Genomic DNA, 93058 nt, shown 5'->3' with positions numbered 1-93058 from the left:
AATATGCCTGGCGGCGATAGCGCGGCGGTCCCACCTGACCCCATGCCGAACTCAGCAGTGAAACGCCGTAGCGCCGATGGTAGTGTGGGGTCTCCCCATGTGAGAGTAGGACACTGCCAGGCTTTAAATACAGTGGAAACCCTCAGCGTAAGCTGGGGGTTTTTGCGTATTGAGGTATATCTCACTTTGTTTGCTTATATTACCTGGTTACTGTGTCTCTCTGCATTATGTAGGACAAACTCTGTCGGGAACGGATTTGAACGTCGCGAGTCGAGACGGCCCGCAAAGCGAACGGTTAAAGAGTTGTTTATAAGCCGATGAGATTTGTAAAGTTGTCATACTGCCAGCTTAATAGTGGGCAGTTTTGTATTTAGCGGTATATCGTTGTTTCCCCCTGACCGGAATTTGCCTTGAGACAAAGTTTTTTTCATGCTTCTTAGATGATATAAGTTGTTGTTCTTCCCATAATCGTTGAGATTTTTTTGGGATTTTGTCTCATATGCCGTAAAAACTCTGCTTAAATAACCTGTAGTGAGTTAATGAGATTTTCCATGTTTCTGGTTAATGTCTTCAACATTCTGACGATGAGTATCCATAAGATCAAAGTCGAAGCATATAAGCAAGTAAAATAATATTTCAAAATGGGATTACATCGATGGTTTTTTTAAATATATCTGTTCCTATGAATTTCTTGCCCGAAAAGGCTATATTCTTTGGAGTATAATATTTAATTGAAATTAAAACATCATTATGAAAAGATATTTTTTGAAGTCTTGCTGGGTATTTAAGTATCGAAAGTAAATTTCATTATTTGAATCTAAGAGTTTTATTTTTATCAGCTATTGGGAATAAAGCTGAAAAGAGGGAGTGCTATGTTTTATTAATTTTATAATAACCACTATCCTTATCGTATAATATATGAAACTTTAAAGTAGCATATTATTAATAAGGCATATGACCCACGATAATAATATTTTATAAAGAGAATATTAGAGAATTATGATTCGATAAAATTTTGTTATAAATGAGAGTTGAAATTTATCAAATTAAAAATCGATGATAAAAAATCTCCCGAAATATATTCAATATCAGGAGATTTAATTTAGAAAAGATAATTCGCTTTATCGATTCAATTACAGAATACGACTAATCAGTCTGTCTACCCGGATACGGCGTAAACGGCGGATAAGTTTACGTACTTTGACTGGGTACAGCTGGATGCTGTCCAATTCCTGATAATTACTGACAACCGTAGTATAAGTACGGATACAGTGCAGTTCTTCTGTACGTTGCTCCTGCATTTCTTTATGAGGATCGTGGATAAGAATAGCATTTTCTAAATCTAGTCCCCAGGCACGAGGATTGAGATTATTTCCTGTAATCAATTGCCATTGATTGTCCACCCACACACCTTTTAGGTGGTAACTATTATCACCATCTTTCCATAACCTGATCGTCAGTTGATTGTTGTCAACATAACGCTGTAGTCTGCTGATGAAACGGCGCAGATTGATTTCATATAAATAGGGTAATGCGCCGATAATTTTAAATGGCTCTTCCGGTGGAATATAAAAATCGTTAGCAGTTTTATCGCCAACAATAATTTCCACGTGTTTACCTTTACGGAGTAGATTAACAATCCGCCGAACAATGATAGCTGGAAGATTAAAATACGGAGTACAAATAATCAGTTTTTGTTCTGTGCTGGCGATCAGATGGCTAATGGTTTTATTTAGTAGATTTTTCTTTCCCAGACCGGCAAGTGGAGTGACAGATAGTTCATCATTCGTTGCCTGGTTATTTATTTTATAGGTAGTGTGCCTCAAAGAAAAACGTAATTGACGGATCAGGTTTTTAATTTCAGGAATACGAGGACGATCCTTACAATCCAGTTTCTGTACCGCTCCTGTAGCGATAATGTAATTATCAACAAAGTGTTTCATTGCTTCTGCAAGTTCTGCATTGTGAAGCAAATGGTAGCGATCATAACGATATTTATCATGTTGGTGGAGATAAACGTCATTAATGCTTGCTCCGCTATAAATCACAGTATCGTCAAAGATAAAACCTTTTAAATGTAAAACACCCAGTGCTTCGCGGGTATTTACAGGCACACCTAGTACTGGAATTTTCACATCGGGATAAGCTTCTGCCATAGAACAATACCAATCGGCATTCGTTACCATTGCAGCGGCGCCAATTCGTCCACGTTGTGCCCGATGCCAGTCAACGAGCACTTTAATGTCCAAGTCCGGACGTTGTTGTTTAGCTGTATAAAGTGCATTCAGGATATCTCTCCCTGCATCATCATTTTCCAGATAGAGGGAGATGATATAAATATGTTTTTCAGCGTTAGCAATTTTTTCCAGCAGGGTGCTGCGGAACACTTCAGGTTGATAAAGTGTTTTAACATCAGCAACTGACTGAGGTAGCTTAGGCAGTTGTGCAAGGTGTTGTTGATGTTTAGCTTGTTTGAATTTAGACAACATCACAGTGCGTTTTTTCTCTTATGTTGGATGGCTAAAAGACTACTATGTAAAGCAATGAATCAAATGATCTGGCGATAATACCATTAGTCTGGCTAATTGTGAGCATGATTTAACGCTCTAATGCCTAATGATTCAAGTCTGTGCGATTCATCACGAAGTTGGTTTAAAGTTCGAGGGATAAGTTTACAATGCTATCCTCAAATTGAACATCTATGGTAAATCCCAGTTTTTTAGCTAGTTTTATCATAGTACGGTTTTCTGGCATGGTGATAGCATTTAGGCGGTTTATGCCATGTTCTCGCGTATAGTTAATCAGTTTTATCATAAGCTGATATCCAAGGGTAATCCCTTTTAAGTCAGAACGCACTAGCACAGCGAATTCTGCTTCGACATTATCAGGATCAGCTATGGCACGAGTAACCCCGATAATTTCCGGAGTCGTTTTAGGATGTCGTACGGCAACAAATGCCATTTCGCGGTCGTAATCAATCTGAGTCATATTTGCCAGATCATCATGTGTGAATTCACTGATTTCACTAAAGTAACGGTAATAGAGATCTTCTTTAGTAACCTGGCCGATAAAATCTTTCAGCAACGGTTCATCTTCTGGCAGAATCGGTCGTAGTAGGCATTCTGCATCCCCTCTGAGTTTTATCGTTTCTTCTAGTTCGCCTGGATATGGACGGATAGCTAATCTGGTTCGTGGATCACCTTCTATCGAAGACAATTCCATTGAAACATCTAATAATGTGAATTCGTCTCCGGAAGCCAGTAACGGATGAATATCTAGTCGTACAATTTGCGGACAATCAAGTAACAGATTAGATACCTGAACTAACAGTCGGCTGAGTGCTAGTATGTCTAATGATTGGGGAGAGCCCTTGAGCTTAATTTTTCTACTTTTAATCGCCTGAATAACCAGATATCGCGCTAATGCCATATTGAGTGGCGGCAACGCGACGGCTACTTGTGTTTCCTGTGACCATTCAATACCTCCTTCACCTAACATAATCAGTGGGCCAAATACTTCATCTTGTTCTACTGCAATACGTAGCTCTTGTGCGCCGGCACGGTTTGCCATGCTTTGAACTAACAGCCCTTGAATTCTTGCGTGTGGGAAATTCTGGTTGACACGTTCGATAATCGCTTGAGCAGAAGCCTTGACCTCATTTGCATTTCGCAAATAGAGCATAACCCCCTGAACTTCTGATTTATGCGGGATATCTGGCGAGCGTAATTTCAGAGCGACAGGATAACCGATCTGTTGGGCAATATTGACTGCTTCATCACTGTTATAAGCAATCCATGTTGGCAATGTATTGAGGCCATAGGCTGCCAGAATAGGTTGAACTTCATGGGTATCTAGACGAGAGTTTCCTTGTTCCAGCGCTTGTTGTATGCATTGATGGGCATGTGCAGTATTCGCGGTGATGTTTGCTGGGAGGGCGGGCGTTTCTGTTAATTGTTTTTGATTGCGGCGATATTCCACCATGTGCATGAAAGCAGTAATTGCCCCTTCAGGGGTGCGATAAGTTGGAATACCTGCTTCACTGAATAGGCGGCGGGCTTCTTGAGAAGAGTATTCACCGCACCAATTGGTAAAAATAGTTAGCCATTTTCCCCTTGGGTGTTTACGGATTGTTTCAATGACTTTGGTGGCGGTTTGAATACCGGGGGCAATTGCGCTAGGAGAATGGATGAGCAACAGGGCATCATGGTCGTGGCTGTCTAGTAACGGTTTTAACGCAGCAATATAACGGTCCACCGTGGAGTCATCTCTTAAATCCAGCGGATTATGTAGGGAGATAGTTTCTGGTAATTGTGTTTTTAATGCCTTCGTTGTCTCTTCACCTAATATTGCGAGCTTACCGTTACGGCGGAATAACTCATCCAGCGCCATTGCGGTTGGAGCAGCTCCATTGCTGACGATAAATAGTCGTTCCCCCCGTAAAGGCGACATATGGCTTAGGGTTTCTACAGCAGAAAACATTTCATGCGTATCTTGCACGCGTAATAATCCGGCTCGCTGAATTGCTGCATCATAAGCTGCATCCAGATTTTGCTGTTCACCAAGCAATTTCTGTGCTCGCTTGGTACGGCCGCTTTTGACCACCAAGATAGGTTTATTGCGGGAAGCGCTTCTGGATGCTGAAAGAAAGCGACGAGCGTCATGGATATGCTCTACATAGAGCAAGATAGCACTGGTTTTACTATCACGAGCTAGAAAATCGAGCAGATGATCAATATCGATATCTACACTGTCGCCTAACGCGATAAAGTAGGAAAATCCGACGCCCCGATGTTGCGCCCAGTCAAGAATCGTATTTGAGACTGCCGCAGATTGAGAAATAAAGGCTAATTTCCCTTTGAGAATTGGAATCGGAGAAAAGCTGGCATTCAGCCCTTGCCAGGGGGCTAATAGTCCCAAACTGTTTGGCCCTAGTAATCGGATGCTATAGCGCTGGCAACACTGTTTTAGTTCAGGAAATTGAGGCTTTGGTGAAGAAAGAATAATCACTGTTTTACAACCCAATTGCCCCAGTTGTTCCAGACATGGCAAATTGCGATGGTGATGAGTACAGACAATGGCTAAATCTGGTGTGATTGGTAATTTATCTATTGAAGGGTAAGCTAAAACCCCTTGGACAGAACGGCTATTGGGAGTTACCGGTAGTATTGGCCCGGCAAAGCCTCCCGCGAGCAGGTTGCGCATCATAACTGAACCCGCTCGTTCTGGTTTTTCTGAGGCACCAATTACAGCAATGGATTTAGGGCGTAATAAAGCTTCAAGTCCGCGCTGGCTCATCAGGAGGCTCCTTATTTGTGGTTAATTGATAACTGTAGCTGATTTCGCAAATCATTGCTGTGACTTACGTTATCGGATGCGGTTGCTGGGAAGCAATTAAATTGCCAGCTTGTTCCAAAATGGTCCCAGGCTGTAGCTTGAATATCTTCGGTGGGTGTCTGTTTCAACAGGTGGCCTGACTGTGCTCTCCGTAGCAAGTACGGCATGCCTCGCCGAAGGCAGGAAAATTAAGGACGCATTTTATTGGATTATGGTTGTCAGAGGTAGCTTAAGATGCGCACATCAGGTAATCTTCGCGCCATAAAGCAGTTGGAGAAACGAATGAACGATTCATACAGTGGTAAAAATGGCAAAGTCAAAGTGATGTATGTCCGCAGTGAGGGCGATCATGACAGCCGCAGCAGCAACAAACGTCCGTCTGGCAAAGGGCGCGATCAAGGTCAGCGTCGTCGGGACGGTGAGCGCACATCCCGTTCTCCGCGTGTCAATGAGCGTGAAAGATCGCCTTGGAAAACAGTGTCACGCCCTGAGAGTGATTCTTTACCATCAGAGCATGGTGGTATCAGTGGGAAAAGCCAGATTGATCCTGAACAGCTCCGTCGTCAGCGCATGGAAGAAACCCGGATTTATGGTGAAAATGCTTGTCAGGCGATGTTTAAAAACCGTTCTGAAGCGATAGTGCGTGCCTGGTTTGTTGAGTCAGTGACACCGCGTTTCCGCAATGCGCTGAAATGGATGGCTGCTAACCGTAAAGCCTATCATGTTGTGGATGAAGCTGAACTGACAAAAGTGTCAGGTACTGAACATCATGGTGGTGTTTGTTTTCTGATTAAGAAACGTAACGGCTTGGATGCAGAGACTTATCTGAAAGATGCTCCAGTAAAAGATTGTGTTTTGGCTCTTGAAGATGTGGGTAATCCTCACAACCTTGGCGCTATTATGCGAAGCTGTGCGCATTTCGGTGTGCAAGGGGTGATTTTGCACGATGTGGCCTTGCTGGAGTCGGGGGCGGCTATCCGTACAGCAGAAGGTGGCGCTGAGCATATTAAAGGTATTGATGCTGATAGCTTGCTCGCCACATTGAATAAATTTCGTCAAGCGGGTTACACCATTGTGACGACATCCAGCCATAAAGGTAGTACCGATTTAGCTAAAGCTGAATTACCGGAAAAAATGGTTCTGGTTCTTGGTCAGGAACGTGATGGTTTGAGTGACAGTGCTTGGAAACATGGTGATATGAGTTTGTTTGTTGGCGGCACGGGTTTAGTCGAAAGTCTGAACGTTTCTGTTGCAACTGGCATTATGCTGGCTGAATGGTGGCGACAGAATAAAGTTTGATAGGAAAAGCGGGGAATGTAATGTTCCCCGCTTTGCTATTAAGATTTAGTGCGCTCCGCCAATATTCTCTTTACTTCCTTGTGTGAATGGTGGTTTCGCAAACCAGACGAGTACGATTAATATCAGGAATACGCTGGCGGAGAGCCAGAAAATTTCATTCGCTGAAATTATGAGTCCTTGATGGGTGATCTCTTTTGCCAGATAAGCGGGAATTTGTTGGTTATTCATTCCCGATTCCGATAATTGTTGATAAATCTGTTGAGTGTCGGGGCTATAAGGGTTGATGTGTTCGGTAAAATGGGAATGATGCATTGATTCCCGTTGGGTCCACATGGTTGTTGTTAGTGATGTTCCTACTGAACCTGCCAATGTTCGGATAAAATTCGATAGACTGGATGCAGATGCCACTCGCCCTGCCGGTAAGCCAGAAAGGGTAATGGTTGTGAGTGGCATAAAGAAACAGGCAATAGCAAACCCCTGGATAAACTGAGGCCATGCGACTGCGGCAAAATCCATGCCTGGTTCGAATGTATATGCACGCCAGTAATAGCAGATGGCATAAACAACAAAGCTGAACGTCACTATGTAGCGCATATCTGCTCTATTGCTGAATTTACCAATCAGTGGAGAAATGATGAGTGGCAACAATCCTACCGGTGCTGATGCAAGACCTGACCAGGTTGCTGTATAACCGAACACCTCCTGTAGTAACTGAGGTAATAACACAATTGTGCCGAAATAGAGCATATAAGCTAAGCTCAAACAGAAGCAGCCAATTGTGAAATTACGTTCTTTGAACAGTGATAGGTCGATAATCGGGTTATCGTCGGTCAATTCCCACACCACCAAAAATGCTAATGAGATGATTGCGATAACCGCCAAGATGATAATTTCTGTAGAATTAAACCAGTCTAGCTCTTTACCCTGATCTAGCATGATTTGTAAACAACCAACGCCGACAACCAACAACATCAGTCCTATTGTGTCGATAGGTTTGATCTCTGTTTGAGTTTCACGCCCTTTCAGCGTTTGCATAGCAATCAGAATAATCGCTATACCAACAGGAACGTTGATAAAGAAAATCCATCCCCAATGGTAGTTATCACTGATGTAACCACCCAGAATAGGGCCAAAAATCGGCGCGACAATAATCGTGAGTGACCATAACGCCAATGCCATATTTCCTTTGGCTGGTGGATAATTGTTCAGAAGTAGGCTTTGTGAAAGAGGGATAAGGGGACCTGCAACTAATCCTTGAATAACCCGAAAGAAGATTAGCATGTTAAGACTGTTGGAAATACCGCATAGCCAGGAAGCGATGGAGAATAGTGCGGTTGACCAGATGAATAATTTAACTTCGCCGATGCGTTTTGCCAGCCATCCAGTAATCGGGATGGATATCGCATTGGCAACGCCGAAAGAAGTAATTACCCAGATCCCTTGAGAATTTGATGATCCCAGATTACCTGAAATAGTGGGTATCGCTACGTTAGCAATGGTGGAATCTAACACTTGCATGAACGTTGCCAAGGATAACGCAATGGTCATCCATGCAAGTTTGGCACCTGTAAGCGGCTGTCTTGTCACCTTGGCCTCCGGTATTATTTTCCAGCATTACTATTAATAATGTCATTAACTATCTTATTGGCAGGAGACATATCTATTGCCAGAGCCGTGGTGTGATAAGCCGATTTCGTGCGTGTTCTATCAGACAGAACGGGTCCATCAGGATTTGTAGTATCTACTCTGACTTTAGTCGAGAGACCGATACGTAATGGGTATTTTTCTAATTGCCCAGGATCAAATTCAATGCGGATGGGTAAACGTTGTACAACCTTAATCCAATTGCCACTGGCGTTCTGAGCGGGTAATAAAGAGAAGGCGCTGCCGGTACCCATATCAAGGCCAGTAATTTTGCCGCTAAATACTTTGCTCCCACCATAGAAATCGCTGGTGATTTCCACGGGTTGACCAATGCGCATACCAGAAATTTGCGTCTCTTTGAAGTTAGCTTCGATCCACATATCGTTTGCCGAAACTATCGCCATTAGTGGAGTATTTTTATTAATTTGAGCACCAACTTGTACACTACGGCGTGAGACATAGCCATCGATTGGGCTGACTATTTTCGTGCGTTGTAGCGCCAGCCAGGCATTACGAACTTCCGTTGCAGCTTGCTCAACGGTAGGTTGTTTCTCTAGAGGCGTATTCAGAACAATTGCTTGATTAGCGTTATATTGTTCGATAGCCATATCCAGCGCGGCTTGGGCGCTGGCGACGGCTTCCTGTGCATGTTGCAACTCTTCTTTGCCAATGACTTTTTGAACGCTAAGTATTTCACGACGGTTAAGATCATTTCGAACTTTGGTTAATTCGGATCTGCGTAGAACGATGTTAGCCTGATACTGTTTACTGTTAACTATCTGTTGATGTGTTTGGCGAACACTGTTGGCTAATGCTGTTTTTGCTTTTTCTAATGCTAATTCTGCATCACGGGGATCGAGTTGTACCAATACACTACCGCTTTTCACAAAGTCAGTATTATCAAAGTTAACGGTGATTACACTGCCAGCGACTTGCGACATGATTTGAACTTGATTACCTGTAACGTAGGCGTTATCTGTTTCTTGGTGGTGGCGTAAAATGAGAAACCAATAGAAAAAGTAGGCAACACCGAGTAGGGCGAAGACAAGGGTTAGTAACATTAAGGCACGACTGCGTTGCCTTTTTTTGCTACTGTTTGGATCTTGTGCCGCTTGTACTTCTATTTCCTCATTTGCGCTCATAGTAAATCCCCATGCTTGTTATTTATTTTCTAGTAATACTATTTTTTTCAGATCACCTTCCAGTAGCGCTATATCATCGCTACTGGAAAGGTGAATGACACAGGATCCAATGTTATCGAAGAATAATAGTTAGCTTTTTGCAGAAAATATCATCTTAGCTAACAGGAAAATTTTTTCGAACAATCTAACCAAGAAAGTGTTGTTTGGATAAAAATTGATCGATTAAACAACAAGCTATTTTTTGATACAATCGCCCATTGTATCAAGTCTGACCAGTAATTTTCTCATTAACTTTTCTAACTGTTTTTGTTCCTCCTGGTCAAGGCATGACCAAAGTCTTCTCAGGCAATCATGTTGAGGTGGAAGCAAACTATTTAAAAATTTTGTACCTTGTTCTGTCAGATGAAGATGAAGGCAACGGCGGTCATTATGACTTTCCTTTCTTTCAATCCATTCCTGCTTCTCTAATTCATCAGCAATACGAGTGGCGTTAGTACGGGAAGAACCCAATGCGGCACTTAATTCTGATGGCTGAATGCTGTGGCTTTCCTTAGTATCAAGGATCATCAGGGCCATGAACAAAGTTTCATTGATTCCTTGAGCTTTCAGCATATTATTACGGTTTTCAAGCAATTTACTTTGGACGTGCATTGATAACCTAGTCAACAGGATCTCTTGATAAGGGATATCTTTATTTAATTTGGCTTGCTGTGCTGCACGAATATTCAGTAATTCTTCGGTAGGCGTAAACGAACTTTCCATTATTTAGATACCTTATTAGTTTCAACTGGTAAGATAACTTTTGTTATCAAACATCCAAATGGTATATTAAAAGATAAATTTAGCAATTGTAGTTATTTGTTATCATCATATTTCTTTTGATATTGATACCTAATTCATAAATATTTTGAATGTTAGTCCAAAAAGCAGCGCTCCGAATAACGTTGCGAGTATAATTTTCCTTGTTTTGTAAAAGATTAAGCAGATAGTCAGACAGCCTATGAGGGTCGGAAATAGCTTTTGACTCTCTCTCATCACATCAGGTACACCCGATACGATGAGTAAAGAACAAATGGATGCAATGCCAATACTGTCAAGAATAATGCTTGTTTTTCCACCTTTCCTGCCGGCAGATTGACGTGCTTTCCCAAATCGTAGTGGCAGATAGCGAAACGAAAAGTTAGCTACCCCAACAAATAGCCCAATGAGCAGAATCTTGCTGTCAATCATGATGTTTCCTTTTGTGCAGAAGAGTCATTGCAACTATTTTGCGGTTGTAATAGTGCTGCGATACAACCACCGACAATACCCGCCAGAATAGCAACTGGAATTGAGAAAAATGTAATCCCCAATAGTGCTCCGGTTAGCGCGGTTGCAACACAATAACTATTTTGCTTTCTGCAAGAAGCGAGAAGAAAACTGAGAAACAGTGCTGGTAACATGAAAATCATGGCAGCTTCTATGGCAGGGTAGGATTCCAAATAACCGTTACCAAGAAATGCCCCGGCTGCGGTACCTACGACCCAGGCCAGCCAGGAACAGATCGCGATAGCAACCATCCAGTTTTCACTCCAGCTCCGTTGGTTTTTAATGAGTTTTGCAGTAGCGGCGGCAAAAACCTCATCTGTCAGGCCAAAAGCCCAGATAACGGTTTTTTTCTCCGTTAACTTATCTTTGATACGGTGTCTTAAAGATGGGCCATAAAGAATATGGCGAACATCCATTGCCATGATTGTTAGGGCAGAGATCCAGAGTGATGTGCCTGCGCTTAATAAAGCTGTGATGACAAATTGACTCGCGCCGGCGTAGATGATGCATGAAAAGAAGATGGCTTCTATTGGGTTGAAGCCAAGTTTTACAGCATTGAGACCAAAAGCAAAGGCTACGGGAATGTAACCGATGACAATAGGTAAACTGTCTATTATTCCTTCAGTAAAAGAAGATTTTTTACTGGTTAAGGGGGATGATGTATCAGAAACAGGCATAAAATCCATCTGGTTATATAAATGTTATGTAACATTAACAAAAGGAAATCAAATAGAAAATATCATCCTTAATAAATGTTTCATAAATGTTTTTATTTAAGCGTTTTTTATGTCATGGCCTGTTTTTTACGACGTCTTTGGTTCGTACTTTTTGCCGAAAAACCAAACGATTAGGTTGATTGTACTGATAGCCATGCCAGCGGCGGCGACGCCATACCAACCTGAGTGTTTGTAAGCATAGCCTGAAACCAGAGAGCCAAAGGCTCCACCGATAAAATAGATGGTCATGTAAGCGGCAGTGAGTCGGTTTCTGGCTTCCGGCATAATGCGGTATATCGTGCTTTGATTCGTAACGTGAACGCCTTGAATTGCAATATCAAGAAGCAAAATACCTATCATAAAGCCAATTAATGATTCTTTGGCTAAGCCGATCGGTATCCATGAAAGTAGTAATAGCACCAGAGAAATGGTGGTGGTCAGAGAGCCTTTTCCTTTATCAACGAGTTGCCCAGTTTTGGCTGCCATTAGTGCTCCGGCGGCGCCGACTAACCCAAATAAGCCGATTACGCCTTCGGAATAGTTAAAAGGAGGCGCTGAGAGCAAGAATGCCATTGATGTCCATAGCATGCTGAAATTGGCAAATGTCAGTGCTCCCAGTATAGAGCGTACTCTTAGAAGAGGGGTTGTAGTAACGAATTTTGCAATAGAGCGTAGTAATTGGAAATAATTGAGATCAGTTACTTGTTTATAACGGGGCAGGTAGCGCCATAATGTTAAAGAAAGGATCACCAATAAGACGCTGGCAACCCAAAAAACAGTTCGCCAGCCACCAAGAGTCGCCATTGTTCCTGATATGGTTCTTGCCAGTAATATTCCAAGCAGTAAACCGCTCATAATCGTACCGACAGCTTTCCCGCGCTGGTGGGGGAGGGCAAGTGTCGCGGCCAGAGGGACCAGTACTTGGGCGACTACCGAAAATAAGCCCGTCAGTGCCGTTCCTAATAGCATTTGCCAGATGTTTTGCGATGTAGCGGTAATCAATAATCCAACGGCGGCTAATATTGTCATGGAGACAATCAGGCCGCGTCGCTCAAATATATCACCTAGTGGCACAAGGAATATCAAGCCGACGGCATAGCTCAATTGAGCTGTGGTCACAATAAATCCCGCTTCATTGGCGGTCAGATTAAATTGTAGTGCGATAGTATCGAGCAGTGGTTGCGCATAGTAGTTGCTGGCGACAACCAGACCTGTGGCGATCGCCATCAGAGCTACTAAAGCAGGGCTTAATGATGTACGGGAAATATTTTCTTCCATAGATAGGTTTTCTTATATTTAAACAGCAGGTTAAGTGAGGGAGATAGATATTTAATTTATTAAAAACAGTAAGTAGTCACGTGATAAATTTTTCACATTGTAATGATTTTTTATTATCAGATTCAATGTTAAAACAGAGGGAATCGAGGGGTTAAACTTAAAAACACTAATTGAGTCGATAAGTTTGGTATAAAAGAAAATGAAAGTGAAAAATAGTGAATTGGTATAGACCAATTCACTGTAATATCCAGAATGTTAATTATTTTCGGCAGCCTTGGCGGCGGTTTCGATCCAACCATCAAACAATTTCTGATGAGCCCTAATCCAACCATTGGCGTGACGTTCAATCTCCGCTTGTGATGCTTCACCATTATGCATCCGCAAATTTTGGGCGTTGATATCAGCGAGGGGCATTTTCATGATAGAAAATAGTTTGGCGGCGGACGGGTTGACTTCTGCCCACTTTTTATTGGCGGCAATGTGCATAATACTTGGCGGGAAACCATAGTTAGCACCATTTGGCAGTTTCGTATCTATCCTTTCATCGTTAGGCATAGCGGAGAAAGGAACTTGCAGCCAGACAACATCTTTGCCCGGTTTCAGCACATCACTGACCCAATAAGGTGTCCATGTGTAATATAAGATGGGTTTGCCTTCTTTATAGCGGGTAATAGTATCTGCCATCATGGCCGCATAGTTCCCTTGATTATGTTCAACGCTATTGTTTAAACCATAAGCTTTAAGATGATGGTTAATGGCGATTTCACAGCCCCAGCCGGGATTACAGCCAGTCAAATCGGCTTTGCCATTACCGTTAGTATCGAATAATTTGGCTATTTTCGGATCTTTCAGTTGGGCAATATTCGTGATGTTGTATTTTTCCGCTGTTTTTTTGTCGATTAAGTACCCCTGAGCGGCATTTTCTACATAGTTGCCAACACGGTAGAATTTTGCGTTGCCGCCTGTTGCCTGATATTGGGTGTTGTGCAGAGGTTCCCAACTTACAGCCATAAAGGTTGCGTCACTGGAAGCGATAGAGGAATAGGCGACGTTGTAGTCTACTTCTTTGATGGGTTTGACATCATAGCCAAGCTTTTCCAATGCTTTACTGACGATCAACGTCTGGAATGTTTCTTCGCTAAGGGTGCTTTGTACGGGTTGTACGCTGATACCTTTACCTGGTAATTCGACAGCGAATAATTGAGAGCTTATCAGTGATGACAGGGATATCGCCCAGATAACTATTTTGCGCATGGTTTTTTCTCCTGTTGCGGTCATCATGTGTTTACCAAACTCTTGTGGTTTGATCGGTGTTTTTGAAGGTTATGCTTTTTGGCTGAATAAACGGGTAATTAACCCAATTGGCCCAGTGGCATACCAGCGATTTACCCCTTTCGTTCGGTTATCGCGGCCAAGGGACTGTGTTAGGCGGTCAAGGAGAATCGCCAGAATAACAATCCCGACGCCGCCTACTGCGGCAAGTCCCATATCGAGACGGCCAATACCTCGCAAAACCATTTGGCCTAAACCACCAACTGCAATCATTGATGCAATAACAACCATTGATAGGGCTAGCATCAAGGTTTGGTTGACACCGGCCATAATGGTTGGCATAGCCAGTGGTAATTGAACTTTAAACAGCATCTGGCGAGGGCTGGCGCCAAAAGATTCGGCTGCTTCTATCAGATCTGTCGGAACTTGTTTGATGCCTAAAATTGTCAGACGGACAATCGGGGGGAGAGCAAAGATAATGGTGACGATAACTCCAGGCACGTTACCGATGCCAAACAGCATGACAATCGGGACCAGATAGACGAATGCCGGTGTGGTTTGCATAGCATCAAGCAGAGGTTGAATGATTTTTGCAGCTCTTTTGCTGTGTGCCAGCCATATACCGAGTGGTAAGCCAACGATAGTGCAGAACAACAGAGATGTCAGAGCTAGCGATAGCGTAACCATCGCTTCAGACCATGCGCCTATTGCACCAATAATTACCAGAGAAATCAGCGCGGCAATACCCATGCCAATGCCTGATAACTGCCAGGCAATCAGGGCGAAAAATAGGATGGCAATAGGCGCTGGTATTGAAGTCAGGCATTGTTCAAAGCCACTGAGAACAAAGTCAATGGGGACGCGTATTCCCTGAAATGCGGGACGAAAATTTAGCACAATCCAATCAATAGCATGTGTTACCCATGAATCTAAGGGGATAAGTGGGTGTTGGAATGGGTCCATGATATTGAAATGTTCAGGCTGTACCGTAGTTGTGGGAGCATCCAGCCAGTCAGAACCTGTTGCATTGTCAGCACTGGTTCCGTTGCTCCAGGGGTCTGTATTATCAACAGCGGAGGAAGGGATATCCTGTGTATTCTGTCCAGGCTGAGTTTGATGTTCGTTTTGATTACTCATTTGGTGTCTCCTTATCTAATGCCTGCAACAGCATCCCTTTGGAAATAACGCCGATGTATTTGTCGTTATTTCCAACAACCGGAACTGCACAAGGTGATTGCGCTACAACGGCAATCAGCTCGTTGAGGGGCATATCTGCGGCAACGGCGGTCGGTTCCGCTAATATGGCGTGTTCGATAGATTTTTTTTCCCGTAATGCTTTTTCTAATGAATTTGTGGAAACTATACCGGCGAATTTTTGTCCATGTTCGATCAAGTAACCATAGTTTCTGTTTTCGTCATCGAGGACTTTCAATGCAGAAAGAGGACCAAAACCGGGTGCAATATGAAGCAGAGAGTCTGGACGGCGACGGGCAATGTCTTTAGCACTAAATACATGGCTGATATCTACGCCGCGAAAGAAAGTTTTCACATAGTCATTTGCTGGATTATTCAGGATTTCATCAGGCGTGCCGACTTGTACAACAACACCGTCTTGCATAATGGCAATCCGATCGCCGATGCGCATTGCTTCATCTAAATCATGAGAAATAAAAACGATAGTCCGCGGCTGATTGCCTTGCAGACTTAGCAGTTCATCTTGCATTTCTGTACGAATTAATGGGTCGAGGGCAGAAAACGCTTCATCCATTAGCAAAATATCTGGGTTATTAGCGAGTGCTCTGGCAAGCCCGACGCGTTGGCGCATGCCGCCTGATAGCTCATCTGGATAGGATTGCGCATAATTTTCCAGGTTTACTTGCTTCAATGCGTCTAGTGCTTTTTGATCGCGCTCTTGTTTGGCGATACCAGCAAGTTCCATACCAAAGGCGCTGTTTTCCAGTACGTTTAGATGTGGCATCAGTGCAAATGATTGGAAAACCATACTGATTTTGTTACGGCGAATTTCTCTTAACGCTGTTTCTGGAATCTCAGAAATATCTTCACCGTCAATTAATACTTGGCCGCGAGTTGGTTCTATCAGGCGATTGAGAAGGCGTACCATTGTGGATTTGCCGGAGCCTGATAATCCCATGATGACAAATATTTCGCCTTCTTCAATGGCCAGATTGGCATTTTGTATGCCAACCGTCATACCTGTCTTTTCAAATATCTGATCTTTGCTCAAGCCTGAATTCAATAATTTGAAAGCATATTCTGGATGATCGCCAAATATCTTATAGAGGTTTTTAACTTCAAGTTTAATTGCCATGAAATAATTACTTTCCTTTCAATGGTTATGTAATGGTGTTATGCATTATTCATCTCTGCATGATGCTTTGAATATATATACCCTAACACACTGAGAGAGCCTGACAACCCTATGTTAATAATAATTAATGTAAAAAATAGTAATATTAAATGGATTAAATTAGATGTATTTGTCGTAATCTCATTGACATTGGCAAATTATTTCGTACAAATCAATGTGGGTATTAAAAGAGTAATCTTATTCTATGTTGCTGTTATTGATGTGTTTTTTCATTTGATTGCCAAATAAATCATTCATTATATTGTGAATAGAATCGATTATTAGTTTATAATGTTGATTATATCTAATTGTGATGAAATTTAATTTAGAATTAATTAGCTATATTAATGTTTCTTGTTGTTTAGGATGATAATAAGAGTCGGGGATGGTAAAAAATATCCGTAGAAATGGTAACAGTTATGAAAAAACGCCATAAAAATATAAGGATTTTATGGCGTTTTATCGTTTAAAAAAGAGGCTCAATAATCTGGCCATTAAAATATTAGAGTATTATAGTTATTTTGAATTATCCTATGTAAAATCAAACCATTCTCTTTAGAAATTCCAATCTTCATCCTCAGTATTAACTGCTTTACCGATAACATATGATGAACCTGAACCAGAAAAGAAATCATGGTTTTCATTGGCATTTGGTGATAATGCAGATAGGATTGCAGGGCTGACATCTGTCATTTCTGGAGGAAATAAAGTTTCATAGCCAAGATTCATTAACGCTTTATTGGCATTGTAATGCAAGAATTTTTTAACATCTTCGCTCCAGCCAACAATATCATAAAGTTCTTCTGTGTATTTAATTTCATTTTCGTATAATTCTAATAATAATGAAAAAGTGAATTCTTTAATTTCTTTTTGCTCTAATGTTGAATATTTATTTAGTGATTGTTGAAATTTATATCCAATATAATAACCATGAATGGCTTCATCTCGGATAATAAGTCGGATTAAATCCGCTGTATTTGTTAATATTCCTCGACTTGACCAATACATAGGTAAATAGAATCCTGAATAGAATAAAAATGATTCTAGAAAAACACTGGCGACTTTTTTCTTTAATGGATGATGATAACTATAATGATTTAATATAATTTTGGCTTTATTCTGTAATGAAATATTCCCTTCACTCCAGCGATAAGCATCATCCACATCAGTTGTTAGGCATAATGTTGAAAAAATGGAACTATAAGAACGCGCGTGGACAGCTTCCATAAAGCTAATATTGGACATAACCGCTTCTTCGTGAGGTGTCAGAGCATCTTCCATTAGCGCTGGAGCGCCAACAGTGTTCTGGATTGTGTCCAGTAGTGTCAGCCCAGTGAATACCCGAATAGTCAGCTCTTTTTCTTCTGTCGTCAGTGTATTCCATGAAGGAATATCATTGGATAATGGAATTTTTTCCGGTAACCAAAAATTAGTTGTCAGTCGGTTCCAAACTTCTAGATCTTTGTCATCTTCAATCCGGTTCCAGTTAATTGCGCGTATAGGATTACTAATCATAATAAATTTCCAGAATCATTTTACAGTGAGCATGAAACACAATCTTGTACTTCCGTGCCTTCCAGAGCAGTCTGTTTCAGACGGATGTAATAAAGTGTTTTAATTCCTTTACGCCAGGCATAAATTTGGGCTTTGTTAATATCACGGGTAGTGGTGTCGTCTTTGAAGAAGAGTGTCAGTGATAATCCTTGATCGATGTGTTGAGTGGCTATAGCATAAGTATCAATAATTTTTTCCGGTCCTATTTCGTAAGCATCTTGGTAATATTCAAGATTATTATTCGTCATAAATGGCGCTGGGTAATATACCCGTCCTGTTTTACCATCTTTACGGATCTCAATACGGGATACAATCGGGTGAATGCTTGAGGTTGAATTGTTGATATATGAAATAGAACCTGTAGGAGCAATGGCTTGGAGATTTTGATTGTAAATACCGTGAGTCATAATTGAGGCTTTTAATGCAAGCCAGTCTTGTTGATTAGGAATGGTTGTTCCTGCTTGTTCAAACAATTGAGAGACTTTTTTTGTCTGAGGTTGCCATGCGCTTTCTGTATATTTATTGAAAAATTCACCACTGGCATAACGAGAATCTTTAAAACCTTTAAAGTAGCTATTGCGTTCAATGGCGATCTGATTGGAAGTACGTAGAGCGTGGTAAGTGACAATATAGAAATAGATATTGGTGAAATCTATTCCTTCTTCGGAACCATAATGAATTTTTTCCCTTGCCAAATAGCCGTGAAGATTCATTTGCCCCAAACCAATGGCATGAGAATCCTGATTTCCTTTTTCAATAGAAGGAACTGAACGGATATGGCTCATATCTGATACCGCGGTTAAAGCGCGGACAGCCGTTTCAATAGAGAGGGCAAAATCAGGTGAATCCATTGTATGAGCTATATTCATTGATCCCAGATTACAACTAATATCTTTCCCAATATGGCGGTAACTTAAATCATCTTCATATTCGCTGGCACTGTTAACCTGTAAAATTTCGGAGCATAAATTACTCATATTAATCCGACCTTTAATTGGGTTAGCATTATTCACAGTGTCTTCATACATAATATAGGGATAGCCAGATTCGAATTGGATCTCGGCTAACGTCATGAAAAATTCACGGGCATTGATTTTTGATTTCCGAATTTGTTGGTTATTCACCATTTCAGCATATTTCTCTGTAATGCTAATTTCGGACATTGGCATACCATAAACCCGTTGAATATCATAAGGTGAGAATAGATACATATCTTCATTATGTTTAGCCAACTTAAAAGTAATATCAGGAATAACGACGCCAATAGAGAGTGTTTTGATACGAATTTTTTCGTCGGCATTTTCCCGTTTTGTATCCAAAAAACGGAGAATATCGGGGTGATGAGCATGGAGATAAACAGCCCCCGCACCCTGGCGTGCACCGAGTTGATTGGCATATGAGAATGCATCTTCCAGCATTTTCATCACTGGGATAACACCTGATGATTGGTTTTCAATCATTTTTATCGGGGCGCCCGTTTCCCGTAGGTTACTGAGTAAACATGCGACACCACCGCCACGTTTTGAAAGCTGTAATGCTGAATTCACCGAACGTCCGATGGATTCCATATTGTCTTCAATGCGCAGCAGGAAACAGGAAACCAATTCTCCTCGCTGTTTCTTACCGCAATTAAGAAAAGTTGGCGTTGCTGGTTGAAAACGGCCGCTGATCATCTCATCCACCAGACGACAAGCCAGCATCTGATCGCCTTGGGCCAGGGTCAGTGCTACCATGCATACCCGATCTTCATAGCGTTCCAGATAGCGTTTATTATCGAAGGTTTTCAGAGTATAGCCGGTGTAATATTTGAATGCGCCCAGAAAGGTTTGAAAGCGGAATTTTTTGCCATAGGCTTGCTGAAAGAGCTTTTTAATAAAAGCAAAATCGTATTGCTCCAGCACGTTTGTTTCGTAATATCCCTCTTGTTGGAGGAAATCCAGCTTCTCTTTTAAGCTATCAAAAAATAGTGTGTTTGGATTTACATGCTGGCGAAAATAGTAATGAATAGCCAGTTTGTCTTTATCAAATTGCATCTTTCCGTCACTATCGTACAGATTGAGCAAGGCATTTAAAGCATGATAATCCTGTTGTGCATTAATTTGAAAAGTCATAATTACCTATTCTCTAGTGAATCAGTTGCCAGAATCTTTGAATACCTTGGCGTACCCGTTGTACATCTTCTTCAGTACCCAACAGTTCAAAACGGTATAGGAGGGGGATTTGACATTTCTCTGAAATTACCCGCCCAGCGATGCCGTAAGCTTCGCCAAAGTTTGTATTCCCGGCCGCGATGACTCCCCGGATTAGTGCCCGGTTTTCGGCGATATTTAGAAATCGAATCACTTGTGGTGGAACGGCGCCTTTAGCACTACCACCGCCATAACTGGGTGTCAGTAAAATGTAAGGAGAGGTTACGTTTAATGGGTTGCCTGATTGATTGATCGGAATACGAAGGGCTGGTATCTCCAGTTTCTGAACAAATCTATGGCTATTACTGGACGAACTGGAGAAATAGATCAGCGGATTTATATTCATAATAAACCTACAAATTCTCAGTTAATGCGTTGATTTTATCTGGACGAAATCCTGACCAATGCTGTGTGTCCGTGACAACCACAGGAACTTGCTGATAGCCCATAGCACGGATAGTCACTAAAGCCTGCGGGTTTTCGGTCAAATCGACAATCTGATAAGGAATGTTTCTTCGGCTTAGCGCTTGATAGGTTGCGTTGCATTGTACACAGTCTGGTTTGCTATAAATGGTAATGCTCATTAACGACTCCTTTGTCAGTTTGTGGGCATGCAATGGCAAAATTTGGTTCATGAGTAATAATTTTACTAAAGGCCAGAACTTGAGCTATACTATATATGGTGAAATTTTATTTCAACCATACTATATATGGTGTTAATTTTACATGGAGTGACTATCATTAAAATTACAATGTGAGTTATTCTCTGTTTGTTGGCTGGCTTTTCGCCTTTAGACAAGTTTAAGTTTTCTAGTCGGTGGTAAGGGAGCAACTGAATTCATCATTGCAATTTGTCGAAAAGACGATTTACTCTAATCCCTATAATGATTGATATTTTTTTCAATGGAGGTGGTTATGTATCATCACTATTTTGATACACCCAAAGGATTCCCTAAACCGTATATTCATATCACTGCGGATGATAAGGGGGTGACCAGTCTATATTTTGTCGATGAAAAAACAGCGCCCGAAGTAAAAAATGATATTACTAAGCAGTGCGTGAAAGAGTTACGGGGATATTTTGCGGGTAAGCGTACTGAGTTTTCTGTTCCACTCAACCCGGCAGGAACTGAATTCCAGCAGCGTGTATGGTTACAGCTATGTAAGATCCCATTTGGAGAAGTGTGGAGTTATAAGCAACTTTCATTAGCATTAGGTTCAGTTAATTATTGCCGCGCGGTAGGAATGGCTAATTCTCGTAATCCGATCTCATTAATTGTGCCTTGCCATCGTGTTATTGGACATGATGGTAAATTGGTGGGATATACCGGAGGCTTGAATATTAAAAGTTGGCTATTGGAACATGAAAAAGCCTAGTCATTTGTTTGTTAGGTAAATTGCGTGATAAAAGACCAGGGAGGGTTATAGATATTTATATATGTGTATTATTTAGTGGTAAAACTAAATTAAAGATAACATCTATCGTATTTTATTATGCTTTTCGTGATCTTGGTTGTAGACAATGAACCAACTTATTTGCTGTACTGTATGCGACACAGATTTTGTGTCTTAATTTTCACGTTAAAGGTAAGTTTGATGTCTAAAATTAAAGGTAACGTTAAGTGGTTTAATGAATCTAAAGGATTCGGGTTTATCACTCCAGAAGATGGTAGCAAAGACGTATTTGTGCATTTCTCTGCTATTCAGAGTAACGGATTTAAAACTTTGGCAGAAGGTCAAAAAGTAGAGTTTGAAATCACTGACGGCGCTAAAGGTCCATCTGCTGTAAACGTTGTCGCTATCTGATTTTAACTCCGTATTTCGAAAACCCGTTATTTCAACGGGTTTTTTTTGGCTTGTGTGATATGCAGATAATTTTAATTTAAAGTTCACGCATCAATACAAAAGCTAACACGGTCATTAATAATGAGCCAAAAAGATTAAGCAAAACTGTTCCCAGCGCCCATCCTAGTTTTCCTTCCTGTAACAAATAAACCACTTCAACAGAAAAGGTGGAAAAGGTTGTTAAACCTCCACAAAAACCGGTGGTCAACATCAATTTCCAGGCCGGATCGAGATGGGTAGATTTATTAAAATAGGCTAACCCTAGTCCGATAATTAATGCACCGATACAGTTAACAGTAAGGGTGCCAATCGCGATATTAGAAGAAATATTATTAAGGCGGAGGCTGATAAACCAGCGTAATACGCTGCCAAAGCCACCTCCGATAAATACTGCCAGAATAATATTAGTCATAATATACCCGTCATCTTTCAAGTTGCCTCTTTGTTGGCTGCATTCGCTCACCCCGGTTACATAGTTTGCTATGCTCCCGGGGATTCACTCCCTTGCCGTCGCGATGCAGCTTGAAATCCATAGGGTATAAGAAACTGGGTTATTTGACCTCTTCACCTCTGGCTTGCAAGTCAGCATGATAAGAAGAACGAACAAATGGACCGCAGGCAGCATGGGTGAATCCCATAGCTAACGCTTCTTCTTTCATTTCATCAAATTCCTGTGGGCTGACGTAGCGCTGTACCGGTAAATGATGACGACTAGGCTGTAGATATTGGCCCAGAGTCAGCATGGTAACACCGTGGCGGCGCAGATCGCGCATAACGTCAATAATTTCTTCGTTGGTTTCACCGAGGCCGACCATCAGACCTGATTTTGTTGGAATATTAGGGTGGGCTTCTTTAAACTTCTCAAGTAATTTTAATGACCACTCATAGTTTGCACCAGGGCGCACCTGACGGTAAACCCGGGGTACGTTTTCCAGGTTATGGTTAAAGACGTCGGGCGGTGTCGCTGTCAGTATTTCAAGTGCGCGATCCATACGTCCACGGAAATCAGGAACTAAGGTTTCAATCTTAATGGATGGATTTTTTTCACGAATAGCAGAGATACAATCAGCAAAGTGTTGAGCGCCACCGTCACGTAGATCATCACGGTCAACGGAGGTGATGACAACGTAGCGCAGAGCCATATCTTTAATGGTTTGTGCCAGTTTTACCGGTTCGTTGGAGTCAGGCGCCATTGGGCGGCCGTGTGCAACATCACAGAAAGGGCAACGGCGGGTGCAAATTGCGCCAAGGATCATGAAGGTTGCTGTACCGTGATTGAAACATTCAGCCAGGTTAGGGCAGGACGCTTCTTCACAGACGGAATGCAGACCATTCTTGCGCATGGCGGATTTGATGCCCTGAATGCGGCTGGAATCCGCAGGAAGTTTGATTTTCATCCACTCAGGTTTACGCAAGATTTCTGTACGTTCGGTCATCACTGTTTTGACCGGGATCAGCGCCATTTTGTCTGCGTCGCGGTACTTAATGCCGCGTTCCATCTGAATTGGTTTACTCATAATCGTGCTGGTTCCAGTGTTAAATTCATCAGGTTGAGATTTATCATTCAGTCTACTGTATGACAAACCATTAAAAAATTTTTGAAAAATGTTAAAAAATTATAGCATCTTTAATTGTTCAATTTAAATCCTAACTGCCGGCAAAATTTCTCCACCAGAATAGGCTGTACTTGCTCAACAGTAATTCCGGGAACTAAATCACTGAGTTGAATCATTTTCATGCCGGCATAGCCACAAGGATTAATACGCAAAAAGGGTTCTAAATCCATTGAGATATTGAGGGCTAACCCGTGGAAAGAACAACCTTTGCGTATCCGTAATCCAAGAGAGCAAATTTTGGCTTCATTGACGTAGACACCGGGGGCATCCGGGCGGGCATAGGCTTCCACACCAAAGTGAGCAAGGGTTTTAATGACAGTATCCTCTATCGCCGTAACCAATTGCCGTACACCAATTTTGGCGCGTTTGATGTCAATCATGACATACATAACCTGCTGACCAGGGCCATGATAGGTGACTTGTCCACCACGATCGGATTGAATAATCGGAATATCACCAAGGGACAGCAAATGTTCAGCTTTACCTGCTTGTCCTTGAGTAAAGACTTTTGGATGCTGTACCAGCCAGATTTCATCAGGTGTATTAATATCTCGCTGCTCAGTGAATAAGTGCATTGCATCAGAAATCGGCCCGTAGGGTTGTATTCCTAATTGACGTAAGAAAATCGTTTTATGTTGCAATTGAAACTTCATTTGATAGCTATAAGATTTGGTCAGTATAACCCTCGGAAGAGGTTCTCTCCAGTTTAGTACGCCTGAAATAGTGGTATTTCTGATAGATAAAGAATCCCCTGTGAAATTATAGGGGATTTTTCTGCTTCTATTACAGCACGACCCGTACCAGTTCAAGGTTACCTAACTCTTCATACAGAGTTTCTACCTGTTCAATATGAGTCGCATTGATGGTAATGGATACTGAATGGTAGTTGCCTTTACTGCTTGGTTTCACTTGTGGAGAGTAATCGCCCGGTGCATGGCGTTGAACTACCTCAACGACCTGATTGACTAGCTCAGGCTCCGCCAGGCCCATCACTTTGTAAGTGAATGAACAAGGGAACTCCAGCAGTTCATTTAATTTCGTTTTCATGGGCGCTCCTGTTTTTGCTTTCCGTGATACGTACGGTCAGTTTCTTCTGTAAAATTTGATACTTCCCCCGCCTTAAAATGCGGGGGCATTTGCTGCGATCAGGCAGTAGCCCGCGATTCGCTTTGGCGGGTTCTGTTTATCGCTTAATTATTTCAAGAATTAGCCAAACCAATGATGAAATAATAGCTTGATGTAATCGATAAAGCGGCTGAAGATACCGCCTTCTTTTACTTCATTCATGACGACTAAAGGCCGCTGTTCAATAGTCTTACCATCAAGTTGAAAGTTGATAGTACCCACGACTTGATTTTTCGTGAGCGGCGCATGTAATTCACTATTATCCATGACATAGCTGGCTTTCAGATCTTTCAGACGACCACGGGGAATAGTCAGATAAACATCTTTATCAACACCTAACTGAACTCTATCGTTATCGCCAAACCAGATTGGTTCAGAAGCGAACTCTTTGTTTGCTTGCAGAGGAGCAACAGTTTCAAAGAAACGGAAACCCCAGGTCAGTAGTTTCTTACTTTCTGTTTCTCGGCCTTTATAAGTGTGGCCGCCTAATACCGCAGAAATCAGGCGCATATCGCCTTCCGTTGCAGAAGCGACCAGATTATAACCTGCTGCGCTAGTGTGGCCGGTTTTGATACCATCGACATTCAAGCTCTTATCCCACAACAAGCCGTTACGGTTTGTCTGACGGATATTGTTATAGGTAAACTCTTTTTCTTTGTAGATGACGTACTCTTCGGGAACATCCCGGATCAGCGCTTGACCAATCAGCGCCATATCACGGGCGGAGCTGTATTGGCCTTCTGCATCCAGACCATGAACGGTTTTGAAATTCGTATTCTTTAATCCAAGCGATTTCACATAACCATTCATTAAATTAACGAAAGACTCTTGGCTACCGGCAACATAATCTGCCATTGCAACACAGGCATCGTTACCGGATTGCAAGTTTATACCGCGGGATAACATGGAAACCGAGACTTGATCGCCTGGCTTGAGGAACATCAGGGAAGAACCTTTAAATACCGGATTACCTGTTGCCCATGCGTCAGTACCGACAGTGACCATATCATTTGGGTGGATTTTGCCTGATTTAATTGCTTGACCAATGACATAACTGGTCATCATTTTTGTCAGACTGGCAGGATCACGGTGTGCATCTGCATTCATTTCGGCCAGCACTTTGCCTGAATTGTAGTCGATCAGGATATAAGCTTCCGCATCGATCTGAGGCACGCCTGGGATCATCGTTTTCAGGTTGACATCATTTCCATCGGCAAAGGCAGAAGCACTTATTGCCAGCGCGACACCCAAGGCGGCGCTTTTTATAAAATGAGAACTGGTTGTATATTTCATGGTCGGTTGGACAGCATCCGTGAGAAAAGGTTGATATCGAGCCACATCATAGCAAATGAAAAAAATACTGACATTGCCAAATTTTGACAAGACTCGGGTTTACATTTTTTTACTCCTCTTACTGATATCTGAATCAAAGTGAGATATCAGTAAGAGAACAATTAAGGGCTGACGATAAAAGAAGATTGTTGTATCTGGTCAGCCAGTTTTTGTTGTAAATCGGCAGCTTGCTGGCGATTGTTGAATGGCCCCAACTGTACACGATAAACGTTACTATGTTGAGTTATGCGTCCTTGAACATTAAAGCGTTGCGCCAGTGTTTGTTGCCACTCTTTTGCTCGTTGCTCACTGCTAACAGCGCCAACCTGAACCATAAAACCATTCGCTGAGGCGGCTGTCGGTGCTGTTACTATCGAAGTACTGTTTGTAACAGGTTTAGGGGGTTGAAGCTTCATTGCGGGTAGTTGCTCGGTAGTTTCCGGTTGCGCCAGCAATGATTGAGTTTGTTCCACCTGCTGATTTGTTAAAGGCTGGCTGCCGGTCTGATCAGGGACGTTCTCCATTGTTGGTGTTCCTAGTGGGCTGGTTGTCAGCGTGGGTCTACCCGGTAGAGCGTAACTCTGTTTAACTATCTGGCTGCCAATGGTACCGGGGCCAGATACAGAACCGTCTTGGGCCACCTCAATAAAATCAACCTTAACTTTGGTACTTTGAGTCAGGTTTAAACGTTCAGCAGAAGCCTTCGATAAATCGATAATTCGTCCAGGTTTATAAGGACCACGGTCATTGACTCTAACGATCATCATACGGCCATTGCTCAAGTTGGTCACACGGACATAACTTGGAATTGGCAGGGTAGGATGGGCGGCTGTCAGCGCATAAGGATTAAAACGCTCGCCAATTGCGGTCATTTTGCCGCTAGATTCCTCACCGTACCAACTCGCGTAGCCAGTTTCACTGAATTGAGACGGATTTTGCACAATGTGATAAGTATGTCCGTTCATCTGATAATCATTATTGGCGCTAGGGTGATAAGGCTCGTAGCGAGGTTCTGCTCCCAGAACATCCTGCGTTGGTACTGTTGGTAACGGGGAAGGTTTTTGTTTGTCAGGAGTAGTACAGCCGGATAGCAGGGCTGCAATCATGCCAAGTATAAGCCAGTGTTGACGCATTGAAACCTCTTCTCTATAAACTTTTGGACAACAATTTTCGGTGTGTGTGAATCGACATGATAATGCCGAAACCAGCCATCAAGACGATTAACGCTGAACCGCCATAACTGACAAATGGCAAAGGAACGCCTACTACAGGCAGAATACCACTCACCATGCCAATATTGACGAAGATATAAACAAACAGGATTAACACCAAGCCGCCAACCATAACCCGGCCAAAAGTGTTCTGCGCCTTGGTTGCGATGACCAGCCCACGCAGAATTAATAACATATATAATGTTAATAACAGTAATACGCCAATTAAACCAAGTTCTTCCGACAGTACGGCAAATATGAAATCTGTATGACGTTCCGGCAGAAATTCCAGTTGAGATTGTGTTCCTAATAGCCAACCTTTACCTGATAAACCACCGGAGCCAATCGCGATTTTTGATTGAATAATATGGTACCCCTTGCCTAGCGGATCGCTTTCTGGATCAAGCAGCATCATGACGCGATCACGCTGATAGCCATGCATCAGGAAGAACCACAAAATGGGGATGAAACAGGCTAACAGTAGAGCTGCGATCCCGATCAATCGCCAACTCATGCCGGAAAGGAACAGGACGAATAGGCCGGAAGCCGCGATTAGAATTGAAGTCCCCAGATCTGGTTGAGCGGCGACCAGTAGAGTAGGCAGAAAAATGAGCATCAGAGCAATGGTGGTATTTTTCAGCGAGGGTGGGCATAAATCGCGGTTCATAAAGCGTGCGATCATCAGTGGTACTGCGATCTTGGCAATCTCAGAAGGTTGGAAGCGGATGATGCCTAAATCCAGCCAGCGTTGTGCGCCTTTACTTATTTGCCCGAAAGCATCGACAAAAATCAGTAAAACGACACAAACAATATAGAGATGGGGCGCCCAGCTTTCATAAACTCTTGGCGGAATCTGCGCCATGATGAGCATGACAACCAGTCCGGCGCCAATTTGACCAACTTTGCGCTCCATCATACCCATATCTTGACCGCTGGCGCTCCACATAACAAAAGCGCTGTATATCAGCAATGCCAAAATGCACAGGAGTAACGGTAGGTCGATATGTAATCTGGTCCAGAGAGGAACCCTTTTTTGGTTTTCTGTCATGGTGTTAATCAGTCACTTTCTGTTCCGGGGGGAGTCGGGACCGCATTCGGCAATGTTGTGTTGTTATCCCCTAATAGTACATGGTCGAGGATTTGGCGAACAAGGGTTCCTACTGCTGGACCTGCGCCGCCATTCTCTAAAATAATGGAAAGAGCTACGGTCGGATTTTCATAAGGCGCGAAAGCAATCATCAGCTTATGATCCCGTAAATGCTCTGCAATTTTACTGGCATTGTAGGTTTCATAACTGTAGACCTGTGCTGTTCCCGATTTGGCCGCTGCTTTATAAGGCGTGCCGGTAAAACTCTTGTGGCCGGTACCGTTTGGCAAGTTGGCAACACCGTACATGCCACTTTTTGCCAATTCCCAATATCCTGAATGGATATCGCCAATCTGGATATTTTCTGTTTGTTGATAAGGGATCATCTCACCTTTCAGCTTCTTGCTTAGCAGCAGATGTGGTGTTTTTACATTACCATCATTAATTAAAGTTATCAGCGCTTTCACCATTTGAATGGGGGTTGCTGTCCAATATCCTTGGCCGATGCCAACAGGAATGGTATCTCCTTGGTACCAAGGTTTTTTATATTTCCTTTGTTTCCATTCACGAGTAGGCATGATACCGGTGCGTTCTTCGGCTAAGTCGATGCCAGTGTATTCGCCATAGCCGAACTTGGTCATCCATTCGGATAGACGATCAATTCCCATATCATAGGCAACTTGATAAAAGAAAGTATCCGCTGATTCTACAATGGCTCTATGCGGATTGAGACTACCATGTCCCCAACGTTTCCAGTCACGGTAGCGTTTTTCTGAACCCGGTAATTGCCACCAACCCGGATCAAAAATGGTGGTATTTTTATTGATCACGCCTGTGCTTAGTGCTGCAACAGTAATGAAAGGTTTCACTGTCGAAGCTGGAGGGTAGATCCCTTGAGTAGCACGATTAATAAGCGGTCTATCAGGGTTGTTTAATAATTCCTGGTAGTTCTTATTGGAGATGCCGTTTACGAATAGGTTTGGATCATAGCTTGGGTTAGATACCAGCGCCAGAATTTCTCCATTACGTGGATCACTGACAACGACCGCAGCACGGCTGGTTGTGAGGAGTTTCTCAATGTAGATCTGCAATTCGAGATCGATAGTGAGGTAAATATCTTGTCCGGCCTGCGGTGGTTGTTCATGTAATTGGCGTATTACCCGGCCTCGGTTATTCACTTCGACTTCTTCGTAACCTGTTTTGCCGTGTAAAACAGCTTCATAGTAGCGTTCAATACCCAGTTTGCCGATGTCATGGGTAGCGGCGTAATTAGGTAAAATACCTTCTTTATCCAATCGTTCTACATCTTTATCATTAATTTTAGCCACATAACCGATGATATGTGTCAGTGCTGAACCATAAGGATAGAAGCGGCGTTGGTAACCTTTTATTTCAAAACCAGGGAAACGGTATTGGTTAACGGCAAAGCGTGCGACTTGAATATGATCAAGCGACGTTTTTAGTGGGATAGAGGTAAATCGGCGCGAACGCTTACGCTCTTTTTCAAAGTTGGCAATGTCTTCGTCAGTCAGATCGATAACATTACGTAAATCATTCAGCGTTTGCTCAAGGTTTTCTACCTTTTCGGGGATGATTTCCAACTGGTAGATGGTTCGATTAAGCGCCAATGGGGTGCCGTTACGGTCATAGATGATACCGCGGCTTGGCGCAATTGGAACCAGTTTAATACGGTTTTCGTTTGAACGGGTTTGATAGTCTTCGTGGCGAGTAATTTGTAAATGGTAAAGATTGGCAATCAGGATACCAGTCAGTACCAGGATGATAATAAACGCCACCAATGCGCGGCGAGCAAATAGGGCTGATTCAGCCGTATAATCACGAAAAGGGGTACGTTTATTTTTCATCCCATTGCCAGAATTCGCTTTTATCCGTTGATAACCAAATTATTCCCGATGATAGGGATGATTGGTGGTAATGCTCCATGCCCGGTACAGGCTTTCCGCAACCAAAACCCGGACCAGAGGATGGGGTAAGGTCAGCGGCGACAGTGACCAGCTTTGTTCTGCGGCAGCTTTACATGCTGGAGCGAGACCTTCTGGCCCGCCTATCAATAAACTGACATCTCTACCATCTCGTTTCCAATGTTCAAGTTGTTGCGCCAGTTGAGGTGTTTCCCAACGGGAACCCGGAATATCCAGGGTAACAATACGGTTGCCTTTGCCAATAGCGGCCAGCATCTGTTCGCCTTCTTTTTCCAGAATGCGCTTAATATCTGCATTTTTGCCCCGTTTGCCAGCCGGAATTTCTACCAATTCAAATGGCATATCTTTGGGAAAACGGCGCAAATAATCGATAAAGCCGGCCTGTATCCAGTCCGGCATTTTTGTACCTACAGCAATTAATTGCAGCTTCAAACTCAGCTCCAGAGCTTTTCGAGTTCATACATGCGGCGGCTCTCTTCTTGCATGACATGTACGATAACTTCACCGAGGTCTACGACGATCCAGTCAGACACGCCTTGCCCTTCAACGCCAAGTGGGATAAGGCCGCTCGCACGACAGTCATCAACCAGATTATCTGCGACAGACATCAGATGGCGGTTAGAGGTTCCGGTGCAGATAATCATACAATCGGTAATACTGGATTTCCCTTGGACATCTAGGGAAACGATATCTTGTGCTTTGGAGTTTTCAAGCTTATCAATAACAAACTGTTGGAGTTCTTTACCTTGCAAAAGGCTCATCCTTATTTTTTATCACAATTGATTAAATAGTGCGGAATAATAGCATGTCAGGTCACTTAAGGGTAAGCCAACTAAGCGACTAATCGAGGTAGATTTCGCTATTGGCGATATAACCCCTGTGAGTCTATATATTTTTGTACTGCAAGGGGGAGTAAATCGTCACAACTTAACCCTTGCTGGTGGCGTTGACGGATGTCTGTTGCTGAGATAGGCAGCAGTGGCGTATCCGCCAGATAGATATAACCGTTAGGTTGACTACCAAGCTGGTTTGGATCGCAGATTTGATGTTCTGTAAACCATTGTTGCATTTTAGTTGTGGAAAACTGGGTTTGATAACCAGGACGAGCGCAAACCAGTAAATGGCAGAGACTCAGCAGTTCTTGCCAACGATGCCAAGTATGCAGTGATAATAAAGCATCTTGGCCGATTATGAATGCCAGTGGTTGCTTGTTGCCAAGTTCCTGACGGAATGACTCTAGGGTATCAATTGTGTAGGAGGGGGTGGTGCGCTCCAGTTCACGCCTATCGACGGTAAACAGAGGGTTATCTTGTACGGCCAGTTGTACCATTTCAAGCCGCTGTTGTGCGGAGGCTTCTGGTTGTGGGCGGTGTGGAGGGACGTGATTTGGGAGTAAAATCACTTGTTTCAGACCAGTTTGATATGCCAGGGTTTCAACTGGTTGCAAATGCCCATAATGGATGGGATCGAATGTTCCACCAAATAATGCTTGAATAACGGGTTGTTTCGGGCCAGTAGAATTAGTGGTGTGAGGCATTAAGCAAGCTCTCAGGTAAGGTTTTGCCACATAACAGCATGGAAAGAGTTTCTAAATTTGACCAAATAGGCTGGCCGTAATCCTGCTTGATTTGGCGTTCCATCTGTACAAGTAAATGAAGTGCTTGCTGCAAATCATGTTGAGTGAGACGTTGCAGAGCACTTGTCAGTAATGGGCGACGGTTTTGCCATACCCGATGCTGATCTAACAGCGTTTTCATCGGAGTTGTGGTACCTTGGCGTTTCAGAGTGAGTAGTAGCAGCAATTCCCGCTGTACGGTACGTAATAGAATAACAGCTTCGCAATCTTCCTGTTTTAACTGTTTCAGAATATGCCAGGCTCGTTTTGCTTTACCCGCTAATAATGCGTCTACCCAATGATAAGGTGTAAAGTGAGCCGCATCATTCACTGCATTTTCAATACGATGTAAGGTCAGTTTACCATCTGGGTATAGCAGCGAGAGTCGCTCAAGCGCCTGAGCCAACGCCAGTAAATTTCCTTCATAACAGTAACACAGTAGTTGATTGGCCTGCTCTTCCAGCGTCAATTTCATGGTTTTGGCCCGTTGTGCAACCCATTGCGGCAGACGGTGCTGTTCGGGTGTCTGACAACTGACATAAACACCGTTTTTTCCTAGTGCTTTGAACCAGTTACTGTTCTCCTGAGCTTTGGTTAATTTCAGACCACGTAGTATTAACAGTATATCTGGGTGAAGAAGCTCTGCTAGTTTTACCAGTTGTTCAGCCATTGCTGCGTTAGGGCCATTTTCCGGCAGAAGCAAAGTGAGTGTTTGACGGCTAGCAAATAGACTTAATGACTGACAGATACCAAATATCTCATCCCATTCGGTATGATTGTCCAGCGTATAGGTGAAGTGTTCCGTGAATGCGTGTTTTTCAGCAGCCTTGCGGATGTGATCTTGGCTTTCCTGCAATAGTAGAGGTTCATTACCCCATATCAGATAACAGTTTCGCAGCCCCTCATTGAGCTGCGAAATCAGTTGTTCGGGATAGAGTTTGATCATTGTGCTTGCGCAGCTTGCTGTCCTGACTGCTTTTCTCTGGCTTTCTGCTTTTCTGCGTTGTGAACAGTCAATAACTGGCGAACTAACCCGCGAGCGGCTTGTTCACGCATTTCCTGATTGATTATCTCGTTTTCAGCATCTTTCGCCAGAGCTTCTAATGGGTTGTCGAAAAAAGAGCGGTCAACCCTGGAGCGCAGCGGATATACGCTGCCGTCTGGCATAATGACTTGCGCGTCAACGTACAGTGTCAATTGGCGTTCAGCAGCCTTACCATCTTGGAAAACAGAGACAGTATCTTTATTTTCAGAAGAGCCGATTAACTTCAAAATAGGAGTATCAGCGCTGCCATCCTCAAGGATAGTGACGTTATTCAGACGAAGCTGTTGGCGAACAGAACGGGCTAGTGGCCCATATGGGTCACCGCTTGTTAATTGCAGCTTTTTGAGTTCCGGTGGCACCTGAGTGGTGCCGCGCAGATGAAAACCGCAGCCAGCGGTGACCAGCACCGCCAACCCCAGCAACAACGTTAAAATACGATGCCGCACATTGCCTCCTTTATCAGCCGACGACCAGATTCAGCAGTTTGCCTGGTACATAAATGACTTTGCGAATAGTGACGCCTTCAAGATATTTCGCCACACCATACTCTTGTGCTGCCAGATCATGAACATATTCTTTAGTCGCATCGGCTGGCACAGTAACACGACCACGCACTTTACCGTTAACTTGAATGACGACTAGTTTGGTGTCGTCAACCATTGCCTGCTCATCAGCTTGTGGCCAATCAGTCGTATCAATATCTCCTTCACCACCCAGAGCTTGCCACATAATAAAGCAAGCATGAGGCGTTATTGGTGACAACATACGGACAACCGCCAACAGCGCCTCTTGCATCAGAGCGCGATCCTGCTCAGTTTCTTGTGGCGCACGGGTCAGTTTATTCATTAATTCCATTACCGCGGCGATAGCAGTATTGAATGCCTGGCGGCGACCAACATCATCTGTGACTTTAGCGATGGTTTTGTGCAGATCACGAAATAGATCTTTTTGTTCCACTGTCAGGTTTGTGATATCCAGCGGTTGAGTTGCCCCTTTGCTGCTATGTTCATAAACCAGACGCCACACACGTTTCAGAAAGCGATTTGCCCCTTCAACGCTGGATTCTTGCCATTCTAACGTCAGCTCTGGTGGAGCCGCGAACATCATAAACAGGCGAACGGTATCAGCACCATATTTTTCTACCATCAATTGTGGATCAATGCCGTTGTTTTTGGATTTAGACATTTTGCTCATGCCGGTATAAACCAGCTCATGGCCTTCTTTATCCGTCGCTTTAACGATACGGCCTTTATCATCACGCTCAACAATAGTATCAGCTGGGGAAACCCAGATTTTTTCACCATTTTTGCCGATGTAATAAAAAGCATCGGCGAGAACCATGCCCTGACATAACAGGCGCTTAGCGGGTTCATTGGAATTGACCAAGCCAGCGTCACGCATCAGTTTGTGGAAGAAACGGAAATACATCAGATGCATGATGGCATGTTCGATACCACCGATGTATTGGTCAACTGGCAGCCAATAGTTAGCTGCCGCTGGATCGAGCAAGCCTTTGTCATAATCTGGACAGGTGTAGCGAGCGTAGTACCAGGAAGATTCCATAAAGGTATCGAAAGTATCTGTCTCACGTAGTGCCGGCTGGTCGTTGATAGTGGTTTTCGCCCACTCAGGATCAGCTTTAATTGGGCTGGTGATGCCATCCATTTTGACATCTTCCGGCAGAATAACAGGCAGTTGATCTGCTGGAACTGGAACAACCGTGCCATCTTCCAGCGTTGCCATTGGAATAGGAGCGCCCCAGTAACGTTGACGGGAAACACCCCAGTCACGCAGACGATAGTTGACTTTACGCTTACCTACGCCCATTTCCACCAATTTATTAGCGATGGCATTAAAACCGGCTTCGTGATTCAGACCGCTAAATTCACCGGAATTAAACAGAACATTCTTATCCGTTACCGGGGCTTCATGAACATTTGGTTCATTACCTTCACTGTCCAGAATAACGGCTTTCATTGGCAGGTTATATTTTGTCGCAAATTCCCAATCGCGTTGATCGTGGCCGGGAACTGCCATGACAGCACCGGTGCCGTATTCCATCAGGACAAAGTTTGCAACCCAGATTGCCACTTTCTCTTTGGTCAATGGATGAATAGCAAACATACCGGTTGCCATGCCTTTCTTCTCCATTGTTGCCATATCTGCTTCTGCAACTTTGGTATTACGGCACTCATCAATGAAAACAACCAGTTCAGGGTTATTTTCTGCTGCTTGTTTTGCCAGAGGATGGCCTGCGGCAACCGCAACATAAGTGGCGCCGAGGAACGTATCAGGACGGGTAGTATAGACGGTCAGCTTCTCCTGACTATCAGCCACATCAAAAGTGATTTCTACCCCTTCGGAGCGACCAATCCAGTTGCGCTGCATGGTTTTGACCTGTTCAGGCCACTCTTCCAGCGTATCCAGATCATTTAACAACTCTTCGGCATAATCAGTGATCTTGATAAACCATTGCGGAATTTCTTTACGTTCAACTTTAGTGTCACAACGCCAACAACAGCCATCGACCACTTGTTCATTAGCTAGAACGGTCAGATCGTGAGGGCACCAGTTAACTGCGGAGGTTTTTTTATAAACCAAGCCCTTTTCATACAATTGGGTGAAGAACCACTGTTCCCAACGGTAATATTCCGGGGTACAGGTTGTGACTTCACGATCCCAATCGTAACCGAAGCCCAGTGTTTTCAACTGACCTTTCATATATTCGATGTTGGCATAGGTCCACGGAGCAGGCGCGGTATTGTTTTTGACCGCGGCGCCTTCCGCAGGCAGTCCAAACGCATCCCAACCGATAGGTTGTAGGACATTTTTACCCAGCATACGCTGGTAGCGGGAGATAACGTCGCCGATAGTGTAGTTGCGTACATGGCCCATGTGTAGTCGGCCAGAAGGGTAAGGTAGCATGGACAGGCAGTAATATTTTTCTTTACTGTTATCTTCTGTCACTTTAAAAGTTTGCTTCTCTTGCCAATGAAGCTGAACTTGCGGCTCTATATCTTCTGGACGGTATTGTTCTTGCATGGCACCGATAATCCTATGGTGAGTAAAAAGCTACGCTGGTAGCAATCATTTAGTTGGTAAAATATGAGATCGGCATAGCATATCTGATTTGATATATAAGAAACAGTGGTTCTGAGGGAAAATCCGATGGCGACGGGTGTCGCCACCGGAAATGAAATGAGGTTAGTGAAGAATCTTAGCGAGAAATTCTTTGGCGCGATCTGATTTTGGATTCGCAAAGAAATCTTCTTTCTTGCTATCTTCAACAATTTTGCCTTCATCCATAAAGATAACTCGGCTGGCTACTTTACGGGCGAAACCCATTTCGTGAGTAACAACCATCATGGTCATCCCTTCGTCTGCCAGTTTAACCATGACATCAAGCACTTCATTGATCATTTCAGGGTCGAGTGCGGAGGTGGGTTCGTCAAATAGCATGGCAATCGGGTCCATACAAAGGGCACGGGCGATTGCTACACGTTGCTGCTGACCACCGGAAAGTTGCGATGGGAATTTATTCGCCTGACTGGCAAGCCCGACGCGTTCAAGTAATTTCAACCCTTTTTCTTCTGCCGTTTTTTTATCACGATTGAGCACTTTAATCTGCGCCAGAGTTAAATTCTCAATGATGGAGAGATGGGGGAACAGCTCAAAATGCTGGAACACCATGCCGACTTTAGAACGTAGTTGTGCCAGATTGGTGTTTTTGTCATTGACTTTAATGTCATTAACCAGAATTTCACCCTGTTGGATGGATTCCAGACCATTAACCGTTTTTATCAGGGTGGATTTGCCTGAGCCAGATGGGCCACAGACCACAACGACTTCACCTTTTTTAACTTCAGTTGAGCAGTCGGAGAGAACCTGAAATTGGCCATACCACTTGGATACATTTTTCAGGGAGATCATCAAACAGTCCTTTTCTTCAAATAGTTAACCAGCATAGATGCGGCAATACTAATAATAAAATAAACCAAACCAGCAAATAGGATCATTTCGACCTGAGTGCCATCACGCTCACCGATATTTGCCGCAGTACGGAAAAAGTCCGCGAGACTGAGCACATACACCAATGAGGTGTCTTGAAACAGTACGATCCCCTGTGTCAATAACAGCGGAGTCATCGCACGGAATGCCTGAGGCAGGATAACCAGCCTCATACTTTGCATTGGCGTCATCCCCAATGCCAGTGCTGCCGAAGATTGCCCGCGAGAGATACTCTGAATTCCTGCCCGGATAATTTCTGAATAGTAAGCTGCTTCGAAAAAGGCGAATGCAACCATAGCTGAAATTAAACGAATATCTGTTTTCGGAGAAATCCCCAGAACATTCTGTACTAGGCTAGGCACAATTAGGTAGAACCATAACAGTACCATAACTAGTGGAACAGAGCGGAACAGATTGACATATAAAGTGGCAAACCAGCTCAGTATTTTTATCGAAGAGAGCCGCATAACGGCTAGCACGGTTCCCCAGAGAATACCGACAACAACAGCAATAATCGTGATTTTTGCTGTAATGACTAAGCCTTGTAGCAGGAACGGGATACTGGGGATAATCGAACTCCAGTCAAATTCGTACATTTATTGACCTCCAATATTACCCGGTAAACGTACTTTTTTCTCAAGCAAGTGCATGGCGAGCATAATCATCAGATTGATTCCGACATAGGCCAACGTAATGGCGGTAAATGTTTCATAAGCATGTGCTGAGTAATCAAGTAACTTACCTGCCTGCGCTGCCATATCTACCAGACCAATGGTGGAGGCGATGGCGGAGTTTTTTACCAGATTCATCATTTCTGATGTCATGGGTGGAATGATCACTCGATAGGCGTTGGGTAACAGGACATAGCGATAAGTTTGTGGCAAGGTTAGCCCCATTGCCAGCCCTGCCGATTTTTGCCCGCGTGGTAGTGATTGTATGGCGGCACGGACCTGCTCACACATCCGTGCCGCGGTGAAAAGACCTAAGCAGACAGTGGATGAGAGAAAAAATTGAATATTAGGGTCCAGTTCAGTTTTAAACCACAGACTAATTTTTTCCGGCAGTAATTCAGGTACAACCAGATACCAGATAAAAAATTGAACTATCAGCGGTACATTACGAAAAAGCTCAACATAACAGGCCCCTATCCCAGATAATATTTTATTGGGAACAGTGCGCAAGATGCCGAACAGCGAGCCGACAATGAAAGCGATAATCCAGGCGCAGATAGACAAGGCGATCGTCACCTGAAATCCAGCTATTAACCAGCCTAGATAAGTTGTATTGCCGAAAGGGGCAGCTTGCAAAAAGATGCCCCAGTTCCAATCGATTGACATAATAATACTCCCTGTGAGGGGGTAGCTTGATCCCCTGAAAGCGATTGATTGGCTGAGAAAAAAAGCGAGGCAGGGAACGGCCGCCTCGCACCCTGTGATGCCAATCAAATAGTCATTTTTTAATTATATTTCTAGTCAAGCGCCTTATCATTTGGCGATTTAAATAGTGCTTTCATTTCATCAGACAAAGAGAAATTCAGGTTCAGATTCTTGGGTGGAATCGGGTGTTTGAACCAGCGCTCAAATGATTTCTCTGCCTCTCCTGAGGTTTGCGCCTGAACAATGGTCTCATCGATCAGCTTCTTGAATTGAAGATCGTCTTTGCGCGATATACAACCATAGGCTTCTCTAGACTGAGGCGTGCCAACAATTTCCCATTGATCAGGTTTTTTCGCTTTGGCGCGTTCGCCTGCTAGCAGAGCATCGTCCACCATAAAGGCGATTGCACGGCCAGACTCCAAAGTACGGAATGAGTCACCATGATCTTTTGCACTGATGATGCGCATTTTCATATTTTTTTCATCGTTGAGTTTATTTAGCAATACTTCAGAAGTCGTACCTGCTGAAACAACGACATTTTTGCCTGCTAAGTCAGGGAAATCTTTTATACCGGAACCTTTTTTAGTCAACAAACGTGTATTAACAATAAAGATAGAGTTTGAGAAAGTGACTTGTTTTTGGCGTTCAAGATTATTGGAAGTGGAACCGCATTCGAAATCGTAAGTGCCATTTTGTAGCAATGGGATGCGATTTTGAGAAGTTATGGGTATCAATTTTACTTGCAGATTTGGCATGTCCAGTTTCTTCTTCACCGCTTCAACAATCAAATTAGAATAATCCTGAGAGTAACCGACGACTTTTTGCTGATTATCGTAGTAAGCAAAAGGTACGGAAGATTCACGATGTCCTACAATGATCACACCATCATCTTTAATCTTTTTCAGTGTTCCCGTTAATTCTTCGGCCTGAACAGCCCCCGCCATGCCAAGTAACATCATGGTTAATACTAGGTTACGCATACGCATATACAACTCCTTTAATGTGGCTATCGTTTGCGATGTTGTTGTGTTTGCAAAAGTCTCTCTGTGATTTGTTTTTAATCGAGGATCATTTGCTGTCATATGTATATATAGTGTTAAAAAATAGTACAAAAGGGTTAGTCAATGAAAATGAATTGTTTCTATTTCGGGAGCTGTCTCGCACTATAAATGAACAATGTTGTTTATCTTGCACAATAAAGGTGCGTGATTATCATTTTTTTAGTGCATTTTCCCATTTTTGGTTATTGAAACAGCTATTTCCCTTTTCATTCATAGATATAGCAGCAATTAGCGTGCCAAAATAGTAAAGGGGGGTAAAATTAGCACCAATAAGTTGTTTAAGTAGGTTATTTGCATAACATAGAGTGATATCAGTTGTTGAGGGTTAGCATAGTTAATTATCGTTAGTAATTAACTATGCTGAATTTCTTAAGATAGGTCAGTGGCCGAATTGGGCAAAGTATATTTCATACCAATTGCCAGACGATTCCACAGGTTGATAAGGCCGATTAACAATGTTAAATCGACAATCTCTTTTTCATCAAATTCTGCTAATAACGGGGTGTAATGTTCATCTTCTGCCCCAGTTTCGGCAACCCGAGATAAAGCCTCTGTCCAGCCTAATGCCGCACGTTCCCGTGATGTAAAAATAGTTGCCTCTTTCCAGGCACTCAGGAGATAGAGTTTTTGTTCGCTATTTCCTGCCTTGCGGGCAGCTTTGGAATGCATATTAAGATAAAAGGCACAGCCATTGATTTGGGAAACTCTGACTTTGATGAGTTCGATGAGCGCCTTACCGAGAGTGGATTGGTAAGTTAATTCATCGACTTTTACGACTGAGTTATAAAGCTCTGGTGAAATTTCCGATGGTTGCAGACGTTTTGCTTGCATAACTTGTTACTCCTTTGTTTTTCTATCAATTGGATGGAAAATGGATTAAAAGTCAATCTGTTTCTGCATAGTGCAAAGGAATAGTGCAAGGGAGCAATTTCGCTCCCTTTTGGCTATATGGATTAAGATTTACGGCGGTTATATGTTAAGGCAAATAGGGCAAACAATACGGTAGTTACCCATACCGGCCAGTTACCCCAGCGAGCATAGGGTGTAATCCCGGTCGCGGGCGTCACTTTAGCTGCCAAAACATTACGGGTAAATTGTGGGAGTGCTGCCTGCACTTCTCCGTCCGGGCTGATAACGGCTGTAATGCCGTTATTAGTACTACGTAGTAATGGGCGTCCTAATTCGAGGGAACGCATGCGTGCCATTTGGAAATGCTGCCAAGGACCAATTGAACCACCAAACCAAGCATCATTGGAAACTGTGAGTAAGAATTCGGTATCCGGTTTGAAATTCGCACGAACCTGTTCGCCCAGTATGATTTCATAACAAATAGCGGTGGTTAAATTATATCCTGCAACAGAAAGCTGTGGTTGAATGTAGTTGCCACGGCTGAATGAAGACATGGGTAAGTTGAAGAATGGCGCCAGAGGACGGAGTAGAGACTCCAGAGGAACAAATTCGCCGAATGGTACCAGATGGTATTTATCGTAGCGAATAGCTGCCGGATATTGATAAGGTATTTTATCGCCGAGGACAATCACGCTGTTATAGATCTTATCGCTGTCGCCAACGGCTCTTTCATCGACAATACCGGTAATAAGGCTGGTGTGTTGATTGCGTAACAGCTCATCTAATTTTGCTAGAAAGTGGCGTTGATAACTTTCCAATGAAGGAATAGCAGACTCCGGCCAGATGATTATCGGTATTTTGCCGATATATGGCAGGCTATTGTCCATGTAGATGTCCATAGTTTCATTGAGCATATTGGGTGCCCATTTCAGGGATTGTGGAATATTTCCCTGAACCAGCGCGACATCAACTGCTTTTTCAGGCAGCAGGTTGTACCACTGATAATGGCGTATTGACCACGGTAATAGCAAAATGGCGACAGCGATAACACCAGCGACTATTTTCCGATGTACGATGGTCAGAACGAATAACCCGCTGAGAGCCATTAACAAGAAAGTGATGGCCTCAACACCCAAAATTGGCGCAATGGCTTTCATTGGACCATCTAATTGGCTGTAGCCGAATTGTAGCCAGGGAAAACCGGTTAGAATCCAGCCGCGCAGGAATTCGGTAAGTTGCCATAATGCAGGTGCTGCCACAGCCAGCCTTACCCCGTTCGTTTTTGCGAAGAAGCGGTTGAGTAAGCCAGCGAATAAAGCAGGATAGAGCGAGAGATAGGCGGCAAGTAATATGACCAGCAGAATATTGACCGCGGTTGGCATGCCGCCGAAATTGGCAATGCTGACATATACCCAGTTTGTACCACTGCCAAACAGACCGAATCCCCAACAAAAAGCAATAAATGCCGCTTGTCGGGGTGTTCTGTTCAAAGTCAGAAGTTGTAGTCCAAACAGGGAGATAATAGCGGCAGGCCAGAAGTCAAAAGGCGAAAAAGCCAGCGTTCCACTGGCTCCGAAAAACAGTGCCAGTAAGGCGCGCAGCCGCTGGCGATTTAATAATGAAGCTTTGTTCATTCAGATTTTATTCTTCTTCAAGGTTAGGTATTGGCGCATCGTCCGGTATCGTAACGTAAACTTGAATAATTCTTCGGCTATCGGCCATAGCGACTTTAAAGAGATAACCGTTGATATCAACAGATTCTCCTCTGGCTGGCAAATGACCGAATGCTTGCATAACCAGACCGCCAATAGTATCCACTTCTTCATCACTGAATTGGGTGCTAAAGGCTTCATTAAAGTCTTCAATCTGAGTTAGCGCTCGTACCGTATAGGTATGACGGCTCAAGGCACGAATATCGACATCTTCTTCTTCATCGTATTCGTCTTCAATTTCACCGACGATCAGTTCAAGAATATCTTCGATAGTGACCAGGCCCGATACGCCACCAAACTCATCAATGACGATTGCCATATGATAACGTTGAGAACGGAACTCTTTCAGCATGCGGTCAACCCGTTTACTTTCAGGTACAACGACAGCCTGACGCAGAACCTTATCTATGCTGAATGGCGGCGCATCGGTACGCATAAATGGCAATAGGTCTTTTGCCATTAAAATTCCTTCAATGTGATCTTTGTCTTCACTGATCACAGGGAAGCGAGAATGAGCCGAATCGATAATTACATCCAGACATTCGTCCAGGGTTTGATTACGTTTTAAGGTAACGATTTGAGAACGGGGGATCATGATATCCCGGACACGCTGATCGGAAATATCCATTACCCCTTCGAGCATATCGCGGGTATCAGGATCAATCAGATCGTTTTGTTCAGAGTCACGGATCAGTTCCACCAGTTCATCACGGCTTTTTGGCTCACCGTGAAAAAGCTGGTTAAGAAGAAGAGTGAAAAACCCTTTCTTAGGGCCAGGATTGTCGTTACTTGAAGGATGGTCGTCGCTCATGGCGTTTTAATGAAAATTTCCCATTAAATAGTTATTGTCGGTATTTTTTAGCATAAAAATGGTACGAATGGTTACTCTTTTTCCGCAAGGTAGGGGTCAGTATAACCTAACGCTTGCATAATTTCTGTTTCCAAAGATTCCATTTCTTCAGCTTCATCATCTTCGATATGGTCATAACCCAGCAAGTGTAGGCAGCCGTGTACAACCATATGCGCCCAATGTTCTTCTACTGTTTTTTGTTGTTCCTCCGCTTCTTTTTCAACAACCTGACGACAGATAATGAGATCGCCAAGCAGGGGTAAATCAACCTCTGGTGGGGCTTCAAATGGGAAAGATAACACATTTGTCGGCTTATCTTTACCACGGTAAGTCAGATTTAAATCGTGGCTTTCTGCCTCATCAACAATGCGGATAGTGACTTCACTTTCTGATTGAAATTGAGGTAAAACCCCATCCAGCCAGCACTGGAACAGGGTTGCCTCAGGAAGACCTTGTGAATGCTCACAGGCAATTTGTAAATCAAGTATGACTGAACTCATTGTGCTTCCTGCTTGCGTTGTTCACTGAGTGTCTGTTTGCGTTTTTGCTCGGTTGCTTCCCACTCTTCATAGGCAATGACAACTTTGGCAACCACTGGGTGACGGACAACATCATCACTGTGGAAAAAGTTGAAACTCAGCTCGCCGACGCCTGATAAAACTTCAATAGCATGGCGTAGGCCGGACTTCTGCCCACGAGGCAGGTCGATCTGCGTAACGTCGCCGGTAACAACCGCTTTGGAGTTGAAGCCGATACGGGTCAGGAACATTTTCATCTGTTCGATGGTCGTGTTCTGGCTCTCATCCAGAATAATAAAAGCGTCGTTTAGGGTTCGTCCACGCATATAAGCTAATGGAGCGACTTCAATAACGTTACGCTCGATCAGCTTTTCAACTTTTTCAAAACCTAGCATTTCAAACAAGGCGTCGTAGAGTGGGCGCAGGTACGGATCAACTTTTTGGCTCAGGTCGCCAGGTAGAAAACCCAATTTTTCGCCCGCTTCTACTGCCGGGCGGGTTAGCAGGATACGGCGGATTTCTTGTCGTTCCAGTGCATCAACCGCAGCGGCAACGGCTAGGTAAGTTTTTCCCGTACCGGCAGGACCAATCCCAAACGTAATATCATGGCTAAGAATATTAGCAATATATTGTGCCTGATTGGGCGTGCGTGGTTTCACCATGCCGCGTTTGGTGCGAATATTAACGGCTTTACCGTATTCGGGTATGCTCTCGGCGGTTTGCTCCAGAACCCGGCTTTCGGTAATTGCCAGATGGATCTGTTCTGGTTTGATGTCAGGGATTACCCCACGGACAGGGGAAGTTTCCGCATATAAATGGCGTAGGATATTGGTGGCTGCGCTAACGCACAGCGGTTTGCCCATCAGTTTGAAACGGTTATCACGACGGCTAATTTCAATACCTAACCGGCGTTCAAGCTGCTTCAAATTGTCATCAAACGGACCACACAGGCTCATTAGGCGCTGATTATCGGCTGGTTCGAGGAAAATTTCCTGAGTTGCTATTTGTGAATGAATTTGTTGAATCACTGATTATCTCTATATTTAGGGCTGATAAGTGCCGACCCCGATTTCATCTTCTTTACGGGTACGGGCTATAACGGACTCAGGTGATTCGTGTGTACGAAGATCCATTTGATCTTCGGTACGGATAACTTTACCGCGTAGTGAGTTGGCGTAGACATCAACAATTTCAACATCAACGAATTTGCCAATCATATCAGGCTGGCCTTCAAAGTTGACAACCCGATTGTTTTCGGTACGGCCAGAAAGTTCCATCACATTCTTACGGGAAGTTCCTTCAACCAGAATACGTTGTACGCTGCCTAACATAGCACGGCTGTAGCTCATTGCTTGTTGGTTGATACGTTGTTGTAACAGGTAAAGACGCTGTTTCTTCTCTTCTTCGCTGACATCATCAGGCAGATCGGCGGCTGGCGTTCCCGGACGAGCAGAATAGATGAAGCTGTAGCTCATATCGAAATTGACATCAGCGATCAGTTTCATGGTTTTCTCGAAGTCATCTTGGGTTTCACCTGGGAATCCGATAATGAAGTCAGAGCTTATCAAGATATCAGGACGTGCTTTACGCAGTTTGCGGATAATGCTTTTATACTCGAGGGCTGTGTGGGCGCGTTTCATCAACGTTAGAATACGGTCCGAGCCACTTTGCACCGGTAGATGCAGGAAGCTAACCAATTCCGGTGTATCTTCGTAAACCGCGATAATATCGTCTGTAAACTCAATTGGGTGGCTAGTCGTAAAGCGAATACGGTCAATACCATCTATAGCCGCTACCAAACGAATTAACTCAGCGAAAGAGCAGATATCACCATCATAAGTGGCGCCACGATAAGCGTTCACGTTCTGACCGAGAAGGTTGACTTCACGTACGCCTTGAGCGGCAAGCTGCGCGATTTCAAACAGAACATCATCGCATGGGCGACTAACTTCTTCTCCGCGGGTATAAGGTACGACACAGAAAGTACAGTATTTGTTGCAGCCTTCCATAATAGAAACAAAAGCAGACGGACCTTCAGCACGCGGTTCAGGCAGACGGTCAAATTTCTCGATTTCCGGGAAGCTGATATCAACAACTGGGCTGCGGGTGCCTTTCACCTGGTTGATCATCTCAGGTAAACGATGCAATGTTTGCGGCCCGAAAATAATGTCTACGCATTGAGCGCGTTGACGGATGAAATCCCCTTCCTGAGAGGCGACACAGCCACCGACTCCAATGATGATATCTGGATTAGTATCTTTTAGGTTTTTCCAGCGGCCTAATTGATGGAAAACCTTTTCCTGTGCTTTTTCGCGGATTGAACAGGTATTTAATAGCAAAATGTCTGCTTCTTCGGCGACATCGGTTAACTGATAACCGTGAGTACTTTCCAGCAGGTCGGCCATTTTAGATGAATCATATTCATTCATCTGACAGCCCCAAGTTTTAATATACAGTTTTTTTATCGTCGACATTTTCTTGTGCATCCGAGCTTTCTACCGTGCTGAAAAGTGTTATTACACGGCAAAAGCAATTGTGTATTAGGCATAAAGTTGTCGGGTATTGTAGTCATTTGCAGGAGCAGTGACCAGACTGTTAAACAGGATATTCTCTACCGGAGAATTAAAAATTCGGTACACTGTACTAATCAATGGGTTAATAGCATGACTGAGATGAATAATTCACAACAGATTTTTGATGTAGTGGTGGTTGGTGCTGGCATGATCGGCGCTGCAACAGCATTGGGGCTGGCACAAGAAGGTTGGACAGTTGCTTTATTGGATCATCAACCGCCACAATCTTATGATGCACAGAGTCATCCTGATGTACGTGTATCAGCGATCAGTTGTGCTTCTGTCGATTTGTTCAAACAACTTGGCGCATGGGATGCGGTATTACAGATGCGCAGTGCGCCGTATCGTACATTAGAGACTTGGGAACAGAATGATTCTAATTTAGTGTTTGATGCACAAAGCCTAGGGTTGCCTGAGTTGGGCTATATGGTTGAAAACCATATCTTGCAACTGGCTTTGTGGCAACAGTTTGAAAAATATCCCAATTTGACTTTGCTATGCCCGGCAGTATTGCAATCAATGCAGTGGCAGAAAGTGGGGTGGTTAGTGACTCTGGCTGATGGAACGGAAATGACTGCTCGCTTGATTGTCGGGGCTGATGGTGCTCGTTCTCAGGTTCGGCAAATGGCGGGAATTGGCAGTCGTGGCTGGCAGTACAGACAGTCTTGTATGTTGATCACGGTAAAAACAGAACAGCCACAACAGGATATTACCTGGCAGCAGTTTTTTCCTTCTGGCCCGAGAGCGTTTCTTCCACTGTTTGATCAATGGGCTTCGCTGGTGTGGTACGACAAACCGGCACGCATACGACAATTACAGGCAATGTCGATGGCTCAACTTGAGCAGGAAATTTTTCAGGCATTTCCTGTTCGGCTAGGTAAAGTGACCCCCGTTGCCGCCGGTTCATTTCCTTTGGCTCGTCATCATGCTAACAGTTATGTACGTGAAGGATTAGTATTGTTGGGTGATGCGGCTCATACCATTAATCCTCTGGCCGGGCAGGGAGTAAATCTTGGTTATCGGGATGTGAATACTCTGCTTGATGTTTTGGTGAAGGCGAAAGAATTAACAGAGCAGTGGGATTCATTGGAAGTGTTGATGCGTTATCAGCGTCGTAGAATGCCGGATAACCTGATGATGCAAGCTGGAATGGATCTATTTTACACCGTGTTCAGTAATGAGCAGCCAGGGCTGAAAGTTGTTCGTAATCTGGCGCTGATGGCAGCTCAACGGGCTGGCGTAATGAAAAAAGCGGTGCTTAAGTATGCGTTAGGATTGTAACCGTATAGATTGGTAGTGAAGATCACAAGCACGTCGTAAATTTGTTTATGGCGTGGACAATTTACTTTTCTTCTATATATGCAATAAATATATGCACTTACGAACGGAGAAAAACAGAAGGGACTTGGAAAGCGAAAACCCGCTTGTTGTAAGCGGGCTTCCTGAATATGGCTGGGGTACCAGGATTCGAACCTGGGAATGCCGGAATCAGAATCCGGTGCCTTACCGCTTGGCGATACCCCAATAAAATGGTGGCTACGACGGGAATCGAACCTGTGACCCCAGCATTATGAGTGCTGTGCTCTAACCAGCTGAGCTACGTAGCCTTTTTTGAAGCGAGAAGATTTACTGCAAAATAGTTAGTGAGGGACATTCAGTTGATGGCTGGGGTACCAGGATTCGAACCTGGGGATGCCAGGATCAAAACCTGGTGCCTTACCGCTTGGCGATACCCCAACTGAAAGCAGTCACTGTACAACATGTTGTCAGAATTGTGTTATCAGGATTATGGCTGGGGTACCAGGATTCGAACCTGGGAATGCCAGGATCAAAACCTGGTGCCTTACCGCTTGGCGATACCCCATCTGAATAACGACAACTCGATGAATGAATGGTGCGGGAGGCGAGACTTGAACTCGCACACCTTGCGGCGCCAGAACCTAAATCTGGTGCGTCTACCAATTTCGCCACTCCCGCAAAGATGGTGGCTACGACGGGAATCGAACCTGTGACCCCAGCATTATGAGTGCTGTGCTCTAACCAGCTGAGCTACGTAGCCATCTTTTTTGCATTACCTTCATCGGCGTTGCGGGGCGCATTATGCGTATATCAGCTAAATGCGTCAACTGCTTTTTTCTCGAAATCTGCTTAAAGTCGCTTGTTTGATTGGCATATAAGCATTTTGCTGTCAAAAGCAACAAAAAATAACATTACCCTTCAAGCAAGTGTTGTAACAGGACACCATTAAGCATAGCACGTTTAGTCAGAGCGAAAGCGCCAATAGCAGAACAGTGGACTAATTCAGAAACCACGATTGGCAGATCTTGACGAAATTCTTTCAAAACCTGAGAGTTGATACAACTTTGAATAGCGGGTAAGAGCACTTTTTGAGCTTCAGTAATTTCTCCCGCCAGAACAACCTTCTGTGGGTTAAATAAATTAATCGCGATAGAGATGGCTTTGCCGAGGTAATGGCCGACGTTTTTTATCACTTCAGAAGCTAATGGATCATTTTGATTAGCGGCTTGGCAGATAGCTCTGATATTGCAATTATTCAATGTTAGCTGGCTTGGAAAACCTTGCTTTAATTGATGCTGAACTCGTGCTTCTATCGCTGAGTTAGCGGCGATAGTTTCCAGGCAGCCAAAATTGCCGCAGTGACAGCGTTCACCGAGTGGATCAATTTGAATATGGCCAATTTCACCTAAGTTTCCTCTATTATTGAGAAGTATTTGGTTATTGATAATCACCCCGGCGCCGGTACCTCGATGGATACGTACCAATATTGAATCTTCACAATCACGGGTAGCGCCGAAATAGTGTTCAGCCAATGCCAAACTGCGAATATCATGACCCACAAAACAGGTAATGTTGAAATGCTTTTTCAAATTATCGACCAGAGTCCAGTGAGTCACTTTAATATGAGGCATATAACGGACGATGCCGGTATCGGGGTCAACTAATCCGGGCAGGATAACTGAAATGGCGATGAGCTCGCGTATTCTGCGTTGATTTTGTTGAATAAAGTTTTCTATTGCGTTGATGAGCCGGTCTTCAACTTTTTGCTGAGTTGCTTCAGGCAGTGGATAATGTTCTTCAACCAAGGCCCTGCCGCTCATATCATAAAGGGCAAGAGTAGCATCATGGCGACCAAGGCGGACACCGATAGTATGGAAGTGACGATTTTCAGTAACGATGGAAATGGCGCGGCGGCCTCCGGTAGAGGCTTGTTGATCGACTTCTTTAATCAAGCCCCGTTCGAGTAGCTGACGAGTAATTTTAGTCACACTGGCCGGAGCAAGTTGACTTTGTTCAGCAATTTGAATGCGAGAGATTGGCCCTTGTTGATCAATCAGCCGATATACCACGGCTCCGTTAAGTTGCTTCACAAGGTCAATATTACCAATTTGTTTTTGTGTGTTGTTATAACTCATCAGCTATTTAGTCCGTCAAAGTTCAGTTTCTTTTCCGTTAACGATGGTTTTGCAGATTTTAAAGTCGTGACTGAAAACAGTGAGGTTAGCGATTTTCCCGGTTTCAACGGCGCCAAGATATTTATCAACGCCAATTGCGCGAGCAGGGTAGAGAGTTGCCATCCTCAGTGCTTCATCTAGTGCAATACCAACATGTTCAACGCTATTTTTAACGGCATCTATCATAGTGAGAGAAGAGCCGCTTAGAACGCCGTTTTGATCAACACATAATCCGTTGCGATAGTATATGGTCTTACCTGCGAAGGTGAAATGCTCCATTTTACAGGAGGTCGGATCGAGTCCGGCTGGGGCCGTCGCATCTGTTACTAAAATTAACTTATCGTTTTTCAAACGCTTGGTATTACGAATATTTGGCCATGAAACGTGCAAACCATCAGCGATGATTCCAGCATAGATTTCAGGTGTATCAAAGATAGCGCCAATCAAGCCGGGTTGGCGGCCTGAAATAGCTGGCATGGCATTGTAAAGATGAGTTGAAATAGTAATTCCGTGTTGGAATCCCTGTCGGGCCTCTTCATAACTGGCATTTGAATGACCGGCGGAAACAACAATACCGGCCTCTACCAACTGCTGAATATATTTTTGTTCGACCATTTCCGGTGCGAGGGTCAACTTAGCGATGACATCAGCGTTATCGCACAGGAAATTTATCATTTCAGATGTAGGCTTACGGATAAGCTCTGGATTATGAGTGCCTTTCTTTACCGGATTGAGATAAGGACCTTCCAGATGCAGGCCCAAAGCCTGATGCTGATGATGCTTAAGATAAGTGCGCATGACTTCAACAGAGGCCATCATCAATTCGTCTGTGCTAGTAATCAGAGTGGGTAAGTAACTGGTACAACCGGAGCGCTCATTGGTTCTTTGCATGATATTCAGCGTTTTTTCTGAAATATTTTCCAACTGATCGTTGAACTGAACGCCACCACAGCCGTTAACTTGTAGATCAATAAAACCGGGGGAAAGAATTGCGCCATTTAGATCACGTTTTTCAATCTGTTCGGGTAACGCTTGTGTTAGGCAAATTCGTTTAATTAAGCCGTCCGCAATGATAACGGCATGCTCATCTAATCTGTTGTGACCGGTATATATAATGCAGTTGGTTAAAGCATACATCTTAGCCTCCTATGGGATCGGGAGATGATGATTGAAGATAATAACGGTAATCAGCCTGCGAGAGAGGCGTCAGGCTGTGTAGATTTTTAATTTTTGCTGGCGAATTCGCCGATAGTATCTGCTTCCAGTTGGTGGAAATATTTGACTGTTTTTACCTTCAATTCCATTGTTGCCGGTTCGTCACAAACAATGATGGATTTAGGATGCATTTGCAGACAGCTTATCGTCCACATATGGTTGACATTGCCTTCAATTGCCGCCTGAATGGCTTGAGCCTTATTGAGACCTGTTGCAAGGATCATAATTTCTTCTGCATCCATTAACGTGCCTACGCCGACGGTCAGGGCGTATTTAGGCACCTGATTAATATCATTATCGAAGAAGCGGGAGTTAGCTGTGCGAGTTTCTACGGTAAGTGTTTTAATGCGTGTACGGGAAGTCAGAGATGATGCCGGTTCATTGAAGGCAATATGACCGTCGTTACCGACACCCCCCATAAATAGATGTATTTGACCGTAAGATTTAATTTTGTCTTCATAACGTTGACATTCCGCTTCGACATCAGAGGCGTTACCATTGAGCAGATTGATGTTTTCTTTCGGGATATCAATATGATCAAAGAAATTTTGATACATAAACCTATGGTAGCTTTGTGGATGATTCTCGGCGATACCGACATATTCGTCCATATTGAATGTCACGACATGTTTAAAACTGACTTTCCCTGCTTTATGCAGAACAATTAACTCTTTATAAGTTGCCAGTGGTGTACTGCCGGTTGGCAACCCCAAAATAAAAGGGTGCTCGGCGGTGGGGTTAAATGCATTGATTTTGCTAACGATATAGTGTGCGGACCATTTACCAACGTCACTTGCATTCGTTAGGGGGATCAGCCTCATAAGTGCCTCTTAAAACAAGAAATTATAGCGGTTGGATAAATTAGCTGATTAACTAATCTTCTTATCGTGCGAATACTAAATCATTGGTATGAGCAGAGATATGCTGTACCTCAAAGATATTTTTTATCTTAAAATAAGATGTAAAGAATAGCCAGAGAATTAATAGAAAAAGTTATGAATTTTACGGTTTTTGTCACTTATTAAGCCACCTTATTTTTCAAGAAAAATAAAAGGGAACGAGAGATGAGTTCCCCTTTAAATTCAAGGCGTTTTTAGCTATGACCTTTTGTTTGGCCTATCTGAATGTAGTTGAGTGCGTATCTGCCCGGCAATACTTTCTGCTTGGGGACCCAATACAACTTGAACGCTCTGTTTACCTATTTTCAGGACGCCTTTTGCACCTAATTGTTTTAACCGGTGTTCATCCAATTGTGTATTGTCTTCAACGGTTAAGCGAAGACGGGTAATGCAGGCGTCTACTGTACGAATATTTTGTGCGCCGCCAAGAGCGGTAATGTAATGTTGGATTGTTTCGTTATCTTGGGCGGCAGAGATCGCTTGAGTTGTCTCTCCAATTTCACGGCCTGGGGTACGTAAGTTGAAAATACGAATCATGAGGGTGAAACAAACAAAATACAGCACAAAGAACAAGGCGATTAATGGGATTAACAACCACGGCTTGGTTGCCAGACCCCAGCTCAATACAAGGTCAATTAATCCGGCGGAGAATCCAAAACCATGCAGAATACCCAATGAATTGACGATAACCATGCTAACGCCAGCCAATATTGCATGCAGAACATATAAAGCTGGCGCCAGGAATAAGAATGAGAATTCTATTGGTTCAGTTATACCGGTTAAGAATGCTGTCAACGCGACGGATAATAACATCCCGCCAATCTGAGGACGACGTTCCTTTGGCGCTGCGAAATACATTGCCAGCGCTGCGCCGGGCAAACCGCCCATAAAGATGGGATAAGCCCAGGCCATGTAAACTCCGGCATGTGGATCGCCGGCAAAGAAACGGTTCAAGTCGCCGCGGCTCATATCGGTGGCGATTTGGGTAATGGTTGAGCCATCAATACCTGGAACCGCTGCGCCAATGGTCAGAGAACGGACAACATCCGGCGCCAGGCAGATATTATGTACAGAGCTGGCTAAATCATAAGTAATTTTCAGACAGTCACCCAGACTAAACCAGAAAACAGAGTGCAGAATATAGTGCAAACCAAATGGAATGAGAGAGCGGTTAAGTACACCATAAGTAAACCATCCGACCATGCCGCTCTTTGATACTAACAGACTGAAAGAATCAATACCGTGCTGGACATATGGCCAGACATAGCCACATATCCATGCAATGAACAGACAAATAATGCCTGTCATGATAGGGACTAATCGCTTGCCTGCGAAGAAAGCAAGAAACTCTGGCAAGCGTGTATCTGAAAAACGGTTATAACAGTGACCGGCAACAATACCTGAGATAATGCCGGCGAAAAAAGACATATTGATAGTCGAGTCTATGACTGATGTGGCTTTAGTGAGTACTAAAAAGCCAACTACACCTGCCAGTGCGGCAGCGCCGGCATTATCTTTTGCTAAGCCTACTGCGATACCTAATGCAAATAGCAGTGGCAGGTTTTCGAAAATACCACCGCCAGCGCTGGCGATGAAAGGAATATTAAATACATCGGGTTGGCCGAAACGTAGCAAAAGCGCGGCTACGGGAAGCGTGGCAATGGGAAGCATCAATGCTTTTCCCAATCGCTGCAAGTAGTTGAATATACCCATAATGCTTACCTTAGTTGTAGGATGTTTTATTGAAAAAATAGCTCGCTATGAACAACAGCAATACAACTTATTTTTAGTTGAAAAATAATAAAAAGCTACACATAAATGAGTAATTGTGATCACTGTAGCGATATTGTTTAAAATTGCATAAATTAAGTCATGTGTAGTAAACGGATGCAAGTTTTCAATTGAATTAACATAGTGATTTATTTGATTTTATGGTTTTTAGCTATCGAAATAGATTGAGTGACATGAAACTTGATGATGAAAAACAGATAAATTAATAAGAGTTTTAGGAATGGGCATCTGTATGTGCCCATTGATTTAGTGGATAGTCTAAGTGTTATAATTAGACATTAAGAGACAGAGTTTTGGTTTGATATATAACTTATTGAGATCTCTTCCCATGCTTTTTCCATGCTATCTTCGAAGTATGCCTTTGAAATTAAAGATCTTATGTATTGTAACTGTTGACTAGTGGTAAATAGATTTTTTTCGTATATTGATATTATTTTCTCAGTAAGAGAATCTATATTATATGTAAATTTATACTCTGAAGAGAAATAAGAAGCTGCTTCAATTAAATTTAAATTGGGTAAGATTGTGCATACGCCATTTAATGCCGCCTCTAATGGTGTAATGCCAAGAGTTTCATAGCGTGATGTACATACAAAAATAGATTTGTTTTTTATGCTATTGAAAACGCTGAATAACTCTGTTTGGGATAACTTATGTGATATAAAAAACTGTGACTGATATCTGGGGGGAACCATAGATATCAATTTATTCCTTCTGATATTTTTGCTCTCTTCATCGCCTGCAATGAAAACTTTAACAGGAATACCTTTACCCAGTAAATCAACTGCTGAATTGATTAATAGTTCTATATTTTTAAAACAATCTAATCTGGCTGCCGCAGTAAACAACAATAATTCATTTTTATTAATTTTGATAAAATCATTAATATATTTATTTTCTATGTTAAATTCAGTATCTTCTTCAAAGAAAATAGGTGGGCTAATGTTTTTTATATTGTCTGGTTTTATTCCTTTTTTGAGTAAAAAATCACCTTGTAATTTTGAATGTTGGAAAATAAAATATTTTTTATCAATTAATGTCTCAATACCCTTCATTTGTTGAATATTAAGATGTTGAGCCTTATTTTTATTTTCAAAAGCATCATATGTCTTTTCCAGAGAATAGTGTTGCTGAAAGTCTTCTACGAAAGGGCCATGATGCGTTATACAACAAGGTATATGAGGAGGGTGATAGGATAATAATGTATCTGTTTGATAATAAACTATTGCAGGAACTGCCGGATCATTTTTTATTGATAATATTGAGATACATTTTTCCAGCATATTTCTTATGTCTAAAATTTCCATAGAGAAATTAAAAAAGATATTTATACATTTTATATCTTTAATTATATCTTCGGTTATTTTAGGTGAAACTAATGATTCATCTCTTTTGTAGAGTATAAAACCAGAAAGTAAGTTTCTTTTTATAAAATAATCAGCAACTTTTAGTGCGAATGATGTCGCTCCAACTTTGAAACCAGAATGATAATCATTTGATATGTAGTTGCCATTAATAACTATTACTGCTGGTGCTACTACTACTTTCTTGCTTGATATTATATTTGGCATTTTTATTTCCCTTAGGGTGTTTTATTAAATAAATGAAATTATTGAGCATTGTTTTCATGTGTTAATTTTTTAAGTTTAATATTCAGAATGATTAGGATTAATTAAGTGTATCACACTATACTTGGATAGTTTTATTATAGATAAGATACCCGGTAATATTATTACCTTAATAATAAATTGCAAAGTATTTTATTGTTTATTTACGACGATTTAAACATTAAAATGCGTGTATGTAACGTAACTCTTTATTATTCTTTAGTTTATTTTATTGGCTTGATTATAAATTTATTTTCAAACAAATACCCATTAGAGATAGTGGTGTAATAGAGATAAAGTCATGATGGTGAAATACTAAATCATCAGAGTTGATTATGAGATTAATTTATTGTTATTTTTGGGTTTTTATATATAAAAATTTAATTTATAATGTCATTAATGATGTTTCAATCGTAAATTTGATATGTATAATTATTTTTTATATTTACAGAGTGAAAATATCAATTAACACGTGATTTAGATATTTAAATTATAGATTTATGTTTATTTTATCAAATAGTTATTTATGAAAAACATAGTGTCAATTATTTATTCTTTAAAATTGGATGGTTGTTATTAGGTAATATTTTTATAGTTGAGTGAAGTATTGATTGAAAATGGTCTCATTGGTTATTTCATACCGTAATTACTCAATTCGCCTTCATTTTCACGGATAATTATAAATAAAGCGTGTTGCATTGTTGACTGTGCCATTGTTGAGTGTTTTTTCGATCTTAAGAAAGGTCTATTCGTAACTAATTGCTATACATAAGATTGTGGGAGAATGGATAAATGAGCTTAAATTGTTAAATATCATGCTTATTTTTCAGTAAAAAATTATAAAAACAGCTCCTAATTTGGCAGAGAGTCGTTTTTTCGCTCCAACTTTGTACTGAATCGCCATTTTACATGAACAAACGGTTGTTTCTCAGCACTGCTTGTTGGATTATAGGCGGTTATGTGACGCGTTTTTGCATTATTGAGGTATAAGAAATGAGTGAGGCAGACGCCCGCCCGACAAACTTTATTCGTCAGATAATTGACGAAGATTTGGCAACTGGTAAACATACATCGGTACATACTCGCTTTCCACCTGAACCCAATGGTTATCTGCATATTGGTCATGCGAAATCTATCTGCCTGAACTTTGGTGTCGCAAAAGACTATCAGGGTCAGTGTAATCTGCGTTTTGATGATACCAACCCAGTAAAGGAAGATGTTGAATACGTCGATTCTATTAAAAATGACGTTCAGTGGTTAGGTTTTGGGTGGAGTGGCGATATTCGCTACTCTTCTAATTATTTCGATACGCTGTATCAATATGCTATTGAATTGATCAACAAAGGTCTGGCTTACGTTGATCAATTGAGTCCAGAAGAGATACGTGAATATCGTGGCACGTTGAAAGAGCCGGGTAAAAACAGCCCATATCGTGACCGCACTGTTGAAGAAAATTTGGTGTTGTTCGAAAAAATGCGTGCCGGTGAATTTGACGAAGGTAAAGCTTGTCTACGCGCCAAAATTGATATGGCATCACCTTTCATTGTGATGCGTGATCCAGTTTTGTACCGTATTAAATTTGCAGAACATCATCAGTGCGGTGACAAGTGGTGCATCTACCCAATGTACGATTTTACTCACTGTATTTCTGATGCCCTTGAAGGCATTACACATTCGCTGTGTACGCTGGAGTTCCAGGATAACCGCCGCCTGTACGACTGGGTGCTGGAAAACATCACTATTGATTGTCACCCGCGTCAGTATGAATTCTCGCGCTTGAATCTTGAATACACAGTCATGTCTAAGCGTAAGCTAAATCTGTTGGTGACAGATAAGATTGTTGAAGGTTGGGATGATCCCCGTATGCCAACGATCTCTGGCTTGCGTCGTCGTGGTTATACTGCCGCGTCTATTCGTGAATTCTGTCGTCGTATTGGTGTCACTAAGCAGGACAACAATGTGGAAATGGCAGCATTGGAATCTTGTATCCGTGATGATCTGAACGAAAATGCCCCTCGCGCAATGGCTGTTCTCGATCCGGTCAGATTAGTGATCGAAAATATGCCGGAAGGGGAGCAGATTTTGAGTATGCCTAATCATCCGAACAAACCGGAGATGGGCAGCCGTGAAGTGCCATTTAGCCGTGAGATCTATATTGACCGGGCGGATTTCCGTGAAGAAGCGAACCGTCAATATAAGCGTCTGGTATTAGGTAAAGAAGTCCGTCTGCGTAACGCTTATATCATTAAAGCGGAGCGTGTTGAGAAAGATGCTGACGATAATATCACGACGATCTATTGCAGCTACGATGATCAAACGTTGAATAAAGATCCAGCGGATGGCCGGAAAGTGAAAGGTGTTATTCATTGGGTTAGCGCGGCTCATGCGGTTTCTGCGGAGTTCCGCCTATATGATCGTCTATTCAGCGTACCCAACCCAGGGGCGGAAGATGATTTTCTGGCGACAATTAACCCAGAATCACTGGTGATCCGTCAGGGCTTTGTTGAGCCAAGTTTAGCTGATGCTGAGTCAGAACAAACTTACCAGTTTGAACGTGAAGGTTATTTCTGCGCTGATTGTTGTCATTCCAGTGCAGAAAATTTGGTATTTAACCGTACCGTTGGTCTGCGTGATACCTGGGCAAAAATTTCTCAGGATTAATTAAGATAATGAACTGTACCTCACAAGTTGGACGCTTAATCCAGCATGAGGTGCAGTTTTTTTGTGGCTAAATTTGTTATTACTAGAGAAAATTAAGTTATGGGTAAACGAGTTATCAGGATTACAAGATAAAACCAAAAGTATCAATTCATACGTCAATACCTCTATAAGTTGTTGGTAACTATTTTATTTATCTTTTGGGAATAAATTATCTGCCATGAAATCGACAAACACCCTGACTTTAGGTAATACCCAACGGTTAGATGGCCAGAGAACACGGAAGGTACTTGAAGTACCCGCCCATTTATCCAGAATGGTTAACAATGCACCGCTAGCTAAAGCTTGTTTAACGGTAAAATCAGGCAAACAGGCGATGCCGTGGCCTTGGATTGCCATGTGTAGCAATGTTTCGACATGATTGCTAGTGATCTTTGCCTGAAGATGGATGTCTACTTCGGATGTTCCTGAGCACAGAGGCCATTTCTCTAACAGGCCGGTAGTTGGAAAACGGTGCATCAAGCAGGCGTGGTGCAATAACTCTCCGGGATGTGATGGTTTACCGTGTTGTTTAAAGTAGCCTGGAGCGCCAACATAGACAAAACGGCTAGACCCTATACGTTTATTCATAAGTCGCGAATCGTTGAGTTCTCCAGTGCGAACCACTGCGTCGAACCCTTCATCGATAACATCAACTAATCGATCACTAAAATCCAGTTCTAACTCTATCTGTGGGTAACAAGTGGCAAAAGCGGATAATACAGGTAGCATCAGGTTACTGAGCGATGGCAAACTCACTCGCAGGCGGCCTTGAGGGGCAGAGATGGAGCTTAATAGTTCATGCTCCGCAGTGGAAATCTCGTCCAGGATACGTTTACAGCGCTCAAGGAACAGTGTGCCTTCAGCCGTCAAACTGACGCTACGGGTGCTGCGTTGGAGCAGGCGGACACCTAATTTCTCTTCTAATCGAGATATGCTTTTACTAACGGACGAAGGAGAAAGTCCGAGTTGCCTGGCTGCTGTCGCGAAGCTACGAGCTTCGGCTACATGGATGAAGATTATAAATCCACTCAAATTATTCATTTGGGTCTCCTAGGCTTTTTTAGGTCACGATTGGTGACAAGAGAGTCACTTCAGAAGTGATTTTAGGTCTATTTATCCACTATTAGCGAATCTGTAGTATGAAATAAAATTCATTCTGCTTTAGCTGCCATATAGCGATGAACCGCACATATTTAAGGCTGAGAATCGAAATGGTCGTGAAAACCAAAATAGATACGGGATCAGTGTAAATAAAATTTCACTCGTCTTGTCTTATGGCCGCGGCCATCCTTTTGAATACAGTGCATGATGGAAGCACAGTAGAGCTGAGTTGGGCCATTAACATCTATATTCTTGCCTACGGTATTGCGACAATCTGTGCTAACAGACTGATAGGATTGCATAAACATAGAACGACTATTTTTGGCTTGAGAAGAGCCTATATGTCATCTATTTCATCGGTTGAATGTTACTAAAAGGGTTTATTATGGAACTCGCTATCAACACTCAAAACAAACTTAGAAAAGAAACCGGTTATTTTTTATCTCCACTATGGGAAGACGTTTTCTCTAAAGAGTTATTGGAGGAGCTTAATGCGAATGTATTTCTGGTCGCTTGCCGCTCTGGACAGGTGGACCAGAGTTTATTAAGAAAGTTTATGATCCAGCACCATCATTATTCACAATATTTCACCCGCTATCTCTGTTCATTGATGGGAGGTTTAGCAGACCAAAAAGATTTTGTGTTGCTTTCTCACAATTTGTTGGAAGAGCTAACAGGAACCGATGCTGCAAAGATATCTCACGCAGAGTTATATAAAAAGGCGATGGCAGCTATTAACGCTGTTCCTAAAAGTGATCCGATTCTTAACAGCACTCAGCAACTGATTGATGCTATGTTTCGCCACTGCCGCAGTGATGATTCTCTAAGAGGGCTTGCGGCACTGTGTTTAGGAGCTGAGGCAATCGTGCCTTTGGTTTATGGCCCAATTTTGGATGCCTTGCAATTCATAAAGGCACCTGATGATGCGTTGCATTTCTTTAGAATTCATGTTGAAGAAGATGAAGATCATGCCATTGCGATGAGGAAAATTATTGATCGGATGGTTGAAGAGAAACCTTACCGGAGGGTGGATGTTATTGCCGTGGGTGAAGAAATGGTGCGTTTTCGCATTGCGATGCTTAATGAACTATATCAAAGCAATATTGGGGTAAATACAGATGTAACGCTTTTATCCGAATGTGATTGAGATACTTTGCGTCATAATGACATGTGTAGCAAAAGTACTTGATATGGTTTCTAGTGGTGAAATATCAGCATAAAATGTTGATAGCTATATTTCTGGCGAAAGAAACAATAAAAGCATTTGTAATCATATATAATGTAATAATTATTGGGTTGAATTCATATGATGTCAAAAATAAAAATCGAAATTAGTCATTGTCGATTTTATTTAATGAAAATTAACTTTAAATGTAAATATTGTTTGGTGAAAAATCATGTAACTAGTATTGGAAAAGTCTGAGAAGAAATACTATATTAGAGAATGTGTGGTTGTTGTGAATAGCTTTGATCAAAATTCCTACGAGGACGATAAGTAAAGTTCTGAAACATAAGTTAAGGAGTATTTCTGCTAAAATTCTTGATAAATATTAAAGAAATAAAAAATTTCATATAGGATTCTAAAAACCGCTAATTACATATCCAATAATTAGAATTGATTATAAATAAAATAACATATTGTGAATTGAGTTTTTCATGAAAATGCTGTTGTCAAAGTTGTAAAAAAGTTGATTCTTGTTGAATCTCCCGATGTCTCTGAGTTTGAACGTATGGAGCGGTTCTTTAACATTCACAAAGATGTGTTCCCACCAACTCATTTTCAGTCCACCGGTATTCTTACTAAGAATTTGAGATATCTCTTTTTGAGAATTAGGCTACAGAGTAAGAGTTATTGTTTCCACGATAGCATTAGAGGAATATTGTCCATTTGTTGTTTCTGATATTGAAGAGACGATGAACTATACCTTGTTTAGTATAATGCGACATAATTCGTTTCTGTGGGAAATGGCGATATATATGAAATATTAGAAAATAGTGAAAACTGGATGCTATTTTTTTGAATTATAATCTTCCGTTTATTCTTGAAAGTGATTTTTTTCGAGAGGAAACTGATTATACGCTTAACAATCCAGAAGATATAACATATAAATGTTTTCTTAAGAAAGTAACAAAGTAAGTATCCCAATTGATAGGGAAAGAGGCTTATGGGGGTTAGCTGTTAGGGAAATAAAGTAATGTTTAATGAATAATTCATAAAGCATGATTATAACTATTTTTTATATGAAGAGAGAAGAAAAGACGATAATTCACAAACATACAAAAATTTTTAACTGATATCTTTGGGACTGAAATGTTTATTGCTATAAATCATTATTAAGGAGAATATATTTTGACTTCGGAAAATATTTCTGTATCACCTGTTGCCATCGTTGGTGGTGGACCCGTTGGCCTAATGTTAGCTTTATTCTTGGATTTATATGGTATTCGTTCCGTTATCTTTAATTTGGAGGAAGAAACTCGATGGCAACCTAAAGGCAGTACCCATAGTGCCCGTATTATGGAGCATTATCGTCGTGTAGGTATATCTCAGCCTATTCGGTCATTAGGATTGCCAAAAGAGTTCCCTTTGGATGCGTCATATTTTACCAAGTTTAATGGGTGGGAACTTGCACGGATCTCCTTACCGTCGGAAATGCAGAAAATGGCTATGCGCGACAATGCGACTTCGACAGATCAGGTACCAGAACCCATATTACGTGTAAATCAAATGTATGTTGAACGGTTTTTGTTACAACATGCAAGGAGTCGTCCGAATATTACAATAAGATATGGTTGGCGTGTTAAAGATTTTATCCAGTATCAAGACAAAGTAAAACTTTATGCGGAGCATGTTGATGGAAAATATGCTAATGAAGTCTGGCAGGCGGCATATATGGTTGGGTGCGATGGCGGGCAGAGCTTTGTTCGATCTAAGCTTGGTATCGCATACGAAGGAACAGTTGAAGCTAAGGCAGGTTTTCTAACAGGTGGAATGGTTTCCAGCTATATCCGTGTTCCTGGAATTCATCAAGGATTATTACGAGACAAAAAATCCTTGATGTACCATATTATCTCACCCGGGAAGCATATGTTATTTATCTGCTTAGACGGTGAAGATGATTTTTTATTTGTGACCCAAAGTAAAGATGGGAAAGTTATCGATGATTCGGAAGTCATTCGCATAGCGCAGGCAGGAATCGGTTCAGATGCTGAGGTATTAGTCCTTGGCAATACGATATGGAAAGGTGGTGTTGCTCTCGTTGCTAATAAATATTCTGAGGGTAGGGTATATTTAGCAGGCGATTCTATTCACTTATTTTCGCCTACTGGTGGTTTTGGCATGCATACGGGGATCGACGATGCTAGCAATTTAGCCTGGAAAATTGTTGCGTCTATAAATGGTTGGGCGGGCAATGCGCTAATGGATTCTTATGAAAGCGAGCGTCGCCCAATTGCATTGAGAAATACTGCCGCTGCACGCTCTTATACCCGGCAGACAGCATCACTATATGTGCCTGAAAATCTGGAAGATGCAGATTCTGCGGGTGGTTTGGCGCGTGAAAAGATTGGTATTGAGCTGAGTAATTTTCGCTGTCAATTTACTTCTATCGGTGTTGAACTTGGTGCTCGATATGATAGTTCTCCTCATATTATTAATAGCGATCCAGTACCGGATGATGATTGGCTTAATTATAAACCAAGTAGTGTACCCGGGGGGAGATTGCCGCACTTATGGCTTACACCTATTCCTGGCGCCAGGGTATCTCTGTTCGATATTTTAGGTACCGGATTTAGTTTGCTGCGGATAGGATCTCATTTTCCAGATATATCTGAATTATTAGCTCAAGCATATCAACGTAAGATTCCGGTCAAGATTGTTGATCTTCCCGGTCATGATGCTTGGCGATTATATCAAACCAGGCTCCTATTAGTGCGCCCTGACCAATATATTGCTTGGAGAGGTGATAAGGTTCCTGACAATATAGGTTCAATATTGGATAAAATTGTCGGCAGGTAACGGACCTTCTGGTAATGTCGATAGGACTAATATAATTGTCATAGCAAAGCATTGATGGTTATTTGGTGTGCATATAAAAAATTAGCGAACAATCGAAATATCATTGGGGTTTGGTGTTAGCGTATTAAGAGAGGTGCGCCTGTGGAACGGGTGGTTGGGTGTATAGAACGATAATATAGTTCAACCATCACTGTTATTACGCAGAATAATATAGTTAATTTTATTAAAAATATTTATCGGTAATTTTGATGGAATCTCTTGCACTTTTGTCAGAACTAATAGATATATACCCTAAAGATTTCAAGATGCATCGCGACGGCAAGGGAGTGAATCCCCGGGAGCATAGGCAGAAATGGTGCCTAAGATATTTGTAAGATGAAATATTTCGGGTGTTATTTCAGAATGCAAATTTTACAATAAACTACAATATTGGAGGTAATTATAGTGAAAGAAACGTTTTTCTCATCTGGAGACTTTGGCAAAGTTCCCGGAGAATTAATTGAAGATAAGCCTGCTAAATTGATTCATGAAGATGTATTGAATTCTGAATTGAGTCAAGATTTGAATTTCTCACATGAAAGGCGCCATAAAGTGGCTATGGTTAATTTACCCAGTAAAGTTCTCAGTATGACTCTGGGAGGATTACAACCTGGACAATCAACCCGTAAACACAGACACAGCTATGAAACCATAATATATATTGTTGATGGTGAGGGGTATTCACTCATTGGTGAACAACATGTTTCATGGAAAGCCGGTGATGCGATATATGTGCCTGTGTGGGCATGGCATCAACATGTTAACAGTAGTGCTATTGATGAAGTATTCTATATTGCATGTGAGAATGCGCCAATGTTGCAAAACTTAGGTCTTGCTGTTCGTGAAGAGCTTTAAATTCAAGTAAATATAGGTTGTATAGATTGTATTTAAAAACAGAGAATGATTTAACCGGGATAAAAGCTTATATAGCAATATCCCGGTATTTTATATGTATTAATTATCTTAACCGAATCTTTAACGCCATTTCTAATGTTTTATAAGATATTGACGGTTATGTGCTGAATGAGGGTGATGATAATTATTTATAATTTAATTTTGATAAAAATATGGATTTCATATCAATTACTACATTTTTAATTAAGTTGAATTATGATTGTTTAATTATTCTCTATAATAAAAAACAAATCACAATTGGTAGTTTATTTTTTTAAATATTATCATGGGTAAATAATTTTATATCTATTTTAGTTGGAAAATATTTGTATTAATTAATCTATTTTTTAGTGCGCTTTTCATATTGTTAATCTTTCGTTTTTGTATTATTTTTTATTTTTATATCAATGATGTATATAGATTTCATTGTGTTTATTTGTAATGTGTTCTCTGTCATATTTTACAAAAAATCCCTTTTTTTTCATTGATAATTTATGATGTGAAAAATAATCTTTATAGATGCTGATTAAGTGACTTTAATTTTATTTCTTAATGTAAGGTTTTTATATTTTATAAATCGATTTACATTTTTGACAGTAATTTTATGGTTACATATGGCGCAAGATTGGCATTTATTTTTCCGAAGTGAGAAAGAGATTAAATTCAACGTCATCATATTATTTATTGTCTTCTCATGGCTCGTTGTTGTCGCTCTTAGGTTTCTGAGCAGCGACTTACCTTACATAACTTTTGTGTTTGAAAGAGGTAATAATGAAGAAATTTAAATTGCATACATTAGCAGCACTGACTGCGACAGTTGGACTTATAGGCTCTGTATATGCTTCCCAAACAGCTCAACAAGTGGTTGATGCGCTGAGTCAATTAAAAGTTAATTATAAGGTTGTTGATAATCAGGCGGGAGATCACGGCGTTAACTGTGCGGTATTGGGGGCGGATTGGGCTAAATGTAATCGAGTGGATATTACTTTAACCAATGGTAATCAGGCGATTGACTCTTCTGACTGGGCGATTTATTTCCACAGTATCCGCCAAGTTCTGAGTGTGGATAATGAACAGTTCAAAATCACACGTATCACGGGCGATTTACATAGACTGGAGCCAACCGAAAAATTCACCGGCATTAAAGTTAATGAGCAGGTAAAACTGCCGCTTATTGGAGAATATTGGCAGATTTACAGCACTGATTTTTTACCTCGCTGGTATGCGACGTCGGGTGACGCTAAACCTAAAGTACTTGTTAATACGGATACAGAAGATCTGAGCCAATTTTTATCTGCTTTTACCGGCGATCAGTGGAAACGCACGCAGACAGATAACAATATTCTGATGACGCCGGAAAATCGTTATATGAAAAATTTGCAGGTCAAAAAGGTTGGATCAGAAAAATTGCGTGGGCAAATTATCCCGACACCAAAAGAGGTTCAGATTTTTACCGAGGATGTTGATTTATCTGGCGGAGTGAGACTGGAATTAGGCGGTTTAAATGACGAGGCAGTTATTCTTGTCAGAAAGCGTTTTACTGATCAAGGAATTAAGTTAGAGAATAGTGGCTATTCCGTTGCGACCCAGATTGTCTCTTCCGATTTTACCGGAGATTGGCAGGTTAAAGGGGCTTACCGGCTGAATGTTACCCAGAATGGGGCGCAAATTGTTGCTTTCGACCAATCAGGGGTGTTTTACGGTCTTCAATCTCTGTTGTCATTAATTCCTGTTGATGGCGATAGGAAGATTGCTACTTTGGCGGCAAAAGATGCCCCCCGCTTTGAATATCGTGGGGTTCTCCTTGATGTAGGGCGTAATTTTCACAGTAAACAGGCTGTTCTGCGTTTGCTTGACCAAATGGCAAGTTACAAGTTGAATAAATTCCATATTCATCTGACTGACGATGAAGGTTGGCGTTTGGAAATTCCTGGATTACCTGAGTTGACGGAAGTCGGCAGCCAGCGGTGTCATGATTTAAGCGAAACTAAATGTTTGTTGCCACAACTGGGTTCAGGTCCTGATAACAACAATATGGGTAGCGGATATTTCAGCCGTCAAGACTATATTGATATTCTGAAATATGCCAAAGCGCGTTATATCGACGTTATTCCTGAAATTGATATGCCAGCCCATGCTCGTGCCGCCGTTGTTTCTATGGAAGCTCGCTATAAGAAATTGATCGCTCAGGGGAATGTGAAAGGAGCGAATGAGTATCGTTTGCTGGACCCAACGGATACCACCAGAGCAACCTCTGTTCAGCTCTATGATCGTCGCAGTTATTTAAATCCGTGTATGGATTCTTCAAAACGGTTTGTCGAGAAAGTCATAGGTGAAATTGCCGCTATGCATAAAGCTGCTGGCTCACCATTGGAGACTTGGCATTTCGGCGGAGATGAAGCGAAGAATATCCGTTTAGGAGATGGATTCCAGGACAAAAATGGTCCTATCGTACCGGGTAAGGGCATCATCGATAAAAGTGCGGAAGATAAACCGTGGTCTAAATCTCAGGTTTGTCAGAAGTGGATAGAACAGGGTGTTGTGAAAGATATTGATCATATTGCCAGTTATTTCGCAATTGAAGTAAGCAAAATTGTGAACGCTAATGGTATCGAGAAGATGCAGGCGTGGCAGGATGGTTTAAAACATGCTGGCAGCGCTAAAGAGTTTGCCACTAAACGCGTTGGGGTGAATTTCTGGGACACTCTCTACGATGGCGGTTTTGATTCAGTCAATGATTGGGCAAATAAGGGCTATGAAGTGGTGATATCTAATCCAGATTATATTTATCTGGATATGCCATATGAAGTTCATCCACAAGAACGTGGCTATTATTGGGCGGCCCGTTTTAACGATGAAGCTAAGATCTTTAGTTTTGCGCCTAATAACATGCCGCAAAATGCTGAAACTTCCGTTGACCGTGATGGTAATGCATTCCGTGCGAAAAGTGATAAACCGTGGCCGGGCGCTTATGGGCTTTCAGGTCAAGGATGGAGTGAAACGGTTCGTACTGATGAGCAGATGGAATATATGATTTATCCGCGCTTGTTGCCGCTGGCAGAACGAGCATGGCACCGGGCCGGTTGGGAACTGGATTATGTTCCGGGTCAGACATATAAGCGGGGAGAAACGTATAAAGTCGATATAGATGCGCTTAGTCGTGACTGGACTCGATTCGCTAACCTGATAGGGCAACGTGAACTGAGTAAACTGGATAAAGCTGGAATTGCTTACCGTCTACCGGTTCCGGGGGCTAAGGTAAAACGTGGCATTTTGCGGGCTAATGTTGCTCTGCCTGGATTGGTCATTCAGTATTCGACTGATGGCGGTCGTAACTGGGAAGTTTATAACAACCATAAACGCCCAAGAGTGAGAGGTGATGTGTTAATCCGTTCTGTCAGCCCGGATGGTAAACGTTACAGCCGAATTGATAACGTAAGGGCATGATAATGTTGTAGCAAGAGGGGAACCCTGATGGGTTCCTCAATGACTAAAAAATAAACCTGATCTTTTGAATAAGGTTTGCTCTCTACTACCCTCCTAATGCTAACAGTCCAATTAGTATTCGGGAGGGAGAATTCCGCAGATTTGTTAAAGGCGGGTTGTATCACAGAGAAATAGATGGGTGTTCAATTCCACAAGCCTGAGCATACCTTGCCAGTGTATCAATAGAGGCTCTGGTTACATTCTTTTCCATGCGTGATACGGTTGAGGGTGTTACACCCAAGATCTTTGCAAGGTCAGCTCGGGTTAATCCCGCGCTGGTTCGCCATTGTTCCAGCGTATTCTGAAGGCGTTCTTTGCGAAGCTCTGCTTCATAGGCCGCTTTAAACGCTGGATCTTCCATCATTTCGGCCATTATCTGAGTATGCGTTTTGTACTTAGCCATTTAACATTTCCTCTAACCGTTTGAATGCAAGTTCAATTTCACTACGCGGGGTTTTCTGCGTTTTCTTGATGAAAATTCAGATGTAATGCCTGCCGATAGTAACACCACAAAATATCAAGAAGATAGCGCTGCTAATTGCAACGTTTTGGTGTTGTTATGTTTGGATGTGGGAGTGACTCCCGTGTAGCCAAGGTAAAATTGAGGTGTAGTTCATTTTAAGCGAGATTTGTTAGCGGTTTGGGGAACCCTGGCGGGTTCCCCTCTAGGTAGATAAAAAATTAGCGGTTCAGGCGTGAATCACTTCTCGTCATGTGCACTACTATCTTCGCGGCAATTACCGGCGGAGCAGTGACCATATAAATAAAGGCTGTGGTTTGAAAGTTTAATCCCATAACGCTCAGCAATATTCTTCTGGCGTCTTTCAATATATTTGTCACTGAATTCAATGACTTTACCACAGTCCAGGCAGATTAAATGGTCGTGGTGGTGTTGTTGAGTGAGTTCAAAAACCGATTTGCCGCCCTCAAAGTTGTGACGGGTGACAATTCCGGCATCATCAAACTGATTCAACACGCGGTAGACAGTAGCAAGTCCAATCTCTTCACCGTTATCAATCAGTTTTTTGTAGAGATCTTCCGCACTGACATGGTGGTATTCAGGCTCCTGTAACACTTCCAGTATTTTCAATCGAGGAAGTGTAACTTTAAGTCCAGCATCTTTTAATGCTTTGTTGTTGTCGGTCATGCGGATTCAGTCCTGTTACTCAGTAAAGTGAACTTAGCGATACTTCAAAAAGTACCAGTTAGTTATCAGATTATGATTATAGGCATGGCTAGTGAAAATGAAAACCACGTTAACTTGAACTTTCATTATACATTTTGCCAGAATAATCATTTATAAAACGCAGGAATAACCTTACTATTTATCATGTTTAGGATATTTTTTGCCATTCTTCGTAATAAAAAGCGGATTTAAGCAGTGTTTTGATAAAAACAACAGCCTTTGAACGCGATCCCACAGGGCGAGTGAAGCGAGTTACTTCTCACCTACCGTGGGTTCACTATTGATAAGAAATGGCCTGCACCAATTGCGCTTAATGGGATAGGTCGCTATCCTGCAAGAATTTCTGACAAACTCAGCTCTTCGTAGATCTGTTTCGTCCAGGCATTAACACGCTCTTCTGTTAATTCTGGTTGGCGGTCTTCATCAATAGCAAGCCCGATAAAATGGTTATCATCAGCCAGACCTTTTGATTCTTCGAAGTGATAGCCCTCAGTTGGCCAATGACCAACAATAATGGCGCCGCGGGGTTCAATGATGTCACGGATAGTTCCCATAGCATCACAGAAATATTCCGCGTAATCTTCCTGATCGCCACAACCGAAAAGAGCGACCAACTTCCCTTCAAAATCGATCTCTTCCAGAGTAGGGAAGAAATCATCCCAGTCGCACTGCGCTTCGCCGTAGTACCAGGTAGGGATGCCGAGTAGCAGAATATCGAACTGTTCGATATCTTCTTTGCTGCTTTTGGCAATATCATGGACTTCTGCAATGTCGGAACCCAGAATTTTTTGGATCTTTTTGGCAATATTTTCTGTGTTGCCGGTATCGCTGCCGAAAAATATACCTATAATTGCCATAGGATAATATAACCTCTTGTTTTATTTGTGTATTTCTGTATGAGATATACGTATAAAATGTTAAAAATCAGTGAAAAAGGTACTGATTGTATTAATAAAAAAACAAAATCCTATTTTGACTAAACAGTCAGGACAATTCTGTCAAGTTTGTGTGATTTCGTGCCTTCAATGCTATCAAGTCGCGATGTTGCTTTCTGCTAACTGGGCCAGCAAAATTTGCTCGATGAGTTCACTGCGGCTGATGTTGCGTTGCTGTGCAAGAAAGTTAAGCGCATCTACTGCATCAGCATTTATTTTCAGTTCCACACGACGCAGACCGCGCACCTTATCACGGCGAAGTTGGTTACGTTTGTTGACTCTGAGTTGTTCATCCCTGGAAAGTGGGTTGGTTTTTGGGCGCCCCGGTCTGCGTTCATTTGCGAACAAATCCAGAGTGGTGCGATCCATTTGTTCTTTTGCCATAAATTCAATTAATAAAGGGCGTATACCATAAAATATAGCACGCCATGATACCCCAGCTTCTAGTGTATCGCTACTGCCTGACAAAGATAAAAGCGGCGTCATTGCTTATCCGTAAAGGATTGTGATTGAGTTTCCGTTTTAGCGGTGCTGGTATTTTCTGCGGTACTCTATTGGTGTTAACCCATTAAGTTTCTTGAATAACTCTCTGAAATAACGGGTATCTTCGTAGCCAACTTCATGGCTGATCTCTTCTATAGTCTTATTCGATTTTTCTAACCGGCATTTCGCCAGAGATAATCGAATCTGTTGGATATATTGAATAGGCGTCTGGCCGGTTGCAGTCTTAAAACGCCGCTTCATCTGTCTTTCACACAGATGAATTTTATCGGCCAAATTACCAACTGATAATCGGTCCGATGGGGCAGAATGCATCCAGTCTTGTAGTTTGTGGATTAATGTATCTGAATGTTGGCGATAGGGGACAAAACTTGCGAGAGTGTGCGAAGGGAGACCTTCCATATCGCCAAATATAAGCTGACTACAGGTTTCCCGGGTATTTTGACCATATATCTGCTCAACAATGTGCATCATGACATCATTGTATTCATAGGTGCCAGAAGTACAAAAGATATTGTTATCTCTGGTGACTTTTATTTCCGAGTGTAACTGTACTTGTGGAAACATATCCTTAAATAAGTTGGTAAACAGCCAGTGGGTGGTGGCTTTACGGTTATTGAGTAAATTAGCTTTAGCCAGGATAAATGAACCAGAGCAAATAGAGACGATAGGGATATTTTTTTGTTCCATCATTTGCAGCCAATCTAAGGTTTCTTGATTGCAAGAATCGAGATCGTTGTAGGGGAGCCCGATTGCTCCCACCAAGACAATATCTGTTTGTTTAATTTCTCCTATGAGTTTATTGGGCTTTAGCCGAACACCGCCTAGCCCGATAACATCTTGATTATCTTGGGTAATGATATTGATTTCTGGTTCCGGTGCTCCGGCTAAGTGAGCGGCGGTGGTTAAAATTTCTATCGGGCCGGTAATCGAAGTTAGAGATCCTCCTGAAAATGCCAAAGCGCTTAACGAAACTGGATTCCTATCCATAAGAGTTCTCCAACTTAAAAGTTAAGATGTAAAAAGATGTTTGATTTATCTAACATATTAATAACTGAGAGTTACAGTTTAAATAATTTATTTACATTTTGTTAATTTATTGAACAAATAAATAAAAATAGACTCATTTTGAGTCAAAATTTATGCTTTCCTCTTCTTAAGAAATTAAGCTGAATGTCAATTCAGCTTTCACCAATTTGTTGATGCCATAAATGGGCGTATAGGCCGTCTTGTTGAAGTAGTTGATCATGTGAGTCAAATTCGACAATTTGCCCTTGATCTAACACGCAAATTTTGTCGGCATGACGAATCGTGTTGAGCCGGTGAGCAATGCTAATAACCGTTCTGTTACGGCATATTTCATCCATATTTGCCATGATTGCGGCTTCAGACTCATAATCTAATGCTGAGGTGGCTTCATCGAGGATAAGAATAGTCGGGTTGACCAAGAGTGCTCTTGCTAATGCGATGCGCTGCCTTTGACCACCAGAGAGATTAACCCCTTTTTCCCCGACCGGATGAGTAAAACCGTGAGGAAGCGATTGGATAAATTCAATGGCGCCAGATAATTCAGCGGCGCGATAGACTTCTGCATCAGTGGCGTTGGGTTTACATAGTCGGATGTTATCAATGATGCTGCCGGAAAAGAGGATACTTTCCTGGAGCACAACGCTCATATTGCGGCGTAAAGAGACCGGATCGGCAATAGCCAGATCCATCCCATCAATTAGCACTTGTCCATGTTGAGGTACATATAGCCTTTGTAGTAAACGGGCGAGCGTACTTTTACCTGAACCCGATGGTCCGGTTATACCAATAAATTGACCCGATTTTATTGACAACGATAAATTTGCCAGAACCTCCGGTGTGTCGTCATGATAGCGGAAACGAATGTTTCTGAATTCAATCTGACCTGCCAGCTCAGGTACGGAAGCTAACCCTTGTTTACTATTCTCCATTGGTTCATCAAGAATATCCCCCACACGTTTCAGAGCGATTAACGTATGCTGAAAATCTTGCCAAACCTGTGCCAGCCGGAGAATAGGTTGGGTGACATGTCCGGCCAGCATATTAAAAGCGATAAGTTGTCCCGGCGTCAGTTCACCACGTAAAACTTCTGTCACTCCCCACCATAAAAGGATTGCGGCGGTAAATTTTTGGACAAAATCGATGCCTTGCCCGGCAATTAAACCGCTTTTCCGTGCCGTAAAGTTTTTAGTTAATTGTTGGCTGAGAATGCGTTGCCACTGATGTAAAAAACGATTTTCAGTCGCGGTGGTTTTGATGGTTTCAATGCCAGTTACAGCTTCGGTCAGAAAGCTCGTTGCATTCGCATCGGTTTCATATTCCGCCTCCACTTTGCGGCGAATAATTGGCCCGGCAATAAGCCAGAATACGAAATAAACAAAGAGTGAGCCAATAACGATCCAGGTCAATATCTTGGCATAGTAAAACATGACGCCAATGAACATGATGACGAAAATCAGATCTAACAGCAGCATCAGGGTAGAACCCGTCAAAAACTGGCGGATTTGAGACATTTCTCTGACTCTGGCGATAATCTGCCCGGTTTGCCGCTGCTTAAAATATTGCAGTGGCAAGCTTGTCAGATGGCGATATAGTCGCCCGGAGAGTTCAGAGTTTATCTGGCTTGCCATATGCCCAAACACGGTGTTGCGCATAAAGCTATACAAGGGTTCGGCAAGGGCGATAGCGAGCATAGCCATACCTAATACATGCAGGCTGGATAAACTTCGTCCTACCAATACCTTATCGATGATGTTTTCAAACAGGATCGGGCTGACCAGCGCAAATAATTGCAGAACAATGGCAAATAAAAAGAGATCTCTTATCTGACTTTTCTGGCGAAAAATAGAGGGGTAAAACCAGCCCAGGCCGAATTTGACATGTTTTTTAGTTAATTCCTGATCGGCGATCAACAGAATCTTATAGGCGTGCTCTTTATTATCAGCAGATAAAGAGAGTGACTGCGTTTGTTGCGTCGCAGGATCGAGAACAGTAACATGAGTGTGGCTGACTTCAATCAGTACCCACCATTGCTGTTCCAATTCAATCAGTGCCGGTAAGGGTAACGTTGGCCCTGTATTGGCAGTTAATTGCTCAATTTTACTATGTAGCCCAATAGCGTCGGCGGCTTCGCGGAGTTGTAAATCATTCAAATGTAAAGAATCAAAACCTAGGCTGTGTTGGAGTTGATCGATAGTGGCTGACTTATGAAATTGTTTTCCCACATAGACAATGCAGTCCAGTGCCTGATTATGGGTGTTGTTACCGGAATCGGTAGCAGAAGAGGGTAATATGTTCACGATTATTTCTCCCTCAAGGCTTCAGATTGATACTCTCTGATCGGGCTCAGGAGATAGTCGATAACGCGACGCTGATCAGTTTTGATTTCAGCGACGATTGACATACCGGGGGTAATGTCAACATGCGTATTGTCTATGACGATATTATTGCTTTTGAGGCTTACTTGAGCCGGGAAGACTAATCCCAACTGTTCATCGGTGGTTGAATCTCTGGATATACTCAGCAGTTCGCCATCGATAGTGCCATAACGCGTATAAGGGAAAGCATCTACCTTAACGGTGACTTGTTGCCCCGGATGCACAAATCCGGCGTCTTTATTGAGAATTTGCACCTCTGCCAGTTGCACATTGTCGTCAGGGACGATCACCATTAAGTTTTGCGCTGGTTGCAAAACTGCGCCTAATGTATGCACACTGAGTTGTTGAACGGTTCCTGTTACGGGAGAGCGAATAACTTCAAGTTGTTCTCGCACTTGAGCTTTTGCCAGCTCTTGCTCTAAAACAACCAATTGAACTTCGGCCTGTTTTCTTTTATCAAACCATTCACGCTCTTTTTGAGTTTTCAGGCTATTTAAGCGCTCTTCCAGGCCGATATATTGCGATTGCAGCACATTAAGTTCTGCATTTTGTTGAGTAATCAGACGTTCTGTTTCCAGAAACTCTTTTTCCTGTTCAAGGTATTCAACTTTGCTGATCACCTGTTTTTGACTTAAAGTCTGGCGCGCTTTTAAACGCTGGCTAATATTTTGCCGGAGTTTAGTGAGCGCGTTGATATCGCTTTTCCGTGATTGTTGAGAAGAGAGATTGACGTTCATCTCTGCTTTCAGATTTGTTACGTTCGCTTCATACTCTCTTTTCTCACGGGAGTAATTTTCAACAACTTGTGCTTGTTGAGATACCGGCAATGTTTGAAATAGTGCTTGTTCTTCTGGCGCCTGTTCCTCAGTTAAAGCCTGATAACGAATTTTTTCATGGACTTGATATTCGATCTGCTTGAGTAACCGAGCGATATCTTGATTAACACCGAGTGTGTCCAATGTCAGCAGTGGGGCGTCTTTTGTTACTTGCTGTCCATTCTGAACATGGATAGCTGTCACCCGACTCTGTTCATAAGCTTGAATTATCTGAGAACGACCTGAGACGATCAGACGGCCGGTTGCCGTAGCCTGAACATCCAACTTGCCCAGATAGGCCCAGAGCAAGGCTATGATGACACCGATGCTGAGTGTGATTGCGGTATAGCGAGCGAACGGTGAAGGCGGACGCTGTGATAACGCCAGGTGTGTCGGTAAAAAGTCGTAGTGTCGCGGGCAAGAGCGCCACCGTGTTTTAATTTTGTTCTGAATAACCTTAATCATGGTGAGGCGCCTCCTGCTTCAATTCCTGTTGTAACTGCCAGAGTTTTCGATATTGCTTACCGAAGCTAAGCAATTGAGCGTGAGAGCCTTGTTCGATAATTTCACCCTGTTTAAGAACAATGATGCGATCACAATGACGTACAGTTGAAAGGCGGTGTGCGATGGTAATAACCGTCCTGCCTTGGGCAATTTCCGCCATATTGGATTGAATGAGTGATTGTGATTCATCATCAAGGGCGCTGGTGGCTTCATCAAGAATGAGAATCTTGGGGTTAGCCAGGATAGTCCGGGCAATGGCAAGCCGCTGACGCTGACCGCCGGATAAAGATTGCCCGCCTTCTGCGATAGTTGTGTCATATCCCATTGGGAGCTTGAGAATAAATTCATGAGCGCCCGCTAGTTTGGCCGCTTTAATGACGGCTTCCAGATTGGCATCGGGTTTTGATTGGGCAATATTCTCATATACTGTTTTGTTAAATAAGAAATTTTCTTGCAGAACCACTCCGACTTGCTGCCTGAGTGTTGCAATATTTATATTTTGCAATGGAATCCCATCTAAGGTGATTGCGCCTGTTTCTGGGGTATAAAGGCGGAGTAATAAACGAGCCAACGTACTTTTCCCGCAACCAGAAGCACCCACAATACCGAGGGTTTCTCCGGCTCTGATATGGAGAGTCAATCCCTTAATCGTCGGTGGAATATCAGGCTGATAGCGAAAGACAACATGGTTAAACGAGATCGCCCCTTGCAGTGTGATTTGTTGTTGACCGGATTGCTGTTCGGTTGGCAGGTTTAACATATCTCCTAATTTATCGACGGCTACTCGCGTTCTGATAAATTGTCCCCATAGTTCCACCAATCTGGCTAATGGTTGGGAAGTGTGATTTACCATCATGTTGAAGGCGATCAACTGACCAATGGTCATTTGCAGTGATAAAACCTCTGACGCGCCTAACCAGAGAATCGCTGCATTGGTGACTTTTTGTAGTAGCATCACAATATGGTTTGAACGGTTACTCAGTTGCTGTACCGCATAACTGGTATCCACCATCTTCTCAGTCTGGCGATCCCAACGACGAACGAATCTTGGCTCTACCGCCAGACTTTTTAGGGTTTCAGAACCGGAAACCGTTTCAGTCAGAAAAGAGGTATTTATTGCTGCATGGGTGAACTGTTGTTCAACCGCTTTTTCCATGCGCGGAGTCAGCCACCATGCCAAAATGGCATAAAAAGGGAAGGTAGCGAGAAAAACCCAGGTCAGTGTGCTGGATAACAGCGTCATCACATAGATAAAAATAAACATAAACAGCAGATCGACAGATAAGGTGAACATTGAACCGGTCAGAAATTCTCTGACGGTATTCAGTTCACGCACCCGTGTGACAATTGCTCCTACCTGACGGGATTTAAAAAAGAGTAAAGGCAGCCCGAACAGATGCTGGACCAATTTTAATCCCAATTTGATATCAATACGGTTGGCAGTGTGTGCGTATTGGTATTCGCGCAATCCACGTAACATCACCTCAATGATGCCGGCAATAATTAAGCCAAAGACTAATACATCAAGTGTCGATAACGCTTGATGGATTAAGACCTTATCCATAACCACCTGAATAACTAAAGGTGAAATTAACGCAAGAATCTGTAACACAAAGGAAAATAGCAGTATTTCACCCAAATTTTTCTTTTGTGCCAAGAATTCTGGAATAAACCAACTGATGTTAAATTGCGCTTGTTTCTGTTTGATTTTAATCCATTTTCCATTCCACTCTTTTATTAGCCTTTCTTCGGACCATATTTCGGGATTTTCTTTATCAACCCTCTGTATTAATGAATTTTCTTTATTCGATTTGGCTAAAACAAAAGGTAGCCCATTATTATCAAACAAGATTGCGGGTAAAGGTATGTTATGATGCTTTTTGCTTACGGAATTTTTATTTGAAAGAGATAAGTTAAATTTTTTCTCTATATCCTTTATATAGGAATGGTAACAACCAGAGCTTTTTAAGTTATCAATATCAGTAATATTTTCTTTTCCATTACATATCATCAATATTAATCTTAATGATGCTATGGTCAATTTCTCAATTTCATTCATGAAAAAACATCTTTAAAATTCACAAAAAATATTAATTAAAACAAAATATTATGTTGATTTGTGTGGTATTTAAGTATTGCATTATTATCTTATATTTATTGCCAGTACCAGTGTAGGTAAATGGGACTATATATGGGGGGTAAAAGGACTTTTTGTATATAAATATTGATTTTGAGTTTTGTCTCTATATTATTTATTGATTCATTTACGCTTTAATGTATTTATAGATATACAAACTCAGGATATCCCTGAATTGAATGCTTTTCTTGTTGTAAACATTGCATAGTCTCATTAAAAAATTGTTTATTTTTGGTAAATAAAAATATGTCTGAAAAATTCGTACAAACTATCTCTAGCGTTAATTATAACAAAGGTGTTTTTTCTCTTTATTTCGTTGGTCAAGAGCCAAATCGTATGGCGAATGGGATAATGGCGGAAAATGATAATGAACTTGAATTAAAGCAAGTTATCCATATGCCAGCATCGGGATTTATGTATATGGTTTCGATGGTTAAAAATATGTTGGAAGATCCACGGATGGCGGCTGAATTTGACAAGTTGATTGCAGCAGGATTTTTACCGGCTCCACAAGTAGCCGAAGAACAAATGGCATCAGAATCCATAGTGGGAGAGTCTGATAATGCTAAAAAACGCCCATCTAAAAATACAAAATAAGATCTCATGGTTGATTAGCGCATGGCGATTATACATCAACCAGTGAAACTGAATAACGCAGAAATTCAAGCGATAATTGGAGGGGTCATGTTGCTGAGTCAGCATTCTCCTCTGCATCGGAGATACCTGGTGTCCGAGTGGCAACAGCGTATCTTGCCTGCATTTGAGCTGAATCAGTTTTGCTATTACGAAGATGAACACGGGCATCCGATCGCCTTTTGTAATTGGGCTTTTTTATCTGAGCAGAATCGAGAGGAGCTTCTTTCAGGAGAAAGAGAGCTTACCCACACAGACTGGCGTTCAGGTCCACATATCTTTTTTCCCGAAATGATTGCGCCTTTTGGTCATGGGCGTGCAGTTGCCAGGGATTTGCGCCGCCGTGTCTTTTTGCCGTGGAAAGGTCAGAAAGCGTGTACTGTCCGCGGGAAACTTGATATCCAAAACAACCGTTGTATTCGTCAGGTGCAGTGGTTTTTTGTTTAATTTCTGTATGATTTAAAGGGATTTTTGATGGGGAAATCATCAAATAGAAGTACTGAGTACTTCTTTACTGGGAAATACTACGACGATAATGATGGTAATAGTATTACTGCTATTGGTGTTGGTGGTGAAGTTTATGCTTATGGCGGAAATGATGATGTTACTGTTGGTTCACTTAAAGTCGATGTATACCATACAGATGGTGACCTTGCGGTAAAGGGAGCTTCAGGTTATGCCGGCATTAGTAAAACGGGAAATGGCGGTCTGTCATTTGCGGGTGCCGCCGGTGCGGCTTTTATTCATCACACCGGTAAAACGGGAAATTTAAATTATTCGGGTGCTGCTGGTTACAACAAACTGGTTCGTAAGGGTTTGTCTGGTGATACAAATTTTAAAGGGGCCGGTGGATACAATAAGTTATGGCATGAAACTAACCGGGGAAATTTAGATTTTGCCGGTGCAGGGGCATACAATGACATTGACCATACCTGGTTTAACCGTTATCAAGATTCACAGGGAAGTGTGACTTTTAATGGCGCAGGCGCTGCAAACAGCATCAACTCACGAGTAGAGAGCGGTAACGTTACATTTAATGGGGCTGGTGCTGATAATCACATCGTACGTAAAGGTAAAGAAGGTAATATTATCTTACGTGGTGCGGGGGCATCGAATCGCATTGAGCGTGTACGCCAAAATAAAGATGGGTATGAACAGACCCGCGGTGATATTACGTTTGAAGGTGCGGGGGGTTATAACAAACTCTATTCTGATGTCGCACATGGCAATATTAATTTCTCCGGTGCGGGTGCTTACAATGAAATCACCAGAATAGGTGCGGATAGCGATTTCGATGGTGAAGCATTGGAATTTGCCAAAGCCGAAGAAATCGTATTGAAGACGGCAACGATGGGAGGAAGCTGGATTCAGAAGTCTCAGCAAGTTACAGGTATTAAATCAACCGTCGAACCGGATACCTATCTTTTTGCGTTTGCTGACAGAATGTACACTAAAATCAGCAAAGTCCAGCTTCAAAATAATCCCACCACGGGTAGACTCAGTTATCATGCCACTTCTTGGTATAAAGCAGGTAATCACCTTAAAAATCTTGCCGCGAAAGAAATTTCGTCAGGCAATGGATTTGTCGCGGTAAACGCTAATGGCGCTTACCGTCTCTCTAGTTTGGTTTTTGAGCGTCAGCAGCCCATCGAGATTCATGCTATTGAGGAAAGCCTACTGATAGATCAGTGGGTAACCTATGCGGGCGGCATGGTGATTAAAGCAGAGGATATCTCGTTAGGTGATGCCAAAATGGGGGGATATGCGATCTTCTCTGATGGTCGCAAAGTCGATGTTTCCGCAGTCAAATCAAACCGGCAACCCAATACTTATGTGTATGCCAAGGTCATGGGGTCATATACCAAAATCGTTAAAGTTCAGTTGAAAAACGATCCTGATACAGGGCAACTGAAATACAGAGCAGAAGCATGGTACAAAGCAGGCGATCATACGGGTAATTTGGCTAATAAAGAGCTTTCCTATGCTAACGGATATACCTCTATTGGTCCCGGTTACACGTTAAGCCAGCTTCAATATAACGTTAATACAGTGCGCCGTACCTCCCATCGATTAGTACATAGCGAAGAATATAGTCAGCAAGACCTTGCAAAGTCACCCACAAGCAGTGGTTACGTTAATTTTAACGGTGTGGGTGGTGGAAACGTTATTAAATCTAACGTTAAGCGGGGAAATGTTAATTTTAAGGGCGCAGGGGCGGCGAATGTCATTTTGCACGGCTCAAAATTCGGTGATACCAATTTTGATGGTGCTGGTGCCGCTAATGTCGTTGTAAAAAATGGTGAAAAGGGTGATCTGACATTTCATGGTGCGGGTTTAGCCAATGTTCTGGTTCACCAAGGCCAGAGCGGGAAAATGGATGTTTACGCTGGTGGCGCGGTAAATGTTCTTGTGCGTGTCGGGGATGGGCAATATCTGGCTCATCTTCTGGCTTATGGCAATATCTCGATCCACAAAGGCAACGGTAACAGCCGGGTGCTGATGTTGGGCGGGTACAACACTCATAGCCAAATCGGTAATGGCAATGGGAGCTGGTCCGGTACGGGCGGTTTTAACGTCATCACTCAGGCGGGAGCCGGGGATATCTCCTCCGTACTTTTGGGTGGTGCTAACGTGCTCACTAAGCTTGGTGCGGGAGATCTGGTTGCTGGTATGTTCGGCGGCGCCAATATTATCACCCATCTTAGTGATGAGAGCGAAACGGCCGACACCACCGCCATTGCGTTGGGCGGCGCCAACATTTTGACCAAGAAAGGGAAAGGCAATGCGCTGGCGGTAATGGGCGGTGGCGCAAACGTCCTTACGCATATCGGCGACGGCAATACCACGGGCGTTATGCTCGGTGGCGCTAATGTTTTGACCAAAGTCGGCAAGGGTGACACGACCGGCATCATGTTCGGCGTCGGCAACGTGTTGACCCATGTCGGCGACGGTTTGACGCTGGGCGTGATGGCCGCGGCAGGCAATATCTTCACCAAAGTCGGGAATGGTACATCGATTGCCGCCATGATTGGCGCGGGCAACCTGTTTACCCATGTCGGCAAAGGGGATGCATGGGCGTTAATGGGCGGCGCGGTGAACGTCTTTACCAAAGTAGGTGACGGTAATGCGCTGGCATTAATGGTAGCCGCAGGCAATGTGTTTACTCATATTGGGGATGGCGCAACTGTTGCGCTGATGCTGGCAAAGGGCAATATCGCCACGAAAGTGGGTAATGGCATGACTCTGGCGGCGATGATTGGCAAAGCCAATATCTTTACCCATGTCGGGGATGGCAATACCTTTGCGGCCATGATTGGCGGCGCCAATGTGCTGACCAAAGTCGGCAATGACCTGACCGCCGCCTTAATGATCGGGAAAGCCAATATCTATTCGCATGTGGGTGATGGCGCCAGTATCGGTTTGTTTGCCGGTGAACTGAATGTGATGACCAAAGTCGGTAAGGGTACAACCCTGGCGGCCATGTTTGGTAAAGCCAATATGATGACCCATGTAGGAGATGGCTTAACCGGCGTGTTAGCACTGGGTGAGGCCAATATTGTCACCAAAGTGGGTGATGATTTTATGGGGGTGGTTGCGGCGGCGAAAGCGAATGTCATAACGCATGTTGGTAACGCTACGACCGCCGGTATCCTGCTTGGCAAAGGCAATATTCTGACCAAAGTAGGCGACGGCCCCACGGTCGGCCTGCTTATTTCCGATGTGGGTAACGTGATGACCCATGTAGGAAAGGGGACGACGGTGGGTTTTGCCAAAGGTAAAGCCAATCTTATCACCAAAATTGGCGATGGCGCCGGGGTGAATGCGGCTTGGGGTGAAGCCAATATCCTGACCCAGGTGGGAAATGGCGACCGTTACAACTTCGCGAAAGGGAAAGCCAATCTCATTACCAAAGTGGGGACTGGACAAGAAATCACGGTGGTTCAGGGGGATGCCAATCTCATTACCCATGTGGGTAACGGTGATGATTACACCGGCGCCTGGGGCGAAGCCAACCTTATTACTAAGGTAGGAGATGGACGCAATGTGCTGCTGGCTAAAGGCAGGGCTAACATTGTCACCCAAGTAGGTAAGGGCGATAGCTTTAACGCCTTATGGAGCGAAGGCAATATCGTTACCAAAGTGGGTGACGGTATGCAGATTACGGCGGCAAAAGGGAAAGCTAACGTCACGACGACAGTAGGCAATGGCTTAAATGTAACCTCGGCTCATGGTGACGCTAACATTAACACTCATGTAGGTAATGGTGTTTCGGTCAACGTGGCGTGGGGGAAATATAACGTCAATACCAAAGTTGGCAATGGTCTCAATGTTGCGGTAATGAAAGGCCAAGGCAACGCTAATATTCAGGTTGGCCACGGCTTGTATGTTAATGCTTCTTACGCACGCAACAACGTGGCGATTAAGATTGGTGATGGTGATTTTTACAGCTTGGCTGTTGCATCGAGTAATACAGAGAGCAACAAGCTTGCTTCTTTCTTCGACAATATCAAACAAACTGTACTCGGAGTGGGAGGTAGTCAGGCGATCAACTATCTGGTACATGGGGATGAAGCTAACACGTCAGGCACTCACAAGGGCAGAGGCGCGATTAACTTAACCGAAGTTTCTGCCATTGATGGTTTTAAAATGGAGGAAATTGATCAAGTTGGTTCGGACTTAAGCAGTCGTCTGAGTCGTTCTGTAACGGCGGTAGAAGCGCCTGATATTAACTCAATAGAAAGTTCTTTAGCCGGTTCGCTAAATCGAAAAACGCGATCGGTATCGGATCGGAACGAAAACTTGATCGTCAATGGTGACTTTGAACAAGGTAATCAAGGTTGGCAGTCAACTAATGGTGTTGAGGCATATAATCCGGCGAATGCTTACGGCCTTAATAATGCGGGTCATGGAAAGCGAGTCAGTGAACTTGATGTGGATGTTAACACCACGCTTTCGCAGGAGTTGCAAAATCTGTCTGAGGGCGAAGTTGTTTCACTGAGTTTTGACTTTGCTAAACGTTCCGGTCTTGCCTCAGGTGAAGGTATGGACGTGCTATGGAATGGTAAAAGTATCTTCGCAACCTCTGGCAACGAAGTTGAATGGCAAAACAAGGCACTGCAATTAACTGCGCGAGAAGGTACTAACCGAATTGAATTTAAAGGTACGGGCCAGAATGATGGGCTAGGCTATATCTTAGATAATGTCGTTGTAAAATCTGAAATGTCATTGATTTTGAATGGTGACTTTGAACGAGGCGATCAAAGCTGGCAGTCAACCAACGGCGTTGAAGCCTATCATGAAGCAAGTGCTTACGGCCTTGATAACGCAGGTCATGGCTCACGGGTCAGTGAACTTGATGTGGATATCAGTACCACTATTTACCAGGATCTGAGAAACAGGTCGGAAGGTGAAGTCATTTCATTAAGCTTTGATTTTGCAAAGCGTGCAAATAGCACTACGTATAATGAAGGCATGGAAGTTCTTTGGAATGGTGAAAGCAAATTTACCATTACTAATGGTGATACTGGATGGCAAAGTGAAACACTGGAATTAATTGCCAAAGCAGGTACTAACCGCATCGAATTTAAAGGTATCGGCGATAATAATGGTATTGGCTATATCTTGGATAACGTTGTTGCAAAGTCTATAGATAGATTGCCAGCCAATAGTGTTATTGAACATGCCAGGCAAGACCAGGCGGCCAAAAATGCGTTAAGTGATAAAGAAAAAGCCGAAAAAGATCGTCAGCTCTTGGAACGAGAAAAAGAGAAACAACTGTCAGCGATTGAAAAATCGAAATCTCAATTGGAATCAACGGATCAGGAAGCGCTTAGTCGGAATGGGCAAGAGCAGAGTGAGGCGATAAAAGAGGAAGCTCAGGCAGTGACTAAAGAGCTGACTTTAATAGCTGACAACTTTAAACAGCTTAAACATGAAACCGATGATAGTCGTGAGTTAGATAGCCATTATCTCGACTATGCGGGTGGAATCTCTGAGGAGATCCAGAAACGGTTGGATAACGTTAAGCCGACATTAGAAAAACGGCTGACAGATATACATCGGAATACGATTGATACACAGCAAAAAGTAAAAGATGCCGTGGCGCTATCAGAAGCGGGCGCGGAAAAAGGTAAACAAAATCGTGACAAGGCGATTCTTGATGGTGTAGATGCGCAATTCAAAGCGGATCAGAGAAAAGAAGAAGCGCTTTTACAACAGCAGCAGGCAGAAAAGGCGAAGGATAGCGCCAATATTGCGTATCAGAATGCTGAACGTCGTGGTAAGCGTGATACTGCGGAGGCGGAAAATAAAGCGGCTCAGGCTCAAGCGGATGCTAAGGGAGCGAAGATAAACGATTCCAGACCGGCTCGCATTGGTGCGAGCGGCAGCGGCTTGTCAGGAGAAAAAGCCTATGAATCAACAGGAGCGGGAGAAACCGGCAGCCATATTGATCCTGAATCGATGCCAGAAGCGAAAAACGGATATTATCAAGGGCTGACCGAAGAAGAATTGCAAGCGTTAGAGAATGCTAAACAAGCTGTTAACCGGTTGCAGATCAACGCGGGAATTCGTGCAAAAAATACCGGTGCTTTACTTACTCCACGGTCTATTGAAACCCAATCTGACAGCATTGTGGTACCTCCTTTACATCAGACACGTGAACTCATTAGAAAGGCGTCGACAATTTCTGGTATTAATCTGGAAGGATTGGGCGGCAGCAAAAAGAGGGCGATAGATTCTTCCGTATTAAGTCGTGCACAAAAAATCGCCCACATCTACCGTTGGCTTGATAATGGTAACGATAATGCATCGGACGAATATATTCCTATTCCCGGATTTAAGCGTGTTAATGCTGAGATTTCTGGTAATACCAGGCAGAATATAGTGGCCTTTATTGAACGGCATCTCAGGAATCCCAAAGTCAAACACAAAGTACCTGAGAATGAAATCGCATCTTTAGCGAAACTGTTTGTTGACGCGACTTTGGATTATGACTGGGATAAACGAGTTGAGTTTATTGCAAAACTGGACAGTTATGGTCATAGCTTTGAAGTTGCCCGCGATGACAAAAGTATTGTTTCATTCTGGTCCGGGAAGAGTTTTAGAAGACATCGAGATGTTCTTGAGGCCGCCCAACCGGATGGTAAAAAAATCGTTTACGATGTTGATGTGCAGGGAAACGCTTTTGCGATTCAGCTCAATCAGCACCTCATGAAATGGAAAATTACATATCTCTCCGATAATGAAAATAATAGGCATAACGCGCTAAGAGCGGCAATTGATGCCGCTACGTATAGCAACACTGGTTTCTGGAGCTCCATCTATGCCGCAGGATCACGTGGTGATGTTTATTTGATCTCTGAGGGGGGCTTACGTCTTGGCAACTATTTCTGGAATGTTGAATTACCTGTATTGCGTAAACTGCAACGCGAAGGATTAGTAGGTGAAATTCGATTGTTGGATAAACCGGCAAGTGAATATAAAGGGTTGCCTACGGAATTGATTGGCCGCAGATTAACCGAGGCGGGTATTACTGTGAAAGCGCGGTTTGATGCTTTGACTATTGAAGAGCAGGAAAAAAGGCTGGCGGTTAACCCCGGTGGTTATAAAGCCGATACCGTTGTTGATCTCGATATTAAGCTCAGTGCCGTCGACACTATGCTGAATCAAGCATTGCCGTTTTATGGATTACGCACAGAACGTAACTTATTAGTGCAAAAGAGTGATGAAGGATTTGAGGTGCGCTCATGGCCCGGTAATGGCAATGAATTTAAGAGAATTATTGTAAAAAACACGACCAGTAATAATCTGCTTAAAGCAGTTGAACGTTTTATTCTTGCTAATTACGACAATTATGCGCAGTTACCCGATGAGTTATATTTCATGGAAGATCGGATTATATCTCATCATCAAGGGCATACCCGAATTCTTGCTGATAAAGTGAATGGCATCTGGAAGCCCGTGCCAAAATTGATGTCGGTGAGTGAGTTCCATCAAGCCGCATCCATTGCAGGTAAAATGCGTGGTGACAGTTACCAAAAAGTGATTGATGCTCTAGAGAGTTATCACCATGTCTGGCAAGGAAGAAAAGACGATGAGTTGGATGTGATAGGAAAATTATCCGATTTGCGCCAACAGGTTGAAGGCTATCTCTTAGGTCATCCTGACTCAAGTCGTGTCCCGGCAATGAAGGCATTATTGTCTCAAATTGACATGCGCTTTGAAGAATCGATGGCGCTTACTGAATCCACTGTGAGAATCCCAGAGCAAGGCGATTTCAGTAGTCTGTACGATAATCTTGGCAGTGCCAATCTTAAGGATTCAAAACACCTTTATGTTGATGAAAATGGTGATTTTGTCACTCGGGGCAAGGCAAATATTCATATTAACCAGAAAGCGGAAAGTGCTGATAAAGCGATTGAGCAAGTTAAAGCGGCGGTTATTAAAGAGTATGGTCAAGATGTCTCAGATGCCGTCTTCTCGAATCTGAAAGCCAGCGATTTATCACAAGATGGTAAAGGCATTGACGTGTCTGGTTTAAGAAAGATCCATCAGGCGATTGAGAATATATCGACCCCTTCTGGATCTCAGAGCAAAGGTCATAATGTGGAAAAGAAAAGTTTATTCCAGGAAGTGGGTTATACCATTTTTGACCTTAAAGCAGATGGCAAACAATTGGCTGATTATTCATTCCACTTTAGTCAGAATGAGGATTTGTTGGGGGAGCTTAAGAAGCTTATTCCAGAAATTAGTAATGTGCTCGTGACTAATGGTAATGACGTTCAGTCCAAAGAGTTTCTGGAAGGAATATGCTTTGCTCTGTCTTCCCGCTATATGATGGAAGAACGTGTGAATGGCGTGGGAGGGGGAAAAGCTTATATGGGGTGGTTGCAGGAGGTAGCTAAAGCCTACAACGACAACTCCGTGAATAAGAAAACGGATATCAACTCGATTGAATCCTCTTTGCTTAACCGATATCGCCGTCAGAAAGTCGGCCCGGCTATTGAAAAGTTGTTATCAATACAACATTTTCAACAGCTTGATGCTGGCAGTTTGATCGAGAAAGCGAAGGGAAATATTGATTATAGCGCAAGGCTAAAAGCAAATGGGTTAACAGGGGCGAGGATTGGTGATCCACTGAATTATGATGTTGGTGGCTATGAATCCGTTATGGAGCGACTGCGCAATGTGAAGCAATCGACTTATATGATGTTTATGTCGGAAGATCACGCCATGTCGGTTGTTGTACATAAGAGTGAAGCTCAAACAATCTGGTCATTCTTTGATCCTAATTTTGGTGCTAAATCGTTTGATAACTATGATGATTTTCACCGTTTTATGGATTCTTTCCATAAGGGCTTGATCACGGGTTACCGATCTCCTATAGGTTATAAATATGCTTCTGCCAGCCCTGAGGACAGTACAAAATCGAGCTTCTATATTAACTATAATATATTTGAAGATAGCGCTATTACGGATTATGACAATACCTGGAAACAGGCGCGTGAGGGTGAACAACGTCATGTATTGCACGCGCTGAAAGAGCAGGAAATAATGTTTTCGCTGGATTCAGGTGTTGAAGGGTGGATCGCGGATTACCGTGAAGATGTCGTCACTTTGGAAGTCATGGATAAGAAAGGCCAAAAGGTTTTTGTTGAAGTTGAAAGCAACAACTTTAAACAAGCAGCCAGTTTCGTACAGTTGAATCTTGGTAAGATATTTGCTGACCCAACCGTCAGTAAATTGACACTGAAAGGCTCGAAGAATGGTGATGCTACGGTATCCGTGCTGGAAAAATTATCATCGGACGCTGTTCTAAAAAACAGAGATGTCGAATCTTGGGAGCGCATTTCAGTCACACCACAAACCGATGGTCGAGAAACCCGATTTGATGGTCAAATCATTATCCAGATGGAGGATGATCCTGTAGCGGCTAAAGCAGCAGCAAATTTGGCGGGTAAACATCCAGATTCCAGTGTAGTGGTTCAACTCGATTCTGAGGGTAAATACCGTGTTGTCTATGGTGATTCATCTCAATTTAAACCATCAGACAAGTTGCGTTGGCAGATTGTCGGGCATGGTCGTAGCGAATCAGAGCAGAATAACACTCGTCTGAGTGGTTACAGTGCCGATGAGCTGGCAATAAAACTCAAACAATTTACTCAGAGCTTTAGTCAGGTCGGTAAACCAGACCACATTAGCATCGTGGGTTGCTCGCTGATTAATGATGACAAACGAGATGGCTTTGCTCATCACTTTATCACCGCCTTAAAAGAGCAAGATATTCACACGACTGTTTCGGCTCGTCGTAGTGAAGTTGCCATTGATGTCACTGGCCGTAAATTTACCCAGAATGAAAATAATCAATGGATCAATAACCTGACTGATAACAAAGTTATCTTGAGTTGGAATGAAAAAGGCGAACTTGAAACGCATTCAGAACGAGTTCGTCACAATATTGCTGAAAGCGATATCAATCTTTCTCGTGTCGGTATAGCGGATGCAGATATGCCAGCCAAAGGTGCGATTGTGGATAATGCAGATATTTTCACAGCGCCAGAGAAGCGCAAAAATAAAATTGAAACCGACTCAAGCCATATATCGAATAACCAGATAAGTTACTCAGGTAATATTCAGGTGGATGTGGGGAATGGTGAATTTACTGCGCTTAATTGGGGGACGTCGAACGTTGGCATCAAAGCAGGTACTGGAGGTTTTAAATCACTGGCCTTTGGTGATAACAATGTGATGGCGCACATCGGCAATGGCGACAGTAAACATAGTGTCGATATTGCCGGTTATCAGGCGCTTGAAGGGGCGCAAATGTTTATTGGCAATCGTAACGTCAGTTTCAACCAAGGCCGTAGTAATGACCTGATTGTGATGATGGATAAATCCCTGCCAACGCCGCCGTTGGTTAATCCATTTGATGGCGCCGCTCGTATTTCCGGGGTATTGCAAAGCATTGCCCATTCTGGTGAAGAGCGAGCGTGGATAACGGCGCAAGATCAGCAATGGACAATCGCTGGTGCGAAAAAATTTGTTCAGGATATGTCTGGTTTGGACCAAACCAGCAGTGTTGACTATAAGACTCTGGTTGATTTGGGTTCTCAACATGAACGTAGTAGCCGTGGTCTGAGAAGTGATACGGAAGCAGCGCTAAATAAGAAATTCAACCGGTGGCTAAGCAAGAATGGCAACAGCGTTGATATGAGCAATATGAGCCGTGCGGATAAATTTCGTCAGGCTAATGAAAAACTGGCATTCAACTTTGCAGTAGGGGGCCAAGGGGCGGATATTCAGGTAACTACGGGTAACTGGAACTTTATGTTCGGTGACAATATCCAGTCGCTCCTCGACACTAACCTGGGGTCGTTGTTTAGTTTAATGACTCAGCAATACTCGACAACTGGTATAGCGAAAACAACGTTTACCTATAATCCGCAGGATTTGCCACGTCAGCTTAAGAACAAATTGCTTGGTCGGTTAGCCAGTGTGAATGCAGATACCACTTTAGCGGATATCTTTGGTGTGGATTACACTGCGGATGGTCGTATTGTCTCCCGTGGAGACGAGCCTGTGGATGGTGTGGCTATTCTAAAAGAGATGATTGAAGTTATAGGGGAATTCAGTGGTGAACAACTGAAAGTCTTCACTGATCCAGATAAATTGCTCGATGGCCTGAAATCTCACCTTAATATGGGGACGGATGGCATTAAATCCTTTGCTGAGAGTCATGGCCTGAAACAGAAAGATGCTGATAAAAATGAGGAAAGGCAGAGCAGCACGCCAGCGACTGTAGAGACGGAGAGCGCCAAACCAGAGCGTGCATTTGGTTTTCATTCGCTGAATTTGCCTAACTTGTTTGCGACGATGTTCAGCAAAGATAAACAAGAAGAGATGAAGTCATTAGTGACCAATCTGAAAGAAAATCTAACCGCAGATTTGCTCAATATGGAGCAGAAAACGTTTGATTTCCTGCGTAACAGCGGCCATCTGCAAGGGGATAGCGATATCCATGTATCGTTGGGGAACTACAACTTCAACTGGGGCGGCGATGGTAAAGATCTTGGCGCTTATCTGGGCGATAACAACAACTTCTGGGGTGGTCGCGGAGATGATGTTTATTACTCAATCGGTACTTCCAACATCTTTGCGGGCGGTGCAGGTAATGATCTAGGCGTCCTGATGGGACGTGAGAACTGGATGTTTGGCGGTAATGGCGATGATACCGCAGTGGTCGCCGGACGTATTAACCATGTGTTCATGGGGGACGGTAATGACCAGACGTTTGTCTTTGGTGAAGGTGGCTTAATTAATACCGATAAGGGCCAGGATTACGTCGTCACCTCTGGCAACTACAACCGGGTGGATACCGGGGAAGATCAAGATTATGCCGTGACTATTGGTAATAACAACCGAGTTGAGCTAGGTGAAGGGAATGACTTTGCCAGAGTATTTGGTAATGACAACCAAATTGACGGCAACGCCGGTAACGACGTAATTAAACTGTTGGGTTACCATGCGATGATTAATGGTGGAGAAGGCGATGACCACCTGATAGCGGCCACTATTGCTAAGTTCAGCCAGTTTAATGGTGGTGATGGTCAGGATCTGCTGGTATTAGGGGGTTATCAGAACCGCTTTCAGGGTGGGACGGGTGTGGACAGCTTTGTAGTCAGCGGTAAGGTGATTGACAGCCAGATTGATGATATCAATGTGGAAGATATGATTGTCTTTGATGGTATTGACTGGCAAAACCTGTGGTTCCAACGTAGCGGATATGATCTGGTGTTATCAGTAAACCGCCATACCGAAGATAAAACCGCTCAGGGGGCATTTGAATCAATAGGTTCAGTCACTTTTAGCAATTACTTTAATGGTAATCGTGCCAAATTGGTGGCGCAGATGGGGGATAAGAGTGCATCGGGAGAGCGTGAGTTTACGGCGCTATCGGATAATGCGGTTGATACTTTGATCCAATCAATGAGCAGTTTTGCCCCGACAGCGGGCGACAATGGTTTTATTGAAAATTTGGACAATAAGGCGACAATTGCCATTACAACGGCGTGGTCAGATACGACTATTGGTAAGGCGCAGTTTGCATAATTAATTCTCTAGAATAAAAGTAAAATGAGTAATAAAAATGGCTCACACAATTGGTGAGCTATTTTTACCGCTGAATAACGAATGTTCATTATATTATCGGTTGTTTGTTGATTAATGGTTATACCCGTTATCTTTCAAGCTGCCTCTTTGTTGGCTGCGTTCACTCACCCCGGTCACATAGTTATCTATGCTCCCGGGGATTCGCTCCCTTGCCGTCGCGATGCAACTTGAAATCCATAGGGTATATATTTATTGGTAAATTTTATTTATCATTATTATTTTCTGACTAAAAAAGTAGGATATTATTATCTCATTTACTTATATTGCTTTAATCGTTATAATTTGTGTGGTTATTTATGAAAATGGAATAAAATAATTGATCGTAATTGATAAAATTTTATATCTTAGTTTAGTCATTACTTTATTATCTTGTCTGTATTTTCAATATTATCGTGGAAAAAATATCTGCGTTAACGATTTTTTTGAATTTTTTATTTATCTCATTCAATGGATTTGTTTTAAGGTGTTTGTAAATGCATCAAATTGAAACTTTTCTGAACTGGGCGTTTTTTTGTTATATCCGTTTTATTAATAAATTACTTTTGGGAAAAAGTATGTCTGATAAATTCGTGTAAACAATATCTGATGTTAATTTTAATAGCGGTTTTTTAATTTATTTAATTTTCTGCTATTAAAAAGTCAGAAGATGAGAACTTGAATATTCAAAATAACTGCCCTATTCGTTAGGTGCAGTGGTTTTCTGCTTAACCTCAATAATAAATTAAAGGGCTATTTATGGGAAAATCATCAAATAGAAGTACCGAGTACTTCTTTACTGGAAAATATTACGACGATAATGACGGCAACAGTATTACTGCTATTGGTGTCGGTGGTGACGTTTATGCTTATGGCGGAGATGATGATGTTACGGTTGGTTCATTAAAAGTCGATGTATATCATACAAACGGTAAACTTTCAGTAAAAGGGGCTTCAGGTTATACCGGTATTAGCAAAACGGGAAATGGCGGTCTGTCATTTGCCGGTGCGTCAGGTGCGGCTTTTATTGATCACACGGGTGAAACGGGAGATTTATATTATTCGGGTGCTGCTGGTTATAACAAACTGGCTCGTAAAGGTTTATCTGGAGATATAAGTTTTAAAGGCGCTGGCGGATACAATAAATTATGGCATGAAACTGATCAGGGAAATGTCTATTTTGCCGGTGCAGGAGTGGCTAATAAAATTGACCGTACTTGGTATAATCATTATGAAGGCACTCAAGGAGATGTGACATTTAACGGCGCAGGCGCGGCAAATAGTATCGACTCGCGGATAGAAAGCGGTGACATCATTTTGAATGGCGTTGGTGCTGATAATCATGTCGTACGTAGAGGTAGAAAAGGTGATATTACCTTGGACGGAGCGGGGGCGGCGAATCGTATTGAACGTATACGCTACAGTGAAGATGGGTATGGACAGACACAGGGCGATATTACTTTTGAAGGCGTGGGTGGTTATAACAAACTCTATTCTGATGTCGCCCACGGTAATATTCATTTTACGGGCGCAGGGGCTTATAATGAAATTACCCGAGCAGGTACGGAAAATGAAATAGAATTTGCTCAGGCTAAAGATATTGTTATGACATCAGCAACAATGGAGGGAAGCTGGATTCAACAACCTCAGCAAGTTAAAGCAATTAAATCCGCGGTAGAGCCTAACACTTATCTCTTTGCCTTTGCCAATAATGTTAATACTAACGTTGTCGCTGTACGGCTGCAAAATGATCCTGATACTGGTAAGCTCCGTTATTATGCCACTTCTTGGTATAAGGATGGTAATCATATTAAGGATATTGCCAAAGAAAATATCAATATAAATAATGGATTTATCCCCGTTAAAGGGGAAGGTGCTATTACGCTTGGCAATATTAATCTTATATATCGACAAGAAACCACGATACAAGGTGTTGAGGAGGCATTATTAACCGATAAATGGGTAAATTATGCTGGCGGCGCCAACATTAAGGCGGAAGATGTCACACTGGGCAGTGCCAAAATAGGAGGATATGCGATCTCTTCTAATGGGCTGAAAATCGATGTCTCGCCGGTAAAATCAAACGAACAACCGAATACTTATGTATATGCAACATTTCTGGCTCCTTATACCAAAGTGGTTGAGGTTAAGTTGGCGAATGATTATGAAACAGGGAAGCTGAAATATATTGCAAAATCTTGGTATAAAACAGGTGACCATACTGATCGTTTAGCAGATGAAAGTTTTTCCTATCCTGGTGGCTATCGATCAATAGGGGCTGGTTATACGTTAAGTCAGCTTCACTATGATTTAAATGTAATAGATGATATTGCTGATCGTTTGACTAATCTTGAAGGTTATTCTGAGCAAGATCTTATTAAATCATCAAGAAATGGCGGTAATAGCTCCGGTAATATTTATTTCAACGGTGCGGGTGGTGGAAACATTATTACATCCAATATCACGCACGGTAATATTAATTTTACCGGATCGGGGGCAGCTAACATTATTTTGCACAGTTCAACATTCGGTAATACCTATTTTGAAGGGGGCGGTGGTGCTAATGTCATTGTGAAACCTGATTATCACTTAAATTCAGCTCCCATAGGCGTATACTTAAAATAAGTCTGTGTGGAGGTAAATGAAAATGGCTAAAAATCAGATTCAATTCCAAAAAGGCATTTCTATTCATGAGTTTATTTCA

General features: G+C 42.6%; 65 protein-coding genes, 6 tRNA genes, 1 rRNA gene and 2 pseudogenes. 14 read left to right on the top strand and 60 right to left on the bottom strand.

The features are described 5' to 3' along the window. Window positions 1-6: 6 nt before the first annotated feature. A 5S ribosomal RNA gene (rrf, locus tag EAE92_RS14575) occupies window positions 7-122 on the top strand. A gap of 1011 nt (window positions 123-1133) precedes the next feature. On the opposite strand, the gene pssA is transcribed toward rrf, so the two are convergent. Both pssA and EAE92_RS14565 read right to left on the bottom strand, forming a co-directional pair. Next, entirely contained in the window at window positions 1134-2489 is a 1356-nt protein-coding gene (pssA, locus tag EAE92_RS14570) for a CDP-diacylglycerol--serine O-phosphatidyltransferase (RefSeq protein WP_036776794.1), read from the bottom strand. Window positions 2490-2652: 163 nt separating this feature from the next. Then, window positions 2653-5295 (bottom strand): bifunctional acetate--CoA ligase family protein/GNAT family N-acetyltransferase, encoded by a 2643-nt coding sequence (locus EAE92_RS14565; protein ID WP_214068584.1) that lies wholly within the window; start codon window positions 5293-5295, stop codon window positions 2653-2655. A 321-nt stretch (window positions 5296-5616) separates the two neighbouring features. Between EAE92_RS14565 and EAE92_RS14560 the strand changes: the two genes are divergently transcribed. Further along, window positions 5617-6633, top strand: coding sequence for a tRNA/rRNA methyltransferase (locus EAE92_RS14560; protein ID WP_214068583.1), 1017 nt, complete (start codon window positions 5617-5619; stop codon window positions 6631-6633). A gap of 45 nt (window positions 6634-6678) precedes the next feature. Here the strand turns inward: EAE92_RS14560 and emrB are convergent, their stop codons facing one another. From emrB to nrdH, 13 genes are all read right to left on the bottom strand, one after another. Next, window positions 6679-8220, bottom strand: coding sequence for a multidrug efflux MFS transporter permease subunit EmrB (emrB, locus tag EAE92_RS14555; protein WP_214068582.1), 1542 nt, complete (start codon window positions 8218-8220; stop codon window positions 6679-6681). A 14-nt stretch (window positions 8221-8234) separates the two neighbouring features. After that, the gene (gene emrA / locus EAE92_RS14550; RefSeq protein WP_214068581.1) at window positions 8235-9419 is read right to left on the bottom strand and encodes a multidrug efflux MFS transporter periplasmic adaptor subunit EmrA; all 1185 of its coding nucleotides are present in this window, start codon (window positions 9417-9419) and stop codon (window positions 8235-8237) included. 234 nt (window positions 9420-9653) lie between these two features. Further along, a complete protein-coding gene (gene mprA, locus EAE92_RS14545; RefSeq protein WP_036776777.1) occupies window positions 9654-10181 on the bottom strand; it encodes a transcriptional repressor MprA in 528 nt (175 codons plus the stop codon). A 129-nt stretch (window positions 10182-10310) separates the two neighbouring features. Then, a complete protein-coding gene (ygaH, locus tag EAE92_RS14540) occupies window positions 10311-10649 on the bottom strand; it encodes an L-valine transporter subunit YgaH (RefSeq protein ID WP_246545221.1) in 339 nt (112 codons plus the stop codon). Continuing rightward, window positions 10646-11404: an AzlC family ABC transporter permease gene (locus EAE92_RS14535; RefSeq protein ID WP_214068580.1), complete on the bottom strand. Its 759-nt coding sequence runs from the start codon at window positions 11402-11404 to the stop codon at window positions 10646-10648. The genes ygaH and EAE92_RS14535 overlap by 4 nt, the downstream gene beginning before the upstream one ends. Before the next feature lie 126 nt (window positions 11405-11530). Next, window positions 11531-12721, bottom strand: a complete 1191-nt coding sequence (locus EAE92_RS14530) for an MFS transporter (RefSeq protein ID WP_036813304.1) — start codon at window positions 12719-12721, stop codon at window positions 11531-11533. A gap of 255 nt (window positions 12722-12976) precedes the next feature. Further along, the gene (proX, locus tag EAE92_RS14525) at window positions 12977-13975 is read right to left on the bottom strand and encodes a glycine betaine/L-proline ABC transporter substrate-binding protein ProX (RefSeq protein WP_214068579.1); all 999 of its coding nucleotides are present in this window, start codon (window positions 13973-13975) and stop codon (window positions 12977-12979) included. Between the two features lie 69 nt (window positions 13976-14044). Beyond that, window positions 14045-15130 carry a glycine betaine/L-proline ABC transporter permease ProW gene (proW, locus tag EAE92_RS14520; protein ID WP_214068578.1) on the bottom strand — a complete coding sequence of 362 codons (1086 nt, stop codon included), beginning with the start codon at window positions 15128-15130 and terminating at the stop codon, window positions 14045-14047. Then, window positions 15123-16322 (bottom strand): glycine betaine/L-proline ABC transporter ATP-binding protein ProV, encoded by a 1200-nt coding sequence (proV, locus tag EAE92_RS14515; RefSeq protein WP_214068577.1) that lies wholly within the window; start codon window positions 16320-16322, stop codon window positions 15123-15125. The genes proW and proV overlap by 8 nt, the downstream gene beginning before the upstream one ends. 594 nt (window positions 16323-16916) lie before the next feature. Further along, the gene (gene nrdF, locus EAE92_RS14510; protein WP_214068576.1) at window positions 16917-17876 is read right to left on the bottom strand and encodes a class 1b ribonucleoside-diphosphate reductase subunit beta; all 960 of its coding nucleotides are present in this window, start codon (window positions 17874-17876) and stop codon (window positions 16917-16919) included. A gap of 20 nt (window positions 17877-17896) precedes the next feature. After that, complete coding sequence (gene nrdE / locus EAE92_RS14505; RefSeq protein ID WP_214068575.1) at window positions 17897-20026, bottom strand: class 1b ribonucleoside-diphosphate reductase subunit alpha; 2130 nt, start codon at window positions 20024-20026, stop codon at window positions 17897-17899. Window positions 20027-20039: 13 nt separating this feature from the next. After that, complete coding sequence (gene nrdI / locus EAE92_RS14500) at window positions 20040-20444, bottom strand: class Ib ribonucleoside-diphosphate reductase assembly flavoprotein NrdI (protein ID WP_214068587.1); 405 nt, start codon at window positions 20442-20444, stop codon at window positions 20040-20042. A gap of 13 nt (window positions 20445-20457) precedes the next feature. After that, on the bottom strand, window positions 20458-20688 hold the full coding sequence (gene nrdH / locus EAE92_RS14495; protein ID WP_214068574.1) for a glutaredoxin-like protein NrdH: 231 nt from the start codon (window positions 20686-20688) through the stop codon (window positions 20458-20460). A 331-nt stretch (window positions 20689-21019) separates the two neighbouring features. Here nrdH and EAE92_RS14490 point away from each other — a divergent pair, with 331 nt between their 5' ends. Both EAE92_RS14490 and cspE read left to right on the top strand, forming a co-directional pair. Further along, window positions 21020-21481 (top strand): methylated-DNA--[protein]-cysteine S-methyltransferase, encoded by a 462-nt coding sequence (locus EAE92_RS14490; protein ID WP_036776753.1) that lies wholly within the window; start codon window positions 21020-21022, stop codon window positions 21479-21481. Between the two features lie 219 nt (window positions 21482-21700). Next, entirely contained in the window at window positions 21701-21910 is a 210-nt protein-coding gene (gene cspE, locus EAE92_RS14485; RefSeq protein ID WP_021323071.1) for a transcription antiterminator/RNA stability regulator CspE, read from the top strand. Window positions 21911-21986: 76 nt separating this feature from the next. On the opposite strand, the gene crcB is transcribed toward cspE, so the two are convergent. The 24 genes from crcB to miaB all read right to left on the bottom strand — a co-directional run bounded on the left by crcB (window position 21987) and on the right by miaB (window position 45771). Continuing rightward, window positions 21987-22361: a fluoride efflux transporter CrcB gene (gene crcB, locus EAE92_RS14480; protein ID WP_214068573.1), complete on the bottom strand. Its 375-nt coding sequence runs from the start codon at window positions 22359-22361 to the stop codon at window positions 21987-21989. Between the two features lie 139 nt (window positions 22362-22500). Continuing rightward, a complete protein-coding gene (gene lipA, locus EAE92_RS14475) occupies window positions 22501-23466 on the bottom strand; it encodes a lipoyl synthase (RefSeq protein ID WP_214068572.1) in 966 nt (321 codons plus the stop codon). 110 nt (window positions 23467-23576) lie between these two features. Next, a complete protein-coding gene (lipB, locus tag EAE92_RS14470) occupies window positions 23577-24218 on the bottom strand; it encodes a lipoyl(octanoyl) transferase LipB (RefSeq protein ID WP_214068571.1) in 642 nt (213 codons plus the stop codon). 130 nt (window positions 24219-24348) lie between these two features. Beyond that, on the bottom strand, window positions 24349-24612 hold the full coding sequence (gene ybeD, locus EAE92_RS14465) for a DUF493 family protein YbeD (protein WP_011145617.1): 264 nt from the start codon (window positions 24610-24612) through the stop codon (window positions 24349-24351). A 159-nt stretch (window positions 24613-24771) separates the two neighbouring features. Next, window positions 24772-25983 (bottom strand): D-alanyl-D-alanine carboxypeptidase DacA, encoded by a 1212-nt coding sequence (gene dacA, locus EAE92_RS14460; protein ID WP_214068570.1) that lies wholly within the window; start codon window positions 25981-25983, stop codon window positions 24772-24774. A 161-nt stretch (window positions 25984-26144) separates the two neighbouring features. After that, window positions 26145-27155, bottom strand: a complete 1011-nt coding sequence (gene rlpA / locus EAE92_RS14455; protein WP_214068569.1) for an endolytic peptidoglycan transglycosylase RlpA — start codon at window positions 27153-27155, stop codon at window positions 26145-26147. Window positions 27156-27168: 13 nt separating this feature from the next. After that, window positions 27169-28281 carry a peptidoglycan glycosyltransferase MrdB gene (gene mrdB / locus EAE92_RS14450; RefSeq protein ID WP_214068568.1) on the bottom strand — a complete coding sequence of 371 codons (1113 nt, stop codon included), beginning with the start codon at window positions 28279-28281 and terminating at the stop codon, window positions 27169-27171. A gap of 8 nt (window positions 28282-28289) precedes the next feature. Further along, window positions 28290-30185 carry a peptidoglycan DD-transpeptidase MrdA gene (gene mrdA / locus EAE92_RS14445; protein ID WP_036813319.1) on the bottom strand — a complete coding sequence of 632 codons (1896 nt, stop codon included), beginning with the start codon at window positions 30183-30185 and terminating at the stop codon, window positions 28290-28292. 39 nt (window positions 30186-30224) lie between these two features. Then, complete coding sequence (gene rlmH, locus EAE92_RS14440; RefSeq protein WP_040151546.1) at window positions 30225-30695, bottom strand: 23S rRNA (pseudouridine(1915)-N(3))-methyltransferase RlmH; 471 nt, start codon at window positions 30693-30695, stop codon at window positions 30225-30227. 2 nt (window positions 30696-30697) lie between these two features. Continuing rightward, complete coding sequence (gene rsfS / locus EAE92_RS14435; RefSeq protein ID WP_074525019.1) at window positions 30698-31024, bottom strand: ribosome silencing factor; 327 nt, start codon at window positions 31022-31024, stop codon at window positions 30698-30700. Between the two features lie 98 nt (window positions 31025-31122). Beyond that, window positions 31123-31800 (bottom strand): nicotinate-nucleotide adenylyltransferase, encoded by a 678-nt coding sequence (gene nadD, locus EAE92_RS14430; protein ID WP_214068567.1) that lies wholly within the window; start codon window positions 31798-31800, stop codon window positions 31123-31125. Next, entirely contained in the window at window positions 31784-32824 is a 1041-nt protein-coding gene (holA, locus tag EAE92_RS14425) for a DNA polymerase III subunit delta (protein WP_214068566.1), read from the bottom strand. The genes nadD and holA overlap by 17 nt, the downstream gene beginning before the upstream one ends. Further along, entirely contained in the window at window positions 32821-33369 is a 549-nt protein-coding gene (gene lptE / locus EAE92_RS14420; RefSeq protein ID WP_214068565.1) for an LPS assembly lipoprotein LptE, read from the bottom strand. Before lptE ends, holA begins: the two co-directional genes overlap by 4 nt. Before the next feature lie 13 nt (window positions 33370-33382). After that, complete coding sequence (gene leuS / locus EAE92_RS14415) at window positions 33383-35965, bottom strand: leucine--tRNA ligase (protein WP_214068564.1); 2583 nt, start codon at window positions 35963-35965, stop codon at window positions 33383-33385. A 162-nt stretch (window positions 35966-36127) separates the two neighbouring features. Next, a complete protein-coding gene (locus tag EAE92_RS14410) occupies window positions 36128-36853 on the bottom strand; it encodes an amino acid ABC transporter ATP-binding protein (protein WP_036813335.1) in 726 nt (241 codons plus the stop codon). Then, window positions 36853-37527 (bottom strand): glutamate/aspartate ABC transporter permease GltK, encoded by a 675-nt coding sequence (gene gltK / locus EAE92_RS14405; RefSeq protein WP_214068563.1) that lies wholly within the window; start codon window positions 37525-37527, stop codon window positions 36853-36855. The genes EAE92_RS14410 and gltK overlap by 1 nt, the downstream gene beginning before the upstream one ends. After that, window positions 37528-38268 carry an amino acid ABC transporter permease gene (locus tag EAE92_RS14400; protein ID WP_046397274.1) on the bottom strand — a complete coding sequence of 247 codons (741 nt, stop codon included), beginning with the start codon at window positions 38266-38268 and terminating at the stop codon, window positions 37528-37530. It abuts the gene before it with no gap. 131 nt (window positions 38269-38399) lie between these two features. Further along, window positions 38400-39293, bottom strand: a complete 894-nt coding sequence (locus EAE92_RS14395) for an amino acid ABC transporter substrate-binding protein (RefSeq protein ID WP_214068562.1) — start codon at window positions 39291-39293, stop codon at window positions 38400-38402. A 444-nt stretch (window positions 39294-39737) separates the two neighbouring features. Then, window positions 39738-40199, bottom strand: a complete 462-nt coding sequence (locus tag EAE92_RS14390) for a carboxymuconolactone decarboxylase family protein (protein ID WP_214068561.1) — start codon at window positions 40197-40199, stop codon at window positions 39738-39740. A 122-nt stretch (window positions 40200-40321) separates the two neighbouring features. After that, window positions 40322-41851, bottom strand: coding sequence for an apolipoprotein N-acyltransferase (gene lnt, locus EAE92_RS14385; protein WP_214068560.1), 1530 nt, complete (start codon window positions 41849-41851; stop codon window positions 40322-40324). A gap of 7 nt (window positions 41852-41858) precedes the next feature. Next, a complete protein-coding gene (gene corC, locus EAE92_RS14380; RefSeq protein ID WP_036776710.1) occupies window positions 41859-42740 on the bottom strand; it encodes a CNNM family magnesium/cobalt transport protein CorC in 882 nt (293 codons plus the stop codon). A gap of 71 nt (window positions 42741-42811) precedes the next feature. Continuing rightward, complete coding sequence (gene ybeY, locus EAE92_RS14375) at window positions 42812-43279, bottom strand: rRNA maturation RNase YbeY (protein WP_214068559.1); 468 nt, start codon at window positions 43277-43279, stop codon at window positions 42812-42814. Continuing rightward, entirely contained in the window at window positions 43276-44253 is a 978-nt protein-coding gene (locus EAE92_RS14370; RefSeq protein ID WP_181147861.1) for a PhoH family protein, read from the bottom strand. Before EAE92_RS14370 ends, ybeY begins: the two co-directional genes overlap by 4 nt. 87 nt (window positions 44254-44340) lie before the next feature. After that, on the bottom strand, window positions 44341-45771 hold the full coding sequence (gene miaB / locus EAE92_RS14365; RefSeq protein ID WP_036813394.1) for a tRNA (N6-isopentenyl adenosine(37)-C2)-methylthiotransferase MiaB: 1431 nt from the start codon (window positions 45769-45771) through the stop codon (window positions 44341-44343). Window positions 45772-45969: 198 nt separating this feature from the next. On the opposite strand from miaB, the gene ubiF reads away from it, so the two are divergent. Further along, entirely contained in the window at window positions 45970-47151 is a 1182-nt protein-coding gene (gene ubiF / locus EAE92_RS14360; protein ID WP_214068586.1) for a 3-demethoxyubiquinol 3-hydroxylase, read from the top strand. Window positions 47152-47319: 168 nt separating this feature from the next. On the opposite strand, the gene EAE92_RS14355 is transcribed toward ubiF, so the two are convergent. From EAE92_RS14355 to EAE92_RS14305, 11 genes are all read right to left on the bottom strand, one after another. Then, window positions 47320-47394: transfer RNA gene (locus tag EAE92_RS14355), tRNA-Gln, on the bottom strand. Between the two features lie 6 nt (window positions 47395-47400). Next, window positions 47401-47477: transfer RNA gene (locus EAE92_RS14350), tRNA-Met, on the bottom strand. Window positions 47478-47532: 55 nt separating this feature from the next. After that, window positions 47533-47607, bottom strand: a tRNA-Gln gene (locus tag EAE92_RS14345). A gap of 52 nt (window positions 47608-47659) precedes the next feature. Then, window positions 47660-47734: transfer RNA gene (locus EAE92_RS14340), tRNA-Gln, on the bottom strand. A 28-nt stretch (window positions 47735-47762) separates the two neighbouring features. After that, window positions 47763-47847, bottom strand: a tRNA-Leu gene (locus tag EAE92_RS14335). A 5-nt stretch (window positions 47848-47852) separates the two neighbouring features. Then, a tRNA-Met gene (locus tag EAE92_RS14330) sits at window positions 47853-47929 on the bottom strand. Between the two features lie 151 nt (window positions 47930-48080). Further along, complete coding sequence (gene nagC / locus EAE92_RS14325; protein ID WP_214068558.1) at window positions 48081-49304, bottom strand: DNA-binding transcriptional regulator NagC; 1224 nt, start codon at window positions 49302-49304, stop codon at window positions 48081-48083. A gap of 15 nt (window positions 49305-49319) precedes the next feature. After that, the gene (gene nagA, locus EAE92_RS14320; protein ID WP_214068557.1) at window positions 49320-50480 is read right to left on the bottom strand and encodes an N-acetylglucosamine-6-phosphate deacetylase; all 1161 of its coding nucleotides are present in this window, start codon (window positions 50478-50480) and stop codon (window positions 49320-49322) included. Window positions 50481-50566: 86 nt separating this feature from the next. Beyond that, complete coding sequence (nagB, locus tag EAE92_RS14315) at window positions 50567-51379, bottom strand: glucosamine-6-phosphate deaminase (protein ID WP_214068556.1); 813 nt, start codon at window positions 51377-51379, stop codon at window positions 50567-50569. Between the two features lie 276 nt (window positions 51380-51655). Continuing rightward, window positions 51656-53170, bottom strand: a complete 1515-nt coding sequence (gene nagE, locus EAE92_RS14310) for an N-acetylglucosamine-specific PTS transporter subunit IIBC (RefSeq protein WP_214068555.1) — start codon at window positions 53168-53170, stop codon at window positions 51656-51658. A gap of 356 nt (window positions 53171-53526) precedes the next feature. Next, window positions 53527-54819, bottom strand: coding sequence for a glycosyltransferase (locus EAE92_RS14305; RefSeq protein WP_214068554.1), 1293 nt, complete (start codon window positions 54817-54819; stop codon window positions 53527-53529). A gap of 1029 nt (window positions 54820-55848) precedes the next feature. Between EAE92_RS14305 and glnS the strand changes: the two genes are divergently transcribed. After that, on the top strand, window positions 55849-57516 hold the full coding sequence (gene glnS / locus EAE92_RS14300; RefSeq protein ID WP_214068553.1) for a glutamine--tRNA ligase: 1668 nt from the start codon (window positions 55849-55851) through the stop codon (window positions 57514-57516). A 186-nt stretch (window positions 57517-57702) separates the two neighbouring features. Here the strand turns inward: glnS and EAE92_RS14295 are convergent, their stop codons facing one another. Further along, entirely contained in the window at window positions 57703-58596 is an 894-nt protein-coding gene (locus EAE92_RS14295; RefSeq protein WP_214068552.1) for a LysR family transcriptional regulator, read from the bottom strand. Between the two features lie 445 nt (window positions 58597-59041). On the opposite strand from EAE92_RS14295, the gene EAE92_RS14290 reads away from it, so the two are divergent. The 4 genes from EAE92_RS14290 (at window position 59042) to EAE92_RS14275 (ending at window position 67054) form a co-directional block, all read left to right on the top strand. Further along, the gene (locus EAE92_RS14290) at window positions 59042-59803 is read left to right on the top strand and encodes an iron-containing redox enzyme family protein (RefSeq protein WP_214068551.1); all 762 of its coding nucleotides are present in this window, start codon (window positions 59042-59044) and stop codon (window positions 59801-59803) included. A gap of 1203 nt (window positions 59804-61006) precedes the next feature. Continuing rightward, window positions 61007-62674 carry an FAD-dependent oxidoreductase gene (locus EAE92_RS14285; protein WP_214068550.1) on the top strand — a complete coding sequence of 556 codons (1668 nt, stop codon included), beginning with the start codon at window positions 61007-61009 and terminating at the stop codon, window positions 62672-62674. Between the two features lie 444 nt (window positions 62675-63118). Next, window positions 63119-63568: a cupin domain-containing protein gene (locus tag EAE92_RS24660; protein ID WP_214068549.1), complete on the top strand. Its 450-nt coding sequence runs from the start codon at window positions 63119-63121 to the stop codon at window positions 63566-63568. A gap of 810 nt (window positions 63569-64378) precedes the next feature. Next, window positions 64379-67054, top strand: coding sequence for a beta-N-acetylhexosaminidase (locus tag EAE92_RS14275; RefSeq protein ID WP_214068548.1), 2676 nt, complete (start codon window positions 64379-64381; stop codon window positions 67052-67054). Window positions 67055-67214: 160 nt separating this feature from the next. On the opposite strand, the gene EAE92_RS14270 is transcribed toward EAE92_RS14275, so the two are convergent. From EAE92_RS14270 to EAE92_RS14235, 9 genes and pseudogenes are all read right to left on the bottom strand, one after another. Then, window positions 67215-67496, bottom strand: a complete 282-nt coding sequence (locus tag EAE92_RS14270; protein WP_235200973.1) for a helix-turn-helix domain-containing protein — start codon at window positions 67494-67496, stop codon at window positions 67215-67217. Further along, window positions 67489-67572, bottom strand: a pseudogene (locus EAE92_RS25230) (type II toxin-antitoxin system RelE/ParE family toxin); the annotation flags it as partial. The pseudogene EAE92_RS25230 and the gene EAE92_RS14270, both read right to left, overlap by 8 nt. A 221-nt stretch (window positions 67573-67793) precedes the next feature. Then, a complete protein-coding gene (gene fur, locus EAE92_RS14265) occupies window positions 67794-68240 on the bottom strand; it encodes a ferric iron uptake transcriptional regulator (protein ID WP_036776678.1) in 447 nt (148 codons plus the stop codon). Window positions 68241-68605: 365 nt separating this feature from the next. After that, window positions 68606-69136 carry a flavodoxin FldA gene (gene fldA / locus EAE92_RS14260; protein WP_036776677.1) on the bottom strand — a complete coding sequence of 177 codons (531 nt, stop codon included), beginning with the start codon at window positions 69134-69136 and terminating at the stop codon, window positions 68606-68608. 174 nt (window positions 69137-69310) lie between these two features. Next, a complete protein-coding gene (ybfE, locus tag EAE92_RS14255; RefSeq protein ID WP_036776802.1) occupies window positions 69311-69598 on the bottom strand; it encodes a LexA regulated protein in 288 nt (95 codons plus the stop codon). Between the two features lie 138 nt (window positions 69599-69736). Further along, a complete protein-coding gene (locus EAE92_RS14250; protein WP_214068547.1) occupies window positions 69737-70705 on the bottom strand; it encodes a GlxA family transcriptional regulator in 969 nt (322 codons plus the stop codon). Between the two features lie 191 nt (window positions 70706-70896). Continuing rightward, entirely contained in the window at window positions 70897-73041 is a 2145-nt protein-coding gene (locus EAE92_RS14245) for a type I secretion system permease/ATPase (RefSeq protein WP_214068546.1), read from the bottom strand. Between the two features lie 2 nt (window positions 73042-73043). Beyond that, entirely contained in the window at window positions 73044-74399 is a 1356-nt protein-coding gene (locus tag EAE92_RS14240) for an HlyD family type I secretion periplasmic adaptor subunit (RefSeq protein ID WP_214068545.1), read from the bottom strand. Continuing rightward, the gene (locus EAE92_RS14235; RefSeq protein ID WP_214068544.1) at window positions 74392-76497 is read right to left on the bottom strand and encodes a peptidase domain-containing ABC transporter; all 2106 of its coding nucleotides are present in this window, start codon (window positions 76495-76497) and stop codon (window positions 74392-74394) included. Before EAE92_RS14235 ends, EAE92_RS14240 begins: the two co-directional genes overlap by 8 nt. A 324-nt stretch (window positions 76498-76821) precedes the next feature. On the opposite strand from EAE92_RS14235, the gene rtxH reads away from it, so the two are divergent. From rtxH to rtxA (EAE92_RS14205), 4 genes and pseudogenes are all read left to right on the top strand, one after another. Then, on the top strand, window positions 76822-77172 hold the full coding sequence (gene rtxH / locus EAE92_RS14230) for a protein RtxH (RefSeq protein ID WP_046395516.1): 351 nt from the start codon (window positions 76822-76824) through the stop codon (window positions 77170-77172). A gap of 21 nt (window positions 77173-77193) precedes the next feature. Further along, entirely contained in the window at window positions 77194-77655 is a 462-nt protein-coding gene (rtxC, locus tag EAE92_RS14225; RefSeq protein WP_214068543.1) for an RTX toxin-activating lysine-acyltransferase RtxC, read from the top strand. 27 nt (window positions 77656-77682) lie between these two features. Continuing rightward, window positions 77683-90318: an MARTX multifunctional-autoprocessing repeats-in-toxin holotoxin RtxA gene (rtxA, locus tag EAE92_RS24655; RefSeq protein WP_246545219.1), complete on the top strand. Its 12636-nt coding sequence runs from the start codon at window positions 77683-77685 to the stop codon at window positions 90316-90318. Window positions 90319-91113: 795 nt separating this feature from the next. Next, window positions 91114-92931 (top strand): annotated as a pseudogene (rtxA, locus tag EAE92_RS14205) (MARTX multifunctional-autoprocessing repeats-in-toxin holotoxin RtxA); the annotation flags it as partial. Window positions 92932-93058: the final 127 nt, after the last annotated feature.

Origin of the sequence: Photorhabdus hainanensis (assembly GCF_018448965.1) — a bacterium.
Taxonomy (GTDB): Bacteria; Pseudomonadota; Gammaproteobacteria; order Enterobacterales; family Enterobacteriaceae; genus Photorhabdus; species Photorhabdus akhurstii.
The sequence above is the reverse complement of the archived record's forward strand: the minus strand, read 5'-3'. Positions and strand labels throughout refer to the sequence as shown.

Excerpts from the sequence above, each read along its gene's own strand:
- ubiF (WP_214068586.1), top strand. The coding sequence starts at position 45,970 with ATGAATAATTCACAACAGATTTTTGATGTAGTGGTGGTTGGTGCTGGC.
- emrA (WP_214068581.1), bottom strand. The coding sequence starts at position 9,419 with ATGAGCGCAAATGAGGAAATAGAAGTACAAGCGGCACAAGATCCAAAC.
- nrdE (WP_214068575.1), bottom strand. The coding sequence starts at position 20,026 with ATGACTTTTCAAATTAATGCACAACAGGATTATCATGCTTTAAATGCC.
- rsfS (WP_074525019.1), bottom strand. The coding sequence starts at position 31,024 with ATGAGCCTTTTGCAAGGTAAAGAACTCCAACAGTTTGTTATTGATAAG.
- holA (WP_214068566.1), bottom strand. The coding sequence starts at position 32,824 with ATGATCAAACTCTATCCCGAACAACTGATTTCGCAGCTCAATGAGGGG.
- nagE (WP_214068555.1), bottom strand. The coding sequence starts at position 53,170 with ATGGGTATATTCAACTACTTGCAGCGATTGGGAAAAGCATTGATGCTT.
- fldA (WP_036776677.1), bottom strand. The coding sequence starts at position 69,136 with ATGGCAATTATAGGTATATTTTTCGGCAGCGATACCGGCAACACAGAA.
- proV (WP_214068577.1), bottom strand. The coding sequence starts at position 16,322 with ATGGCAATTAAACTTGAAGTTAAAAACCTCTATAAGATATTTGGCGAT.
- ybeY (WP_214068559.1), bottom strand. The coding sequence starts at position 43,279 with ATGAGTTCAGTCATACTTGATTTACAAATTGCCTGTGAGCATTCACAA.
- EAE92_RS14390 (WP_214068561.1), bottom strand. The coding sequence starts at position 40,199 with ATGCAAGCAAAACGTCTGCAACCATCGGAAATTTCACCAGAGCTTTAT.
- cspE (WP_021323071.1), top strand. The coding sequence starts at position 21,701 with ATGTCTAAAATTAAAGGTAACGTTAAGTGGTTTAATGAATCTAAAGGA.
- EAE92_RS14370 (WP_181147861.1), bottom strand. The coding sequence starts at position 44,253 with ATGAGCCTGTGTGGTCCGTTTGATGACAATTTGAAGCAGCTTGAACGC.
- proX (WP_214068579.1), bottom strand. The coding sequence starts at position 13,975 with ATGCGCAAAATAGTTATCTGGGCGATATCCCTGTCATCACTGATAAGC.
- mrdB (WP_214068568.1), bottom strand. The coding sequence starts at position 28,281 with ATGACAGAAAACCAAAAAAGGGTTCCTCTCTGGACCAGATTACATATC.
- rtxC (WP_214068543.1), top strand. The coding sequence starts at position 77,194 with ATGGCGATTATACATCAACCAGTGAAACTGAATAACGCAGAAATTCAA.
- rlpA (WP_214068569.1), bottom strand. The coding sequence starts at position 27,155 with ATGCGTCAACACTGGCTTATACTTGGCATGATTGCAGCCCTGCTATCC.
- ybeD (WP_011145617.1), bottom strand. The coding sequence starts at position 24,612 with ATGAAAACGAAATTAAATGAACTGCTGGAGTTCCCTTGTTCATTCACT.
- nrdF (WP_214068576.1), bottom strand. The coding sequence starts at position 17,876 with ATGATTAGTAATCCTATACGCGCAATTAACTGGAACCGGATTGAAGAT.
- EAE92_RS14275 (WP_214068548.1), top strand. The coding sequence starts at position 64,379 with ATGAAGAAATTTAAATTGCATACATTAGCAGCACTGACTGCGACAGTT.
- EAE92_RS14270 (WP_235200973.1), bottom strand. The coding sequence starts at position 67,496 with ATGGCTAAGTACAAAACGCATACTCAGATAATGGCCGAAATGATGGAA.
- nadD (WP_214068567.1), bottom strand. The coding sequence starts at position 31,800 with ATGCCTCACACCACTAATTCTACTGGCCCGAAACAACCCGTTATTCAA.
- EAE92_RS14400 (WP_046397274.1), bottom strand. The coding sequence starts at position 38,268 with ATGTCAATCGATTGGAACTGGGGCATCTTTTTGCAAGCTGCCCCTTTC.
- mprA (WP_036776777.1), bottom strand. The coding sequence starts at position 10,181 with ATGGAAAGTTCGTTTACGCCTACCGAAGAATTACTGAATATTCGTGCA.
- lnt (WP_214068560.1), bottom strand. The coding sequence starts at position 41,851 with ATGAACAAAGCTTCATTATTAAATCGCCAGCGGCTGCGCGCCTTACTG.
- proW (WP_214068578.1), bottom strand. The coding sequence starts at position 15,130 with ATGAGTAATCAAAACGAACATCAAACTCAGCCTGGACAGAATACACAG.
- nagA (WP_214068557.1), bottom strand. The coding sequence starts at position 50,480 with ATGTATGCTTTAACCAACTGCATTATATATACCGGTCACAACAGATTA.
- nagB (WP_214068556.1), bottom strand. The coding sequence starts at position 51,379 with ATGAGGCTGATCCCCCTAACGAATGCAAGTGACGTTGGTAAATGGTCC.
- ybfE (WP_036776802.1), bottom strand. The coding sequence starts at position 69,598 with ATGGCAAAAGAACAAATGGATCGCACCACTCTGGATTTGTTCGCAAAT.
- EAE92_RS14235 (WP_214068544.1), bottom strand. The coding sequence starts at position 76,497 with ATGAATGAAATTGAGAAATTGACCATAGCATCATTAAGATTAATATTG.
- lipB (WP_214068571.1), bottom strand. The coding sequence starts at position 24,218 with ATGAAGTTTCAATTGCAACATAAAACGATTTTCTTACGTCAATTAGGA.
- EAE92_RS14565 (WP_214068584.1), bottom strand. The coding sequence starts at position 5,295 with ATGAGCCAGCGCGGACTTGAAGCTTTATTACGCCCTAAATCCATTGCT.
- dacA (WP_214068570.1), bottom strand. The coding sequence starts at position 25,983 with ATGAAATATACAACCAGTTCTCATTTTATAAAAAGCGCCGCCTTGGGT.
- EAE92_RS14250 (WP_214068547.1), bottom strand. The coding sequence starts at position 70,705 with ATGGATAGGAATCCAGTTTCGTTAAGCGCTTTGGCATTTTCAGGAGGA.
- EAE92_RS14530 (WP_036813304.1), bottom strand. The coding sequence starts at position 12,721 with ATGGAAGAAAATATTTCCCGTACATCATTAAGCCCTGCTTTAGTAGCT.
- pssA (WP_036776794.1), bottom strand. The coding sequence starts at position 2,489 with ATGTTGTCTAAATTCAAACAAGCTAAACATCAACAACACCTTGCACAA.
- EAE92_RS14410 (WP_036813335.1), bottom strand. The coding sequence starts at position 36,853 with ATGATCTCCCTGAAAAATGTATCCAAGTGGTATGGCCAATTTCAGGTT.
- EAE92_RS14295 (WP_214068552.1), bottom strand. The coding sequence starts at position 58,596 with ATGAATAATTTGAGTGGATTTATAATCTTCATCCATGTAGCCGAAGCT.
- nagC (WP_214068558.1), bottom strand. The coding sequence starts at position 49,304 with ATGAGTTATAACAACACACAAAAACAAATTGGTAATATTGACCTTGTG.
- ygaH (WP_246545221.1), bottom strand. The coding sequence starts at position 10,649 with ATGATTGACAGCAAGATTCTGCTCATTGGGCTATTTGTTGGGGTAGCT.
- gltK (WP_214068563.1), bottom strand. The coding sequence starts at position 37,527 with ATGTACGAATTTGACTGGAGTTCGATTATCCCCAGTATCCCGTTCCTG.
- EAE92_RS14240 (WP_214068545.1), bottom strand. The coding sequence starts at position 74,399 with ATGATTAAGGTTATTCAGAACAAAATTAAAACACGGTGGCGCTCTTGC.
- fur (WP_036776678.1), bottom strand. The coding sequence starts at position 68,240 with ATGACCGACAACAACAAAGCATTAAAAGATGCTGGACTTAAAGTTACA.
- rtxA (WP_246545219.1), top strand. The coding sequence starts at position 77,683 with ATGGGGAAATCATCAAATAGAAGTACTGAGTACTTCTTTACTGGGAAA.
- corC (WP_036776710.1), bottom strand. The coding sequence starts at position 42,740 with ATGAGCGACGACCATCCTTCAAGTAACGACAATCCTGGCCCTAAGAAA.
- miaB (WP_036813394.1), bottom strand. The coding sequence starts at position 45,771 with ATGTCGACGATAAAAAAACTGTATATTAAAACTTGGGGCTGTCAGATG.
- leuS (WP_214068564.1), bottom strand. The coding sequence starts at position 35,965 with ATGCAAGAACAATACCGTCCAGAAGATATAGAGCCGCAAGTTCAGCTT.
- crcB (WP_214068573.1), bottom strand. The coding sequence starts at position 22,361 with ATGACTAATATTATTCTGGCAGTATTTATCGGAGGTGGCTTTGGCAGC.
- nrdH (WP_214068574.1), bottom strand. The coding sequence starts at position 20,688 with ATGAGCATTACCATTTATAGCAAACCAGACTGTGTACAATGCAACGCA.
- lipA (WP_214068572.1), bottom strand. The coding sequence starts at position 23,466 with ATGAGTAAACCAATTCAGATGGAACGCGGCATTAAGTACCGCGACGCA.
- EAE92_RS14560 (WP_214068583.1), top strand. The coding sequence starts at position 5,617 with ATGAACGATTCATACAGTGGTAAAAATGGCAAAGTCAAAGTGATGTAT.
- EAE92_RS14305 (WP_214068554.1), bottom strand. The coding sequence starts at position 54,819 with ATGCCAAATATAATATCAAGCAAGAAAGTAGTAGTAGCACCAGCAGTA.
- rtxH (WP_046395516.1), top strand. The coding sequence starts at position 76,822 with ATGTCTGAAAAATTCGTACAAACTATCTCTAGCGTTAATTATAACAAA.
- mrdA (WP_036813319.1), bottom strand. The coding sequence starts at position 30,185 with ATGAAAAATAAACGTACCCCTTTTCGTGATTATACGGCTGAATCAGCC.
- EAE92_RS14535 (WP_214068580.1), bottom strand. The coding sequence starts at position 11,404 with ATGCCTGTTTCTGATACATCATCCCCCTTAACCAGTAAAAAATCTTCT.
- EAE92_RS14290 (WP_214068551.1), top strand. The coding sequence starts at position 59,042 with ATGGAACTCGCTATCAACACTCAAAACAAACTTAGAAAAGAAACCGGT.
- EAE92_RS14490 (WP_036776753.1), top strand. The coding sequence starts at position 21,020 with ATGTATCATCACTATTTTGATACACCCAAAGGATTCCCTAAACCGTAT.
- glnS (WP_214068553.1), top strand. The coding sequence starts at position 55,849 with ATGAGTGAGGCAGACGCCCGCCCGACAAACTTTATTCGTCAGATAATT.
- EAE92_RS14395 (WP_214068562.1), bottom strand. The coding sequence starts at position 39,293 with ATGCGTATGCGTAACCTAGTATTAACCATGATGTTACTTGGCATGGCG.